The sequence below is a fragment of the Parvularcula oceani genome (assembly GCF_000733125.1).
Lineage (GTDB): Bacteria > Pseudomonadota > Alphaproteobacteria > Caulobacterales > Parvularculaceae > Parvularcula > Parvularcula oceani.
This window is the reverse complement of sequence record NZ_JPHU01000011.1, coordinates 1-106,667: the sequence shown is the minus strand read 5'-3', so window position 1 is coordinate 106,667 and position 106,667 is coordinate 1. Positions and strand designations below refer to the sequence as shown.

Annotated in this window: 121 protein-coding genes, 1 other RNA gene and 1 pseudogene (1 of these 123 running past the window's edge); 49 read left to right on the top strand and 74 right to left on the bottom strand. The window is 68.2% G+C overall.

From position 1 onward, the window contains the following. Positions 1-78, bottom strand: partial view of a YiaD family glycine zipper/OmpA-like lipoprotein gene (locus IE88_RS0112255; protein WP_031554879.1) — the 5' end (the start) only. The gene continues 582 nt to the left of window position 1, outside the view; 78 of the gene's 660 nt are visible here — the first part of the coding sequence; its start codon is at positions 76-78; the stop codon falls past the left edge of the window. A 169-nt stretch (positions 79-247) separates the two neighbouring features. Between IE88_RS0112255 and IE88_RS0112250 the strand changes: the two genes are divergently transcribed. Beyond that, positions 248-1,030 (top strand): pseudouridine synthase, encoded by a 783-nt coding sequence (locus tag IE88_RS0112250; RefSeq protein ID WP_031554878.1) that lies wholly within the window; start codon positions 248-250, stop codon positions 1,028-1,030. Beyond that, positions 1,030-1,593, top strand: a complete 564-nt coding sequence (gene rsmD, locus IE88_RS0112245) for a 16S rRNA (guanine(966)-N(2))-methyltransferase RsmD (protein ID WP_031554877.1) — start codon at positions 1,030-1,032, stop codon at positions 1,591-1,593. The genes IE88_RS0112250 and rsmD overlap by 1 nt, the downstream gene beginning before the upstream one ends. 7 nt (positions 1,594-1,600) lie before the next feature. On the opposite strand, the gene IE88_RS0112240 is transcribed toward rsmD, so the two are convergent. After that, the gene (locus IE88_RS0112240; protein WP_156032586.1) at positions 1,601-2,320 is read right to left on the bottom strand and encodes a metallophosphoesterase family protein; all 720 of its coding nucleotides are present in this window, start codon (positions 2,318-2,320) and stop codon (positions 1,601-1,603) included. Positions 2,321-2,454: 134 nt separating this feature from the next. Between IE88_RS0112240 and galE the strand changes: the two genes are divergently transcribed. From galE to IE88_RS0112220, 4 genes are read left to right on the top strand one after another with little or no spacing between them, the layout of a single operon-like run. Then, entirely contained in the window at positions 2,455-3,453 is a 999-nt protein-coding gene (gene galE, locus IE88_RS0112235) for a UDP-glucose 4-epimerase GalE (RefSeq protein ID WP_031554874.1), read from the top strand. Positions 3,454-3,455: 2 nt separating this feature from the next. Next, positions 3,456-3,881 carry a VanZ family protein gene (locus IE88_RS17465; protein ID WP_051882097.1) on the top strand — a complete coding sequence of 142 codons (426 nt, stop codon included), beginning with the start codon at positions 3,456-3,458 and terminating at the stop codon, positions 3,879-3,881. Between the two features lie 2 nt (positions 3,882-3,883). After that, positions 3,884-4,621 (top strand): 3-deoxy-manno-octulosonate cytidylyltransferase, encoded by a 738-nt coding sequence (locus tag IE88_RS0112225; RefSeq protein ID WP_238319309.1) that lies wholly within the window; start codon positions 3,884-3,886, stop codon positions 4,619-4,621. Beyond that, a complete protein-coding gene (locus IE88_RS0112220) occupies positions 4,618-5,445 on the top strand; it encodes an alpha/beta hydrolase fold domain-containing protein (protein ID WP_051882095.1) in 828 nt (275 codons plus the stop codon). Before IE88_RS0112225 ends, IE88_RS0112220 begins: the two co-directional genes overlap by 4 nt. A 16-nt stretch (positions 5,446-5,461) precedes the next feature. Here IE88_RS0112220 and IE88_RS0112215 read toward each other — a convergent pair whose 3' ends face one another. Beyond that, positions 5,462-7,144, bottom strand: a complete 1,683-nt coding sequence (locus IE88_RS0112215) for a GGDEF domain-containing phosphodiesterase (RefSeq protein WP_051882093.1) — start codon at positions 7,142-7,144, stop codon at positions 5,462-5,464. Positions 7,145-7,295: 151 nt separating this feature from the next. Further along, positions 7,296-8,069 carry a glycosyltransferase family 2 protein gene (locus IE88_RS0112210; RefSeq protein ID WP_051882091.1) on the bottom strand — a complete coding sequence of 258 codons (774 nt, stop codon included), beginning with the start codon at positions 8,067-8,069 and terminating at the stop codon, positions 7,296-7,298. A 106-nt stretch (positions 8,070-8,175) separates the two neighbouring features. On the opposite strand from IE88_RS0112210, the gene IE88_RS0112205 reads away from it, so the two are divergent. Together IE88_RS0112205 and IE88_RS0112200 are read left to right on the top strand one after the other, a co-directional pair. Next, complete coding sequence (locus IE88_RS0112205; RefSeq protein WP_081871649.1) at positions 8,176-9,840, top strand: glycosyltransferase family 39 protein; 1,665 nt, start codon at positions 8,176-8,178, stop codon at positions 9,838-9,840. Next, positions 9,837-11,327: a glycosyltransferase family 39 protein gene (locus tag IE88_RS0112200; protein ID WP_081871648.1), complete on the top strand. Its 1,491-nt coding sequence runs from the start codon at positions 9,837-9,839 to the stop codon at positions 11,325-11,327. Before IE88_RS0112205 ends, IE88_RS0112200 begins: the two co-directional genes overlap by 4 nt. A 49-nt stretch (positions 11,328-11,376) precedes the next feature. Here the strand turns inward: IE88_RS0112200 and IE88_RS0112195 are convergent, their stop codons facing one another. Then, complete coding sequence (locus IE88_RS0112195; protein ID WP_036767178.1) at positions 11,377-13,002, bottom strand: peptide ABC transporter substrate-binding protein; 1,626 nt, start codon at positions 13,000-13,002, stop codon at positions 11,377-11,379. 121 nt (positions 13,003-13,123) lie between these two features. Beyond that, on the bottom strand, positions 13,124-14,299 hold the full coding sequence (locus IE88_RS0112190; RefSeq protein WP_031554856.1) for a BaiN/RdsA family NAD(P)/FAD-dependent oxidoreductase: 1,176 nt from the start codon (positions 14,297-14,299) through the stop codon (positions 13,124-13,126). 138 nt (positions 14,300-14,437) lie between these two features. Between IE88_RS0112190 and IE88_RS0112185 the strand changes: the two genes are divergently transcribed. The 3 genes from IE88_RS0112185 to IE88_RS0112175 all read left to right on the top strand — a co-directional run bounded on the left by IE88_RS0112185 (position 14,438) and on the right by IE88_RS0112175 (position 16,727). After that, positions 14,438-14,659, top strand: coding sequence for a DUF3072 domain-containing protein (locus IE88_RS0112185; protein WP_031554855.1), 222 nt, complete (start codon positions 14,438-14,440; stop codon positions 14,657-14,659). 35 nt (positions 14,660-14,694) lie between these two features. After that, entirely contained in the window at positions 14,695-15,615 is a 921-nt protein-coding gene (locus IE88_RS0112180) for a mechanosensitive ion channel family protein (RefSeq protein ID WP_051882085.1), read from the top strand. An 80-nt stretch (positions 15,616-15,695) separates the two neighbouring features. Then, a complete protein-coding gene (locus IE88_RS0112175; protein ID WP_051882083.1) occupies positions 15,696-16,727 on the top strand; it encodes a TraB/GumN family protein in 1,032 nt (343 codons plus the stop codon). Between the two features lie 3 nt (positions 16,728-16,730). Here IE88_RS0112175 and coaBC read toward each other — a convergent pair whose 3' ends face one another. Further along, a complete protein-coding gene (gene coaBC / locus IE88_RS0112170) occupies positions 16,731-17,930 on the bottom strand; it encodes a bifunctional phosphopantothenoylcysteine decarboxylase/phosphopantothenate--cysteine ligase CoaBC (protein WP_031554849.1) in 1,200 nt (399 codons plus the stop codon). Next, entirely contained in the window at positions 17,927-19,453 is a 1,527-nt protein-coding gene (gene ubiB, locus IE88_RS0112165; protein WP_036767177.1) for a 2-polyprenylphenol 6-hydroxylase, read from the bottom strand. Before ubiB ends, coaBC begins: the two co-directional genes overlap by 4 nt. Positions 19,454-19,541: 88 nt before the next feature. Between ubiB and IE88_RS0112160 the strand changes: the two genes are divergently transcribed. Then, a complete protein-coding gene (locus tag IE88_RS0112160; RefSeq protein WP_051882080.1) occupies positions 19,542-20,930 on the top strand; it encodes an amidohydrolase family protein in 1,389 nt (462 codons plus the stop codon). A 5-nt stretch (positions 20,931-20,935) separates the two neighbouring features. Here the strand turns inward: IE88_RS0112160 and IE88_RS0112155 are convergent, their stop codons facing one another. Then, the gene (locus tag IE88_RS0112155; RefSeq protein WP_031554842.1) at positions 20,936-22,543 is read right to left on the bottom strand and encodes a carboxyl transferase domain-containing protein; all 1,608 of its coding nucleotides are present in this window, start codon (positions 22,541-22,543) and stop codon (positions 20,936-20,938) included. A 99-nt stretch (positions 22,544-22,642) separates the two neighbouring features. Further along, on the bottom strand, positions 22,643-24,724 hold the full coding sequence (locus tag IE88_RS0112150) for a catalase (protein WP_031554840.1): 2,082 nt from the start codon (positions 24,722-24,724) through the stop codon (positions 22,643-22,645). Between the two features lie 152 nt (positions 24,725-24,876). Between IE88_RS0112150 and IE88_RS0112145 the strand changes: the two genes are divergently transcribed. Next, positions 24,877-26,046, top strand: a complete 1,170-nt coding sequence (locus tag IE88_RS0112145) for an isovaleryl-CoA dehydrogenase (RefSeq protein ID WP_031554838.1) — start codon at positions 24,877-24,879, stop codon at positions 26,044-26,046. Here IE88_RS0112145 and IE88_RS0112140 read toward each other — a convergent pair. Next, entirely contained in the window at positions 26,043-26,690 is a 648-nt protein-coding gene (locus IE88_RS0112140; RefSeq protein WP_156032585.1) for a hypothetical protein, read from the bottom strand. The two genes, IE88_RS0112145 and IE88_RS0112140, sit on opposite strands and share 4 nt — an antisense overlap. Positions 26,691-26,898: 208 nt before the next feature. Here IE88_RS0112140 and IE88_RS0112135 point away from each other — a divergent pair, with 208 nt between their 5' ends. Then, positions 26,899-27,444, top strand: a complete 546-nt coding sequence (locus IE88_RS0112135) for a hypothetical protein (protein ID WP_031554834.1) — start codon at positions 26,899-26,901, stop codon at positions 27,442-27,444. Here the strand turns inward: IE88_RS0112135 and lpdA are convergent. From lpdA to IE88_RS0112100, 6 genes are all read right to left on the bottom strand, one after another. Then, entirely contained in the window at positions 27,441-28,838 is a 1,398-nt protein-coding gene (lpdA, locus tag IE88_RS0112130) for a dihydrolipoyl dehydrogenase (RefSeq protein WP_031554832.1), read from the bottom strand. The genes IE88_RS0112135 and lpdA overlap by 4 nt on opposite strands. A gap of 84 nt (positions 28,839-28,922) precedes the next feature. Beyond that, a complete protein-coding gene (locus IE88_RS0112125; protein WP_031554830.1) occupies positions 28,923-29,387 on the bottom strand; it encodes a hypothetical protein in 465 nt (154 codons plus the stop codon). A gap of 113 nt (positions 29,388-29,500) precedes the next feature. Further along, the gene (locus IE88_RS0112120) at positions 29,501-29,716 is read right to left on the bottom strand and encodes a hypothetical protein (protein ID WP_031554828.1); all 216 of its coding nucleotides are present in this window, start codon (positions 29,714-29,716) and stop codon (positions 29,501-29,503) included. A gap of 139 nt (positions 29,717-29,855) precedes the next feature. Continuing rightward, on the bottom strand, positions 29,856-31,190 hold the full coding sequence (locus IE88_RS0112115; protein WP_031554826.1) for a dihydrolipoamide acetyltransferase family protein: 1,335 nt from the start codon (positions 31,188-31,190) through the stop codon (positions 29,856-29,858). Positions 31,191-31,435: 245 nt separating this feature from the next. Then, the gene (locus IE88_RS0112105; protein WP_031554822.1) at positions 31,436-32,434 is read right to left on the bottom strand and encodes an alpha-ketoacid dehydrogenase subunit beta; all 999 of its coding nucleotides are present in this window, start codon (positions 32,432-32,434) and stop codon (positions 31,436-31,438) included. A gap of 38 nt (positions 32,435-32,472) precedes the next feature. Beyond that, positions 32,473-33,738 carry a 3-methyl-2-oxobutanoate dehydrogenase (2-methylpropanoyl-transferring) subunit alpha gene (locus IE88_RS0112100; protein ID WP_238319307.1) on the bottom strand — a complete coding sequence of 422 codons (1,266 nt, stop codon included), beginning with the start codon at positions 33,736-33,738 and terminating at the stop codon, positions 32,473-32,475. 267 nt (positions 33,739-34,005) lie between these two features. Between IE88_RS0112100 and IE88_RS0112095 the strand changes: the two genes are divergently transcribed. Together IE88_RS0112095 and IE88_RS0112090 are read left to right on the top strand one after the other, a co-directional pair. After that, the gene (locus IE88_RS0112095) at positions 34,006-35,154 is read left to right on the top strand and encodes an acyl-CoA dehydrogenase family protein (RefSeq protein ID WP_031554818.1); all 1,149 of its coding nucleotides are present in this window, start codon (positions 34,006-34,008) and stop codon (positions 35,152-35,154) included. A 1-nt stretch (position 35,155) separates the two neighbouring features. Then, positions 35,156-35,452: a hypothetical protein gene (locus IE88_RS0112090; RefSeq protein WP_031554816.1), complete on the top strand. Its 297-nt coding sequence runs from the start codon at positions 35,156-35,158 to the stop codon at positions 35,450-35,452. A 3-nt stretch (positions 35,453-35,455) separates the two neighbouring features. Here IE88_RS0112090 and IE88_RS0112085 read toward each other — a convergent pair whose 3' ends face one another. After that, positions 35,456-37,672 (bottom strand): primosomal protein N', encoded by a 2,217-nt coding sequence (locus tag IE88_RS0112085; RefSeq protein WP_081871647.1) that lies wholly within the window; start codon positions 37,670-37,672, stop codon positions 35,456-35,458. Positions 37,673-37,805: 133 nt separating this feature from the next. On the opposite strand from IE88_RS0112085, the gene IE88_RS0112080 reads away from it, so the two are divergent. Together IE88_RS0112080 and IE88_RS0112075 are read left to right on the top strand one after the other, a co-directional pair. Further along, on the top strand, positions 37,806-38,264 hold the full coding sequence (locus IE88_RS0112080) for a low molecular weight protein-tyrosine-phosphatase (RefSeq protein WP_031554812.1): 459 nt from the start codon (positions 37,806-37,808) through the stop codon (positions 38,262-38,264). After that, positions 38,257-39,147: an SDR family oxidoreductase gene (locus IE88_RS0112075; protein ID WP_031554810.1), complete on the top strand. Its 891-nt coding sequence runs from the start codon at positions 38,257-38,259 to the stop codon at positions 39,145-39,147. Before IE88_RS0112080 ends, IE88_RS0112075 begins: the two co-directional genes overlap by 8 nt. Here IE88_RS0112075 and IE88_RS0112070 read toward each other — a convergent pair. Beyond that, a complete protein-coding gene (locus tag IE88_RS0112070; protein WP_051882078.1) occupies positions 39,074-39,994 on the bottom strand; it encodes an MBL fold metallo-hydrolase in 921 nt (306 codons plus the stop codon). The two genes, IE88_RS0112075 and IE88_RS0112070, sit on opposite strands and share 74 nt — an antisense overlap. Positions 39,995-40,063: 69 nt before the next feature. On the opposite strand from IE88_RS0112070, the gene IE88_RS0112065 reads away from it, so the two are divergent. From IE88_RS0112065 to IE88_RS0112045, 5 genes are all read left to right on the top strand, one after another. After that, on the top strand, positions 40,064-40,387 hold the full coding sequence (locus tag IE88_RS0112065) for an ArsR/SmtB family transcription factor (RefSeq protein WP_031554806.1): 324 nt from the start codon (positions 40,064-40,066) through the stop codon (positions 40,385-40,387). After that, positions 40,384-40,914, top strand: a complete 531-nt coding sequence (locus tag IE88_RS0112060) for a rhodanese family protein (RefSeq protein ID WP_031554805.1) — start codon at positions 40,384-40,386, stop codon at positions 40,912-40,914. Before IE88_RS0112065 ends, IE88_RS0112060 begins: the two co-directional genes overlap by 4 nt. Before the next feature lie 5 nt (positions 40,915-40,919). Continuing rightward, complete coding sequence (locus tag IE88_RS0112055; RefSeq protein WP_031554804.1) at positions 40,920-41,705, top strand: sulfite exporter TauE/SafE family protein; 786 nt, start codon at positions 40,920-40,922, stop codon at positions 41,703-41,705. A gap of 112 nt (positions 41,706-41,817) precedes the next feature. Then, on the top strand, positions 41,818-43,212 hold the full coding sequence (gene ahcY, locus IE88_RS0112050) for an adenosylhomocysteinase (RefSeq protein WP_031554803.1): 1,395 nt from the start codon (positions 41,818-41,820) through the stop codon (positions 43,210-43,212). 83 nt (positions 43,213-43,295) lie between these two features. Next, positions 43,296-43,583, top strand: coding sequence for a hypothetical protein (locus IE88_RS0112045; RefSeq protein WP_031554802.1), 288 nt, complete (start codon positions 43,296-43,298; stop codon positions 43,581-43,583). Positions 43,584-43,604: 21 nt separating this feature from the next. Here the strand turns inward: IE88_RS0112045 and recR are convergent, their stop codons facing one another. Then, a complete protein-coding gene (recR, locus tag IE88_RS0112040) occupies positions 43,605-44,210 on the bottom strand; it encodes a recombination mediator RecR (protein WP_031554800.1) in 606 nt (201 codons plus the stop codon). Between the two features lie 233 nt (positions 44,211-44,443). On the opposite strand from recR, the gene IE88_RS0112035 reads away from it, so the two are divergent. Next, positions 44,444-44,836: a hypothetical protein gene (locus IE88_RS0112035; RefSeq protein ID WP_031554799.1), complete on the top strand. Its 393-nt coding sequence runs from the start codon at positions 44,444-44,446 to the stop codon at positions 44,834-44,836. Between the two features lie 43 nt (positions 44,837-44,879). On the opposite strand, the gene IE88_RS0112030 is transcribed toward IE88_RS0112035, so the two are convergent. The 12 genes from IE88_RS0112030 to IE88_RS0111975 form a co-directional block, all read right to left on the bottom strand. Continuing rightward, on the bottom strand, positions 44,880-45,947 hold the full coding sequence (locus IE88_RS0112030) for an EscU/YscU/HrcU family type III secretion system export apparatus switch protein (protein ID WP_031554797.1): 1,068 nt from the start codon (positions 45,945-45,947) through the stop codon (positions 44,880-44,882). Between the two features lies 1 nt (position 45,948). Further along, positions 45,949-46,695, bottom strand: coding sequence for a flagellar biosynthetic protein FliR (locus IE88_RS0112025; RefSeq protein ID WP_036767174.1), 747 nt, complete (start codon positions 46,693-46,695; stop codon positions 45,949-45,951). Next, entirely contained in the window at positions 46,692-48,767 is a 2,076-nt protein-coding gene (locus IE88_RS0112020; protein WP_238319306.1) for an FHIPEP family type III secretion protein, read from the bottom strand. The genes IE88_RS0112025 and IE88_RS0112020 overlap by 4 nt, the downstream gene beginning before the upstream one ends. A 20-nt stretch (positions 48,768-48,787) precedes the next feature. Further along, complete coding sequence (locus tag IE88_RS0112015; protein ID WP_031554791.1) at positions 48,788-49,051, bottom strand: flagellar biosynthetic protein FliQ; 264 nt, start codon at positions 49,049-49,051, stop codon at positions 48,788-48,790. 3 nt (positions 49,052-49,054) lie between these two features. Beyond that, positions 49,055-49,363: a flagellar hook-basal body complex protein FliE gene (fliE, locus tag IE88_RS0112010; protein ID WP_031554789.1), complete on the bottom strand. Its 309-nt coding sequence runs from the start codon at positions 49,361-49,363 to the stop codon at positions 49,055-49,057. Between the two features lies 1 nt (position 49,364). After that, entirely contained in the window at positions 49,365-49,748 is a 384-nt protein-coding gene (locus IE88_RS0112005; RefSeq protein WP_031554787.1) for a flagellar basal body rod C-terminal domain-containing protein, read from the bottom strand. Continuing rightward, complete coding sequence (locus IE88_RS0112000; protein WP_051882076.1) at positions 49,748-50,086, bottom strand: hypothetical protein; 339 nt, start codon at positions 50,084-50,086, stop codon at positions 49,748-49,750. The genes IE88_RS0112005 and IE88_RS0112000 overlap by 1 nt, the downstream gene beginning before the upstream one ends. A gap of 69 nt (positions 50,087-50,155) precedes the next feature. Further along, on the bottom strand, positions 50,156-50,569 hold the full coding sequence (locus tag IE88_RS16690; protein ID WP_036767171.1) for a flagellar biosynthesis repressor FlbT: 414 nt from the start codon (positions 50,567-50,569) through the stop codon (positions 50,156-50,158). Between the two features lie 2 nt (positions 50,570-50,571). Next, on the bottom strand, positions 50,572-50,946 hold the full coding sequence (flaF, locus tag IE88_RS16685; RefSeq protein ID WP_051882074.1) for a flagellar biosynthesis regulator FlaF: 375 nt from the start codon (positions 50,944-50,946) through the stop codon (positions 50,572-50,574). Positions 50,947-51,017: 71 nt separating this feature from the next. Further along, positions 51,018-51,836 (bottom strand): flagellin N-terminal helical domain-containing protein, encoded by an 819-nt coding sequence (locus tag IE88_RS0111985; RefSeq protein ID WP_031554779.1) that lies wholly within the window; start codon positions 51,834-51,836, stop codon positions 51,018-51,020. 122 nt (positions 51,837-51,958) lie between these two features. Next, positions 51,959-52,285, bottom strand: a complete 327-nt coding sequence (locus IE88_RS0111980; RefSeq protein WP_031554776.1) for a hypothetical protein — start codon at positions 52,283-52,285, stop codon at positions 51,959-51,961. Further along, entirely contained in the window at positions 52,282-52,605 is a 324-nt protein-coding gene (locus IE88_RS0111975) for a rod-binding protein (protein ID WP_156032584.1), read from the bottom strand. Before IE88_RS0111975 ends, IE88_RS0111980 begins: the two co-directional genes overlap by 4 nt. Before the next feature lie 105 nt (positions 52,606-52,710). Between IE88_RS0111975 and IE88_RS0111970 the strand changes: the two genes are divergently transcribed. Continuing rightward, positions 52,711-54,093, top strand: a complete 1,383-nt coding sequence (locus tag IE88_RS0111970) for a flagellar hook-length control protein FliK (RefSeq protein ID WP_031554772.1) — start codon at positions 52,711-52,713, stop codon at positions 54,091-54,093. A gap of 13 nt (positions 54,094-54,106) precedes the next feature. Next, positions 54,107-54,409 (top strand): flagellar hook assembly protein FlgD, encoded by a 303-nt coding sequence (locus IE88_RS0111965; protein WP_031554770.1) that lies wholly within the window; start codon positions 54,107-54,109, stop codon positions 54,407-54,409. A gap of 101 nt (positions 54,410-54,510) precedes the next feature. Here IE88_RS0111965 and IE88_RS0111960 read toward each other — a convergent pair whose 3' ends face one another. The 6 genes from IE88_RS0111960 to motA are packed head-to-tail and all read right to left on the bottom strand — an operon-like array spanning position 54,511 to position 58,385. Further along, the gene (locus tag IE88_RS0111960; protein ID WP_031554768.1) at positions 54,511-54,984 is read right to left on the bottom strand and encodes a flagellar basal body-associated FliL family protein; all 474 of its coding nucleotides are present in this window, start codon (positions 54,982-54,984) and stop codon (positions 54,511-54,513) included. Continuing rightward, positions 54,984-55,658: a flagellar basal body L-ring protein FlgH gene (locus IE88_RS0111955; RefSeq protein WP_036767169.1), complete on the bottom strand. Its 675-nt coding sequence runs from the start codon at positions 55,656-55,658 to the stop codon at positions 54,984-54,986. Before IE88_RS0111955 ends, IE88_RS0111960 begins: the two co-directional genes overlap by 1 nt. Then, positions 55,655-56,026 carry a flagellar basal body P-ring formation chaperone FlgA gene (flgA, locus tag IE88_RS16680; protein WP_036767166.1) on the bottom strand — a complete coding sequence of 124 codons (372 nt, stop codon included), beginning with the start codon at positions 56,024-56,026 and terminating at the stop codon, positions 55,655-55,657. The genes IE88_RS0111955 and flgA overlap by 4 nt, the downstream gene beginning before the upstream one ends. Beyond that, a complete protein-coding gene (gene flgG / locus IE88_RS0111945) occupies positions 56,023-56,808 on the bottom strand; it encodes a flagellar basal-body rod protein FlgG (protein ID WP_031554762.1) in 786 nt (261 codons plus the stop codon). Before flgG ends, flgA begins: the two co-directional genes overlap by 4 nt. A 3-nt stretch (positions 56,809-56,811) precedes the next feature. Then, positions 56,812-57,531 carry a flagellar hook-basal body complex protein gene (locus IE88_RS0111940; RefSeq protein ID WP_031554760.1) on the bottom strand — a complete coding sequence of 240 codons (720 nt, stop codon included), beginning with the start codon at positions 57,529-57,531 and terminating at the stop codon, positions 56,812-56,814. Next, a complete protein-coding gene (gene motA, locus IE88_RS0111935; protein ID WP_031554757.1) occupies positions 57,528-58,385 on the bottom strand; it encodes a flagellar motor stator protein MotA in 858 nt (285 codons plus the stop codon). The genes IE88_RS0111940 and motA overlap by 4 nt, the downstream gene beginning before the upstream one ends. 320 nt (positions 58,386-58,705) lie before the next feature. Here motA and IE88_RS18200 point away from each other — a divergent pair, with 320 nt between their 5' ends. Continuing rightward, positions 58,706-60,961 (top strand): methyl-accepting chemotaxis protein, encoded by a 2,256-nt coding sequence (locus IE88_RS18200; protein ID WP_156032583.1) that lies wholly within the window; start codon positions 58,706-58,708, stop codon positions 60,959-60,961. 300 nt (positions 60,962-61,261) lie between these two features. On the opposite strand, the gene IE88_RS0111925 is transcribed toward IE88_RS18200, so the two are convergent. The 6 genes from IE88_RS0111925 to IE88_RS0111900 form a co-directional block, all read right to left on the bottom strand. Beyond that, positions 61,262-61,633, bottom strand: coding sequence for a hypothetical protein (locus tag IE88_RS0111925; protein ID WP_031554752.1), 372 nt, complete (start codon positions 61,631-61,633; stop codon positions 61,262-61,264). A 1-nt stretch (position 61,634) separates the two neighbouring features. Beyond that, positions 61,635-62,021: a response regulator gene (locus IE88_RS0111920; RefSeq protein ID WP_031554750.1), complete on the bottom strand. Its 387-nt coding sequence runs from the start codon at positions 62,019-62,021 to the stop codon at positions 61,635-61,637. Between the two features lie 93 nt (positions 62,022-62,114). Then, the gene (locus IE88_RS0111915) at positions 62,115-62,582 is read right to left on the bottom strand and encodes a chemotaxis protein CheW (protein WP_031554748.1); all 468 of its coding nucleotides are present in this window, start codon (positions 62,580-62,582) and stop codon (positions 62,115-62,117) included. Between the two features lie 11 nt (positions 62,583-62,593). Continuing rightward, positions 62,594-64,792 carry a chemotaxis protein CheA gene (locus tag IE88_RS0111910; protein WP_031554746.1) on the bottom strand — a complete coding sequence of 733 codons (2,199 nt, stop codon included), beginning with the start codon at positions 64,790-64,792 and terminating at the stop codon, positions 62,594-62,596. Positions 64,793-64,803: 11 nt separating this feature from the next. Continuing rightward, the gene (locus IE88_RS0111905) at positions 64,804-65,169 is read right to left on the bottom strand and encodes a response regulator (RefSeq protein ID WP_031554743.1); all 366 of its coding nucleotides are present in this window, start codon (positions 65,167-65,169) and stop codon (positions 64,804-64,806) included. Further along, positions 65,166-65,474 (bottom strand): STAS domain-containing protein, encoded by a 309-nt coding sequence (locus tag IE88_RS0111900; protein WP_051882073.1) that lies wholly within the window; start codon positions 65,472-65,474, stop codon positions 65,166-65,168. The genes IE88_RS0111905 and IE88_RS0111900 overlap by 4 nt, the downstream gene beginning before the upstream one ends. Positions 65,475-65,774: 300 nt before the next feature. On the opposite strand from IE88_RS0111900, the gene IE88_RS0111895 reads away from it, so the two are divergent. Then, positions 65,775-66,281 (top strand): helix-turn-helix domain-containing protein, encoded by a 507-nt coding sequence (locus IE88_RS0111895; RefSeq protein WP_051882071.1) that lies wholly within the window; start codon positions 65,775-65,777, stop codon positions 66,279-66,281. Here IE88_RS0111895 and IE88_RS18405 read toward each other — a convergent pair. The 3 genes from IE88_RS18405 to IE88_RS0111880 are packed head-to-tail and all read right to left on the bottom strand — an operon-like array spanning position 66,237 to position 67,907. After that, positions 66,237-66,722, bottom strand: coding sequence for a magnesium transporter MgtE N-terminal domain-containing protein (locus IE88_RS18405; RefSeq protein WP_031554740.1), 486 nt, complete (start codon positions 66,720-66,722; stop codon positions 66,237-66,239). The genes IE88_RS0111895 and IE88_RS18405 overlap by 45 nt on opposite strands. Then, positions 66,722-67,420 (bottom strand): hypothetical protein, encoded by a 699-nt coding sequence (locus IE88_RS18400; RefSeq protein ID WP_031554738.1) that lies wholly within the window; start codon positions 67,418-67,420, stop codon positions 66,722-66,724. The genes IE88_RS18405 and IE88_RS18400 overlap by 1 nt, the downstream gene beginning before the upstream one ends. A gap of 4 nt (positions 67,421-67,424) precedes the next feature. After that, positions 67,425-67,907 carry a flagellar basal body-associated FliL family protein gene (locus IE88_RS0111880; RefSeq protein ID WP_031554736.1) on the bottom strand — a complete coding sequence of 161 codons (483 nt, stop codon included), beginning with the start codon at positions 67,905-67,907 and terminating at the stop codon, positions 67,425-67,427. Positions 67,908-68,089: 182 nt separating this feature from the next. On the opposite strand from IE88_RS0111880, the gene fliF reads away from it, so the two are divergent. The 4 genes from fliF to IE88_RS16670 are packed head-to-tail and all read left to right on the top strand — an operon-like array spanning position 68,090 to position 71,745. Beyond that, entirely contained in the window at positions 68,090-69,565 is a 1,476-nt protein-coding gene (fliF, locus tag IE88_RS0111875; protein WP_051882069.1) for a flagellar basal-body MS-ring/collar protein FliF, read from the top strand. A gap of 22 nt (positions 69,566-69,587) precedes the next feature. Further along, entirely contained in the window at positions 69,588-69,890 is a 303-nt protein-coding gene (locus IE88_RS0111870; RefSeq protein ID WP_031554732.1) for a FliM/FliN family flagellar motor switch protein, read from the top strand. Beyond that, entirely contained in the window at positions 69,887-70,639 is a 753-nt protein-coding gene (gene fliP / locus IE88_RS0111865; RefSeq protein WP_036767163.1) for a flagellar type III secretion system pore protein FliP, read from the top strand. Before IE88_RS0111870 ends, fliP begins: the two co-directional genes overlap by 4 nt. Then, positions 70,636-71,745 (top strand): FliG C-terminal domain-containing protein, encoded by a 1,110-nt coding sequence (locus IE88_RS16670; RefSeq protein WP_036767162.1) that lies wholly within the window; start codon positions 70,636-70,638, stop codon positions 71,743-71,745. The genes fliP and IE88_RS16670 overlap by 4 nt, the downstream gene beginning before the upstream one ends. 30 nt (positions 71,746-71,775) lie before the next feature. Here IE88_RS16670 and IE88_RS0111855 read toward each other — a convergent pair whose 3' ends face one another. From IE88_RS0111855 to IE88_RS0111835, 5 genes are all read right to left on the bottom strand, one after another. Continuing rightward, entirely contained in the window at positions 71,776-72,903 is a 1,128-nt protein-coding gene (locus IE88_RS0111855) for a flagellar basal body P-ring protein FlgI (RefSeq protein ID WP_051882067.1), read from the bottom strand. Continuing rightward, positions 72,900-73,889 carry a flagellin gene (locus tag IE88_RS0111850; protein WP_031554725.1) on the bottom strand — a complete coding sequence of 330 codons (990 nt, stop codon included), beginning with the start codon at positions 73,887-73,889 and terminating at the stop codon, positions 72,900-72,902. Before IE88_RS0111850 ends, IE88_RS0111855 begins: the two co-directional genes overlap by 4 nt. Further along, the gene (flgK, locus tag IE88_RS16665; RefSeq protein ID WP_036767161.1) at positions 73,889-75,298 is read right to left on the bottom strand and encodes a flagellar hook-associated protein FlgK; all 1,410 of its coding nucleotides are present in this window, start codon (positions 75,296-75,298) and stop codon (positions 73,889-73,891) included. The genes IE88_RS0111850 and flgK overlap by 1 nt, the downstream gene beginning before the upstream one ends. 7 nt (positions 75,299-75,305) lie before the next feature. Then, on the bottom strand, positions 75,306-76,643 hold the full coding sequence (locus IE88_RS0111840; protein ID WP_031554721.1) for a flagellar hook protein FlgE: 1,338 nt from the start codon (positions 76,641-76,643) through the stop codon (positions 75,306-75,308). A 63-nt stretch (positions 76,644-76,706) separates the two neighbouring features. Further along, positions 76,707-77,513 carry a flagellar motor protein MotB gene (locus tag IE88_RS0111835; protein ID WP_081871642.1) on the bottom strand — a complete coding sequence of 269 codons (807 nt, stop codon included), beginning with the start codon at positions 77,511-77,513 and terminating at the stop codon, positions 76,707-76,709. A 97-nt stretch (positions 77,514-77,610) separates the two neighbouring features. Here IE88_RS0111835 and IE88_RS0111830 point away from each other — a divergent pair, with 97 nt between their 5' ends. Continuing rightward, a complete protein-coding gene (locus IE88_RS0111830; RefSeq protein ID WP_031554717.1) occupies positions 77,611-78,333 on the top strand; it encodes a FliM/FliN family flagellar motor switch protein in 723 nt (240 codons plus the stop codon). A gap of 12 nt (positions 78,334-78,345) precedes the next feature. On the opposite strand, the gene IE88_RS0111825 is transcribed toward IE88_RS0111830, so the two are convergent. The 5 genes from IE88_RS0111825 to ffs all read right to left on the bottom strand — a co-directional run bounded on the left by IE88_RS0111825 (position 78,346) and on the right by ffs (position 82,242). Then, the gene (locus IE88_RS0111825; protein WP_031554715.1) at positions 78,346-79,239 is read right to left on the bottom strand and encodes a CheR family methyltransferase; all 894 of its coding nucleotides are present in this window, start codon (positions 79,237-79,239) and stop codon (positions 78,346-78,348) included. 86 nt (positions 79,240-79,325) lie between these two features. Continuing rightward, a complete protein-coding gene (locus IE88_RS0111820) occupies positions 79,326-79,937 on the bottom strand; it encodes a chemotaxis protein CheD (protein WP_202900497.1) in 612 nt (203 codons plus the stop codon). Positions 79,938-80,009: 72 nt separating this feature from the next. Beyond that, positions 80,010-80,333, bottom strand: coding sequence for a YbaB/EbfC family nucleoid-associated protein (locus IE88_RS0111815; protein WP_031554711.1), 324 nt, complete (start codon positions 80,331-80,333; stop codon positions 80,010-80,012). Next, entirely contained in the window at positions 80,330-81,949 is a 1,620-nt protein-coding gene (locus tag IE88_RS0111810; RefSeq protein WP_051882050.1) for a DNA polymerase III subunit gamma/tau, read from the bottom strand. The genes IE88_RS0111815 and IE88_RS0111810 overlap by 4 nt, the downstream gene beginning before the upstream one ends. Before the next feature lie 191 nt (positions 81,950-82,140). Beyond that, positions 82,141-82,242: signal recognition particle sRNA small type (gene ffs, locus IE88_RS17895), an RNA gene on the bottom strand. 95 nt (positions 82,243-82,337) lie between these two features. On the opposite strand from ffs, the gene IE88_RS0111805 reads away from it, so the two are divergent. The 4 genes from IE88_RS0111805 to nudC all read left to right on the top strand — a co-directional run bounded on the left by IE88_RS0111805 (position 82,338) and on the right by nudC (position 84,801). Further along, the gene (locus tag IE88_RS0111805; RefSeq protein ID WP_031554707.1) at positions 82,338-82,973 is read left to right on the top strand and encodes a hypothetical protein; all 636 of its coding nucleotides are present in this window, start codon (positions 82,338-82,340) and stop codon (positions 82,971-82,973) included. Further along, positions 82,970-83,266, top strand: a complete 297-nt coding sequence (locus IE88_RS0111800; protein WP_031554705.1) for a winged helix-turn-helix domain-containing protein — start codon at positions 82,970-82,972, stop codon at positions 83,264-83,266. The genes IE88_RS0111805 and IE88_RS0111800 overlap by 4 nt, the downstream gene beginning before the upstream one ends. 83 nt (positions 83,267-83,349) lie before the next feature. Continuing rightward, positions 83,350-83,850 carry a hypothetical protein gene (locus IE88_RS0111795; RefSeq protein WP_031554703.1) on the top strand — a complete coding sequence of 167 codons (501 nt, stop codon included), beginning with the start codon at positions 83,350-83,352 and terminating at the stop codon, positions 83,848-83,850. Between the two features lie 48 nt (positions 83,851-83,898). Beyond that, on the top strand, positions 83,899-84,801 hold the full coding sequence (gene nudC, locus IE88_RS0111790) for an NAD(+) diphosphatase (protein WP_031554701.1): 903 nt from the start codon (positions 83,899-83,901) through the stop codon (positions 84,799-84,801). A gap of 1 nt (position 84,802) precedes the next feature. Here nudC and IE88_RS0111785 read toward each other — a convergent pair whose 3' ends face one another. The 4 genes from IE88_RS0111785 to IE88_RS0111770 are packed head-to-tail and all read right to left on the bottom strand — an operon-like array spanning position 84,803 to position 88,662. Then, positions 84,803-86,065, bottom strand: coding sequence for an adenosylmethionine--8-amino-7-oxononanoate transaminase (locus IE88_RS0111785; RefSeq protein WP_031554699.1), 1,263 nt, complete (start codon positions 86,063-86,065; stop codon positions 84,803-84,805). Beyond that, positions 86,062-86,691 (bottom strand): dethiobiotin synthase, encoded by a 630-nt coding sequence (bioD, locus tag IE88_RS0111780; RefSeq protein ID WP_031554697.1) that lies wholly within the window; start codon positions 86,689-86,691, stop codon positions 86,062-86,064. The genes IE88_RS0111785 and bioD overlap by 4 nt, the downstream gene beginning before the upstream one ends. Then, on the bottom strand, positions 86,688-87,806 hold the full coding sequence (locus IE88_RS0111775; protein ID WP_031554695.1) for an 8-amino-7-oxononanoate synthase: 1,119 nt from the start codon (positions 87,804-87,806) through the stop codon (positions 86,688-86,690). The genes bioD and IE88_RS0111775 overlap by 4 nt, the downstream gene beginning before the upstream one ends. Positions 87,807-87,813: 7 nt before the next feature. Then, positions 87,814-88,662 (bottom strand): prephenate dehydratase, encoded by an 849-nt coding sequence (locus IE88_RS0111770; protein WP_031554693.1) that lies wholly within the window; start codon positions 88,660-88,662, stop codon positions 87,814-87,816. A 138-nt stretch (positions 88,663-88,800) separates the two neighbouring features. Here IE88_RS0111770 and IE88_RS17460 point away from each other — a divergent pair, with 138 nt between their 5' ends. Next, the gene (locus IE88_RS17460; protein WP_051882047.1) at positions 88,801-89,745 is read left to right on the top strand and encodes a c-type cytochrome; all 945 of its coding nucleotides are present in this window, start codon (positions 88,801-88,803) and stop codon (positions 89,743-89,745) included. 5 nt (positions 89,746-89,750) lie between these two features. Then, a complete protein-coding gene (locus tag IE88_RS0111760; RefSeq protein WP_031554690.1) occupies positions 89,751-89,933 on the top strand; it encodes a DUF4169 family protein in 183 nt (60 codons plus the stop codon). A gap of 26 nt (positions 89,934-89,959) precedes the next feature. On the opposite strand, the gene IE88_RS0111755 is transcribed toward IE88_RS0111760, so the two are convergent. The 5 genes from IE88_RS0111755 to IE88_RS0111735 all read right to left on the bottom strand — a co-directional run bounded on the left by IE88_RS0111755 (position 89,960) and on the right by IE88_RS0111735 (position 93,896). Beyond that, a complete protein-coding gene (locus IE88_RS0111755) occupies positions 89,960-90,880 on the bottom strand; it encodes a C40 family peptidase (protein WP_031554687.1) in 921 nt (306 codons plus the stop codon). After that, complete coding sequence (locus IE88_RS0111750; protein ID WP_031554685.1) at positions 90,877-91,230, bottom strand: MarR family transcriptional regulator; 354 nt, start codon at positions 91,228-91,230, stop codon at positions 90,877-90,879. The genes IE88_RS0111755 and IE88_RS0111750 overlap by 4 nt, the downstream gene beginning before the upstream one ends. A gap of 76 nt (positions 91,231-91,306) precedes the next feature. Beyond that, on the bottom strand, positions 91,307-92,137 hold the full coding sequence (gene dapD / locus IE88_RS0111745; RefSeq protein WP_031554683.1) for a 2,3,4,5-tetrahydropyridine-2,6-dicarboxylate N-succinyltransferase: 831 nt from the start codon (positions 92,135-92,137) through the stop codon (positions 91,307-91,309). Beyond that, positions 92,134-92,853, bottom strand: coding sequence for a pyrimidine 5'-nucleotidase (locus tag IE88_RS0111740; RefSeq protein ID WP_031554681.1), 720 nt, complete (start codon positions 92,851-92,853; stop codon positions 92,134-92,136). Before IE88_RS0111740 ends, dapD begins: the two co-directional genes overlap by 4 nt. Then, complete coding sequence (locus tag IE88_RS0111735; RefSeq protein WP_162178343.1) at positions 92,853-93,896, bottom strand: DUF1036 domain-containing protein; 1,044 nt, start codon at positions 93,894-93,896, stop codon at positions 92,853-92,855. Before IE88_RS0111735 ends, IE88_RS0111740 begins: the two co-directional genes overlap by 1 nt. Positions 93,897-94,035: 139 nt before the next feature. Here IE88_RS0111735 and IE88_RS0111730 point away from each other — a divergent pair, with 139 nt between their 5' ends. From IE88_RS0111730 to IE88_RS0111695, 8 genes are all read left to right on the top strand, one after another. After that, positions 94,036-94,743: an NAD-dependent deacylase gene (locus IE88_RS0111730; RefSeq protein WP_031554676.1), complete on the top strand. Its 708-nt coding sequence runs from the start codon at positions 94,036-94,038 to the stop codon at positions 94,741-94,743. Continuing rightward, positions 94,737-95,027 (top strand): 4a-hydroxytetrahydrobiopterin dehydratase, encoded by a 291-nt coding sequence (locus tag IE88_RS0111725; RefSeq protein WP_031554675.1) that lies wholly within the window; start codon positions 94,737-94,739, stop codon positions 95,025-95,027. The genes IE88_RS0111730 and IE88_RS0111725 overlap by 7 nt, the downstream gene beginning before the upstream one ends. Before the next feature lie 13 nt (positions 95,028-95,040). Next, a complete protein-coding gene (locus IE88_RS17455; RefSeq protein WP_081871638.1) occupies positions 95,041-96,105 on the top strand; it encodes a sugar-transfer associated ATP-grasp domain-containing protein in 1,065 nt (354 codons plus the stop codon). Positions 96,106-96,183: 78 nt separating this feature from the next. After that, a complete protein-coding gene (locus IE88_RS0111715; protein ID WP_031554670.1) occupies positions 96,184-96,879 on the top strand; it encodes a response regulator transcription factor in 696 nt (231 codons plus the stop codon). After that, on the top strand, positions 96,851-98,695 hold the full coding sequence (locus tag IE88_RS0111710) for a HAMP domain-containing histidine kinase (RefSeq protein WP_051882041.1): 1,845 nt from the start codon (positions 96,851-96,853) through the stop codon (positions 98,693-98,695). Before IE88_RS0111715 ends, IE88_RS0111710 begins: the two co-directional genes overlap by 29 nt. After that, entirely contained in the window at positions 98,692-99,195 is a 504-nt protein-coding gene (locus IE88_RS0111705; protein ID WP_051882039.1) for an HPr kinase/phosphorylase, read from the top strand. Before IE88_RS0111710 ends, IE88_RS0111705 begins: the two co-directional genes overlap by 4 nt. Next, positions 99,192-99,611 carry a PTS sugar transporter subunit IIA gene (locus IE88_RS0111700; protein WP_031554665.1) on the top strand — a complete coding sequence of 140 codons (420 nt, stop codon included), beginning with the start codon at positions 99,192-99,194 and terminating at the stop codon, positions 99,609-99,611. The genes IE88_RS0111705 and IE88_RS0111700 overlap by 4 nt, the downstream gene beginning before the upstream one ends. Next, the gene (locus tag IE88_RS0111695) at positions 99,608-99,883 is read left to right on the top strand and encodes an HPr family phosphocarrier protein (protein WP_031554663.1); all 276 of its coding nucleotides are present in this window, start codon (positions 99,608-99,610) and stop codon (positions 99,881-99,883) included. Before IE88_RS0111700 ends, IE88_RS0111695 begins: the two co-directional genes overlap by 4 nt. Positions 99,884-99,902: 19 nt before the next feature. Here IE88_RS0111695 and IE88_RS0111690 read toward each other — a convergent pair whose 3' ends face one another. Together IE88_RS0111690 and IE88_RS0111685 are read right to left on the bottom strand one after the other, a co-directional pair. After that, positions 99,903-101,216 (bottom strand): amidohydrolase family protein, encoded by a 1,314-nt coding sequence (locus tag IE88_RS0111690; protein ID WP_031554661.1) that lies wholly within the window; start codon positions 101,214-101,216, stop codon positions 99,903-99,905. 10 nt (positions 101,217-101,226) lie between these two features. After that, positions 101,227-102,645, bottom strand: a complete 1,419-nt coding sequence (locus tag IE88_RS0111685; protein WP_051882038.1) for an amidohydrolase — start codon at positions 102,643-102,645, stop codon at positions 101,227-101,229. A 127-nt stretch (positions 102,646-102,772) separates the two neighbouring features. Here IE88_RS0111685 and IE88_RS0111680 point away from each other — a divergent pair, with 127 nt between their 5' ends. Together IE88_RS0111680 and IE88_RS0111675 are read left to right on the top strand one after the other, a co-directional pair. Then, the gene (locus IE88_RS0111680) at positions 102,773-103,045 is read left to right on the top strand and encodes a hypothetical protein (RefSeq protein WP_031554658.1); all 273 of its coding nucleotides are present in this window, start codon (positions 102,773-102,775) and stop codon (positions 103,043-103,045) included. 42 nt (positions 103,046-103,087) lie between these two features. Then, positions 103,088-103,279, top strand: a complete 192-nt coding sequence (locus IE88_RS0111675) for a hypothetical protein (RefSeq protein ID WP_031554657.1) — start codon at positions 103,088-103,090, stop codon at positions 103,277-103,279. Between the two features lie 12 nt (positions 103,280-103,291). Here the strand turns inward: IE88_RS0111675 and truB are convergent, their stop codons facing one another. The 6 genes and pseudogenes from truB to IE88_RS16655 all read right to left on the bottom strand — a co-directional run. Continuing rightward, on the bottom strand, positions 103,292-104,254 hold the full coding sequence (gene truB / locus IE88_RS0111670; RefSeq protein WP_031554656.1) for a tRNA pseudouridine(55) synthase TruB: 963 nt from the start codon (positions 104,252-104,254) through the stop codon (positions 103,292-103,294). 79 nt (positions 104,255-104,333) lie between these two features. Next, a complete protein-coding gene (locus IE88_RS0111665) occupies positions 104,334-104,753 on the bottom strand; it encodes a hypothetical protein (RefSeq protein ID WP_031554654.1) in 420 nt (139 codons plus the stop codon). A 107-nt stretch (positions 104,754-104,860) separates the two neighbouring features. Next, on the bottom strand, positions 104,861-105,253 hold the full coding sequence (rbfA, locus tag IE88_RS17890) for a 30S ribosome-binding factor RbfA (protein ID WP_031554652.1): 393 nt from the start codon (positions 105,251-105,253) through the stop codon (positions 104,861-104,863). A 56-nt stretch (positions 105,254-105,309) separates the two neighbouring features. Further along, entirely contained in the window at positions 105,310-106,029 is a 720-nt protein-coding gene (locus tag IE88_RS0111655) for a phosphoadenylyl-sulfate reductase (protein WP_238319304.1), read from the bottom strand. After that, on the bottom strand, positions 106,026-106,418 hold the full coding sequence (locus tag IE88_RS0111650) for a DUF934 domain-containing protein (protein WP_051882034.1): 393 nt from the start codon (positions 106,416-106,418) through the stop codon (positions 106,026-106,028). Before IE88_RS0111650 ends, IE88_RS0111655 begins: the two co-directional genes overlap by 4 nt. Next, positions 106,405-106,667, bottom strand: a pseudogene (locus IE88_RS16655) (nitrite/sulfite reductase); the annotation flags it as partial. The gene IE88_RS0111650 and the pseudogene IE88_RS16655, both read right to left, overlap by 14 nt.

Sequence of the window (106,667 nt, the reverse complement as noted above, 5' to 3'; positions counted from 1 at the left end):
GGGGTCCGTCGTCGTGCAGGCCGTGGTCAGGGCCATAGGCGCCGCGAGCGCGGCGATACCGATCATCAGTTTCTTCATTCCTGAGCTCCTCATCCCCTCTTTTCGAGATTTTGCCCAACTGCTTTTCATCGCCCCTCGCGAGCGACTTGCCGCGACCCTAACACGCAAAAGCGCATTTCCGCTCCTTACGCCCTCGCAGGATAGGCCGAGGCTTGCCGTTCCGCCTTCTCCGCCGTAGCGACGGGGAATGAACGACATTCCAACGAAGGATCACGACGGCGTGAATACGCCTTCGAAGGGCGAACGGATCGCGAAATTCCTCGCGCGGGCGGGCATCGCCTCCCGCCGCGAGGCCGAACGCCTCATCGCGCAGCGGCGGATCACGGTCGACGGCCAGACCCTCGACAGCCCCGCCTTCCTCGTCACCGGCGAGGAGGATATCCGCTTCGACGGCGACAGGGTCGGCGGCAAGGCGCCCGCGCGGCTGTGGCGCTATCACAAGCCCGACGGGCTGGTGACGACGCACAAGGATCCGCAGGGGCGCCCCACCGTCTTCGACGCGCTGCCCCCGGGCCTCGGCCGCGTCCTCTCGGTCGGGCGCCTCGACCTGACGACGGAAGGCCTGCTCCTCCTGACCAATGATGGCGGCCTGTCGCGCGCGCTCGAGCTGCCATCCAATGGCTGGCGGCGGCGCTACCGGGCGCGGGCCTACGGCCGGGTCGGGCAGGAGGCGCTCGATGCGCTGTCGGGCGGCGTTGAGATCGACGGGGTCCGCTACGGGCCGATCTCGGCCAAGCTCGACCAGGTCCAGGGCGGCAATGTCTGGATCACCCTGTCGATCACAGAGGGCAAGAACCGCGAGGTCCGCGCGATCCTGCGGCATCTGGGGCTGACGGTGAACCGGCTGATCCGCACGGCCTATGGCCCCTTCCAGCTCGGCGGCCTCGAAAAGGGCGCGGTCGAGGAGGTGCCGGGCAAGCAGCTGAAGGAGCAGCTCGGGGCGAAGCTCTCCGCGCAGCTCGGCCTCTGATGCGCGTCGTCGGCGGCAGGTTCGGCGGGCGGCCCCTGAAAGCCCCGAAAGGCATGGCCACGCGCCCGACCACCGACCGCACGCGCGAATCCCTCTTCAACATCCTCGCCCATCGCGAGGGGGTGGCGCTCGAAGGCGCGCGCGTCCTCGACCTCTTCGCGGGGTCGGGCGCGCTCGGCATCGAAACGATCAGCCGCGGCGGGGCGTTCTGCCTCTTCGTCGAGACCGCCTCCGCCGCGCGCGGCGCGATCCGCGAGAACTGCGAGACGCTGGGCCTGAACGGCATCACCCGCCTGCACCGCCGCTCCGCCACCAGCCTCGGCACGCGGCCGACAGGCATGGGCGGGCCTTTCACCCTCGCCTTTCTCGATCCGCCTTACGGGCAGGACCTCCTGCCCGCCGCCCTCGCATCCCTGCGCGACGGCGACTGGCTGGCAGCCGGCGCGCCGGTCATCGCAGAGCAGGGCAGGGCCGAGGCCGCACCGGAGGAGGCGGGCTTCGTCCTCGAGGACGAGCGCCTCTTCGGCGACACGGCGATCCGCTTCCTGCGAAGGGAGGGCTGACGCCCCTTCAGGTCGAAAGGAAGATCCGCTCTTCGCCATCGAGGCAGAGCGCGCTCAGCCGGGATGACCAGACCGCGCCGGTATCGACATTGACCCGCCAGGACAGGTCCTCGGGCGTGGGGACCGGGGTATGCCCGTGCACGACCACGAGATCGCCGAAGCGGTTCTTGCCCTTGCGGTAGAACGCATCCCGGATCCACAGCAGGTCGCGCTCTTCCTGCTCCTCGAGCGGTCTTTCGGGGTTCAGGCCGGCATGCACGAAGAGGTAGCGCCCCTCTCGATGAAAGAGCGGCAGGTCCATGAGGAGCGCGAAGTGGACGTCCGGCAGAGCCTCTGCGAGCCGCATCTGCAGCTCGGCGGGCTCCAGCGGCGGCGCGGCGGAGACGCCGTAGCTCGCCAGCGTCTCCTCTCCGCCCCAATGCAGCCACGCGGCCGCGGCCTCTCCCGCACCGAGGAAATCGAGCATGGCCTGCTCGTGATTGCCCTTGAGGAAGACGCTGTCCGGGCGGCGCGCCCTGAGCGCGAGCAGCGCGTCGAGCACGCCGCGGCTGTCCGGTCCCCGGTCGACATAGTCTCCGAGCAGCACGAAGCGGAGGCGGCGGCCGGCGAACCGCTCCTCGACCCGCTCGATGAGCCGGCGCAGGAGGTCCGCGCAGCCATGCACGTCCCCGATCGCCGCCAGAACCGCGTCATCGCGGCGTGCCCCGGATCCCATTGCATTCAGCATGTTGACAGTTTGCCGCACCAGCGCGGCAACGTCGAGGAACAAGCGCCGATTCGGGCGGAATTGCATGCCGGGCTTTGCGGATGGCCGCGATGCCTCTACGGGGGGGGTAGGGTTTCCGAGGGCACGAGGCGATCATGACCACGGCCGTGACAGGGGCTGCCGGATATCTGGGGACGCAGATGCTGCTGTCCCTGCGCGACAGAGGGCAGCCCGCGCTCGCCCTTAATGCCGGCGCGGCTTCGCTGCCGGCGCTCGACGACATGCCGGTCCACGATCTCGCAGCGCTGGATACCGACGGGCTCACCGCGCTCCTCCGCGCGCGGGAGGTTCGGGAGATCGTTCATTTCGCCGGCTCCGGCCAGGTCAACGGCTCGCTCGACGATCCCTTGCACGAATATGAGGACACCCTGCAGGAGGTGCTGCTGCTGGCCCGCGCGGCAACGCAGGCCGGTGTCGCGCGCTTCGTCTTGTCCTCGACGGCCTCGGTCTATGGCGTCCCCGACCGGATGCCGATCAAGGAAGAGACGCCGCTGCGGCCGATCTCTCCTTATGGCGCGGCCATGGGCATGGCCGAGCGCATCGTCTCCGACACGGCTGCCGCCGCTGGCTTCACCACGGCGACGCTGCGCTATTTCAACGTCGCAGGGGCCGACCCCCTGGGCCGTGCCGGAGAGACCGGGAAGCCGCGCCACCTGATCAAGGCCGCCGCGCAGATCGCGGTCGGCACGAGGGCAGAGCCCCTGCGCATTTACGGCGACGATTACGAAACGCCCGACGGCACTCCGATCCGGGATTACCTGCACGTCTCCGACATGGCCGATGCGCATATGGCCGCGCTCGACTATCTGCGGCGCGGCGGCCCCTCCGCGGTTCTCAATTGCGGCTATGGCGAAGGTGTCTCGGTGCGCGAGGTGGTTTCCGCGGTGGAGCGGGTGACCGGCCGCCCGCTGCCCACCGTCATCGCGCCACGGCGGCCGGGCGATCCGCCCCAGCTGATCGCGGACGATGCCAAGATCCGCACCCTGCTCGGCTGGGCGCCGCGCTTCGACGATATCGACCTGATCGTGCGCAGCGCGATCGAGTGGGAAGACACCCAGAAATCGGTTCCGGCCGAAGGCGAAACGGCAGCCTGACCATGCCCGCCATCCTGTCCGCCGCACTGCGGCTCCTGTCGGTCGTGCTCGCGCTCGGGATCGCTGCCCTCAGCCTGATGGCGAATCCGACGGATGCGACGGGCGGCGTCGATCCCGGCGCGATCCTGTCGCGCCTTCTCTTCGGTACGGAAGCTTATGGCGACAAGCTCTCGCACGGCTTCGTCTACGGCGTGCTCGGCCTAGTCGGCGTTCTCGCCTGGGCCCGTTCCCGGACGGGGCTGCTCGTCACGCTCCTCGTTCTTCTCGCCTATGGCGGCGGGATCGAGATCCTGCAGGCGCTGGGCGGTGTCCGCAGCGGCGATCCGCTGGACCTTGCCGCCAATGCGGCAGGGCTGATCTGCGGGGGCCTCGGCGCCTGGGCCCTGCTGCGCTTCGCCGCGCCTCGGCGGGCCGAGGTTCTGCCTTGAGCGTGCTGATCGTCATCCCGGCCCGCCATGCCTCCGTCCGGCTGCCGGGCAAGCCGCTCCTCGCAGAGACGGGAAAGCCGCTCATCCAGCACGTCTACGAGGCTGCGGCGCGGGTGCGCGGCGCGACGGTGCTCGTCGCGACGGATGATGCGCGCATCGAGCGCGCCGTTCTTGGCTTTGGCGGGGCGGCAGTGATGACCGATCCCGGCCATAGCACCGGCAGCGCCCGGGTGGCCGAGGCGGCGGCGGGAACTCCTGCGCGCATTATCGTCAACGTGCAGGGCGACGAGCCCGAACTCGAACCCGCCGCGATCGAGACGCTGATCGAGACCCACGAGCGGGCGCAGGCGAGTGCCCGCCCCGCCTTCGCCAGCACACTCGTCAGCGCCTTTCCGCAAGACGCCGATCCGGACGACCCCGACACGGTGAAGGCCGTTCTGTCGGAACCCGATGAAGACGGCCTCCGATCCGCCCTCTATTTCTCGCGCAGCCGGCTGCCCTTCCCGCGCGGCGAGGGCGCGGCGCCGCTCCTGCATATCGGCTCCTACGCCTTCTCGGCGGAAACGCTCCAGGCCTTTGCGAGGCTGCCCCGGACACCGCTCGAGCGGACCGAGAGCCTCGAACAGCTGCGCATTCTGGAACATGGGCACAGGATCGCGGCCGCCATCGTGCCGCCGGCCGCGCCCGGCATCGACACGCCCGCAGACTATGCCCGCTTCGTCGCGCGGCAGCGCCGATGACCGAGGAAGAGCTCGAAGCGCTGATCGCGGCGCATCCCGTAAAGGGCGATCCCGGCGCCATGCGGGAAGGCTTCGCAGCGCTTGCCGCAGCGGGAAGCCGGATGCGCGCCGTGCCGCGAAAGGACGTCGAGATCGGCGGTCACCGCGCAATCGTCCTCACCCCGGAACGGGCGACGGGGCGGCAGGTCCTCCACCTGCATGGCGGCGGCTACGTCTTCGGCTCGCCGAGAACCCATCTCGCCTTCGCAGCGGCACTGGCAGAAGAGGCGCAGGCCGAACTCGTGCTGCCGGCCTATCCGCTCGCGCCGGAGGCGCTCTGGCCCGCGCAGCGCGAGGCGGCCGCCGCGATCGCCGAAAGCCTCGGCGGCGAGATCGTGCTGTCCGGCGACAGCGCGGGCGGACATCTCGCCCTCAGCCTCGCTCTGCGCGGGATCAAGGCGAGAGGCCTCGCCCTGTTCTCTCCCAACACGGCTCGTGACTACGCCGAGAGCCGGAGCCGGCAGAGCACGCAGGATGCGATGAACGAGGCGGGGCAGGACGATGCCCTCGCCCGGCTCGCCTTTTCCGCCATCAGGCCCGAAGATCCAGAGCAGACCCTGCTGCTCCAGGATCTCTCGCGGCTGCCGCCACTGCATATCGATGTGGGAAGGCGGGAAGTGCTTCTGGACGACAGCCTGCGCCTTGCCCGCGCGGCGGCGCTGGCGGGAGTTCTCACCGAGCTTTGCGTGCGCGACGGCTTCCACCTGATCCAGCTCTTCGCGGGCCGCTACCCGGCGGCGGATGCCGCGATCGCGCGCGCAGGCGCCTGGATACGCGCCCTCTAGCCCCTCGCCCGGCCGCTCAACCGGCCGCCTGCGTTCGCAGTCCGGTCGGCTCGCACCATTCGGGCCGGGCCGCAGGCTTGCCGATATGGAAGCCCTGCAGGTAATCGACGCCGAGGCCCTTGAGGAGCATGGCGTCGGCTTCGTTGTCGACCCATTCGGCGACGGTCTTCATTCCGAAATTGCGGGCGAGGTCGAGCAGGGTGCGCACGAAGAGCTGGTTCTCCCGGCTCGAAGACACGCCGCTGACGAAGGAGCCGTCGATCTTGAGGACGTCGATGTCGAGCGCCTTGAGATTGCGGAAGCTCGTATAGCCCGCGCCGAAATCGTCGATCGCGAAATTGGCGCCGATCGCCTTGATCTCGGAGACGAATTCGATCGAGGATTCGATGGTGTCCACCACCTGCGTCTCGGTCAGCTCCACCGTGATGCGGTCCGCGAGGTGCCGGTGCGCCCGCAAATGGGCGATATAGCCTTCGGCCCAGAGCGGGTCCTTCACCGTCTCCCAGGACAGGTTCACGTTCAGGCAGATATCCGGCACCCGCATCAGGGTCTGCGTCGCAAGCTCGAGCACGCGCCGGTCGAGCAGGTGGACGAGGCCCAGCCGCTCGGCGGCCGGAATGAAGGCGGGCGCCGGCACTTCCTTGCCGCCCTCTCCGGCCATGCGGATCAGGCATTCGTATTTCGTGTGCGGGTCGTGAAGGTCCGGGACGATGGGCTGGAAGGCGAGATAGACGCGCCGCTCGTTGAGCGCGGTCAGGATGACGTCCGACATCTCGGTATTGCGGCGCCGGACGGTCGTCAGCTCCGTGCGCTCGTTGAACAGGGACCAGCTCGACGGCCCGAGCTGGCGCGCCTCGTCGAGCGCCGCCTCGGCCATTGCCAGAGCGGCATCGGCATTGTCGACATTCGGCCCGAGCTGCGCTGCGCCGACGCAGACCGACACGGCGACGCCGCCTGCGCTGGTCGGCACGACATCCTCGCGCAGCGCGTTCAGCACGGCCGTCGCGCAGGCCCGCACGCGGGCCTCGTCGGCATCGTGGACGATCAGGCCGAACTTGCTGCCGGCGACCCGGCCGCAGCGGTCCTGTTCGCCGATCACCGCCGCGAGGCGCTGGGCGGTGGCGACGATGACCTGATCGGCCACGTCGAAGCCGAAATCGGCATTGAGGGCGCCGAGGTCGTCGATGGCGACGAGGAGATAGGCGGCCGGCCGGCCATCGCGCGCCGCATCGAGCGCGTCGCGCAGTTCTTCCTTCGTGCGGGCGCGGTTCAGCGTGCCGGTCAGATCGTCATAGCAGGCGAGATAGGACAGCTGCGCCTCGCGCTTCTTCTGCTCGTCGATCCGGCGCACCACGCCGATCAGCCGTTCGGTGTCCCCGAAGCGCATCCAGCTGCCGCGTTCCTCGATCCAGCGCTGGACGCCCCGCTCGCCGCGCAGCGCGTATTCGATCGCATAGGACCCGCCGCTCTCGCGCGCCGACATCACGGCGCCCTCGCGACGGGCGCAGTCCTCGGGCGCCAGGAGGTCCGCGAAGAGGCCGTAATCATTCGTGGGAGCGTCGTCATCGACCCCGAGGACGGAGGCGACGGCGGCCGGATCGGCCCAACGAAGGTCGCGCGTGCTCGCATCGTGCTCGAACATGCCCTGACCGGCTGCTTCGAGCGCGAGCTTGACTGTGTCTGGCCCAACCGCCTGCATGGGATACCCCTCGCTCAGAGTCACACCCGCCTGCCCGCGGACCTGCCATGATTACGCCACGCACCGTAAATGAAGCCTGAAAGCGGGCGAAAGAAGAAGACCTCAAGGCTCTAAAACTAAAGCAAGAACCTCTTTCGCCTTGAGGTGGTTCTCAGACCTCTTCGATCGTCTCCGGCTGGCGCGCGCGGGACAGAAGCCAGGTCACGCCGATCAGGTCGCGTATGGCGACCGCTCCGCGCTGCAGATTGGTGTATTTCGACACGCCCGCGACGCGCGGCCTGTGCGCGACGGGAGAGAATTCGACCGTGAAGCCTTCCCGGCGCATCAGGGCGGGCAGGTAGCGGTGCAGATGGTCGAAATAGGGAAGCCTGAGAAAGGCTTCCCGCCGGAAGACCTTGAGCCCGCATCCGGTGTCGAGGGCATCGTCCCGCAACAGGCCCTTACGGATATTGTTGGCGTAGCGCGAGGCCACGAGCTTTGCGCGCGCATCCTGCCGCCCCTGCCGCTCGCCCGCCACCATGGCCAGAAGCGGCGGGGCCCCTTCCCGCGTCAGCCGCGCATAGAGCGCGGGAATGTCCGAAGGCAGGTTCTGGCCGTCGCCGTCCAGCGTCGCGATGACGGGCGCCCGGGCAGCGAGGATGCCCGTGCGCACCGCGCGGCTCTGCCCGGCATTCCGGCCATGGCGGAGGACGCGCAGCGGCGCATCCGCCTTGGCCGCCGCCAGCTCATCGGCCGTGGCATCGGTGGATGCGTCATCGACCACGACGATCTCGATCTTCAGGCCCGACAGCGTCTCGGCGATCTCGCGCACCAGCCGGCCGGCATTGCCGGCTTCGTTGTGCATGGGCACGACGACGCTGAGATGCGGCGCGTCCGCATCGGGCGGCGGAAGCGAAAAGAGGGGAGCGGGAACGCCTGTCGACATGGCATGCCGCTAAGCACGCTCCCGCCTTTCGCGCCAGACCTCCGCAGCCCCCTCGCCAAGCGAACGGCGCCTCGCTACGAGCCCGACCGGCAGAAGGTGGGTCGGCATGACGGCGAATGCAGCGCAGCTCGGAGAACCGCCATCGCTGCGCGGCGCGCTGATCGCGTTCGCCTTCGCGCTGCTCGTCGGCGCCTCCGGCCTCTTCTCCGTGCCGCCGCTCGACCGCGACGAGGCCCGCTTCGTCCAGGCGACGACGCAGATGCTCGAAACGGGCGACTATGTCGCGATCCGCTATCAGGAGACCGAGCGGAACAAGAAGCCCGTCGGCATCCACTGGCTTCAGGCCGCAAGCGTAGAGGCGCTGGCGGATGTGGGGGACCGGCCGCTCTGGGCCTATCGCCTGCCGAGCCTGATCGGGGCGGGACTTGCCTGTCTCTTCACCTATCTTGCGGGCTGCGCATTGTTCGGCCGGCGGCCGGCGCTCCATGCGGCCCTGCTCCTCGCATCCGCACCGCTGCTTGCCGCCGAAGCCTCGATCGCCAAGACCGACGCGGTGCTTCTGGCCTGCGTGGCGGGTGCGCAGGCGGCCCTCGCCCGGCTGTTCACCGCGCGGGCCGGAGAAAGGCCCATCCTGCCTGCCCTGGCATTCTGGACAGCGCTCGGCGCGGGCGTTCTGGTCAAAGGTCCCATCGCGCCGATGATCGCGGCGCTCACCGTTCTCGGTCTCGCCGCATGGTCCCGGGCCAGCGGGCAGGGCCTGGCCTGGCTTTCCCGCCTGCGCCCGCTTCTCGGCATTCCCCTCCTGCTTCTCATCGCCCTGCCGTGGTTCATCGCGATCGGCGTCGCGACCGAGGGCCGCTTCTTCGCCGAAGCGGTCGGAACGGACATGCTCGGCAAGGTCGGGGAGGCGCAGGAGAGTCATGCCGGCCCCTTCGGCTATCACGCCCTGCTGGTCTGGGCCCTGTTCTGGCCAGCGGCCTTGCTCCTGCCGGCCGCCCTCGCCCGCGCGGCCCGCGGCCTCGGCTCGCCCGGCATCGCCTTCTGCCTCGCCTGGGCCCTGCCGGCCTGGCTCGTCTTCGAGCTGTCGAGCACCAAGCTGCCCCATTACACCCTGCCGCTCTACCCGGCGCTGGCGCTCCTGGTGGGCGCGCTGGCCGCAGGCGCGGAGGCGCCGCCGCGCCGGTGGCGCTGGATCGGGGCGGCCTTGTTCGTCCTGATCGGCCTGGCAGCCCTCGGCGGCATGCTGGCGCTGCTCGAGACCTATGCCCCGCGCGGGATCACCGTCACCTCCCTTCTTCTTTCGGTCATCATATCGGCGGCGTTTCTCGCCAGCGCCGTCGCGAGCCTCAGGGGCCATATCGGGCGGGCCGTGCTCGCCGCGGCGGGCAGCTCGGCTGCCCTCTCCTGGGCATTGTTCGAATACACCCTTCCCCGCCTCGACGCGCTCGCGGTCAGCCCCGCTCTTTCCGCCTTGCTCGATGCGCAGGACGTCCACCCCCGCCTCGACGGCGCTGAGCCCGTCGCGCTCGCCGGCTATGCTGAACCCTCGGCCGTCTTCCTCTTGGGCACGCAGACGCGCCTGACCGACGCGGCCGGCGCCGCCGCCTGGCTCGCGGAGGAGGCCGGCCGCGTGGCGGTCGTCGAGGAGCGGGAGCGCGCCGCCTTCGCCGCTGCGGCGCGGGGCACGGAGTACGAGGAGATCGGCGTCGTTTCGGGCCTCAACTATTCGAACGGGGACGAAGTCCGCCTCGTCCTGGTGCGGTCCCGATGAGCCGCGCAGACAGAGCCAGAGCGGCTTTGACCGCCCATCCGCTGCGCACGGCGCTCTGGGCCAGCCTGGCGGTCACCCTCGCCCGCACAGCTCTCCTCTTCCTCTACGAGACGGATCTCGGCCCGGACGAGGCGCAGTACTGGTTCTGGAGCCGAACGCTCGACTGGGGCTACTACTCCAAGCCGCCGGTCATCGCCTGGATCATCGCGCTGCCGACCGCGCTTTTCGGCAGCCAGGAATGGTCGGTCCGCCTCCTCTCTCCGGCCCTGATCGGCGCTGCGGGCCTGTTCCTCTTCGGCGCCGCGCGCACGCTCTATTCCGCGAGAGCCGCCTTCTGGACGCTCGTCCTCTGGCATCTGATGCCGGCGGTGATGCTGGGCGCGACGATCGTGTCGACCGACGTGCCGCTCCTCTTTTTCTGGTCCGCCGCGCTCTATGCGCTGGTCAGGATGACCGAGCCGGGGGCGTTCCGGCTTCGCTGGGCCCTCGGCCTCGGGCTCGCCTTCGGTCTCGGCCTCCTGTCGAAATATGCGATGATCTACTGGCCGGTCGGCCTGGCGCTCGCTGCCGCGCTCGGCCCGAGGGCGCGGCGGGCGGGGGTCCTCCCGCTACTGCTGGCAGGCGGGATCGGCCTCCTCCTCTTCTCGCCCAACATCCTCTGGAACCTCTCCCACGGCCTGCAGACCGTGGGACATACGGCGGACAATGCCGACTGGCGCGGCGGGCTTCAGTGGGAAGAGCTGAGTCAGTTCGTGGGAGACCAGTTCGGCGTCCTCGGGCCGCTCCTCTTCCTCGCCCTGCTCGCGGGGCTGGTGCTGTGGCCGCTGAAAAGGCCGGCGCCGGGAGGTGCGCGCAGCGCGGACGCCCTGCTGATCGGCTTCGTCCTGCCTCCGCTGATCCTGATCTGCGCTCAGGCGCTGCTCTCCCGGGCCCATGCCAACTGGGCGCTGACGGCCTATCCCGCTGCGCTGATCCTGCTGCCGGCCTGGCTGATCCGGGCGAGGCTTTCCTGGGTGCTGGCGGTCTCGGCCGCGCTCCATGCCGCTGTCGGCCTCTTCGCCACCGCCGTGCTCCTGGACTTCTCGCTGGCCGATGCCCTCGGCCGCTCGAACGACGTCAAGCGCCTGCGCGGCTGGGACGAGACGGCCGAAGGCGTCGCCGCCGCCTTTGCCGGGGGCGGCTACGACACGCTCCTCCTCGATGACCGGGAAATCGCGGCGCACCTTCTGTGGGAGCTGCGCGACACGCCGCTGCCGGCGGAGGTGCTCGACCCCGGCGGCGGCCTCGACAACACCTATGAGATCGCTCTGCCCTACACGCCCGAAAGCGGCGAGCGCCTGCTGCTCGTCACGCAGAACGATGTGACTGCGCCGGCCTATGACGGTTTCGGCACGCTGATCCCGGTGGGAGACGTCTTCGTGGACCTCCGCGCCGAGCGGCACGGCCGGGCCGAGCGCAGGCTCGACCTGTGGGCCGCCGAGCGATAGGCCGGCCTTTTGCGGCGGGGCCGGCCCGGATCGGGCCGGAGCATCTGCCCTAATATTCGGGGCGCATCCTCTCCGAGATGTCGAGCCAGCGCGTGCGATGAACGCCGAGGACATTGTCCTCCCACCCCTTCACATGCGGTCCGACGAGGTTCCGGTTCACCGAATAATAGACGGGCGCGAAGGGCAGATCGTGAAGGATGATCGCTTCGGCCCGGGCGAGCAGCGTCGCCCGCGCCTCAGGATCGCGCTCGTCCGCCGCCGCCTGGAGGAGCTTGTCGTAGTCTTCGTTCCGGTATGCGCCCTGATTGAAGCGCCCGGTATCCGAGCGCAGCAGATAGAGATAGTTCTGCGGGTCATTGTAGTCGGCGATCCAGCCGGCATCGCCGACCTGGTATTCGCCGCTATTGTAGCGGCTATACGCCTCGCGCGGCGCCAACCCTTCGAGTTCGACCCGCATGCCCGCCCTCTCCCACATCCGTGCGAGGGCGACGCTGATCTGCTTGCGGTCGCCGCTCAGGCGATAGGTCAGGGTGAAGGCGAGGGGGTTCTCCGCATCGAAGCCCGCCTCGGCCAGAAGGCGCTTCGCCTCGGCCAGGCGCCGGTCCTGCGGCCATTTCGCCTCGGCCATGACCGGGGGCTGGTCGACATAGCCATCGATGCCGGGCGGGATGAGCGCATAGGCGGCGACTTCGCCCGAGGGCAGGATCTCTTCGGCCAGCCCTTCGCGGTCGACCGCGAGGCTGACGGCGCGGCGCACCCGCAGGTCGTCGAAGGGCGCGACCTCCATGTTGAAGGCGAGATAGGTCGTCGCGAGAATGGTTTCGTTGCGCATCGTGCCCGGCATCCGGTCCTCGATGAAATCGACCTGCTGGATCGGATAGCATTGCGAGCAGGCGTTCACGTCGAGGTCGCCGCCCCGGAAGCGGCGGAAGCCCTCGGAGACATCGCCATAGGGATAGTAGACGACCTCGTCGATCGCGACATCGGAGGCCTCCGGATAGAGCGGGTTCTTGACGAGGCGAAGCTGGTCGTCGGCCGTCCATTCGGCCAGCGCGTAAGGCCCGTTCGAAAGATAAGCGCCCGGTTGCGTCCACTCCTCGCCCAGCGCCTCGACCTGATGGCGGGGCACCGGATAGGTGACGGGATGCGTCAGGAGGGTGGCGAGATAGGGCACGTAGCTGCTGGTGCGCAGTTCCAGTGTCCGCTCGTCGATCGCCCGAGCCCCCAAGGCCTCGGGCGGCATCGCCCCCTCATTGATCTGCCGGGCATTCTCGAAGGGGTAGAGCATGCTGGCATAGGGCGAAGCCGTGGCCGGATCGAGCGCCCTGCGCCAGGCATAGACGAAGTCATCCGCGGTGACCGGCGTGCCGTCCGACCAGACCGCATCCTCGCTCAGGGCGAAGCTGTGGGTCAGCCCGTCATCCGAGATCGCATGATCGGTCACCACGCCGGCGACGACTTCTCCTCTCGGCCCGTGCGCGTAGAGGCCGGTCAGCATGTCGCCGATGATATTGCTTTCCCAGGCGCTGTCGGCGAGCTGCGGGTCGAGCGTGTCCGGGGGGGCGCCATTGCCGCGATGCAGCACCACCGGGCCGTCCCCGCCGCCCTGGCCGCAGCCTGAGAGGCTCAGGACCGCCAGCATCGCGGCCGCAGCCCATCGTCCGCTTCTCATCATCCCCAGCTCCAGGTCCCTTTCCGCCCCAATTGGGCCTCAGGGCTCAAGATTGCGTCTCTCTCCCTTGCGACTTTTGTGACTTTTCCTTGATGATTGGTTTACCACAGCGCCCGAAGCGTCGTCAGACGGCCTGCCCCGCGGCCCAGCCCGAGGACCAGGCCCACTGGAAGTTGTACCCGCCGAGCCAGCCGGTCACATCCACGACCTCGCCCACGAAATAGAGGCCCGGCACGGCGCGCGCCTGCATTGTCTTCTGGTCGAGCATGTCGGTCGAGACGCCGCCGAGCGTGACCTCGGCGGTCCTGTACCCTTCGGAGCCGGCCGGGGTGAGAGTGAAGGCATGCACCCGCTCGGCCAGCGCCTGAAGCGCGTTGTCCGGCGTCTCGGCGAGAGGCGCCTCCATGTCGGCGGTCAGGACCGCGGCCAGGCTCTTGGGCAGGAGCGCCGCCAGCACGCTGCGCGGCGCTCTGCGCCCGCTTTCCGCCTTGGCCGCCTTGAGAGCCTCGTAGACGGGGGCGTCCGGGCTGAGGTCGAGGCTGACGGCCTGCCCCTCCCGCCAATAGGAGGAGAGCTGGAGGATGGCCGGCCCCGAAATCCCACGATGGGTGAAGAGCGCCGCCTCGTCGAAACGCGCCTCGCCGCAGGAGGCGGCGACCGGTGCCGCCACGCCCACCAGGCTGCGCAGGCTCGCCTTCGTCTCCTCGTCCACGGTCAGCGGCACGAGGGCAGGGCGGGTCTCTTCGACCGGCAGTCCGAATTGCCGCGCCACCTTGTAGCCGAGGCCGGTCGCGCCGAGCTTGGGGATCGACTTGCCGCCGGTCGCCAGAACGAGGCTTTGGCAGGAAAGGCTCTCCCCGCCCGCCGAGACGGTGAAGCCGCCGCCCGCGGCGGCGGCCACGCCCTCGACCTTCGCATTCAGGCGCAGCGCGGCGCCGGCTCCCCGCATGCCGTTCGCCAGGAGGTCGACGATCTGCATGGAAGAGCCGTCGCAGAAGAGCTGGCCGAGCGTCTTCTCGTGCCAGGCGATCCCGGCCTCGCCGATCAGGCCGAGAAAGTCCCATTGGGTATAGCGCGCCAGGGCCGAGCGGCAGAAATGCGGGTTCTGCGAAAGATAGCATTCGGGCGCCGCGTGTAGATTGGTGAAGTTGCAGCGCCCGCCGCCCGAGATCCGGATCTTCTCTCCCGGCGCCCTGCCGCCTTCGAGGACGAGCACGCGCCGCCCCCGCTTCGCCGCTTCCCAGGCGCAGAACATGCCGGCTGCGCCGGCGCCGGCGATGATGACATCGAAGCGGTCCATGAGGTCGAAGATCTGTCCGGACTGGCGGAAGGGGCTTCGCCCCTAAGGCAGGAGAGAACCGGGAGACAAGTTTTTCCCGAGCGGCGGAACCGAGGCGCGGCACGGAACGTTACCGGAACATTGTTGACGGAGAACATGATGACCACGAGCGAGCATCCCAAGACCGAAGCGCCCGGCAATGCGCGCAAGGACCCCGAGGACTGGGCCACGGGCGAAGAAGAGATGACCGGCGCGCAGGCGAGCTATCTGAAGACGCTGTGCGAGGAGGCGGGCGAGGAATTCGATCCGAACCTGACCAAGGCGGAAGCCTCCAAGAGGATCGACGCCCTGCAGGACGAAACCGGCCGCGGGCAGGACTGACTGGTCGCCGCGGCAGCGGCAGCTAGCTGAGGACGATGCAGAACAGCGCGACCGCCGACCCGGATTTCGAAGTCGAAGGCTTCCTGCCGCTCCTGATCGAGCGGCTGGGGAGCATGTATGAGGGCTTCGTGAAGCTCCTGCCGCTTCTGGCGGTCGGGCTGGTCGTCCTCATCCTGACCTGGCTTCTCGCCAAGGCGCTGTCCAAGCTGGCCGGAAAAGCCGTGCGGCGCAGCGGGTCGCGGCGGTCTCTCGGCGAGCTCGCCGCGACGCTGACCAAGGTCTTCGTCTGGATCCTCGGGCTTTTGACGACTGCCACCATCGTCTTTCCCTCGCTCAATCCGGCCGCGATCCTTTCGGGGCTCGGGATCGGCGGCGTCATCATCGGCATCGCCTTTCAGGACACCTTCCAGAACTTCATGGCGGGCGTGCTGATCATGCTGCGCAAGTCGATGCGGGTCGGCGACTACATCGATGCCGAAGGCGTCGAGGGACGGATCGAGGAGATCAATCTGCGCGACACCTATCTGCGCCGGACCGATGGCGAGCTGGTCATCGTGCCGAACAACCACCTTTTCGAAAACCCGGTCAAGGTCTGGACCGATCCCGACTTCCGCCGATACGAGATCGTCGTCGGCGTCGCCTATGACGAGGATGTCGACCAGGCCCGCGGCGTGATCCAGGCGGCGGTGAACGGGCTCGATCTCGGACCGTCGGGCAAGGACCCGCAGGTCTTCGCGCGAGAATTCGGCGCCAGTTCGATCGACTTCACCATACGCTGGTGGGCCGATCCCGAGCCGGTCGGCTTTCACAGGACCCGCGATCAGGTCGTGGCCGCCATCAAGCGGTCGCTCGACGAGGCGGGAATCGAGATTCCCTTCCCCTACCGCACCCTCACCTTCAAGGAGCCCCTGCGCCTCGGACGGGAAGATGCGGAGGCGCGCGAGGCGGCCGAGTGAGCCGCGGCCTGTGGTCAGGACGCTTTACCGCACTCCCGGCGCTGCCTAGCCTCCCCCCGGTCCTGCGAGAGGAGAGACATGTGCGGAACCGCATCCTGAGAACGCTGCTCGTCGGCGGAAGCGCCTTCGCGCTTCTGGCCTGCGCCGAGGGCGAGACAGAAGCCGAAACCGAGATCGAAACGCCCGAAATGGCGATGACCGAGACGCAGCAGGCGGACGCGCCCGCCGAGCCGGTCATGGACGAGCCTGCCGGGGACGAAGCCGATCTTCCCTCGACCCTGGCCGAGGCCACGGAGGGCGAGAGCGATATCGCCATGTGGCGCGTCGGCGACGAGGACACGACGGTCTACCTCATCGGCACCGTCCACCTCCTGAATGACGGCGTCGACTGGAAGACGGACGAATTCGAGACCGCCTTCGCGGAAGCCGACGCGGTCTATCTCGAAGCGGACGTCCTCTCGCCCGAAGTGCAGGCGCAAATGCAGCAGCTCATTCCCGAGCTGGCGATGAACCCGCAGGGCACGACGCTCTCTTCCTATTTCACCGAGGAAGAGCAGGCCGAAATTAACGAGGCCATCGCGCCGCTCGGCATCCAGCTCGCCCAGCTCGACCCCTATCGCCCGTGGTTCGCGGGCGTGAATCTCGGCGTGGCCGGGATCATGAAGGCCGGCGGCAATCCGCAGGCCGGGCTCGAGACGATCATCGCGGCCGACGCGGCCGAGGCCGGCAAGGAGATGCGCTACTTCGAGACGGCCGAGGAACAGCTCCGCTTGCTCGCCAGCGCGGACGACGAAAAGCAGGCCGACTACATCGTCGCCGACATCGACGAATTCGAGAATATCGAAGGCTATTTCTCGGAGCTGATCGGCGCCTGGTATGACGGCGATCCCGAGCAGGTCGGAGAGATCCTGAACGAGAGCTTCGAGGCCTTCCCCGAATTCGCCGACCTGATCCTCTACCGGCGCAACGAGAACTGGGCCGACCAGCTCGAAACGCTGATCGAGGGCGAGGAAGGCACCTATCTCGTCGCGGTCGGCGCGGGACACCTCGCCGACGACAATACGGTGCAGGACTATCTCGAAGAGCGCGGCTACTCCGCCGAACGCTACTGACGATCAGGGCCGGGGCGGCAACGCCTCGGCGATCTTGCGGGCGAGGCGGCTGGAGACATCCGATTTGGGCATGTCCTCCCACGCCTCCTCGCCGTTTCCGTTGATGATCGTCACCGCATTGCGGTCGCCGCCCATGATGCCGGTGCCCGGAGAGACGTCATTGGCGACGATCCAGTCGCATTGCTTGCGGGCGCGTTTCGCCTCGGCATGGCCGATCACGTCGTCGGTCTCGGCGGCGAAGCCGATGACGAGTTGGGGCCGCTGCGTCTCGTGCTGCGCGATGATGGCGAGGATGTCCGGGTTCTCGGTCAGGTCGATCGCGGTCAGGCCGCCGCGCTCCTTCTTGACCTTGTGGGTCGTCTCGACGGCGGGCCGATAGTCGGCCACGGCCGCGCAGGCGACGAAGACATCGGCCGGAAGCGCCGCCTCGCAGGCGGCCAGCATGTCCCGCGCCGTCTCGACCCGGACAACCTCCACTCCGCGGGGGCTGGGCAGCGAGACGGGACCGGAGACGAGGGTGACCCGCGCGCCGAGCGCCCTGCAGGCGCGGGCGATGGCATAGCCCTGCTTGCCCGAGCTGCGATTGGCGACATAGCGGACCGGGTCCAGCGGTTCATGCGTCGGTCCGGCAGTGACGAGGACGTGCCGCCCGCTGAGCGCGCCATCGCCCGACAGCGCGTCCTCGACCGCGTCGGCGATGGCCTCGGGCTCGGCCATGCGTCCCGGGCCGTACTCGCCGCAGGCCATTTCCCCTTCGTCCGGTCCCACGAAGAGCGCGCCGTCCTCGCGCAGCCGGCTCACATTGCGCCGGGTCGCCGGATGTTCCCACATCCGCACATTCATGGCCGGCGCGAAGAGCACGCGCTTATCCGTCGCCATCAGCACCGTTGAAGCGAGATCGTCCGCAAGCCCGTTCGCCGCCTTGCCGAGAAGGTTCGCGGTCGCGGGCGCGGCGACGACGAGGTCGGCGGCGCGGCTGAGTTCGATGTGCCCCATCTCCGCCTCGTCCTTGAGGTCGAAGAGATCGGTGAAGCACTGATTGCCGGTGAGGCCCGCGACCGAAAGCGGAGTGATGAACTCGGCCCCGCCTCTGGTCAGGACGCCGGTGACCGAGACTCCCCGCTTCTTCAGCTCCCGAGCGAGAAGCAGCGACTTGTAGGCGGCGATGCCGCCGCCGATGAGGAGTAGGACCGAGCGGCTCATGGGTGGGTCTCCGGCGGCGTCTCCTTGCGCTTGCGCTTCCTGCCGCGCAACGCATCCGCCAACCGGTCGACCGTGTCGTCGGACAGCTTGAGGCCGCCATTGGCGAGCTGCTCGGCGGCCCGTTCGGCGGCAAGCGCGAATTCGGGAAAGGCCTCGAAAAGCTCGCGCGCGGCGCGGGCATTGACGCCGGCCGCCTTGAGGAAGGCGCGGGGGCCGACGCGGCGGGTGACATAGGACCTGACCACCGGCTCGGCCGTGCCCCAGAGGTCGATCTGCGGGTCGAGCACCCGCGCCACCCCCTCGACCACGACCATTGTCCGCTGAAGAAGGATCAGCTCGGTGCGCAGGCGCATCTCGAAGACTTCCGTCACGTCGAAGAGCTGCTGGAGCACCTTGGACATGTCCATCGCATCGGCGGACCGTCCGAAGATCGGCTCGCCGACCGAGCGCAGGGCGGTCGCGAAGGCTTCGACCGAATGATGCGCCGGAACGTAGCCCGCGTCGAAATGCGCGCGGGAGGCGGCGAGATAGTCCCGCCGGATGAAGCCGTAGATGATCTCGGCGAAGACGCGCCGCGCCTCCTCGTCGAGCCGCCCCATGATCCCGAAATCGAGGAGGACGAGGCGCCCTTCGGCATCCACGAACAGGTTTCCCTGATGCATGTCGGCATGGAAGAAGCCGTGCTCGAGCGCCTGGGTCAGGAAGCTGCGCATGGTCAGGACTGCGAGGGCGGTGCGGTCCACGCCCTGCCGGTCCAGCACGGCCGTCTGCCAGACCGGGGTGCCGTCGATCCATTCGGTCGTCAGGACGCGGCGGGAGGATTGGTGCCAGAAGATCTCGGGCACGCGGATCTTGGGCGTGTCCTTGAGGTTATCGGCGAGTTCTGAGGCCGAGCCCGCTTCGATCCTGAGGTCGAGCTCCACCTCCGCCGATTGGGCGATAGTGTCGATGAAAGCCACGGGCCGCATTCTGCGCGAGGCGGGCACGAAGCGCTCGACCAGCTTCGCGCCGAGGCGGAAGACGCGGAATTCGCGCCGGGCCTTCTGTTCGATGCCCGGGCGCAGCACCTTGACCGCCACCGCCTCGCCGGTGGGCAGGACCGCCTTGTGCACCTGCGCGATCGAAGCGGCGGCGACGGGGTCCGAGAAGCTCGTGAACAGCTCATCCACCGGGCGGCGCAGCGACCGCTCGACCTCCTCGCGCGCCACATCCGTCGGAAAGGGCGGCAGGCGATCCTGAAGCTCGCCCAGATCCTCGGCCATTTCGAAACCGATGATATCGGGCCGGGTGGCGAGCAGCTGGCCGAACTTGATATAGGCGGGCCCCTGCCCCGCCAGCGCGCGCGCCAGCCGCTGGCCGGGGCGCAGATGCCGGTCCTTGGCCCCGATGCGGCTGATGCGGCCGAACAGGCGCACGCCGGGCGGCACCATCTCGTCGAATTCGGCGGGCACGAGCGCGTCGTGCCGCGCGAGAATGGCGGCGGCCCGGATCAGGCGGAGAGTGTCGAGGACGGAACGGATCATCGCTCGCCTTGTGGCCCGCCGCGAGGGGCGCGGCAAGGCGGCGAAGCGCGCAGGGAGATCGAGGAGGGCTCCGGCGTGTTCGGGTGGCATGCGCCCGTCCCTCACCCGCCGCCGCTTCGCAGCCGCCAGCCTGGCGACGCTTCCCGCTGCACGGAGCCTCACCCTTGCGCAGGACCACGGCACCCGCCCGCTCCTCCTCAAGGGCGCCCATGTCCTCACCATGGCTCCAGGCGGCGACCGGCCCCGCACGGACGTCCTGATCCGGGGGCAGCGGATCGCGGAGGTGGACCGCGGGCTCTCCGCAGAGGGCGCGGAGGTCATGGATTGCAGCGGCAGGATCCTGATGCCCGGCTTCGTCGGCACGCATAACCATCTGTGGCTTTCGCAGATGCGCGGCCTGTTCGGCAGATCGGAGGACACCCGCTATTTCCCGCTCAGCGCCCGGCTCGGCGCGGCCTACCGTCCCGAGGACATGTATGCGGGCACCTTGTTCGGCGCGGCGGGCGCGATAGAGGCCGGCATCACGACGAGCTTCGCCTATTGCGACAATATCCGCAGCCGGGAGAGCGCGGAGGCGGCGCTCGAAGCGCTCGCGGCGTCGGGGATTCGGAGCCGGTTCTACTATGCAGGTCATGACGACCTGCCTTCGGGGGAGTTTCTGGAGCTCGATCACATCGCGATGCTGCATGAGAGCTGGGGCCAGTGGTCGAATGGCGGCCTGCTCGGCCTCGGCTTCGGCTGGCGCGTGCCGCCTGCGGGCAGCAGCGAGAGCGCGTTTGAGCGGGCCGCGCGCGAGCTGGCCTTCGTTCGAGACCTCGGGCTCCCGCTGTCGAGCCATATCAGCGGCGAAAACGGTCCCGCCCAGATGGCGGCGCTGATCGAACGGGGCTGGCTGGGCGAGGACATGCTGCTCGTCCATGCGACGGGTGCCGCGCCGGAGCAGCTGCGGGCGGTGCGCGAGCGAGGCGCCAGCGTCGTCCTGACACCGATCACGGAGCATAGGGTCGGGTTCGGCCTGACCCTCTTCTCGCAATACGCGCCTGCCCTGCCCCGGATCAGCCTCGGCCTCGACGGCGCGCTCGGCGGCGCGCCGGACATGTTCGCCGTCATGAAGATGCTGCACAACGTGCAGGCGGGGGCGAGCGGGGAGGAGTTGAGCGTGCTGCCCCGCAGGATCCTGGAGCACGCGACGATCCGCGGCGCCGAAGCGGTCGGGCTCGGCGACGAGATCGGTTCGGTCGAGCCGGGCAAGCGGGCCGACCTGATCCTGATCGACCCCGATGCGCTGAACATGGGCGCGCCCGAAGAAGACCCCTCAGCCCTGCTCGTCTATTCGGCCCAGCCGCAGAACGTCGTCCTGGTCCTGGTGGACGGCAGGATCGTCAAGCGCGGCCAGCGGCTGACGGCGCTCGACGGCCCCGCCATCACGCGGGCGGCGGCGCGATCGATCCGGGGGGTCCGCCAGAGAGCCGATTGAGCCCGCTACATGCGGAAGACGCCGAACTTCGTCTCCTCGATCTTGGCGTTGAGGCTGGCATCGAGCGCGAGGCTGACGACCTTTCGCGTGTCGGCCGGATCGATGATGCCGTCATCCCAGAGGCGCGCGGTCGAGTAATAGGGCGAGCCCTCCTCCTCGTATTTGTCCTCGATCGGCCGCTTGAAGGCGGTGCGCTCCTCCTCAGACCAGCTCTCGCCCTCCTTCATGCCCATCTCCTTGACCGTGGCGAGAACGTTCGCCGCGGCCTCGCCGCCCATCACCGAGATCCGGGCATTGGGCCACATGAACAAGAAGCGGGGCGAATAGGCCCGGCCGCACATGCCGTAATTGCCCGCGCCGTAGGAGCCGCCGACGATCACCGTGATCTTGGGCACGCTGGCGCAGGAGACGGCGGTGACGAGCTTTGCGCCATGCTTTGCGATGCCGCCATGCTCTGCCCCCTGCCCGACCATGAAACCCGTGATGTTCTGCAGGAACAGAAGCGGGATGCCGCGCTGGCAGCACAGCTCGATGAAATGGGCGCCCTTCATCGCGCTTTCGGAGAAGAGGACGCCGTTATTGCCGAGGATGCCCACGGGCTTGCCGTCGATATGGGCGAAGCCGCAGACCAGCGTGGTGCCGTAGCGGGCCTTAAACTCGGAGAATTCCGAGCCGTCCACGATACGCGCGATGATCTCACGGATCTCGAAGGGCTTTTTGAGGTCGTGGGCCGGCACGCCGCGCAACTCTTCGGCATCGTAGAGCGGCGCGCGGGGCTCTGCCCGCTTCACCTGGTCGCCATGGCCGCGCCGGTTGAGGTTCGAGACGATATCGCGGGCGAGCGCGAGCGCGTGCTCGTCATCTTCGGCGAGATGGTCGGAGACGCCCGAGATGCGGGTGTGCACGTCGCCGCCGCCTAAGTCCTCGGCCGAAACGGTCTCGCCCGTCGCAGCCTTCACTAGGGGAGGACCTGCGAGGAAGATCGTCCCCTGCTCCTTCACGATGATCGTCTCGTCCGACATGGCCGGAACGTAGGCCCCGCCGGCGGTGCAGGAGCCGTGGACGACCGAGATCTGCGGAATGCCCGCGGCCGACATCCGCGCCTGATTGTAGAAGATGCGGCCGAAATCGTCGGCGTCGGGGAAGACCTCGGCCTGCATGGGCAGGAAGGCGCCGCCCGATTCCACGAGATAGAGGCAGGGCAGGTTGTTCTCCGCCGCGATGGCCTGGGCGCGCAGATGCTTCTTCACCGTCATCGGGTGATAGGTGCCGCCCTTCACCGTCGGATCGTTCGCGGCGATCATGCAATGGGTGCCCGAGACCTTGCCGATGCCCGCGATCAGGCCCGCCGCATGGATGTCGCCCGCATACATGCCGTTGGCGGCGAGCTGGCCCACTTCGAGAAAGGGCGAGCCGGGATCGAGCAGCCGCTCGATCCGCTCGCGCGGGAGGAGCTTGCCGCGGGCCTTGTGCCGGTCCTGATATTTCGGGCCGCCGCCTTGCGCCGCCTGCCCTGCGCGCGCGCGCAGCTCGGCGACCAGCTCGTCCATCTGCGCCTTGCGGCGCTTGTAGTCCTCGGAGGTGGTGGAGAGTTTCGACTGGATGACCGGCACGCGCTTCGCCCCTTCCCGCCCTTCTGTCGCGAGGGCATTCTCGGCCGCTCGGAGAAGAGCGGGACATGCACAAGGGCATGCCCCGCAATCGCGCCTAGCTCAACCGTCCAGATCGACCATGGGCTCCCGGCCCCAGTGGCGCAGCTTTCCGAGCATGCCGACAAAGCGCTTCGCGTCATCGGCGCCGCCCAGTCTGACGCAGCCATCGTCCAGCGCCTCGGCGACACCCGCCTTCTGCAGGAGCGGCATCGCCGCCTCGGTGTATCCCAGGAACTTGGCATGGGCGAAGGCGTCGGCGGCGAAGTCGCGGCTCGGTGCGTCGTTCTTGGTCATCTCCGCGCCGTCTTCGGAGAAGAGCAGCACGACCGCGTCATAGAGGACGGAGGGGCCGCCATCGATCTTCTGGTCGGCCTCCATCGTCTTGCCGTCCGACAGCTTCACCCCGCCCACCATGGGCGCGACCAGTTCCACCATGCCGCCCTCGGCCTTCACCGCGTCTTTCAGCGCGGAGAGAAGCCCGGCATCGGCGCCGTCGGTGACATAGATGCCGAGCTTGCGGCCCTTGAACGTGCCCTTGTTCATCTTGACGATGCTGAGTGGATCGGAGGGCGGAAGGTCGGTGATCGGCGCCTTTGCGGGCTTCGCCGGGTCGGGCAGGTTGAGGCGCAGGCCCTTGGCGACGGTCTTCGCCAGATCCTCGTCGATATTGCGGAGGTGGCTGACCATGCGAGTGCGGATCTTCTCGTGCTCGACCTTGGACAGCTCGAAGGTCAGCGCGTCGGCCATATGCTTCTGCTCGGGCGCGGACTGGCTGACATAGAACTGGCGCGCCTGGCTATAATGGTCGGCGAAGGTCTCGGAGCGGTGGAAGGTTTTCGGCCCCGAAACTTCCTCGGGGTAGTGCTTGTAGCCCCGCTCGTGATCCTCGCGCGGGCCGCCTTTTTCCGTGCCCCAGGAATTGGGCTCGTAATTGGCCCGTCCCTTGGGGTTCATCATCGCCATGTGCCCGTCCTGCTGGAAGGTGTGCACGGGGCAGCGCGGCTGGTTCACCGGGATGCGCGTAAAATTGGGGCTGCCAAGGCGTTTGAGCTGCGTGTCGAGATAGGAGAAATTCCGCCCCTGAAGGAGCGGATCGTCGGTGAAGCCGATGCCCGGGACGACGTTCTGCGTGCAGAAGGCCACCTGCTCGGTCTCTGCGAAGAAATTGTCGACGTTCTCGTTCAGCGTCATCCTGCCGACGATGCGGACGGGAACGTCCTCCTCGGGAATGATCTTGGTCGCATCGAGCACGTCGAAGGGAAACTTGTCGGCGAAGTCCTGATCGAAGATCTGCATGCCGAGTTCCCATTCGGGATGATCGCCGGCGTCGATCGCGCTCCACAGATCGCGGCGGTGGAAGTCGGGGTCCGCGCCGTTCAGCTTGAGCGCCTCGTTCCAGACGACCGATTGCATCCCTTGCTTGGGCTTCCAGTGGAACTTGACGAAGCTGCTCTTGCCTTCCGCATTGATCAGCCGGAAGGTGTGGACGCCGAAGCCTTCCATGAAGCGGAAGGAGCGCGGGATCGTCCGGTCGGACATGATCCACATCGCCATGTGCATGGTCTCGGGTGACAGGGACATGAAGTCCCAGAAATTGTCATGCGCCGTCTGCGCCTGGGGGAAGCCCCGGTCGGGCGCGGGCTTGGCCGCGTGGATGAGGTCGGGGAACTTGACCGCGTCCTGGATGAAGAAGACCGGGATATTGTTGCCGACGAGGTCCCAATTGCCTTCGTCGGTATAGAATTTGACCGCGAAGCCGCGCACGTCCCGCGCCACGTCGGGCGAGCCCTTGTTTCCCGCCACGGTCGAGAAGCGCGTGAAGACGGGCGTCTTCTTGCCCTTCTCGAAGACGCTGGCGCTCGTGAACTCGGAGAGGTCCTCGGTCGCCTCGAACACGCCGCGTGCGCCGTATCCGCGGGCATGGACCACGCGCTCGGGAATGCGCTCATGGTCGAAATGAAACATCTTCTCGCGGAAATGGAAGTCGTCCATCAGCATCGGCCCGGGCGAGCCGGCCTTGAGATGGTTCTGGTCCTCGGAGACGGGAATGCCCTGCTGGGTCGTCATCGTCTCGTAGCCGTCCTGCGCGGTCTGGCGCGGGGAGCCCGTCTCGTCGAGCTTGAGGTCGTCGTCTTTTGCCATGGGAAATCCAGTATTTGAGGAGGCGCCGAGTCCGCCCGGTAACAAGGCTGCGCCTGCGGCAGTTCCGTCGCGGCGGTACAGGAGACCGCGTTGCGTCAGCCCCGGCTTGAGGCCTAAGCCGGGCGCAAAATCCGACGAGGAGACGCATCATGATGCAGAACAGCTTCCAGGGCCTCAAATTCGGCCTTCCCGACGAGGTCGAGGAAATCCGCGACAGCGTGCAGCGCTTCGTCGCCGACCGGATCGCGCCGATCGCCGCCAAGGTGGACGAGGAGAACGAGTTCCCCGCCCATCTCTGGGGCGAGCTCGGCGAGATGGGCCTCCTCGGCATCACCGCGCCCGAAGAGCATGGCGGCGCGGCGCTCGGCTATCTCGCCCACGCGGTCGTCATGGAGGAGATCAGCCGCGGCTCGGCCTCGATCGGCCTGTCCTACGGCGCGCATTCCAATCTCTGCGTGAACCAGATCAGCCTCAACGGCTCCGATGAGCAGAAGGCGAAATATCTGCCCAAGCTCATCTCAGGCGAGCATGTCGGCGCGCTCGCCATGTCCGAGCCGGGCGCGGGATCGGACGTCGTCTCGATGAAGCTCCGCGCCGAGGACAAGGGGGACCACTACCTCCTCAACGGCAACAAGATGTGGATCACCAACGGCCCCAATGCGGACACGCTGGTCGTCTATGCCAAGACCGACCCCGAGGCGGGCGCGCGCGGCATCACCGCCTTCATCATCGAGAAGGGCTTCGAAGGATTTTCGACTGCACAGAAGCTCGACAAGCTCGGCATGCGGGGTTCGAACACCTGCGAGCTCGTCTTCGAGGATTGCCGCGTTCCCAAGGAACAGGTCATGGGCGGCCTGGGGCAAGGCGTCCGTGTGCTGATGTCCGGCCTCGACTACGAGCGCGCGGTCCTCGCCGCCGGTCCCCTGGGCATCATGCAGGCCTGCATGGACGTCGTGTACCCTTATATCCACGAGCGCGAGCAGTTCGGAAAACCCATCGGCGAGTTCCAGCTCGTCCAGGGCAAGATCGCCGACATGTATTCGACGATGAATGCCTGCAAGGCCTATGTGTACACGGTCAATGCGGCCTGCGACCGGGGCGAGACGACCCGCCAGGACGCCGCCGGCTGCATCCTCTACGCGGCCGAGAAGGCGACGCAGGTGGCGCTCGACGCGATCCAGCTTCTGGGCGGGAACGGATATATCAACGAATACCCGACCGGCCGCCTCCTGCGCGACGCGAAGCTCTACGAAATCGGCGCGGGCACGTCGGAGGTGCGCCGCATGCTGATCGGGCGGGAGCTGTTCAAGCTGACGTCCTAGTCGGAATATTGTTCGATGAGTTCGCCTTTTTCCGTATCGCCTCCGCTGCGGAGAAAGGCGTCCAGCTCCTCTGGCCGGTCCGCGTCCCACCATTCCAGTGAGACGGACCAGTCTTCCGTAACCGGAACGTCACAATAGGCAGCCAACCGGACGAACATGTCCTCAGAGCAGTCCTGATGATTCCGCCGCGCCTCCGTCAGGTCAGGCGCTCGAAAACGATAGAAGATGTCAGTGGCAGGCTGATCTCGCATCGGCAGACGGAGCGGCGTTACAGCACCCAGTCGGATGAGAAACCATTCTAGGGGCGAGTGTCCACAGAGCCCCTGCGTCATGCCGAAGACGTACTCTCTCTTCGTATCATTCCCAATCATCCAAGGCCGGAAGACGCTCTGGGGCAAGGCGGAATGAAGCTGGCGCAGGTGGGCCGCTTCCTCTGTGATCAGGTGCCGTGGCGGCAAATCACTCGCCACTGCGACCTTCTCATCGCTTGCGATAACCTCTTCGGCAATTTCGTCGAGGGTATCTTCGTTGTCGCGGATATAGCGGGCCGCGCGCGCTGCGCAGGTCGCGGGCGTTCGGCCTGGACCGAACATACGGATCAGCGGCCCATCGACGCTGTCCGTCGGCACGCCAGCGAACAGCATGAACGCGGCCCATGCTCCGGCCAAGACTACTATGGCTGCAATCGCCGCCCTCACTTGCCTACCCCCGACCTCGGTCCTCCCCTATGATGTCCCTCTCGCCGTCCGGCATCAATGTGGCGGTCAGCACCGACAAGCGTAATCGAATAACTTCACATTCGCGCAAACACTTAGAGGATCGGACGGATCATCGCGGAGGCGACGTAGCGAGATGGAGAGCACCCGCTGGGAACACCGCGTCTGGTTCGACGGGCCGGCCGAGCCGCTGGAGCGGCTGGCGCGCGAGGGCGAGGAGGTCGGGGCGGAGTACCGCACCGACACGTATCTCCTCGGGCCCGACGCCGCGCTCCTGCCGAAGCTTCGGGACAATGCCCGCTTCGAGGTGAAGCGCCTGCTAGAGACGAAGGATGGGCTCGAGCGCTGGCGGGCGGAGACCTCGCTGCCCTTCCCCGTCTCGGGCGCGAATGTCTATCGCGTCTTGCCCGGCGTGCCGTCCGAGAGCCTGCGCTCGCCGGAGGCGCTGCTCGCCTATGCCGCGACGCTGGAGGGCTTGCGCATCGTTGCGGTGCGCAAGCACCGCCGCCGCTATGCCTTCGACGAGGGCGAGGCGGAGATCACCATGACGCAAGGGGGCAGCCTGCCCGCCGCGACGCTCGGCATCGAAGCGCCGGATCATGACGGGGCGATGGCGCTGGTCCGGCGGCTGGGGACGGATCCCTTCCCCAACCGCTCTTACGGGACCGCCTTGCGCGGCTAGACGTGCAGCGCGTGGCCGAGCGCCTTGAGCGCGGCTTCCTGCACGCCTTCGGACTTGGTCGGATGGGCGTGGACCGTGCCTGCGAGATCTTCGAGGCGGGCGCCCATTTCGATCAGCGTGCCGAATTGCGCGGACAGCTCGGAGACGGCAGCGCCGACTGCCTGAAGGCCCAGGATGAGATGATCGTCCTTGCGCGCGATGGCGCGGACGAAGCCTGACTCGTCCTCCATCGTCATGGCGCGGCCATTGGCCTGGAAGGGGAAGAGGCCGGTGACGACTTCATGGCCCTGTTCCTTGGCCATGGCCTCGGACAGGCCGACCTGCACGACCTCCGGATCGGTGAAGCAGACCTCGGGGATGGCCCGCTTGTCCCATTCGCGGCGCTCTCCGGCTATGATCTCGGCGACCATCTCGCCCTGCGCCATGGCGCGGTGCGCGAGCATCGGGTTCCCGGTCAAATCGCCGATGGCGTAGACGCCGGTCATCGAGGTGCGGCACTGCGCGTCGATTCTCACGAAGGGCCCGTCGCGGTCGAGGCCGAGCTCTTCGAGCCCCCACCCTTCCGTGTTCGGCTTGCGGCCGACGGTGACGAGGACCTTCTCCGCCTCGACCGTCTCCGCCTTCCCATCCGTCTCGACGCGAAGCTTCCCCTTCTCGAAGCCCTTTGCGAGCGTGTTCAGCCGGATGTCGATGCCGAGCGATTTCGCCCGCTGGAGGACCGGCTTGACGAGGTCCTTGTCATAGGAGGGCAGCACCGCGCCCGTCGCCTCGACGATCGTCACCTTGGCGCCGAGCTTGGCGAAGGCCATGCCGAGCTCCATCCCGATATAGCCCCCGCCGACGACGGCCATGCGTTCCGGCACCGTGTCCAGCGACAGGGCTTCGGTCGAAGACAGGATGTCCCCGCCGAAGGGCAGGCCCGGCAGCCCTGCCGAGACCGAGCCGTTAGCGAGGATCACGGTCTTCGCCTTGACCGTGACCTCACCCTCTTCGGTCTTCACCACGGCCGTCTTGCCGTCGGTCATAGTGGCCCAGCCATTCAGCACCCGGACCTTGGAACGCTTGAGGAGGCCGCCCACGCCGGAATTCAGGCGGCGGACGATGCCGTCCTTCCAGTCGACGGTCTTGGACAGCTCGATCTTGGGCGCGGAGACCTTGATGCCGACGCTGTGCTCGCCATTGGCGGCCGCCATTCCGCCGATCCTGTGGAACTCGTCTGCAACATGGATCAGGGCCTTGGAGGGGATGCAGCCGACATTGAGGCAGCAGCCGCCGAGCGGCCCCGCTTCGACCAGCACGGTATCGATGCCGAGCTGCCCCGCGCGGATGCCCGCGACATAGCCGCCGGGCCCGCCGCCGAGGATGAGCGTGTTCGTTGAGATGATTTCGGTCATGCCGCCGGGTGTAGGCGCTCCGGCATGCAACGGAAAGGCGGAGAAGCGGTCTGGCGTGGATGCCGCCCCTCCACCGGTATGCGATCAGAGACGCTCGATCATCGCCGTGTCGAACAGGATCTCGCCGCCATAGGTGTCGAGATCCGGCGTGTCTCGCGGCGAATCCCGCCGCCGGACCATCACGACGGCGGCATCGACATTGTCCACCGCCATGCGCTGGCCATCCGCATAGGCGGCGAGGCGCCAGTCATAGGCGACGCGCGTGCAGAGGGGCTCCATCCGGCGCGGCTTCGCCGCCTTCACCCGGACCCGCGATACGGTGCCATCCTCGCGGATATTGATGCCGATCTTGCAATAGCCCGGACTGCTCAGGACGCCTGTGCGGCGCCCGATCTGCACCCGTTCAGGACAGACCCTGTAGACATCCGCCGTCTTGGCGACGCGGTAACAGCCATCGTCCAGCTGGACCTGCTCGACGGACCTCGTCTCCGAACTCGCACAGGCGCCGAGGGCCCCCAGCGCCAGTAAGCCAAGAAAAATGCGTAACATGAACGCCCTCCTTCCGTTCGGGAAAGAGCGTAGCAGCCCCAGTAACGCAATCTAGGGTGGATGGCAGATCGCCATGCAGAGCAGGCTGGATGCCCCTCTTCCCGCCGAGCGCCTCAGTCCTGCGTCGCCGCCACCCGCCGGGCATGGCGGAAGAACACGGTGCCGGTCAGCAGGAATGCGAGACCGCCGATCACCGCCGCAGCGATTTCGAGGCCGGTGAAGGTCAGGAATGGCGACAGGGCCAGCCAGCTCGTGGCCGCGGCGGCGATCGCGGCCTCGACGGCGACGAAGGCGGTGGCGGAGAGGATTTCGAAGAGTGTGGATCGCATGGTGCGCCTCTGGGTGACGAGTGAAGATGGGCTCTTCACCGGCCGCAGAGAAGCGGCAAAATTCAAAGGCGATGAGAATTCATCTTGGCGAGCCCTCTCTCCCGCTCGGGGAGAAGGGGCTCGCCTTTGGAGCGCTAACTCACACGAACATCGTCGCAGGATGCTCCAGATAGCCCTTGATCGCCCGCACGAATTCGGCGGCGTCCCAGCCGTCGACGATCCTGTGGTCGAAGCCCGAGGACAAGTTCATCAGCTTGCGCGGCACGACGCGGCCTTCGGCGTCATAGCGGGGCAGGGTCTGGATCTTGTTGACCCCGACAATGGCGACCTCTGGGTGGTTGATGACCGGCGTCGTCACGAGGCCGCCCAAGGGTCCGAGCGAGGTGATGGTGATGGTCGAGCCGGAGAGCTCGTCGCGCTTGGCCGTGCCTTCCCGGGCAGCGGATGACAGGCGCAGGACCTCTTCGGCGTTTCGCCAGAGGTCGTTCGCCTCGGCGTGGCGGATGACCGGCACGATCAGGCCATTATCCGTCTGCGTCGCGATGCCCAAGTGCACGCCGCCGAATTGCTGGACCACGCCCGCATCGTCGTCGAAGCGCGCATTGATGTGGGGATAGCGTTTCAGCGCCAGGACCAGAGCCCGCATCAGGAAGGGGAGGATGGTGAGCTTCGGTTTGCCTTCCGCCTTGCCCGCCGCATTCATATGCGCGCGGAGGTCTTCGAGCGCGGTGACGTCCACTTCCTCGACGTAAGTAATGTGCGGGATGCGGCGCTTGGACTCGGCCATCTTCTCGGCGATCTTGCGCCGAAGGCCGATGACCTTGACCTCCTGAACGGAGGTGTCGGCGGCATAGCCCGCACCGGCCCCGCCGGTGCGGGCGGGCGCGTCGCCCGCGATATAGGCGTCGAGGTCGTCATGGGTGATCCGGCCCGCGGGGCCCGTGCCCATGACCTGCTCGAGCTTCACGCCGCGATCCATCGCCCGGCGGCGCACGGCGGGGCTCGCCAGCGGCTTCTCGCCTTCCGCGCGGGCCCGGGGGCGGTCGGCGGCGGGAACGGAAGTGTGCTGAGCGCGGGCGGCTTCCTGCGCGACGGAGCGGTCTTTCTCAGGCTTCGGCGTCGAGACGGCCTCGGGCTCACGCTCCTGCGGCTTCTCCTCGGGCTCCGGCGCCTTGTGCTCGGCAGGCTTCGTCTCGGCCTTCTCTGCCTCGACCTCCGCCTGATTGCCCTTGCCCTCGACTTCGAGCTTGATGATCTCCGAGCCGACCGCGACCGTCTCGCCGACCTCCGGCCCGATCCAGACCACCTTGCCCTTGCGCGGACTCGGGATCTCCACCGTGGCCTTATCGGTCATGACGTCGGCCAGGTTCTGATCCGGCTCGACCTCGTCGCCAACCTTGGCGTGAACCTCGACGAACTCGGCCTCCGCGACGCCTTCGCCGACATCGGGGAGCTTGATGACGTGAATGCCCATGAACTACGACCTTCTCGAATTGATGATACGCACGAACTTTTGGGCCACCCACAACGAAACAAATTGAACCACAAGAAGAATGACGCCGAATATCAGCCAGTTTAAGATGTTTATAAATATAAAAGTAAAGTGTAGGTTCTGATCGATTTCGGCGGCGTGGAGAGCACGAACACGGTACACCGTTCCGTACACGAGGTTCCAGAGTACGAACGCCCAGAACGGCGCGAAAATTAACCAGGCCTTTCTCACCCCGTCATCACCTCTTTCAGCGCCCGGCCCACCCGGTCCGGCCCCGGCAAATACGCCCATTCCTGCGCATGCGGATAGGGCGTGTCCCAGCCCGCGACGCGCTTCACCGGCGCTTCGAGATGATAGAAGCAACGCTCCTGGATCAGCGCGGCGAGTTCCCCGCCGAAGCCGCCCGTGAGCGTCGCTTCGTGCACGACGACGCAGCGGCCGGTCTTCTTCACGCTCTCCTCGATGGCTTCGAGGTCGAGGGGAATGAGGCTGCGCAGATCGATGATTTCCGCATCGACGCCCGCCTGCTCGGCCGCGGTTTCCGCGACATAGACCATGGTGCCGTAGGCGAGGATCGTCACCTCGGAGCCCGCCCTGCGGGTCTCGGCCTTGCCGAGCGGCACGGTGTAGTGCCCCTCCGGGATCTTGCCGTCCTCATGCTTGGACCAGGGGACGAGCGGCTTGTCGTGCTGGCCGTCGAAGGGGCCGTTATAGAGCCGTTTCGGCTCCAGGAAGATCACGGGGTCGGGGTCTTCGATGGCCGCGATCAGCATGCCCTTCGCGTCATAGGGCGTGGACGGAATGACCGTCTTGAGGCCCGAGACGTGCGTGAAGATCGCTTCTGGCGACTGGCTGTGCGTCTGCCCGCCGAAAATGCCGCCGCCCGTGGGCGTGCGGATCACGAGGGGACAGGTGAATTCGCCGTTCGAGCGATAGCGGATGCGCGCCGCTTCCTGCGTGATCTGGTCGTAGGCGGGGAAGATATAGTCCGCGAACTGAATCTCGACGCAGGGCTTGAGGCCGTAGGCCGCCATGCCGATGGCCGCGCCGACGATGCCGCTTTCGGTGATCGGCGCATCGAAGACGCGAGAGGTCCCGTATTTTTCCTGGAGGCCATGGGTGCAGCGGAAGACGCCGCCGAAATAGCCGACGTCTTCGCCGAAGACGACGACGTTTTCGTCGCGCTCCATCGCGACGTCGTGGCCGTCGCGGATCGCCTCGATCATGTTGGCGGCGCGGGTATTGGATTTCGTCTGCGACATTCTCAGTACCCCGCCTCCTGGCGCTGCTCGCGCAGGCGGCCCGGCGGCGTCTCGTAAACGCCCTCGAACATGTATTTGGCGCTCGCGCCCTGCCCGTCATGGACGAGGCCGTTTTCCTCGGCGCGAAGCTCCGCCTCGCGCATCTCGGTCGTCGCGGCCTCCTCGATCTCGGCGGCCTCTTCTTCGCTGAGGTAACCTTCGAGGATCAGGTGCTGGCGCAGGCGGGCGATGGGATCGCCGAGGGGCCATTTCTCGCCCTCATCCGCGGGCCGGTATTTCGACGGATCGTCCGAGGTCGAATGCGCCCCGCCTCTATAGCTCAAAAACTCGATGGCGAGCGGGCCGAGCCCGCGCCGCGTGCGCTCGGCGGCGAATTTCGACACGGCCAGCACCGCCAGCAGGTCGTTGCCGTCCACCCGCAAGGCCGGGATGCCATAGCCGAGCGCGCGGCGGGCGAAGGTCGCCGACATGCCGCCGGCAATGCCCTGGAAGGAGCTGATTGCCCACTGATTGTTGACGACGTTGAGGATCACCGGCGGCTTGTAGACGCTGGCGAAGACCATGCCCGTGTGCCAGTCGCCCTCGGCCGTCGCGCCGTCGCCGATCCAGGCCGCGGCGACCTTGGTGTCGCCCTTGATCGCCGACGCCATGGCCCAGCCGACGGCCTGGGGGTATTGCGTGCCGAGATTGCCAGAGATCGTGTAATAGCCCGCATCCTTGAAGGAGTAGAGGACCGGCAGCTGCTTGCCCTGAAGCGGATCTTTCTCGTTCGAGTAGATCTGGTTCATCATCGCTTCGGGATCGACGCCGTTGACGAACAGGATGCCCTGCTGGCGATAGGTCGGGAAATGCATGTCGCCCTGGCGCAGCGCCATGGCCTGCCCGACCGCGATCGCCTCTTCGCCGAGGCACTGGATGTAGAAGCTCGTCTTGCCCTGGCGCTGGGCGCGCATCATCCGCGCATCGAAGGCGCGGGTGCGGATCATGGCGCGAAGAGCCGTCTTGGCCTCCTCCGCGCTGACGGCATCGGCCCATTCGCCATGGGCCCGGCCCTCGTCGTCGAGGACCCGGATCAGCGCCTCGGCATAAGAATCCGTCCCCTTGGCGTCGACATCGAGCGCCGGGCGCCCGACAGCGCCCGCCTCGCCGAAATCGATATGGGAGAAGTCCGGCGCGTCGCCCGGCCGCCCCTTGGGCTCGGGCACGTGCAGGCGCAGGGGCGCGTAATCGCCGTCCTGCATGGCCTCTGGTCGCGGATGGCCGTCCATAATGGGTCCTCAGCCTCGAAAGATTCTCGCCCGCACAATGCCGCAAGGTCAGTCGCGGGTCACGCGGGGGAACACGCGAAGGTTCGCGAAGGTTTGTCACTTGCCGCCGAAAAGAAGCCGTCTCTTGGAAGAATCCCCTCCCGCAGTGCAGCAATGCTCTATTCTGTCGCAGCCTGCCGCAAGCGCGTGCGGAGCGGACGCCTTCTCGGGCAGGCATTGGGCGTGATAGGCGCGCGGGAAAGCACTTCCCTTGCGAGGACCTGACCCATGGACTTTGCCCTTTCGGACGAACAGCTCGCGATCCAGGACATGGCGCAGCGCTTCGCCGCCGACGAACTCGCCCCCCATGCCGAAGAATGGGACCGGGAGAAGCATTTTCCCGTCGATGTCATCAAGAAGACGGGCGAGCTGGGCCTCGCGGGCATCTACGCCCCCGAGGAGATCGGCGGCTCGGGGCTTTCCCGCCTCGACGCTGTCCTGGTCTTCGAGGCGCTGTCCGCAGGCGACACGACGACCGCCGCCTATATCTCGATCCACAACATGGTCACCTGGATGGTCGGCGCCTTCGGCTCGGACGACATCAAGTCGCGCTTTGGCGAGAAGCTGACCTCCGCGCAGATGCTCGGCTCCTACTGTCTGACGGAGCCCGGATCGGGCTCGGATGCCGCAGCGCTCAAGACCAAGGCGGTGCGCGAGGGCGACGAGTACGTCCTCAACGGCGCCAAGGCCTTCATTTCCGGGGCGGGCGACACCGATCTCTATCTCGTCATGGTCCGGACCGGGGAGGACGGGCCGCGCGGCATCTCCGCCGTGCTCGTCGAGGACGGGACGCCCGGCCTCTCCTTCGGGGCGAATGAGCGCAAGATGGGCTGGAACGCCCAGCCGACGCGCGTCGTCACCTTCGAGGATTGCCGCATCCCGGTGTCGAACCGGCTCGGTGAAGAGGGCGAAGGGTTCAAGTTCGCGATGATGGGCCTCGATGGGGGCCGCCTCAATATTGCGGCCTGCTCTCTCGGCACCGCGGAGGCGGCGATCCGCCAGGCGCTCGACTACACGAATGAGCGCACCGCCTTCGGCAAGCGCCTCAACGAGAATCAGGCTCTCCAGTTCAAGCTGGCCGACATGCGCACCGAGCAGGAAGCGGCCCGCGCCCTCCTCTACCGCGCGGCCTGGGCGCTCGACACGAAACAGCCCGATGCCGGCGCGCTCTGCGCCATGGCCAAGCGCTTCGTCACCGATACCGGCACGCGCGTCATCGACGACGCGCTGCAGACCCATGGCGGCTATGGCTACCTCTCCGACTATCCGCTGGAGCGGATGCTGCGCGACGTGCGGGTGCACCAGATCCTCGAAGGCGCCAACGAGGTCATGCGCATGATCATCGCCAGGTCCATGCTGCGCGACTATCAGGCCTGACATGACGGAGAACGACGAGATCATGGACGAGCGGGATGCCCACAGGCGCAGTTCGCGCAAGGCCGCCTGGCGCATGGCGGCGATCACCGCCATCCTCCTGCTCGGCATGGTCGCGCTCTTCCCGGTCTTCGTCGATCAGGACTGGTTCGACTTCCGCCCGCGCATCCTGATCCTGCTGACCGTGGGCGTGGTCGCGACCATCCTCATGGCCGCGGGCCTGATGGCCGCTGCCTTCCACTCCGACCGCAGCGGGCACGACGATGAGGCGGGGCGCGGCGATGGGGACGGCGAGTTCTGATCCTCAGCTGAAATTATAGGGATCGACGTCCACCGTGCGGCGGACGCTGCTCGGGATCTTCACCTCCGATAGCCAGGCGCGCAGGAAGGTCTGTATGCTGACGCGCCGTTCGCTCTTGATGAGGAAGCGGATGCGGTAGGTGCCCTTGAGGCGGTAGAGCGGCGCGGGCGCGGGTCCCCAGACCTCCACGCCCTCGGCATGCGGCACGGCGGCGACGAGGGTCTGCGCCGCCTCCATCAGCTTGGTTTCGTTGTCGCCTGACAGGATCAGCGCCGCGAGCCGGCCGAAGGGCGGGAAGCCCAAGGAACGCCGCCCGTCGAGCTCGGCCGAAAGGAAGCCGTCGCGGTCCTGCCCTGCGAGCGCGCGGATGACGGGGTGATCGGGCTGATAGGATTGCAGCATGACTGCGCCCGGCTTTTCCGCCCGCCCGGCCCTCCCCGAGACCTGCGAGAGGACCTGATAGGTCCGCTCGGCCGCGCGCAGGTCGCCGCCCGCGAGGCCGAGATCGGCATCGACGGCCGCGACGAGGGTGAGGCCGGGGAAGTTGTGCCCCTTCGCCGCCGCCTGCGTCGCGACCAGGATGTCGATCTCGCCCGCCGTCATGCGTTCCAGAAGGTCGCGGGCCGCATTGGCCGAGCCGACCGTGTCCGAGCTGAACACGGCGATGCGCGCTTCGGGCCAGCGCTCGCGCGCCTCCTCCGCGATGCGTTCGACGCCGGGGCCGCAGGGGCTGAGGCTGTCATGCGCGCCGCAGGCGGGACAGGCCTCGGGCTTGGGCATGGAAAAGCCCGTATGGTGGCAGACCAGTCGGTTCGTATAGCGATGTTCGACGAGCCATGTATCGCTGTCCGGCGCGCACATCCGCTCGCCGCATTTGCGGCACAAGGTCACCGGCGCATAGCCGCGGCGGTTGAGGTAGAGCATGACCTGCTCGCCGCGCGAGAGCACATCGTTCAGCGCCGAGACGATTACGGGCGACAGCCAGCGCCCCTTGTCGGGCGGGCTCTGGCGCATGTCCACGACGCGCGTATCGGGCAGGGTCGCGGGGCCGAAGCGGGAGGGGAGGACGACGCGGCCATACCGCCCCTCTTCGACATTCGCGAGCGTCTCTAGCGATGGCGTCGCGGAGGCGAGGAGCACCGGAAAGCCCTGCCGCGCGCCGCGCGCCACCGCCATGTCGCGGGCATGATAAAGGACGCCGTCATGCTGCTTGTAGGCGGCCTCGTGCTCCTCGTCGACGACGATCAGGCGAAGGTTCGTATAGGGAAGGAACAGGGCGGAGCGCGCCCCGACGACGAGGCGCGCATTGCCGTCCGCCACCCGCCGCCAGACCCTGCGCCGCTGCGCCGAGGTCATGCCCGAATGCCAATGGGCGGGCGCTGCGCCGAAGCGGTCCTCGATGCGGCTGAGGAAGGGCAGGGTCAGCGCGATCTCGGGCAGGAGGACGAGCACCTGCGCGGACGGGTCCCGCGCCAGCGCCTCGGCCACCGCCTCGAGATAGACCTCGGTCTTGCCAGACCCCGTCACCCCGTCGATCAGCGTCGTGGAATAGCCCCCGCCGATCTTCGCTCGCAGCTCCGCGACCGCCTGCGCCTGATCCTCGGACAGGGGGCGTCCGGGGCGCGAGGGATCGGGCGCGGCGAAGGGGATGTCCGGGTCGAGCTCGACAGGCTCAAGCGCCCCCGCCTTGGCGAGGGAGCGGACGACGCCGTCCGTCACACCCGCCGCCTTTGCGAGCTGGGATGCCGTTTTCGGCCGCCCCCTGGCCGCATCCAGCACTGCGCGGCGCTTCTCCGTCAAACGCAGCTCGAGCGGCGGGCTCGGCGCCAGCGCATAGGCGGCAGGACCGGTTTTGGTCTCCAGCGCCTGGCCCGACCGCATGACGAGGCGCAGCACGACGCCCCGCGGCGAGAGGCAATAGGCCGCCACCCAGTCGACGAAATCCATCACGGCCGAAGAGAGCGGCGCCGCATCGAGCCGCTCGGCAATGGGCTTGAGGCGGTCATCGCCTACGCTGTCATCGGGCTCGCCCGCCCAGGCGACGCCGATCATCCGGCGCGGCCCCAGCGGCACGACGACGAAATCGCCCGGCGCGACCTGCATGCCTTCCGGCACCGCGTAGTCGTAGCCATTGCCGGTCGGCAGGGGCAGCACGACCCGCACGCGGGGCACAGGTTCGGGCGCTGTTTCGGGGAACAGGCTTGCAGGGCGTGCGCCCATGGATGTCTCCTTTTGCCGTTCCCGCTTCGTTCCTAGAAGGTCTGGCCGGGTTTTCCAAGCCGCTGCGAGCCGCAGACCCGCTGCACTGGGCAGGAGGTTCGCTTCGGGCACCCGCAGACCCTATAGCGTTCATATGACCCGGATTCTCTTCGTCTGCCTCGGCAATATCTGCCGCAGCCCCGCCGCCGAAGCCGTCTTCCGCGACAAGGCGCAGGCGGCCGGCCTCTCGGTCGAGATCGACAGCGCCGGAACCGGCGGCTGGCATGTCGGCAAGAAGCCCGATGCCCGCATGATCGCGGCGGCCAAGACGCGTGGCTATGACCTGCGCAAGCTGCGCGGGCGGCAGGTCGACATGGGCGATTTCTACATGTTCGACCTGATCCTGCCCATGGATGCCTCGAACATGGCGGATCTGCGCGACCTGGCCCCGCCCGACGGCAAGGCGGAGCTTCGCCCCTTCCTTTCCTTTGGCGTGGGCGGGGACGTGCCCGACCCCTATCACGGCGGACGGTCCGGCTTCGAAACGGTCCTTGACATGATCGAACATGCGGCCGACGGGCTGGTGCGGTCGTTGAAGGCGCAGCATGGCTGAGATTCTCGCTCTGGGCGCTGGCTATTCCGTCCGCCCGCTCCTGAAGGCGCTGGCGGCGGAAGGCGCGCGGGTGACCGCGACGACCCGCAGCGAGGAGAAAGCAGAGGCGCTGCGCGAAGAGGGCCTCTCGCCGCTTCTGTGGGAGGCGCCCGCGCCCCTGCCCCCGGACGTCGCGCGCAAGGCCGACGCCATCCTCATCTCGGCCCCGCCGCGCGAGGGCGCGTGCCCCGCCCTCGCCGCCCTGCCCGGCTCGGCGGTGAAGGGCGGCACCCGCCTCCTCTACCTCTCCTCCTCCGGCGTCTATGGCGATGCCGGCGGCGCATGGATCGACGAGACGGCGCAATGCTCTCCGGGCACGGAGCGCGGCCGCGCGCGCCTCGCCGCGGAAGCCGGCTGGCGGGACCTCGCGGAGGGCAGAGGCGCACGGCTTACCCTCTGCCGCCTGGCCGGGATCTACGGGCCGGGACGGAATGCGGTCGCATCCTTGCGCGGCGACACGCGCGGCAAGAGGTCGGGGCTCAGCCAGCGGGTCATCAAGCCCGGCCAGGTCTTCAACCGCATCCACCGCGACGACATCGCCTCGGGCCTGCGGGCCCTCCTCCGCGCGGAGGCGCCGCCGGGCATCGTCAATTTCTGCGACGACGAACCGAGCCCGCCCCAGGACGTGATCGCTTTCGCCGCGGAACTGCTCGGCATCGCGCCCCCGCCCGAAGTGCCCTTCGAGACGGCGGCGCTGTCGGACATGGCCCGCAGCTTCTACGCCGAGAACAAGCGGCTGCGGAATGACCGCCTCAAGGCGCTGCCGGGGTTCAGCTTGCGCTATCCGAGCTATCGCGAGGGACTCCGGGCGGCTCTGACCGCCCCGCCCCTCCCAGAGCATTGACCGGAAGCTTGAGGTAGACCCGTCCGTCCGCCTCGGCCTTGGGCAGGTCGCCGGCGCGGATATTGACCTGCAGTGACGGCAGGATCAGCCTCGGCGCCGCAAGAGAGGCGTCCCGCGCTTCGCGCAGCCGCACGAAGGCGTCCTCGCTCACGCCTCCTCCCACATGGATGTTCCGGTCCCGCTGTTCGCCGACGCTCGTCTCCCATGCGAATTCGGTCCGTCCTTCGGGCAGGTAGTCGTGCCCGACGAACATGCGGGTCGCCGGCGGCAGGGCGAGGAGCTTCTGGATGGAGCGGTAGAGCGTCCTCGCATCGCCGCCCGGGAAATCGGCCCGCGCGGTTCCGTAATCGGGCATGAACAGCGTGTCGCCGACAAAGACCGCATCGCCGATCAGATAGCTGACGCAGGCCGGCGTATGTCCCGGCGTGTGAAGAACGCGCACGGTGAGCCCGCCCAGGGAGAAGGTCTCTCCGTCCTCGAACAGATGGTCGAAAGCTTCCGGCCCGGCCTCGCGCCCATCGACGCCGAACAGAGGCGCGAAGGTCTTCTGCACCGCATCGATGCGGGCGCCGATGCCGATCCTGGCGCCCGTTCTCTGGGCGAGGATCCTGGCGGCGCTCAGGTGATCGGCATGGGCATGGGTCTCCAGGATCCAGCGCAGGGCGAGCCCCTTTTCCCGCACCGCATCGAGGATGTGATCCGCGCTTCGCGTTCCGGTCTGGGCAGCGTTCGGATCGAAATCGAGAACCGGATCGATCACGGCCGCATCGCCGGTCGCAGGGTCGCTGACGAGATAGCTGACCGTATGGGTCTCGGGCTCGAAAAAAGCTTGCACGTCGACAGGCATGAGGAGCCTCCTTTCCCGCCACAATATATTCACTCTTGCTAATTTAGCAATAGCTTATATATAGCTGTCATGGACATGATGATCGACCTGCCCCCCGAGGCCTTCGAGGCCAAAGCCGCCGAAGCGGCGATGCTGCTCAAGGCGATGGGCAATCCCAACCGCCTGATGATCCTGTGCCGCCTCGGCGGCGGGGAGCGGGCGGTCGGCGCGCTGGCGGAGGATTTCTCTCTTTCCCAATCCGCGCTGTCCCAGCACCTCGCCGTGCTTCGCGCGCAGGGTCTCGTCGCCACCCGCAAGGAAGGACAGGCGGTCTTCTACCGGATCGATGATCCGGCCGTGGCCCGGATCATCGCGACCCTCGCATCCATCTACTGCCCGGAGATGCTGTCATGAACGCCCCGACGAAGATCACTGCGCAAGACATCGCCCGACAGGCCGAAGCGGAGCGCTTCAGTCTCGTCGACATCCGCGAGCCGGACGAGTTCCGGCGCGAGCATGCCGCCGGCGCGATCTGCCTGCCGCTGAGCGCCCTCAGAAGCGGAGAGGCGGAACTGCCCGCTGGCCGCCCCGTCCTCTTCATGTGCCGTTCGGGCATGCGCACGCAGGACAATGCAGCCCTTCTCGGCGAGGCGGTACGGCAGGACGGCTTCCTGCTCGAGGGCGGGCTGCAAGCCTGGAAGGCGGCGGGCCTTCCCACCCGGGAGGACCGCAGCGCGCCGCTCGAGATCATGCGGCAGGTCCAGATCGCGGCGGGCACGCTCGTCCTGCTCGGCGTCGCGCTCGGCCTCCTCCTGCATCCCGGCTTCTACGGCATCCCGGCCTTCGTGGGAGCGGGGCTCACCGTCGCCGGGGTGACCGGCTGGTGCGGCATGGCGAGGCTGCTGGGCGCGATGCCCTGGAACCGGCCACGGGCTGTCTAAGACCCATGCCGGGCCTCGATCCGTCCGCCCTCCTCGCTGCCGTCTTCAGCGGCGTTCTCGTCGGCTGGCTGCTCGGCACGTTCGGCGGAGGCGGATCGGTCCTCGCAGCGCCCCTTCTTCTTTACGCGGTGGGGGTCGACGACACCCATCTCGCGATCGGCACCTCCGCTGCGGGCGTTGCGGCCATCGCGGCCTTCAACCTTCTCGGTCACTGGCGCGGGGGCCGGGTGAAGTGGCCCTGCGCCTGGGTCTTCGGGGCCGCCGGCTTCGCAGGCTCGCTTCTCGGCTCATCCATCGCGAAGCTGATGGACGGTGATGTCCTTCTTCTCGCCTTCGCCGGCGCGATGGCCGCCGTGGCGCTGTCCATGCTGCGCCGGGGCGGGAGTGGCGGAGATCCCGAAGCCAGGCTCGACGCGGGAAAGATGGCGCGCCTCGTGCCGGTCGGCCTCGTCGTCGGAACGGCATCGGGCTTCTTCGGAATCGGCGGCGGCTTCCTCATCGTTCCCGGCCTGATGTACGCGGCGGGACTGACCTTCTCCCATGCGGCCGCCGCCTCGCTCCTCTCGGTCATGATCTTCGGCACGGCCACCTCCGCGAACTACGCTCTGAGCGGCTATGTCGACCTCCGCCTGACGGGCGCGCTCCTCCTCGGCGGCGCCCTTGGCGGCCTTCTCGGCATCCGGACCGCGAGGCGCCTCGAGAACCGGCGCGACCTGGGGCGCCGCCTCTTCGCCGCCCTTGTCCTGGCGGTGGCGGCCGTCATCGCCTGGGATGCCGTGGGCCGGATCTGAAGGCTGCATTCTCCCGGCATGCAGCAGATCATATAAGCGCCTCTTTATATCCTCCCGCGCCGCCGCTAAGCGGGGCGCCGGAGACCCCCGACCAGAGGCAAGGAGCGACCCCATGAGCACCGACCACGTCGTCAAGAACATCGAGCTCGCCGAATATGGCGAGAAGGAAATCGAGATCGCCGAGCACGAGATGCCCGGCCTGATGGCGACGCGCGAGGAGTTCGGAAAGGACCAGCCGCTCAAGGGCGCGCGGATCGCGGGCTCGCTCCACATGACGATCCAGACCGCCGTGCTGATCCGCACGCTCGAAGCCCTGGGCGCCACCGTGCGCTGGGCGTCCTGCAATATTTTCTCGACCCAGGACCACGCCGCCGCCGCCATCGCGGCGAACGGCACGCCGGTCTTCGCCGTGAAAGGCGAGACGCTCCAGGAATACTGGGACTATGCCGACCGCCTCTGGGAATGGCCGGACGGCGAACTCGCCAACATGATCCTCGACGATGGCGGCGATGCCACGCTGCTCATCCTGCTCGGCGCGCAGGCGGCGGAAGATCCCTCGCTCATCGCGAACCCGCAGAACGAGGAGGAGGAAGCCCTCTTCGCCACGATCAAGCGTCGCAACGAGAAGGACCCGACCTTCTATAAGCGCGTGCGCGAGAGCATCCGGGGCGTGACGGAAGAGACCACCACCGGCGTTCTCCGCCTCTATCAGCGCGAGAAGAACGGCACGCTGCCCTTCCCCGCGATCAACGTGAACGATTCGGTCACCAAGTCGAAATTCGACAACAAATACGGCTGCAAGGAATCGCTCGTCGACGCGATCCGGCGCGGCACGGATACGATGATGGCCGGCAAGGTCGCGCTGGTCGCCGGTTACGGCGATGTCGGCAAGGGCTCTGCAGCCTCGCTTCGCGGTTCGGGCGCCCGCGTGATGGTGACGGAGGTCGATCCGATCTGCGCGCTGCAGGCGGCGATGGACGGCTATGAGGTCGTCACGATGGAGAACGGCGCGCCGCGCGCGGACATCGTCGTGACCGCGACCGGCAACAAGGATGTCCTGACCGCCGATCACATGCGGAACCTCAAGGACATGGCCATCGTCTGCAATATCGGCCATTTCGACAACGAGATTCAGGTCGACGCGCTCAAGAACTACAAGTGGACCAACATCAAGGATCAGGTCGACATGATCGAGCTGCCGGGCGGCAAGCGCATGATCCTCCTGTCCCAGGGCCGCCTCGTGAATCTCGGCAATGCCACGGGCCATCCGAGCTTCGTCATGTCGGCGAGCTTCACCAACCAGACGCTCGCGCAGATGGAGCTCTGGCAGCATCCCGAGAAGTACGAGAACAAGGTCTATGTCCTGCCCAAGCACCTCGACGAAAAGGTCGCGGCGCTCCACCTCGACAAGGTCGGCGCGCAGCTCAGCCAGCTGACTGACGCGCAGGCCGACTATATCGGCGTCAGCAAGACCGGCCCCTTCAAGGGCGAAGCCTACCGCTACTAGGCGCTGCCCACGCCTTCGTGACGCAACGCCTCGCCCCTGCCATCCGTTGGCGGGGGCGAGAAGCATTCATCAACGGAGGCATCATGCGCATCGTCACCCCGCTCACCGCCCTTTCCGCTCTCGCGCTCGCCGCAGGCTGCGCGAGCACCGAGAACATCGCCGAGGACGACACCGTCCAGGCGGGCGCGATCGGCGCAGCGGCCGGCGCGGTCGCGGGCGAAGTCCTCGCCGACGAGCCGCTGACGGGTGCTGCCATCGGCGGTGCAGGCGCCGCCGCGGGCGCGGAGCTGTCCGAAGACGATGACGACGACTACGACCCCTACGAGGACGAGTACGAAGACTACGATGACGATGACGGTCTGTTCGACTGATCCGTCACCCGGTCTTCCTGATCAGAATGGCCGCCGCGCCTTGAGCGCGGCGGCAAGAGTGCCTTCGTCGAGATAGTCGAGCTCGCCGCCGACCGGCACGCCGTGGCTCAGCCGCGTGATCTCGACACCCGATCCGTTCAGCCTCTCGGTGACGTAATGGGCCGTCGTCTGCCCCTCGACGGTTGCCGCGGTCGCAAGAATGATCTCCCGGACATTGGCCGCGCTCGCCCGCTGCGCCAGCGAGGCGATGTTGAGGTCGTCCGGCCCCACCCCGTCGAGCGGCGAGATGACACCGCCGAGAACGTGGTATTTGCCGCCATGCGCGCCCGCGCGCTCGAGCGCCCAGACATCGGCCACGTCCTGCACCACGCAGATCGTGCCATCCTCTCGCTCCTCGTCCGCGCAGATCGCGCAGGGATTGCGGCTGTCCCAGTTCCCGCAGACCTGGCAGGCCTGCACCTTCTCGGCGGCGTCGTGCAGCGCCGCGGCGAGAGGCTCCATCATCGCCTCGCGCCGCTTGAGAAGATGCAGGGCCGCCCGCTTCGCCGAGCGGGGGCCGAGCCCCGGCAGCTTGGCGAGGAGGGCGATGAGAACGTCGAGTTCGGGTCCTGCCGGTGTCTTCTGCATCCGCAACATCTAGGCGCTGCGCGCGTGCTTTGCGAGGCGTGAGACCGATAGTCTCTCCGCACCCTGCGATTGCCGCGAAAGAGGATTCCTCAACCCGCAGTCGGTATCACTTTATCGTGTCTCGCCGTAAACCACAGGTTGCTATCCGACGCCGGAAGAAGCGCGACGAGGCGGGATGCTCTCATCCGCGCGGGCGAAAGCGCCGGGTGGGCTGGCAGGTTGGGGGGAACGGGATGCTGCACAGTCTGGAAGTCGCGCAACTCAAACGGAGGATCGACCGCGTCCGCGCGGGCGGCGCGGAGAACGGTCTGCACGCCGATCTTCTGGATCTCTACAAGGACATCGAGGAGCGCCTCGAGACCGATCAGGGCGAGGACGAAGCGTCCGAGGCGAGACGGACCGGCCTTCTCGACATGCAGGAATTCATTCTCATGGTCGCGCGCGAGACGCCGGCCCGCACGCTCGAGCAGATCGTCTACAAGCTCGCCCTGTGGCGCTGGCATGCGCCGGATCTCGATGGAGACGAGCTCCAGCCGAGCGACGCCGTGGCCCGTTCGAGCTTCGACGATCTCGTCGGCCTGACAGGGGCCGCGGGCGCCGGCTCTCGGAGCCGCGAGAGCGGCTGAAGCGTCCAGGCCCGCCGCCTGCTCCTCTCGCCGAAGAGTCCGGTCAGCCCTTCGCCTGCCTGATCCGGTCGGCAAAGCGGATGGCCGCCGCGACGGCGGTGAAGTGCTCGCGCCGGATCGGCTCTCCGACATCGACGCTGGCATGCAGGGCGCGGGCGCAGGCGACGTCGCGATGGATCGGCACGCCCGCCTCCTTCGCCCTCTGCTTGATGGCGAGCGCGAGGTGGTCGACGCCCTTGGCGATGCAGCGCGGCACGTCCCCGCCGCTGCGATCCCATTTCAGCGCGACGGCATAGTGCTCTGGGTTGACGATGACGACGTCTGCGTTCGGAACGTCCTTCATCTGCGCCATGCCGGCGATTTCCTGCGCCTTTCTCTTCCGCGCACGCTTCTGCTCGGGGTCGCCTTCGCTTTCCTTGGCTTCGTCGAGCATTTCTTGGCGCGTCATGCGCAGCTTCTTGGCGTGCTGCGCCCGCTTGATCGGCAGGTCGATCGCGCCCGCAAGCGCGCTGAGACCGAAGGCGATGCCGAGCATGCCCGTCAGGATTACCCCGAGCTCGATCGGCAGGACGCCCGCGGCCGCCCCCGTGCGCGACAGGAGGCGCGGCAGGAGCGCGAGGCCGAACCCCGCCCCCGCGGCGCAGAAGAGCGTCAGCTTCACGAGGGACTTCGAGAATTCGATCAGGCCCGCTCCGCCGAATTTCTGGCCCGCATTGCGCAGGGGAGAGATCCTCTTGAGATCGGGCTTGAGCTTTTTCGGCGCGAAGACGATGGCCTGCTGCACGATGAGCGCGGCGAGGATCAGGCCGAGCGGAACCAGCAGCGCCGTGACGAGGGCTGAGGCGGTCGGCGCCACGAGCGGCAGGATGCCGCCGCCGGTGAACAGATAGCTGCTGGCTTCGAAGGGCCGGTTCAGGAAACCTGCGAGCGACTGCGCGGCCGTGGTGGCGAGGCCGCCGGCCGCGAAGGCCATGACGCCCAGAAGGCCCGCATAGCGCAGGGCCGTCTGGACATCGGGCGAGTTCGGAACATTGCCCTCGGCCCGGGCCTTGCGCAGGCGCTCCGGGCTGGCGTCGAACGACTTCTCGCCGCCCTCGTCGCTTTCGGCCATCCTACCAGAACCTCAGCTGCGCGGCATCGAGCGCTCCGGTCCAAGCGACCAGGATGACGCCGAGAGACGCTGCCAGGAGGAACAGGCCCGCAAGCACGTTCGCGGGCACGCCGACAAAGGTGACCATCATCTGCGGCATGGCCTGATTGATGAGCCCGAGAACGACATTGTAGATGAAGCCGATGAGGACGAAGGGCAGAGCGAGCGAGACGGCCAGGGTGAAGGCCGCCGCGCTGCGGGCCGTCGCCCATTCGGCGAGCGCGCCCGTGGCCGGAAAGTCCGCAAGAGGAAAGACCTCGTAGCTTTCCGCGACCAGGCCGACGACCACCGCGTGCAGATCGAGCGTCACGAACAGGGCCGCGCCGGCCATGGTCAGGAGAAGCGAGACCGACGGATTGCCTTCGTCGGTCAGCGCGGCGCCGAGGATCTGCGACAGCGACATGACCTGCGCGATCACCGTTCCGGCGATGGTCAGCGCATAGATCATCACCCGCAGGGAGAAGCCGAGCCCAAAGCCGATCAGGGCCTCCGACAGCATGAGCGGCAGGAGGGGGACGTCCGTGACGGGCGGCGCATCCGCGAGGGCGAAGGGCACGAGCGCGCCAAGCAGGGCGAGCACGATGCCCAGGCGGACCCGGACCGGCACGGCCCGCTCTCCGATGCCCGGCAGCAGGAACACCATGAGCGACAGGCGCAGGCCTACGGCCACGACGACCGTCACCAGCGCGGCGAGAAATTCCGGCGTCACGCGACGGCCAGCATTGCGGGGCGCGAGCCCGGCACGATCTCCTCGAAGGCGATGACCGGGTTCTTGATGCCGCGGCTGCGCAGGATGTCGCGGACGATGCGCCGCCGCCGGCCCGTGACGGCGACGGCGGCATAGGCGCCGGTCGCGGCGGCCTTGTTGAGCGCCTCCTGCACCTGATCGCCGAGCGTCTTCACGTCCTCGGCGGTGAGGCCCTGGCCTTCCTCGCCCTGCGGGAAGACCGCATCCCACTTGTCCGAAAGCTGGATGAGCGGGAGGGTTCCGTCCGCGCCGCGATAGGTCTGGACGAACTGGAAGGCGAGCGAGCGGCGGACGGCCTCGATCAGCTCGTCGAGGCTCGGATGGTGGGGCTGGTGCTCGGCGATCGCCTCTAGGATCATCGGGATGTTCCGGATGCTGATCCTCTCGGTCAGAAGGCCCCGCATCACCCATTGCAGCGTCTCGGGGCTGACCTTGTCGGGCATGAACTCGTCGAGAAGGCGCTTGTTGGCCTCTCCCCTGTCCGCATCTGTCAGGTCGACATAGGCGTCGAGGGCTTCGCGCAGCGCCCGGCGGGTCATGAGCTTGTCGAAGCTGTTCTGGACGGTTTCGAGAAGATGCGTCGTCAGCACCTCGACAGGTTCGATGACGGTCACGCCGAGTTCGCTCAGCGCGCTGCCATCGGCCTTGGCGACCCAGCGCGCCTCGGCGCCATAGACCGGTTCGCGCACGGCCTTGCCCGTGGCGAAGGCGTGCTCGCCTTCCTTGACGAGGGCCAGAACGCCGTTCGTGTCGAGCCTGTCCTCGCCCACCACCGTGCCCTGCACGCCGATCCTGTAGCCCCCGGCGCCGATCGCCCCGTCCGTCACGCGCACCGGCGGCATCACGAAGCCGTAGCGCTCGATGATGAAGTCGCGCAGCTTCTCGATGCGCTTGTCGAGCCCCTCGCCCCGGCCAGAGACGAGCGCGGAGAGGGAGGGGTCGAGCTCGATGTTGATCTCGTCGAGATCCAGCGCGTCGCCGAGCTTCGGCTTGGCCGGCGCGGCGGGCGCGCCCGCCGCCTCCTCGGGTTCCGCAGCGGCGGCCTGCTCGCGTTTATGCGTGGCGAAGGCGGCATAGCCGAGCCCGCCCGCGCCCAGGACGAAGGGCAGGAAGGGCAGGCCCGGAACGAGGGCGAACAGGCCCAGAAGGACGGCCACCGTGGCGAGCGCCGCAGGCTTGGCCAGCATCTGCGAGAGGAGCGCGGCGTCGACCGATCCCTTGCCCTGCCCCTTGGACAGAAGGAGCGCGGCGGCGACGGAGATGACGACGGCGGGGATCTGGCTGACGAGGCCGTCGCCGACGGTCAGGATCGAATAGTTCTGGAGCGCTTCGCCGAGGCTGACCTTGTGCACGATCAGTCCCATGCCGATGCCGGCGACGAGGTTCAGAAGCGTGATCAGGAGGCCCGCGACCGCGTCGCCCTTGACGAATTTCGAGACGCCGTCGAGCGAGCCGAGAAACGCCGTTTCTTCCTGTTGCAGGTCGCGCAGGCGGCGCGCCTCGTCATGGCTGATCGCGCCGGCGGCGACTTCCGCGTCGATCGCGAGCTGCTTGCCGGGCATGGCGTCGAGGGCGAAACGCGCGCCGACCTCGGCCATCCGTCCCGCGCCCTTCGTGATCACCACGAAGTTCACGATGAGCAGCACGCAGAAGACGATCAGCCCCAGCCCGAGGCTCCCGCCCATGACGAACATGGCGAAGCCCTCGATCACCCCGCCGGCCGCGTCCGTGCCGGTGTGCCCCTGGCCGATGATCAGCTTGGTCGAGGAGATATTGAGCGACAGCCGCAGGAGGAGCGAGATCAGGAGAAGGCTCGGGAAGGAGGAGAAATCGAGCGGCTTCTCGATGAAGAGCGCGATGGTGAAGGTCAGGATCGCCAGCGCGAAACTGGCGGTCAGGCCGATATCGAGAAGGAGCGGCGGCACCGGCAGGATCATCATGACGATGATCGTCATCAGGCCGAGCGTCAGGAGGACGGTCGGCTGGCGAAGGGTCGCCATGCTGATTCCGGGAAGGACGGCGGCGGTGCTCACTCACACCTCCTGAAAAAGGACTACGGCGCGATGGCCGGCAGGATGCTCTGGTCGAAAAGGCGGATGCAGAGGCCGACCATGAAGCTCGCGGTCAGGCAGAAGACGAGCAGCATGGCCGCGCCCTTGGGCACGAAGGTCAGCGTCATCTCCTGCACCGAGGTCAGCGCCTGGACGAGGCCAACGATCAGGCCGGCGATCAGCGCGGTGGCGAGAAGCGGTGTCGCCATCATCGCCGCCGTCAGCACCGCCTGGCGGGCAAGGTCGATCAGCTGGGCGTCCGTCATCGATCAGACGGGCATCCGCAGGATTTCCTGATAGGCCTCGACGACCCGGTCGCGGATCGTCACCGCCGCCTGAAGGGCGAGTTCGGCCTGCGCCATCGCCTCGACCACGGCCTGCGCGCTGCCTTCGCCGCGTGCGACGGCCGCGACAGCCGCGTCGGCGTCGTCGAAGACTTGCGCGAAGCTTTCGGCGGCCTTTCCGGCCTTGGAAGCCTCCTGGGCCGAAGGAGCGGAGGCAGGCGCCGGCGCCTGGGCCAGGCGGCCGGCCTGGGCATAGCCGTTGGCCGCGCCGAGTGCGGAGAGATCAAGTGCCATATCAGCGCCTCAGAAGGTTGACGAGATTGGAATAGGTTTCGCGAGCCTGGCGGAACGCCTCGAGATTGGCTTCGAAGCTGCGCTTGGCCTGGCGGGCGTCGGCGGTCTCGACGATCATGTCGACATTGCTCATGTCGACATAGCCGTCGGCGTCGGCGAGCGGGTGAGCGGGGTCGAGCACGCGGCGCAGCGCGGTCCGGTCGAGCGTCACGTCCTTCACCGCGACGGCCTTGTCCTCGACGCCCGCCGCGAAGCTGACGAGCTTGCGCCGATAGCCCGGCGTGTCGGCGTTCGACAGGTTCTCGTGGACGGTCCGCAAGCGGAGGCTCTGAGCGGACATGCCGTCGGAGGCTGCGCGCATCGCCGCGAAGATCGGATCGGCCATCAGCGGATCCTTCCGAGAGCGGCTTTGTAGAGGCCGAGCGTCTTGTCCCAGATGGCGAGGCCGAGATCGTGCTGGCCGCGCGCATCGGCGAGCGCGAGAACCTGCGCCTCGACCGAGACCGTGTTGCCGTTGGGATCGGCGGCAGCCGTCCTGTCGACGCCGACCCGCGGCGCCTCGCGCCCTGCGGCATAGGCCGCTGCGAAGGCTTCCACGCTCCGCGCCTTGAATCCCGGCGTGTCCGCCTGAGCGATGTTATGGGCCGCCACGCGCTGCGCCTCGGCGGCGTGCGACGCCAGCGCCTGCGCGATGTCGAGCATCGCATTGTTCGAACCGATCATGACCGCGCGCCCCCTCAAGGTTAACGACACGGTCACAATGCTTATGACGGGTTGAAGATTTGGTTAACGCTATCCTGTAGCGCTGTATTTCTCATCGCCGGACGAGAGCATCTCGTCCTCTACCGCGAAAAGCGGCCGCAGCGTCATCAGAACGCTGTGATAGCGGCCCGTTTCGGCCGCGGCTTTCGCTTCTTGGAACTTGGGTGCGAGAGGCGTGGTCTCGAAAATCCGGGCGAGGGCCTCGATCTGATCCCTGACGGCGTCGCGATCGACGGGCTCGCCCGCGAGGATGAGCTGCGCTGCGTAATAGGCGCGGCGGATCGGCGTGGTCACCTCGTCCGGGTGAAGAGCATCCGAAAGGCGGAGCACTGGCACGGAATCATCGACGATCGTGATCGCCGAGCGGCGCGGGCCGTTCTGGACCAGGCAGCCGCCGACGAGGAAGCGCTCGTTCGGGCGGAGCGTGAGAGTAAGGCCCGCCAAGGTCAGGCCGCCTCTTGCGCCGCGGCCTCAAGGCCCTTGGCGACGGCGCGGTTGATGTTGATCAGCACCTGGCGGTCACCCTGCCCGGAGAGGACCTTCCGGCCGTGCTTCTCGGCGAAGACGGCGAGGCTGAGAAGCTGGCCGCGCAGATCGTCGGGCAGTCCGTTCGCGGAGGAGGCGAGATCGGTCGCCATGGCCGACCAGATCTTGGTGTTCCGGCGGACGGCCTCGGCCAGCGCCTTGTAGCCTTCCAGCGTGTCCGGATCCGCCGCGGCCAGATCGCTGGCGGCCCTCGTGAGGACGGAGCGTTCGATAGCGCGGGGAGAGGAGGTCTGGCGACGCATATGCGCGTAGCCCTGTTCGGCCGAAGAATACATGGAACTCGCTCGGTGTGGGGGGCGAGGAGCGGCCCGGGGGCCGCTCCTCTAGAAGACTTCGCGTCCGGCGATTAGCGGAACAGCGAGAGCACCGACTGCGGCGCCGCATTGGCGATGGAGAGCGACTGGATACCCAGCTGCTGCTGCACCTGCAGGGCCTTCAGGTCGGCCGAGGCTTCTTCCATGTTGGTGTCGACCAGCGCGCCGACGCCGATTTCCATATTGTCGACCAGCGAGCCGATGAAGTCCGACTGGATGTCGATGCGGTTCTGCGTCGAGCCGAAGGCCGCCGCCGCGTCGATAGCCGAAACGAGGTTCGTCTCGATCGTGGCGAGCGTGGTCTGCGCCGTCGCCTGGTCGGAGACGTCATAGGTCGCCGAACCGAGCGCGCTCAGGTCCTGAGCGGTGATGGTGATCGAGCCGGGCGTCACGGTCGCGCCCGAACGGTTCAGCGAGGACAGAATCGTGACGTCGGCGGCGCCCGAGGCGATCAGGTTCACGCCGTTGAACTGCGCGCTGGCCGTGATGTCGTTGATCTGCGTGACGAGGTTGCCGATCTCCGTGCTCAGCTTGGTGCGGTCCGCGCCTTCGCCGGCGGCCGTCGTGGCCAGAGATTTGATCTCCTTCATCATGTCGACGATGCTTTCGGCCGCAGAGCGGGCGACGCCCACGGTGGCCGAACCCAGCGACAGGCTCTCGGAGACGGTTTCGAACGCCATGATGTCGGAGTTCATCGTCTCGGCGATCGACCAGATCGCGGCATTGTCCTTGGCGGTGTTGATCCGCTTGCCGGTGGAGATCTCATTGGAGACGCGCGACAGGTCGCTGTTGACGTCTTGGAGGGTGGAAAGCGCGATGAGCGCGCCTTGGTTCACGTTGATGCTCGTCATCGGAAGTATCCCTTACTTCTTTCAGCGAGTCCGTGCGTCCTGACGGAACCGGGTGCTGCCCGGCGCAACCAATCCTCGGTCGCCCCAAAACAGCGTCTAGAGCGAACTGCCCTAACAGGCCTTTAATAGCGGCGTCCGCTGAGCGTTTTTCTATCGCTTGAAGACAGGCGGTTTCCCTCATCAGTATATCCAATAACGGATTGAGAGTTTTCCACAGCTTGAAGGCGCGACTTCGCTCTCTTGCAGGCCGTCAGCGCGACCGAGAAGAGTCTTTCGTTTTCCAGCGCGAGTGTCCGCAGCATCGCGAGCTCGTCTTGCGTCGCCCGCCGGCCCATCGCCCGGGCGGCCTGCTCCTTTTCGGCCTGCACGGCCTCGAGGGCATCGAACTCCCCGCGCTGCAGAAGCGCCGCCTCGCGGCGCAGGGCGTCGATCAGGGCCCGCGCGCTCACAGCCGGCGGCTCCTATTGGCCGAAACCGGCTCGCCGGCGAGCTGCTCGTAGAACCTGTCGGCGAGGCCGAGGCCGCCGGCCGCCGCCATGTCCTCGGCGATCGCATCGAGCAGGAAGCCGGAAAAGGCGTCGCCCGCCGAAGCGCTTCCGCCCTCGCCGCCCGTTCCGAACGCCTCCGCCAGCCCCGCCTGATCGAGCATTTCGCGCAGGAAGGCGGCCTCGAGCTTCTCCGCCGTCTCCCGCAGGACCGCGTCCTCGGCAGGGGCGGCGTCGGCCGTGGGCGCGACGGAGCCGGTCATGTTCGTCAGAGGCGTCAGCATAGGCTTACTCCTGATTTGCAAAGCCAGCGTTATCCGGGCGCATGTAAAGGGTTGGTAAACCCTATTTCTGCACAGTCCTTCTGTTCGTATTGCATCCGGCACCAGATGATCCCGCTTCCTCTCGCCTCCCAGACGCGCACGGCCGATCCGGTCCAGACCAGGGGAGAGGTGCAGCCGGAGCGCCAGGCGCCTCCTTCGGACAAAGGCGGGGCGGGAGCTTCCCTCCGCACGGGAACCGATGCGGCGGAATTCCTGCTCGCGGTCGAGACGCGGAAGACAGAGGGCGCGTTGCCCGAGAGCGGCGAGGCGCCCTCCCCCCATGTCACGGTGGAGACGCTGTCGCCGCAGGACGGTCCCGTGCTGCGCCTCACCCTCGGCGAGCAGCCGCGCGACGGCCTCCTGCCGGTGCCGACGGCGCAGCCCGCGCCCGCCCATTCCGCCGCCGGCTCGGCAGACCCGGCCGCTTCCGAGGGCGGATTAAAGGACATCATGGCGCCTTCCCGGGGCGCGGCCCGCGCGCCGCTCGCAGCGGGCGAACGCTTCGCGGCACCGGCGGCGCAAGCGCCTGCCGCAGGCTCGGACCCGACCGGCGAAGGCCGGCTCGGCGCAGAGGCAGCCCCAGCGAAACCTGAAGCCGCGGCTTCCGGCCACCCCCGAGCTGCCGCATCCACGCGGATGCAGGCGGCCGGCGAGGCGGCCGCGCCGGCGCCTTCGGCCCCCGCTCGGACGGCATCGGCTGAGGGCGCGGCGACACCGTCCCCCTCGCTCCCGGCCGGGATATCGGGGGAAAGGCCTTCCCCCGCAGCGCCCGGCGCAGTCCGAGCCGATCCCGCTCCTGCCGCAGCGGCAGCCCCGCTGCCCGGCGCCGACAGGACCGACGCCCATCCCCGGATGGCCGAGCTGACGGCGGTGCAGGCCGAGAAGACCCCGATGATCCGGGCCGCCGACAGGCCCGCGGCGGCGCGGACCGAGATCGCCGCTTCGTCGGGGCAGCCTCTGACAGGCGGTCCGGCGCCAAGTGCCGCGCCGAGCCAGGCTCCCACGCAGGCTCCCGGTCCCGCGGTCCAGCTCGCACCGCCCGCCCCCGGCGAAGCGGCCCGGCAGGTGGCCGATGCCATCGCGATGCGCAGCGGCGAGCGGACGATGACGCTCCGCCTCGACCCGCCCGATCTTGGCGTGGTCCGGGTCGAATTCTCGTTCGAGCGCCACGGCGTCACCGCCCTTCTATCGGCGGAGAACGCCGATACGGGCTCGCTCCTCAAGCGGCATACGGAATGGCTGCAAAAAGAACTCGCGAACAGCTTCGGGGAGGCATCGGTCTCCTTCGGAAGCGATGACGCCAAGGCGCAGAAGGGCGCAGCCGAAGAGCGCTGGCGCACGCTCGTCCTCGACAGGGCGGCGGAGGCGGCCGGCCCGGCGCGCCTTCCGGCCGCTTCGCAATCCACAAGCCCTCTCGGCCTGACGGGCCGTATCGATATTCGTCTGTGACAGGAGAACGCCCGTGATCACTTCCGCCATCGGCGCAGGAGCGCAGCAGGCCGAGGAGCAGGCCGCAGCGGCCTCCAAGGCCACCATGCCGACGCCGACCGGCGCGGATTTCGAGGCCTTCCTGAAGCTCCTCACGGCGCAGGTGGAGCACCAGGATCCGCTGGCCCCGCTCGATTCGACGCAATTCGTCGAGCAGCTCGCCACCTTCTCGTCCGTCGAGCAGCAGGTGCAGAGCAACGCCCATCTCGAAGCGATCGCCAAGATGCTGGAAGCAGCCCTTGGCGAGCAGCTCGGCGGCGAAGACGGCGCCGCCTGAATGCGCCCGTCCTGGCGCCCGATGTCCTAGCGCCCGGCGCGGCGCCTCGCTCGAGATTCAGGGGTTTCCCGAAGCCGGCTTTCCCGCAGGGGGCCGGCCTTTCAGCGTTCCTGGCGGGCGTAGTCGGTGATGAGGACTCCCTGGAGGCCTTCTCCGACATATTCGCCCGCCGCCGCCTCGATCCGGTTGCGGATCTCCTCGTAGACGGCGGGATCCGTGATATCGCCGGTCAGCATTCCTTCGTGGGACAGGCCGATCAGCGCCTTCATGATCCCGTCGCGCAGCTTGGGTTCCTTCTTGCGCGCATTCTCGACCGTCGCGGCGTCCATTTCGAGCGACAGATCGAGCATGACGAGCGCGCTGACATTGCGCTCCACCACCACCGGAACGATGAAGGCGCGCTGGAAGCCCATATAGGCGACCGCCTCCTTCTTCCCCTCATGCTTGCTGACGGGCGTCTTGGCGCCTTCTTCGGCGGCGTGAACGTCCTCGGCAGGCGCGTCGAGCATCAGCGCGCCGGCGCCGCCGGCGCCCACGGCCACCAGCACGACGAGGAAAGGCATCAGCTTCTTCATCAGAACGGCACCAGGATATCGAGGAGGCGCGAGCCGAAGCGGGGCGAGGTCGAACGGGCGACCTGTCCGTAGCCGGAATAGACGATGTCGGCGGCGGCGATCTTCTCGTGGGTGATCGTGTTGTTGCGGTCGATGTCCTGGGGTCGGACGATCCCCATGATCTTGAGGGCGCGGGTTTCGTGGTTCACGCGGATGCGCTGGGTGCCCTCGATGACGAGATGCCCGTTGGCCAGCTTGTCGGTGACGACCGCGGCGAGTTCGAGGGTGACGCTTTCGCGCCGCGTGATCCGGCCGCTGCCGTTCTGCGCCCGGCTCCGCGTCAGATCCGCGCCGGGGTCGAGGCTGGCGCCGTCCGGCAGGACGGAACCGGCGAGCTGCGGCAGGCCGAACAGGGCGCTGGTTCCGAAATTCTCCTCGTTCGACCGTTCGGCCTCGAGGCTGTTCTCCATCTCCGCCTCGTCGTCGACCGAGACGATGACGGTGAGGATGTCTCCGATGTCGCGGGCGCGCCGATTGCCGAACAGGGATTGCGGCTCCTGATTCCACAAGGATGCGCTGCCGGCATGGCTTGCCGGCGTGGCGACGGGATAGCCCCTCGCCTCGTCCTGGACCGGGCCCTCCTTGGTGCTGGCGCAGGCGCCCAGCAGGGCGAGGACAAGGTAGCGCGCTTTCACAGCGAAACCTCCACCACGCCGGGCGCGACCACGATGCCCGTCACCACGCGCCGGCTTTCCGTGTTCATCACGGTGACCTCGTCGCCCTGCGCGCCCGCGCCGAGCGCCCTGCCCTCTGCCTCGAGGCGCATGGCGCCCTTGATCGCGATCAGCGTCACCCTGGCATTGCGGCCGACGAGGTCGCGCGGCTTGGTGTCGGCCAGCGAGAGTTCGCGGCCGGCGAAGACGGTTCGGCGCAGCTGCCGGCCGACCAGGGCGCAGGGCTCCGCGCAGCCGCTGACATGGACGGGCTCGATCACGGTTCCCGCCGGCAGGCGCGCCTCCGCGATCGCGCCCGTCAGGATCAGCGCGGCAGCAAGGCCGATCATCGGATCCTCGTCGCCGCCGCGTACATCTCGTCGGCGGCCGTTAGGACCTTGGAGTTGAGCTCGTAACCCCGCTGCGCCTCGATGAGGTCGGCGATCTCGGAGACGACATCCACGCCCGATTCCTCGAGATAGCCCTGGCGGATCAGGCCGTGCCCGTCGATGCCGGGCGGCGCGACGGTCGCGTCGCCCGAGGCTTCGGTGATCCTGTAGAGATTGCCGCCCATGGCCTCGAGGCCGCGCTCGTTGACGAAGGACGACAGGGTCAAGACGCCGATCGACTGGCTCGCCGAGCCGTCGGCGAAATCCGCGTAGACCTCTCCGTCCGGGCTGATCGTGATCCGGCGGGCATCGGCGGGAATGGTGATGCCGTCGGCGAGCGGGAAGCCGGCCGGGGTGACGACCTCGCCCTCCGGATTGATTTCGAGCTTGCCGTCGCGGGTATAGGCCGGTTCGCCCGAAGGCAGCGTCACCTCGAGAAAGCCGCGCCCCTCGATGGCGAGGTCGAGGTCGCCGCCGGTCTCGCGAAGCGCGCCCTGCCCGATCTCCATCGCGATCGCCGCCGTGCGCACGCCGAGGCCGAGCTGCACGCCCGAGGGCACGACCGTTCCGTCAGCCGAGGCGATGGCGCCGGGGGTGACTTCCTGGCGGTATATGAGATCGGCGAAGACCGCCGAGCGCGGCGCATAGGCCGTGGTCGACATGTTGGAGATGTTGTTGGCGATGACGTCGACGCGCGTCTGCTGCGCGTCCATGCCGGTGGCGGCCGTGCGAAGTGCGTCCATGCCTTATGCTCCCTGCCGGATCGCGGCGATCAGCGCGCTGAGGCGCTCATGTTCCTGTTCGGTCAGCGTCTGGCCCGCGTCGAAATTGCGCTGCGCCGCGATCAGCGCGGCGAATTCCGAAACGGGAGAGACGTTGGACTGCTCTGCGAAACCCTGGAGGACGTTGGGTTCCTCCACCGGGCGGTCGCCGCCGGGGGCGGTCCAGTAATTGTTGCCGGCCCGCTCGGGCTGACCGACCGGCTCGAAGACACCGATATCGCCGTAAGGCTCGCCGTCGATGCTGAGCGTGCCGTCCCGGCCCACGGCGATGACGGTCGCGTCCTGCGGGATCTCGATGGGCGCGCCGCCCCCGTCGAGGACGGGTGCGCCGTTCGGATCGACGATCTGCCCGTCGAGGTCGAGCATGAAGCGCCCTGCCCGGGTCAGGCGGTCGCCATCGGGCGTCGCCACCTTGAAGAAGCCGGTCCCGTCGATCGCGTAATCGAAGTCGCCACCCGTCTTGCGGAGGGACCCGGAAGAAAAATCCGTGGTCTGCGCCGACAGGCGCCCCATGGAGAGGGAATGAGAGTCCGGGCCGGTGCGGCGGATATATTCCGAGAACACCGTGCCTTCGGACTTGTAGCCGGGGGTGGAGGCATTCGCGATATTGTTCGCGATGGTCGAGACGGTCTGGAGAAGGCCCGTCTGGCGCGACAGCGTCGCGATGCTGGCATCGTCGCTCATGCCGCCTCCCGTATCGCGTTTTCGAGTTCGTCGAAGCTCGGGCGCATCGCGCTCGGCACGTGGCGGCGGCCGACCTCGACGCAGATGTTCGGCGCGTGCTTCTGGAGACTGGAGACGAGGACCTGCCGGAACAGCTCGTAGAAGACGTGCTCCTCCTCGCGCACCGCCTTCACCCTGGCGGCGAGCGGGCCGAAGACGCCGTAAGCGAGGAAGACGCCGAGGAAGGTGCCGACCAGCGCGCCGCCGATCATGGCGCCTAGGACCTCGGGCGGCTTATCGATCGAGGCCATGGTCTTGATGACGCCGAGAACGGCCGCGACGATGCCGAGCGCAGGCAGCGCATCGGACAGCGCTTCGAGAGCGTGCGCGCCGTGGAGGCGCTCTTCCTTCATCTGGTCGAGCTGCTTTTCCAGCATCTCCTCGACCTGATGGGGATCGTCGAAATTCATCATCATGCTGCGGATCGTGTCGCAGAGGATGTCGACGGCGGCCTTGTCGGCCTGGACCCGGGGATATTTCGAGAAGAGATCCGACTCCGCCGGGTTCTCGATGTGGCGCTCCATGTCGACAGGGCTCTCGCGCTGCAGCGCGATGATCTCGTGCATCAGGCACAGCGCGTCGCGATAGTCCTGCTTCTTCCATTTCGGCCCCTTCACGGCCGCCATGACGTCTCCGCCCGTCTGCTTGATCCGGTGAAAATCGTTCGCGGCGAGGAAGGCGCCGAGCGCGGCGCCGCCGATCATCATCATCTCATAGGGCAGCGAGTGCAGGATGATAGACATCTTGCCACCGGCGATGGTGTATCCGCCGAAGACCATAGCGACGGTGACGAGGAGTCCGAGGATCGAGAGCATGTCTCGTGCTTATCGATCGTTGGTATACAACTCGTTAAATGCTCGCCTCACGATGCATAGGGGCTCCGCCCACTCAGGAGGCCTCCAGCACAGGTACAGGACGGTCCTTCGCCGAGAAGAAGACGGCGATGGCGGAAGAGCATGTACCGATAGTCGCGCTGCACCAGCCATCGTCAGACGAGAAAAGTTCAGCGAGCCTTAACTTATCTGCAAGGCAAACCGTGCTGTTCGAATTTTATCGTTTGAGGCAGCCGTCAGCACCCTCGGGTCTGTCCGGCTGAATGGGAGCGTACATCAGTACGCGCGAGGAGACCGAAACAATGCCCCAGCCCGATACCGACAGGAACCGTCAGCATCGCGATCACGCTTCTGTTACTAGCAGCGAGTTTAAACCAGGTCAAGATCGGCCCGACAACTTTTTGGGGAATGCGCGATCCAATTTCGCAGGTCCGAGCCGTTTCGGGCCGAGCCTCGCAGCGGCGGCGCCGCTGGCCGGTGGCGCGGCGGCGGCGCTAGCTCTCGCCGCGGCGCAGGGCGTAGGGGGCGACCTTCTGGCCCTGCAGGGCGCGCTCCTCGGCGGCGGCGTCGCCGCCGCGGCGATCCTGGCGCCGGGCGCAGCCCGCGCGCGCTTCGGCAAGGCGACCCGGCAGCTGCATGAGCTTGCCGGCGCATCGGCGCAGGCCGGCGGGTCCGCGCGGCGCGCAGATCCCGAGAGCGACATCGAAGCCGCGGCGCGCGCGCTCGGCGAGCTGCGGGCCATGGCGCAGTCCGCGGGCGCGAAGAGCGCGGCCTTCGACGGCTCTCCCGCTCCGATGATGTTGCTCGACCGGGACCTGAACGTGACGCAGGCGAACGCGGCGATGCGGCGTCTCGTGGAGGACAGGATCGAGGCCTTCGAGAAGAAATGGCCCGGCATGGATGCCGAACGCCTCCACGGCACCAGCATCGAGATGTTCTTCGACAATCCCGCTCAGGAACGCCAGGTCCTCACCGACCCCCACCGCCTTCCGCACAGGACGCAAATCAGCGTTGGAGAGTTGAAATTCGCTTTTGATTTCAACGCCCTCCGCGATGACCAGGGTCAACATACCGGCAATGTCCTCGAATGGGTGGACGTCACCGAGGCCCAGCGGAACGAGGCGGTCATGAACGCGATCCGCTCCGAGAAGGCCGTGATCGAGTTCAAGCCGGACGGCACGATCCAGACGGCGAACGAGAACTTCCAGCAGGCCATGGGCTATACGCTCGACGAGATCGTCGGCCAGCACCACTCGATGTTCGTCAGCGAAGAATTCCGCCGCAGCGCGGAGTACCAAGCCTTCTGGGAGCAGCTGCGCAGAGGCGAATTCTTCCACGGCAAGTTCGACCGCTTCACCAAGAGCGGCGAGGAAGTCTGGCTCGAGGCGACCTACAGCCCGATCACGGATGCCAGCGGCAAGGTCTTCAAGGTGGTCAAGATCGCCACCGACATCACCGCCAGCGAACGCGAGCTGAAGAGCAGCCGCGCCCTGCGCAACAAGCACGAGGCCGAGCAGCGCCATGTCGTCGACGCCCTCTCCGTCGGCCTGAAATGGCTCTCCGCCGGAGAGCTCGACAAGCAGATCGAGGAACAGTTCGCCGACGACTACGTCCAGCTGCGCACGGACTTCAATCAAGCCGTCGACACGCTGAACACGTCGATCGGCAAGGTGGTCGCGAACACGTCCAGCGTGCGCAGCGGCGCGACCGAGATCAGCCAGGCCGCGGACGAACTCGCCCGCCGCACGGAAACGCAGGCCGCCACGCTCGAACAGACGGCCGGCTCGCTCCAGCAGCTGACCGCCAGCGTCGCGGCGGCGGCGGAGAACGCGACCAAGGTGCGCGACGAGGTGATGGCCGCGCGCCAGAACGCCGAGGCGAGCGGTCAGGTCGTGAGCCAGGCGGTCGGCGCGATGAGCGAGATCGAGAAGTCGTCAGACCAGATCTCGCAGATCATCAGCGTGATCGACGACATCGCCTTCCAGACGAACCTCCTGGCGCTGAATGCGGGCGTCGAGGCGGCGCGCGCGGGCGATGCCGGCAAGGGCTTCGCCGTCGTCGCCTCCGAGGTCCGGGCTCTGGCCCAGCGCTCTTCAGAAGCGGCGAAGGAGATCAAGGGCCTGATCGGCACGAGTTCCGAACACGTCAAGCGCGGCGTGGACCTTGTGGGCCGCACGGGCGAAACCCTCAAGGAGATGGTCGTCTCGGTCAACACGGTCAGTGAGCTGATCACGAGCATGGCGGAGGCCGCCAAGGAGCAGTCCGCGGAGCTGTCCAACATCAACGAAGCGACGAATTCGCTCGATCAGGTGACCCAGCAGAACGCGGCCATGGTCGAAGAATCGACGGCCGCGAGCCACGCGCTGACCAAGGACGCCGAAGAACTCGCTCAGGTCGTCAGCGTCTTCACGACGACGCACCCCTCCGCCGCGGTCGCAGCGTCAAGAGACGCCGCGCCGAAGCCCGCCGTGAAGGCGCAGCAGGCCCGCGTCGCCGCCTTTGCGGGGAATGCCGCGCTGGACGTCTCCGGTGAGGAGGCCGGCTGGGAGGACTTCTGAAAGACCGGGGCTTCGGCCCCTCCTCCAGAAGCGTGAAAATGAAGCGCCCGCCCAGGGTTTCCCGGGCGGGCGCTTTGCCGTTTAGCGCAGCCGGCAGAGCGCAGGGAGACGCTCGAGGATGAACGCGCCGGACCTGTCCGGGCCTCATGCGCGGCCAAGAGTTGCGCGGTGACGGGTCCGGCGAGGCCTCGACGGCCGGAAGGTCATGCCGCGAGTCTTTGCGAGGACAGGCATGCCAGGTGCCGCCCGCGCGCCATCGGCCTTCTGCCGCCGCGCCGGGCGGAGCGGCGGCATCGCCTCCTAGAAGAGGTCGATGTCGCCTGTCTTGTCGGGGGCGGAAGCGGCCGGCGCCGCGGCCCGGCCGGACAGGCGCGCGGCGAGATCGCTGGGGACGATGGCCGCGGCGGCACGCACGCCATCGGCTTTCCAGCCGCCGCTCGTCTCGCGGCCGAGCGCCGCGAGGAATTGCCGGACGCCCGTGACGCGCTGGGTGACGTGATCGATCTCTTGCAGCTGCGCGGAGCCGGGATGGGCCGCGAGCGCGGGAGCGAGTTCGGCGAGGTAGTCCTGCAGGCGCATGCAGGCGGTTTCCACGGAGGCGAGCTCCGCTTCCACCCGCTGCAGCGCGAGCAGGCCCGACTCTTCGCCGGCGGCGTCGGTGCGCGCCGCCATGTCAGAGCTTTCCGACCACGGCCTCGATGCAGGTCTTGAGCGAGGCGGCGGTGAAGGGTTTCTGCAGATAGTTGTTCATGCCCAGCCGCCGGCCTTCATTGATGACGGCCGGATCGGCGCTGCCGGTGACCAGGATGAAGCCGATCCTCTGCGTCGCCTCGCGCTGGCGAAGGCCGCCGAGGAGCTGAAGGCCGTTCATCTTCGGCATCTCGTAATCGGAGATCACCAGATGCACGGGCTTCGCGGAAAGCGCCTTCAGCGCTTCCTCGCCGTCCTTGACCCAGTTGTGGTTCTTGATGCCGATGCTGTCGAGCGCCTGGGTCAGAAGCCCACGGCTGACGGACATGTCGTCCACGACCATGACGGTGAGAGTGTCCTTGAGGGCCACGGATCTTCCTCTTTCATGAGCAGGGCGGACCGGGATGCCGGTCCAATCGGAGGAGGGCGGCGCAGCGCCGCCCGGGGGGAATAAGGACGCCGCCTAGGCCGCTTCGGCGGTCATTGGCGTGAAGATCGATTCAAGCGCGATCAGCCGGATCATCCTGTCGTCGAGCGCGACGAGGTGCCGGATGAAGGCCCGGGTCTCGCCCGTGGCGACATCGGGCGTGTCCTGCAGATCCTCCTGCGTGACGTGCAGGATGTCGGAGACCGCATCGACCAGGAGGCCGAACTGCGCGTTCTCGACCTGAACCACGATGACCACATGGCGGCTCGAGGGATCGCTCGGCGCTTCGCCGAAACGCTGATTGAGGTCGATGACCGGCAGGACCGCGCCGCGCAGGTTGATCACGCCGCGCACATAGGGCGGCGAATGGGGCAGCGGCGTCGCCTTGCTCCATCCGCGGATCTCGCGGACGGACATGATCTCCACGCCGAATTCTTCCTCGCCGAGCCGGAAGGAGACGATCTCCTTTCCGCCGTCGGACTTCTGCCTTTCGTCCAGTTCCATTGCGTTCTCCCTCAGGCTGCCGCCGAAGTTTCACCGGGAGGCAGGGCCGCCCGCTCCACCAGGTTGTCTGCATCGAGGATGAGCGCGATGCGCCCGTCCCCGAGGATCGTGGCCGCCGCGACGCCCTCGATCGTTCCGTAATTGTCTTCCAGGCCCTTGATCACGACCTGCTGCTGATCGTCGATGCCGTCGGCCACGAAGGCGGCGCGCACGCCCTCTTCGGTCTGGATGAGGAGGATGACGGCCTCCTCGTAGTCCTCGACGCGGTCGCGGAAGCCGAGTTCGCTGCCGATATCGACGAGCGGGACGAATTCGCCGCGCACGGAAAGGACATGTCCGCCCTGTCCGAGGCGATGCAGCTCGCCGCCCTGGAGCTTGAAGGTCTCGATGATCGCCGTCAGCGGGAGCACCACTGTGTGGTCGTCGATGCGGACGAGCATGCCGTCGAGGACCGCGAGGGTCAGCGGAAGGCTGATCGAGAAGGTCGTGCCGCGCCCCGGACTGGAGGTGATCGCGATCCGGCCGCCGAGCGCCTGGATCGCCTTCTTGACGACATCCATGCCGACGCCGCGGCCGGACAGGTTCGACACCTCCTTCGCGGTCGAGAAGCCCGGCATGAAGAGGAGATTGTCGATCTCGTTCTCGGTCAGCTGGGCGTCCGCCGCGATGAGGCCCTTGTCGACGGCGATCTGGCGCACGCGCTCGCGGTTGATGCCCGCGCCGTCATCGGCGACCTCGATCACGACCCGGCCGGAGCGGTGGGCAGCGGTGAGGCGGACGGTGCCTTCTTCGGACTTGCCGGCTTCCAGCCGCTTCTCGGGGCTTTCGAGCCCGTGATCCACCGCATTGCGGATCATGTGCGTCAGCGGGTCCGCGAGGCGTTCGAGCACGGTCTTGTCGATCTCCGTGGCCTCGCCTTCGGTCCGCAGGCGCACCGATTTTCCGGTGGCCGACGCCGATTCCCGCACGATGCGGGACATGCGCTGCAGGAGCGGCTTCACCGGCTGCGTCCGGATCGCCATGACGCTTTCCTGGATCTCGCGGGTGAGCTGGTGGAACTCCTCGAGCCCCGTCGCCACTTCGCGGTTCATCGGGCCGCTGTCTTCGACGCATTGCGTGAGCATGGCCTGGTTGATGACGAGTTCTCCGACCAGGTTGATCAGGCGGTCGACGCGGTCGAGATCGACCCGGACCGTCGCCTTCGGGGCGACGACCGGCTTGCTCTGCCCCTCGGACTGCGAGGGAGCGGGCGAGGCGGAGGCGGCCTCCGGTTCCGGCGCAGCCTGTTCGGCCTGCGCCTCGGCGGGCGGCGGGACCGCCTCCCGCTCCGGGGCGGGCGCTGCGGACGCAGGCGCCTCCTGCGCTTGCGGGGCCTGCGGAGCTTGCGGTTCCTCGAGCCCGAGAAGCGCCTCGATCGACAGGTCGCTGTCATCGGAAACGAATTCGAAGACCTCTTCGATGTCCGCCCGATCGGCTGCGGTCTTCAGGCCGATCAGCCATTCGGCGCACGGCTCCTCCGGATCGAGGGCCGCCGGATCGGCCGCATCTATGCCGGTCACCGCGACATCGAGCTCGCCGAGCGCGTCGAGCGCCCTGAGGAGGAGCGTCGGTTCGCCGCCGCGGCGATACAGATCCTTTTTCGGACGGAAGCGGATGGCGTAATGCCGAAGGGGCGATGCCGCCTCGTCGGCCGCGTCCGCATCGTCCCCGCCGCCGAGGTCGAGCGGCACGGGCTCGAATGCCGGCGCTTCGAGATCGAGCGCCAGCGGAACCGGCGCGAACCCGCCATCATCCGCCGGCGGCGCCGCGGCCGGCGCCGGTGCGGGCGCGCCGCTCAGCGTCGAGAGCTCGACCAGCAGGCTCTGGGCCGTGTCCTCGGCGGGAACCGCTCCGTCGCGATAGGCGGCGAAGAGATCCGAAAGAACGTCTGCGGAGCGAAGAAGGGTCGCGACCACGTCCTCGCCCGGCTCGAGGCGACCGCTGCGCACCTCGTCGAGCGTGGTCTCGAAGCCGTGGGCGAAGCGCACCAGCGCGTCGAGTTCGAAGGCCCCCGCCCCGCCCTTGATGGAATGGACGGCCCGGAAGACGACATTGACCGTCTCCTCGTCATGCGTGCCGTCGTGAATCGACAGAAGGCCCGCTTCGAGCGCTTCGAGCAGCTCTTCGCATTCGGTGAAGAAGGTCTGCCGGATTTCCTCCATCGGATCCATGAGCGCCTCCCTCAGCCGATCAGCCGGTCCAGGACCGACACCAGCTTGTCGCGGTCGAACGGCTTCACGATCCAGCCGGTCGCGCCGCCCTCGCGCGCCCTCTGCTTGAGCTCGGGGCCGCTTTCAGTCGAAAGGACGAGGATCGGCGTCGTGCGGTACGCTTCCTGCTCGCGCACCTTCTCGATGAAGCCGAAGCCATCGAGGCGCGGCATGTTGATGTCGGTGACGATGCCGTCCGGCTCCGTCCGCTCGAGCGCGGACAGGCCGTCCTCGCCGTCTTCGGCGAGCGCGACCTCGAAATCCGCGCTTTCCAGCGCCGCCCGGATCATCTCGCGCATGGTGCGGGAGTCGTCGACGGCTAGGATGGTCTTCTTCACGACTCTCTCCCTTCTTCGATAATGTCGGCCGAAACGCCCAGAAGGCGGAGATCCCGCCGCAAGGCGTCGCTCGGTCGCGTGATGGACAATTGCTGGCCGGCCTTCGACCAGCTGCGGCGCGCAGCGACCAGGATCTCGAGGCACCGTCCGCCAAGAAGCGTGGTGTCCTGCCCGTCGAGGCGGAGAGGCTGTCCCTGGCGCTCCAGGAGCTGGCTGCGGAACTCCTCGGCAGCGGCGCTGTCCAGACGCGTCGGCAGCGTCAGCACGCTGCCGTCCTCGGCATTCGCATTCCCGTTCAACGACATCGCAACCCCACCCGCGGTATCCACGGGCAGTATCTGGCACGGCGGGCGTTAACGCTGGGTTGCCTCGCTATAGCCAACTCTCGAACGACGAGCATTCATCCCCGTCTCGCGATGCTGAATGCCGGTTCCCGCGGTCCCGCCGCGCCGCATTGCCGCCGGAAAGCCGCCATCGCCTCGGCACGCCGCGCATCGAGACTTCCTCCTCCGATGGGAGAGCGATTTGCCGCAGCGCGACGGTTTACTCTCTTTTCGGTTGTGCTATCAGATATGCACAACCTTATATCGATTGGGGAGAGGCCAGTGGAAAACGCGATACGAAAAGCCGCGGCGGCACATCGAGGCGGCGAGGACGCCGTCGTCCAGCCCGCCACGCCGCCGCACGAGGTGGACAAGCGCGTCGGGCAGAACCTGCGCAATGCCCGTAACCTCCGTGGACTGACACAAAAGCAGCTCGGCGCCGCCGTGGAGCTGACCCTGCAGCAGATCCAGAAATACGAGAACGGATCGAACCGCATCACGGTCTCGCGGCTCCATCAATTCTCCGAAGTGCTGCACGTTCCCGTCGCGCAGTTCTTTTCGGGGCCGCAAGCCTCGCTGGCCGCACCGCCCGCGGAAGCGGCGCCCTCGCGCGAAGAAGGGATGCAGTTCTCCTCCGACGATTTCGAACTGCTCTCGCTCTTCGCCGCGATGCCGCCGCGCCTCAAGCGGCGGCTGATCTGCCTCGTCGAGGAGATGGCGGAGACCGCTTCGCGGCCCTCGGCCTCAGCTGTCGACGGTCTGCGTCCCGCCCTGAACCGCATCGCCTGACGCCATGGCCTGAAGGACGCTGATCGCCGCTTTCTCCGGCATGACGCCGAGAATGGCGCTGGCGTCCTGCTCGTCCATGGCCAGGAGGATTCGCGCGGCCTCCCGCGCGGGCAGAGCGCCGATCAGGGTCGCGGCACGCTCGGGGGCCATGGCGGCATAGAGGCGCACCACGCGATCATTGCCGGGCGCGGCTTCGGCCGGCGCCGCCCGCTCGGCCTGAAAGGCGGCACGCTCCCTCTCGAGATGCAGCGTCGCCTGCTCGAGCGCCGCCTTCTCCTGCGCGAGGAGAGCGCTGGCCTGCGCTGCCGCCCTGTCCGAGGCGGTCTCCGCCGGGGCCTGCCCTTCCCCGAGGATATCGAGCGGGATGGCGCTCAGCCCCCGCGCGGCCGCGATCGCCAATAGCGTGACGCTCAGCGTGGTGAGGACCGGCAGAGGCCGCATCAGGCCTGTTTCCGTGCTTTCTGCGCGAAGGGATTGGCGGGGGTACCCGCGCCGTGCACGCCGACCGGGATGACATTGCCGACGCGCCGCTGGATCGGCAGGTCGGGGGTCGCTGCCGCCCGGTCCGTCTTGTCGGCCTGCTCGCTTTTCGCCTCGCCTGCGGCCGCCTTGCCTCCGGACACGCTCTTCTTGTCGGCCCCATCCGCGGCGAGCCGTTTGCGCGCGGCTTCCTTCTCGGCGGCGGCGCGCGCGGTCTCTGCCGCTTCCCGCTGCGCCCGCGCCGCAACCTGCCGCTCGGCGGCGGCGAGAAGCTCGTCGTTGAGCAGGCTGATCAGGGTGCGCACATCGCCCATCAGCTCGTTGACCTCGCCGCGCGCGGTCTTCAGGTGGCCCTGATGCTCGCGCCAGGTCTGGCGCGCCTGGCGCTCCATCGTCTCGAGCAGCGTATCCACGCGCGGCTCGCATCCATCGACCCGCCCGAGCAGCGTCTCGAGCTGCTTGGCGGAGCCGTTCGCGCTCGCCGTGAGCTCTGTCACCTCGCCCCGCACCGCCGTCACGGCCCGGGTCAGCGAGACCACGGCCTGACCGAGCCCGCTCTTGAGGTCGTGAAGCTTCTTCACCCGCCGGTTGAGCATGATGCAGTAACCGGCCGTCGCCGTCGTGGTCAGGAGGAGTGCGGCATCGAGAACAGAGAACATCGGATCAGCCCAGCAGGAAATCGGTGATGAGGAGTTCGGCGACCAGGTCTTCGCCCAGAACGGTCCTGGCCCGTCCAAGAAGCCGTTCGCGCAGCTGCGGCATGGCTGCCGGATCGGTCAGGACGACCGTTTCGACCGCCCGGAGATCGTCCATGAACCCGTCCTTGAGGCGCAGCACGTCCGCCTCGTCGAGAGAATGATGGTCATCGGTCAGCCCGAGCGCGATGCCGATGCGCAGGGTCCGCGCCCCCGCATCGGGCGCCAGCGCGACCGCGAAGGGATCGAGCGCGGCATAGCTCGCGGCGGCAGGCTTCACGGCATCCTCTTCGGGCGCCGCTTCGGCCTCGGGCGCGGCCTCGCAGGCGACGGCCGGCCGGCTCGAAGTGGCGAAGGATACCACGCCGAAGCCGCCCGCGGCCGCGACGACGCCCAGCAGGACCGTGCCCATCAGTCCGCTGCGCTTCGCTGGCGTCGTCTCTTCGCTCATGCGTGCCTCTCCTCGCCCCGCGCCGATGATATCGACACTAGGGAAACACATGCTTCGGGTTGGTAAGAAAGGTTAAACACCCGCATCGGTAAACGCTTCGTTAAGGCTTGTTTTCCTATTCCTAACGCCGGAGCGAACGGGGCATCGCGGTCATGGCTGGGCTGGGCGCATCAGGACAGAATATGGGCAATGCATGGCGCGCGCTGTCGCGGCGCCAGCAGGTCATGGCGGGCGGCGCCGTTGCGGGCGTGGTCGGCCTCTTCGCGATGATGACGATGATCGCGCGGCAGCCCGAAGAGGCCCTGCTGATGTCCGGCCTCTCGCCGGAAGCCGCCGGCGAGGTCGCCGCAGAACTCGACGGCCTCGGCGTCCCCTATAGCGTGCGGGGAACGGCCATCCACGTTCCCGAGGCCGACCGCGACCGTTTGCGCCTCGCGCTGGCGCAGCAAGGCCTTCCGCGGGCGGACGAAGCCGGCTACGAGCTTCTGGACAGCCTGGACGGCTTCTCCACGACAGCCGACATGTTCGACGCGGCCTATTGGCGCGCCAAGGAAGGCGAACTCGCCCGCACGATCCGGGCGATTCCGGGCGTCACCGCGGCGAGAGTTCATCTGGGCGTGGGCCGCCAGTCGGCGTTCCGCCGCGCGAGCGACCAGAAGACCGCGTCGGTCACGGTCGAGAGCGGGATCGGCCTGTCCGACCAGCAGGCGCGCTCGATCCAGACGCTGACGGCGCTCGCGGTGTCGGGCCTCTCGGCCGATCAGGTCGCCGTCATCGACAGCGTCCGCGGCATCATGGCCGGCCCCGGCGCCCGCGACGCCTTTTCGCTGTCCGGACAGGAATCGCGCGCCGCCGATCTCGAGGCGCGGCTGACCCGCATGCTCGAAGCGCGCGTGGGCGAGGGCAAGGCCCGCGTCAGCGTCGCCCTGGACGTCGAACGGATGGCGGTCAGCCAGACCGAACGGGTGGTCGACCCGGACGGCCGTCAGGTCGCCGCCCGCAGCACGCTCGAGGAAAGCGAGACGGAAAATCCTGGCGCCAGCGCCGTCACCGTCGCGAGCAATCTGCCCGAGGGCGATATCGCCCCGGAGGAGGGCACGCCCGTCCTCCGCCGCAAGCGCAGCGAGGACGTCACCTATACGGGCACCGAGATCGAGCGGCATACCGAGACGCTGCCGGGCGGGATCAAGCGCCTCTCCGTCGCCGTCCTCCTGGACGAAGCGACGAGCGTGAACGAGGCGGGCGAGGTCGTCCCCTCCCCGCGCACCCCCGAAGAGCTCGACGCCCTGCGCGCGCTCGTGGCCAGCGCGGCCGGGATCGACGAGGCGCGCGGTGACACGCTCGCGCTCCGGACGCTGCCTTTCGTCGCGCCGGAGCCGATCGCGGCCGACGCGTCCAATCCCTTCATCGAACAGATCGCGCCGCGCACGCCCGAGCTTCTCAAGCTCGCCTTCCTGGGCGCGGTCGCGCTGGTCCTCGGCCTGTTCGTCGTGCGGCCGCTTCTGACCGCCCGGCAGGAAGAGGCCGAAAGCGGCGAGCCCAAGGCGCTGCCGCAGGATGCCGCCGGCCTTCTGACGGTGCTCGTGGAAGAGAGCCCCGAAGATGCCGCGGCCGTACTCGACGCGTGGTTCGACGAAGACCGCGTCCAGATCGCCTGACCGAGAAGAGGCACAAGATCCAATGAGCATGACCTCCCCCGATGCCGAACTGCCCGATGCGGGCACGACCGGAACGCCGCTCCGGCGCGCGCTTCATGACGTGAATGTCGATGTCACCGTCGTCCTCGGCCATGTCGAGGTGTCGCTGAAGGCCCTGTCCGAATGGGACAGCGAGACGGTGGTCGCGCTCGATGCGGCGGCCGACGCGCCGCTCGAACTGCACGCCAATGGCGTCAAGGTCGCGACGGCGGAGCTCTGCGAAGGCGATGGCGGCCCCGGCAGCCTCGCGGTCCGCATCCTGGACGTGGAAGACGAGGCTCTGTGAGACGGATCGGCGTCCTTCTGGTCGTCTGCCTCCTCGCCTTCGGCTCGGCCGAGGCGCAGGAGGCGGCTCCTCTCGAAGCGGCCGCCGAAGCGCTCCTGCCGGAAGGGAGCGAAAGCCTGCGGGCGGATCTCATTCCGCTCTTCCTCGTCGTCACCATACTGAGCCTGGCGCCCGGCATCATCATGATGACGACCTGCCTGCCGCTCATGGTGATCGTGCTGTCCTTCCTGCGCCAGGCGATCGGGCTGCAGCAATCGCCGCCCAACATGATGATCACCAGCCTCGCGCTGTTCCTGACCTTCTTCGTGATGGAGCCCGTCTTCACCCAGGCCTGGGAAGCGGGCATCGCGCCCCTGCGCGCAGGCGAAATCGGCGAGGCCGCAGCCTTCGATGCGGTGATCACCCCCTTCCGCGCCTTCATGGAGGCGCGGGTGCATGAAAGCACGTTGATCGCACTGACCGAGGCGCTGCCGGGCCGCTGGGAGCCCGGTGCGATGGCCGAACCGCCGCTCGCGCTGCTCGTGCCAGCCTTCATGCTGTCCGAGATCAAGACCGCCTTCCAGATCGGCTTCGCGATCTTCCTGCCCTTTCTCGCGATCGACCTCGTCGTCGCCTCCGTCCTCATGGCGCTCGGCATGATGATGGTGCCGCCCGCCATGGTCTCGCTTCCCTTTAAGCTTGCGTTTTTCGTTATGGCCGATGGTTGGACGAAGATCGCCGCAGCTCTACTGAGAGGATATGCCGGATGAGCGCGCTGCCCTCGCTCAAGGATACCGACACCGCCGCGCCAGCGACCGCCGCGCCGCCTGCCCAGGCGGAGCAGGCGGCGCCCCTGCCGCCGCGCCCGCCCGCCGAACGCGCCGCCGTGGTCCTGGCCCTCCTAGGGGAAGAGCGGCTCGAACATCTCAAGGGGCACCTTCCCCTGCACCGGCGCGACGAGATCGAGGCCGCCCTCTCCCGTCTGTCCGGGCTCGATGCGCGCGAGCAGCAGGCGATCGTGAGGAACTTCGCCGAAAACCTCGCGCAGCACCGCGCCGGCCTCGCCGGCGGGCAGCGCAACGCGCAGAAGGTGACCGATGTCCTGTTCGGGCCGAAGGTCGAGCCCATCCAGTGCTTCGTGCCCGAACTGCCGCCGGCGAACACCTGGGACCGCGTCGCCGAGTTGAAGGCGGCGGACGTCGCGCTGTTCCTCGAGGATAAGCCCGCGCCGATCATCGCCACGGCGCTCGGCAGCCTGCCCGAGGCCTTCGCCGCGGAAGTCGCCATCGCCATCAGCGAGACCGCCTCCACGGCGTCGATCGTCCGCCTGGCAACGCGCGGCGAGATCAAGCCCGTCGCCGCCAAGGCGGTCGAGGCGATGTTCGAACAGGCCTTCTTCTCGACGAACCGTCCCCCGGGATCGGGCGTCGACGAAGAACTCGTGGCCAAGATCGCGGCCCTCCTCAACCGTCTGACGACGGCGCGGCGCGAGGCCGCCTTCGAAGCGCTGAACCGGGAACTCGACTCCGAGACCCTGGCCGCGATCAAGCGCAAGGTTCTCGGCTTCAACGATCTGGGCCGGCGCCTGCCGCGCAGCGCGGTGCCCCTTCTGTTCCGCGAAGCGGACGAGAAGACGCTCCTCCTGGCGATTTCCTATGCGCTGCGGGAGGGCGCGCCCGTTGCGGAATACCTCTTCGGGAACATCTCCCAGCGGCTGGTCGGCCAGCTCAAGGACACGATGGAGGGGTATGGCGTCGTGTCGGAAGAGGTGGGCGAGAAGGCGCAGGCCGATATCGTCGCCTTCGTCTTCGACAGCGTCGAGGAAGGCCGCTTCCAGCTTCTCGATCCGGACGAGGCCGAGGACGAGGGCGCCTGAACGCTCTCGTCCGGCCCCGGTACCAGGACCTTACTGAAGGACGAGTTCGGCGTGCAGAGCGCCGGCGGCCTTCATGCTCTTCAGGATATCGATGATCCCGCGGGGCGTGACGCCCAGAGAGTTGAGCCCGGAGACGAGGTCGGACAGGGTCACGGCCTCTTCGAGCATCGCCACGGAGCCGGGCGTTCCCTGATCGACGGCGATATCCGTGCGCGGGAGGACCGCCGTCTGGCCTTGGCCGAAGGGCGCGGGCTGCGCGGCGACGGGGTTCTCGGCGATGGCGATCGACAGCTTGCCCTGCGCGATCGCGACGGCCGACACCCGCACTTCCGATCCCAGAACGATCGTTCCGGAGCGCTGGTCGATCACGACGCGGGCCGGCGTGTCGGGCTTGAGCGTCAGCCGCTCGATCTCGCTCATGATGCGCGCGGGATTCCTGCCCTCGGCAAAGTGTAGATAGACGGTGCCCGCATCGCGCAGTTCGGCCGTCCCCGCCCCGAGGCTTTCGTTCAGAACGTCCTCGATCCGGGCGGCGGTGGTGAAGTCGGGATTGTCGAGCGCCAGATCGACGCCGGGCAGATTGCCGAAGCTGAAGGGCACCTCGCGCTCGACCCGGGCTCCGCCGGGGATCGTGCCGACGGTCGGAGTGCCCTGCGTGATCGATCCGCCATCGCCTTCGGCCTGGAAGCCCGAGATCAGGACCGGCCCCTGCGCGACGGCATAGACGTCGCCATTGGCAGCCGTGAGCGGCGTCATGACCAGCGTGCCGCCGGTCAGATCCTCGGCATCGCCGATCGAGGAGACGGTGATGTCGATCTCAGACCCTTCGCGCGCGAAGGGCGGAAGGACGCCGGTGACCAGCACGGCGGCGACATTGTCCGGGCGGAAGGTCTCGTCCTGGACGTTGACGCCGAGCCGCTGGAGAAGGCTCGCAAGGGCCTCTTCGGTGTAAGGAGAGTTCCGCAGCGTGTCCCCTGTGCCGTCGAGGCCGACGACGAGGCCGTAGCCGATGAGGTCGTTGCCCCGCACCCCTTCGACCGAGACGAGGTCCTTCAGGCGCACATCGGCATGGGCCGGCAGCGGCGTCAGCGCGCAGAGACAGCCCAGAGCCGCCCCGAGAAGGAGTGTTCCAAGCCGGGGAGCGAGAGGCTTCGTCATCGAATGTAATCCGCGAAGTTCAACCGGCTCAGACGGGCCGTCATGGCATAGGCGGCCTCGAGCTGAAGCTCGAGGCTCTTCACCCTCGAAGCGGCCTCGACCGTGTCCACGCCTGCGAGGGATTGCTGGGTCGCGGTCAGGACGAGCCGTTCCTGCCCCTGCGCCTCCAGAGCCCGGGACACCCGGCCCTCGGCCACGCCGTTCACCGACTGCATGAGGATCATGCCGTCATTGGCCGCCGCGAGCTTTTCGGCGGCCGTGCCCGCCCAGGCCGCGCCGCCTTCGGGAAGCCCCGGCGCCAGAGCGAGCCGCGCGAGGCCGTTGAGGAGATCGCGGACCGGCTGCGCATCCGCCTTGGCCTCGAATCGGACGGCGCTGCCGTCGCCGAGCGCTGCGGCGGCCGCCTGGCCGGGGCCGCCCTGATAGACGAGTGTGTCGAAGCCCGCGCCGTTGAAGAAGGCATCGAACGCGGCCTCCTGGTCGGCGATCGTCGTCGCCCCCGTCAGCGCGGCCTGCGCGGCCGTCAGCAGCGTCTCGGCATCGGCCAGGGCCGGACCCTCGGTCTCGTCGCCTGCGAAGAGGTGGCGGCCGGACTCGTTGGTGTTCAGCAAGCTGATGACCTGGTCCAGCGTCGCGCGGGCGGCGGCGGCCGTTTCGGTCCGCGCGGCCGGCTCGTTGAGCGACAGGTCCGTCAGCGCCCGTTCGGTCATCGGCGCGAAGGCATCGCGGACGGAGGTCAGGACGAGCCCCGTCTGGCGCAGACGGCCCTCGGTCAGCCCGAGGCGGCTCGTATTCGTCTCGAGATCGGCGAGACCCTTCTCGATCAGGGCGAACTCGCCTGCGCGGCCGCCCAGCGTGAGGGAAAGGTCCTGCCTGCGGCCGGTGACGGTCTCATGCGCCGCGCGTTCGAGATCGGCCCGGATCTCCGGCAGATGCCGGCTGAGGGAGGTGAAGGCGGAGAGGTTTCCCGAAAGCGGTCCCATCATCACACGGCCTCCATCAGCGTATCGAGCATGGCGTTCACGGTCTGAAGGACGCGGGCATTGGCCGCATAGGCCTGCTCGATCATCATCAGGTCCTGAAGTTCCCTGTCCGTATCGACGCCCGTCTCGATGGTCTCCGCCTCGGCGGCGGCGCGATAGTGGATGTTCGCGGTCATCGCGCGGTCGCTCGCGGCCTTCTCGGCGGCGCCGAGTTCGGAGGAGAGCTCGGCGACGGCCTTGTCGGCGCCCTGTCCGCTCGTCAGCGCGTCGAGCATCCGGCCCAGCTGTTCGCCATTGCCCGCGGGGCCGGCGACCGCGCTGCCGATGCCGTCGCGCAGGCGGCGCAGCTCGCCGCCCTGAGCCGGATCGATCGCGGCATGAAGTTCGAGCCGTCCCGCGATGCCGAGGCCGAGGCCCGCGGGCGCGGTCGCGCCGCCATCGGTGAACAGTCCGGCCTCTCCGGGCGCATTGCTCGGATCGACAGCGGTACCCGAGAACCGGGTGACGAGGTCGGTGGCCAGCGCGTCGAGCGAAGCCTGGAAGTCCGGCGCGCTCTGATCGCGGATTCCGAAGAGGCCCGCGAGGCGGCCTTCGCGCGTGCGCTGATGGCCGTCGCCCGTGGGCGTGATGTCGATGCCGTTCACGGTCAGGCCCGAAAGCGGCGCGCCCAGCACCTGCCCCTGTGAGACGAGATTGGCGGGCGAGAATTCGATGTCCTGCGCTTGGCTGGTCAGCAGGAAGACGCCGCCCTCGGTCATCAGGTGGATGCCGGCTCCCTTGTCGAGAACCTCGACCGGAATCTCGCGGTTGATGCGGTCGACGAGCTGCTGGCGCTCGTCGGCCACCGCGGGCGTCTGCTGCGCCGGAGAGAGGCCGTTGAGTTCCTCGAGCCGCTTGAGCGCGACATTGACCTCGGAGACCGTCGCGGCGATCTCGCCCTCCGCCTCGTTACGCATGCGGTCGACGCTGCCGGAGGCTTCGGCGAAGCTCTTCGTCAGGGCGCCGGCCGTGCGGTGAAGCTCGGACAGCATGACCGGCGATTCCGGCGACATGGCAGCGTCGCGCATGGCGTTCTCGAAGGCGACATAGGCTCCGAACAGCCCCGTCTGCGCGCTCGGCTCGCCGAGGATCTGGGTCAGGCGCGCAATGCCCTCGGCGGTTTCCGAAGCCCCCAGGCTTTCCGCTTCGGCGCGCATGCGCTCTGCGGTCAGGTGGGGCACTTCGGCCCTGTTCGTTCCGTTCACCTGCACGCCGGCCCCGTGCCACGCGATCGTGCGCTGGGAGACATCCGCCGTGCGGCGGACATAGCCTTCGGTATTGGCGTTCGCGACGTTGCTGGCGGCGACCTGCGCCCGCAGCTTCGCAGCCTGAAGGCCCGATTGCGCGATCGAAAGGGCTGGCGTGACGGGCATGTTCTACCTACCGCTTGATGTTGGTGGTTTCTTGCAGCATCTCGTCGACGGTCTGGATGATCTTCGCGTTCGAGGCATAGGCCCGCTGCGTTTCGATCATGCCCGTCAGCTCGGAGGCGATGTCGACGGCCGATTCCATCAGGCTGTAGCCCACCGTCTCGCCGACGGGCCCTGTGCCCGCATCCCAGAAATAGACGTCGCCGGACTGCTGCGAGATGCGGAAGGCCTGGCTGTCCGACGGCATGAGGCCGTTGGGATTCGGAACGTCGGCCACCGGAATCTGGAACAGCGTCCTGCGATAGCCCGTGTCGTAGATCGCTTCGAGGCGGCCCTTGCCGTCGACCTCGACCGAGAGGAGATCGCCGATCGGCGCGCCGTCCTTGGTCAACGCACGCGGCGCGAAGTCGGCGGCGAGCTGGGTCAGGCCCGTATTGTCGCCGATGCCTTCCCTGCCGATGAAGATGTTCACCTCGTCGCCGGCGGGCGCGACGCTGCCGCCCGGCAGGCGGACCGCGAGCTGCCCGGTCGTCGGATCATAGGCGCCGCCGGAATTGGTCACCGCCAGGACGGAGCCGCCATCGGCGGCGCTCGTGTCGAATTCGACATCGAAGCTGCCGATCGAGACTTCGGTGCCGGTCGAGTTGTCGAAGAGCTCGGCCTGCCACTGGTTCGTCGGCGGATCGCCGGCCGCTGCCGGCAGGACCGGCGTGTAGCGGGCGGTGAGGGTCTGGGTGCGGCCAAGATTGTCGTAATATTCGAGCGGCACCTCGTAGGATCCGCCCGGCGCGCCGAAGGACGTCGCATCCGCGGGCAGGTTGAGGCCCATCGTGATGTTCTCGGTCGGCAGCGCCGAATAGCGGTTCACCGACACGTTGACGGGAACGAGGCTCGCGCCGCTCTGGCGGGTGGCCGCGCCGATATCGCCCGAGGGATCCGCCGGCCAGCCCATCAGGAACAGACCGCTCGAGGTGCGCAGATAGCCGTTCTGATCGGGCGAGAAGGACCCGGTCGCCGTCAGCATCAGCTCGTTCTGGGCAGCCTGGCTCGGATCGGCCAGCGACGTCGTCACCGGCAGCAGCCCGCGCCCCGCAACGGCGATATCCGTCGAATTGCCGGTCGAGATGAGCGAACCCTGCCCGTCGACCTGGCGATAGGTGTTCACCCGGACGCCGCCCGCGGCGAAGGCATTGTCGCGCTGCTGGATCACCATGGAGCTGAAGTCCGCGACCGCGCGCTTGTATCCGTGCGTGTCCGAGTTCGCGATGTTGTCCGAGATGGTCGCGAGACGCGTTGCGTTGACGCCGAGGCCCATAACGCCTGCGTTCATCGAGGAAGATATCGTCATGCTATGCTCAAGCCCCGCTGATCTTTCCTCGTTTGATACATCGTCAACGTTAAGCGAGCGTTATCAGCGAACGACATCTACCACTGAGGGTACTATGCTCGCTTCAGTTGGTTTCGCGGCGCCCGCTCCCACCAGCATGATCGCGATCCGCCGGTTCACGGCCGCGTTGGGATCGTCCTCGAGCGGGACGCGGTCCGCGCGCCCGGAGACCTCCGTGATGACGGTCTTGGGCAGGCCCGCGCCCAGAAGAAGCCTGCGCGCCGTATTGGCCCTGTCCGCGGACAGCTCCCAGTTCGTGTAGCTGTCATCGGAGAAGACATAGCCGTCCGTGTGCCCGGTGATCTTCACCTCGGTCCCGGCTCTGACGATGACCTCCGCCGCCGCGGCGAGAAGCTTTGTCAGCTCCTCCGAAGGCGCCGCGGAACCGGTCTCGAAGAGCGGCTTGCGCTCTCCTTCGACCAGTTCGACCAGCATGCCTTCGGGCGTCTGCGTCACGCGCAGTCGGCCATCGGCGCCGCTGACGCCCGCGCGGTGCACGGCCTCGACGAGGGCCGTGCGCAGAGCCTGCGCATCCCGGATCGGCCTCCAATCGCCGTCGCTGTCATGCGCCAGCGTGTCATCGGACAGGACGCTGTCGCCCGAGAGCATGCCGTCGCCCCCGCCCGACACGGCCGTGACGGGGATGGAGGGATCGAAGTAGTCGGCGATCCCCCGCCGCTGCTCCTCGGTCGTGGCGTTGAGGAGCCACATCAGAAGGAAGAAGGCCATCATCGCCGTGACGAAGTCGGCATAGGCGACCTTCCACGCTCCGCCGTGATGCCCGTTCACGACATTGATGCGCTTCTTCTTGATGATGGTCGCAGCGCTCATCAGCCTGTCACCCCTTGCTCGAGAGATGCATAGCCAGACGAGATTAAAGGTCTTTTTACGCGCAATGAGACAGTTGAAACCAATGGAGGCGCTGTAGATGAAAAAGATCGGGCTCGACCAGCTGGCGGCCACCCCTCTCCGCCTTCCCCGGCGCCTGGGCCCGCAGGCGGCGCGCCTGAGGGCGCGCGCGGAGGATATCGCCGAGCGTCTGTCCGATACGCTCGGCGCGAAGGTCAGGGCGCGCGGCACGACGACGGCGCGGGTCGAACGCGACCGTCCCTGTCCTGACGGAATGCTCGACCTCGTCTGGCCCGCTCCGCCGGACGCCGTGCGCATGCGCATCGCGCTCACGGATGAAGACGCCAATACGCTGACCGCGGCGATCTTCGGCGGGGACGGCCTGTCCGATCCGGCGCTGCAGACGCAGATCCTGCAGGACGTGCTCGGCAGCGCGGTGCCGAGCGGAGAAGAAACCGAAACGATCGCCGCGGAGGGCCCGCCCCTTCTCGAAACGGCCTATGCGCTCGAAGTCGACGGAGACCCGGTCACGATCCGGGTCCGGCTGCCGAGCGCGGCGCCCGGTCAGGGCCGCGCGGCCCGCGGCGGGATCCGGCTCGGCATGCAGGCGCAGCTCGCCACGGTCTCGCTGCCGCTGGGGCGGCTTGCAGCGCTCGGGCCGGGCGACCGGATCGCTCTTCCCGGCGCCAGCCTGGAAACCGCGCAGCTCGTCGCGCGGCGATCGGGGCGCCAGGTGGGCATCGGCGAGATGGGGTCTGACGAGGGCGCCCGCTCCTTGCGCCTGATGACCGTGCGCGACTGAGCCGGCCTCGCCTCACACTCTTTGATAGGCGGTGACGCCGGCGGGGCGGAAGGCCGAGAGCGCCGGTCCGGTCACCCGCTCGGAGTGCCCGACGAAGAGCCAGGCTCCCTCCGGCAGCACGCCCGCGAAGCGCTGCCAGATGTCGCGCTGCAGGGCATCGCCGAAATAGATGACGGTGTTGCGGCAGAAGATCACGTCGAAGGGCCCCTTGACCGGGAGCGGATTTTTCAGGTTCAGCGGCCTGAAGGTGATCAGCTTGCGGGCCGCCTCCTTGACCGAATGCCCCTGCGCTCCGCCGACGCTTTCGGGAGTGAAATAACGCTCGAGCAGGGCGGCGGGCACCGCGTCGAGCACCCGGTCGGGATAAAAGCCGGCCTGCCCTTCGGCCAGAACCTTCCTGTCGATGTCCGTCGCGAGGATCTTGACGTCGTAGCTGCCGACATTCCGGTCCGCTTCGAGCAGCGTCATCGCGAGGGAATAGGGCTCCATGCCCGTCGAGCATCCCGCCGACCACAGCCGGATGCGCTGGCCCTGCGCCGCCCGCCGCAGCAGCGGCGGCAGCACCTGTGCCTTCAGGATGTCGAAGTGATGCGACTCGCGGAAGAAATAGGTGAGATTGGTCGTCAGCGCGGTGACCATCTCGTCGCGCTCTTCGGCGCCTTCGGGCTCCGCGACGAGACGGCAATACTCCGCGAAGCTCTTCAGGCCGAGGGTCCGCAGGCGGCGCGTGAGGCGGGCATAGACGAGCGCCGCCTTGCTTTCCTGCAGCGCGATCCCGGCATCCTCCAGAATCATCGCCGCGATCTGCGAGAAATCCTGTGAGCGCATCGGGAATTCGCGGGCCGTCAGATCCGTCCCCGCCTCGATCGCGTCCTGCAGCGCCTGCCGCTCCTTCTGCCCCCTCATCATGTTCGTCTTCCCTGCCATCCGGCCATGCCTGCCGGTCATCGCCGCCGGGCTTTCCGCTGTTGCGCTCACCGCTTCTGGACTTCTCAAAACAGTTCGATCGCGTCGTGCCGGGGCTGAGGCTGAAGCCTCTGCGGCCGCTCGACCGGCCGCGTATCCTGCAGCACCCGCTGCTGTGCGCGGCCGGTGGCCGGCCAGAAACGCACGCGGCGGGCGAGCGTGCCGCCAAGGCTTTCGGCTTCGCAGGGAATGCCCTCCTGGCGGAGGAACTGGCGCGCGAAGACGCCGTTGCGCGCGCCGATATCCGAAAGGCCGTCGATCATTCTCGCGCCGCCGAAGATCTTGGCCCTCAGCCGGCGCCGGTCCGCCCCGTGGCGCATGAGCGAGTTGATGAGCAATTCCATCGAGTGCACGCCATAGGTCATGGTCCGGCTCTCCTCGCCCCCGCCATCGGGAAGGAGGAAATGGTTCATCCCGCCGATCTTCGCTTCGGGATCGTAAAGGCAGGTGGCCACGCAGGACCCGAGCACGGTCAGAAGAACCGTGTCCGGCCGCGAGCTCGTCTTGAACTGCCCCTGTGCCACATGGACGGAACGCAGTTCCGCACCGTCTTCCTGCCCCGACATGTCCGCCCTCACCTTGGCGTCCGGATGGACGGGCCGGTCATGCCGCCTCGCCCTCCTGCGCGGAGAGACCATAAGCGCTTGACGGTGAAACCTTTCCTAATGGCGCATCGCCCGGAGCGGAGGTCCCGCCCAGGCCGCGGAGCCCTAGAAGGGCAGCTTCATGCCCGGCGGCAGCGGCAGGCCCGCCGTCAGGGCCTTCATCTGCTCCTGGCTTTCCCGCTCGAGCTTGGATTTGGCATCGTTGATCGCCGCGGTGATCAGGTCCTCGGCGACCTCGCGCTCGGACTCCTTCATCAGCGACGGGTCGAGCTGCACGCGGGCTGCATAGCCCTTGCCGTTGAGTGTCACCTTGACGAGGCCGGCGCCGGCCGTGCCTTCCGCCTCGAGCCCGGCGATCTTCTCCTGCAGCTCTTCCATCTTGGCCTGCATCGCGCCGGCCTGCTTCATCATGTCGGCGAAGTTCTTCACTCTGTGTCTCCGTTCGTTGAGGCGAGATCGCGGATGGCGGTGACCTGCGCGCCGGGAAAGGTGTTCAGCGCTTCGCGGTAGAGCGGGCTCGCCTCGATCGCCTGCTGGCGCGCCTCTTTCAGGGTCGGGCCGTTCGCCTTTTCGCGGCTGATGTCGACCTGCCAGGGCTGGCCCGTCCACCGCGCGAGCGCCTTGGTCAGCTCGCCGTGGAAGCTCTCTGGCGCGCCGTCGGCGAGGCTGAGGGTGAGGTGGCCGGGGCGCAGCGAGACGAGGCCTGCGAAGCGCTCGATCTGCGCCTTGAGCTTGGCCTCGCGGTGCGTGCCGGCGAGCCGCGCGATATCCGAAAGGTCCTCGATGGGCGGTCCATCGGAAGCCAGCTCCGCCTCTGGGTCAGGCGCCGGGGCCGCTCTGGGCGCCGGCGCCGGATGAGGGCGGGCGCCGCCTCCCTGCCCGATCGCGCGAAGCGCCTCGTCGGGCGTGGGAAGCCGCGCGGCGAAAGCGAGGCGGATGAGGCCGATCTCGGCGGCCGCGGCCGGATCGGGCGCCGAATGCGCCTCGTCGAGCGCCTTCATCAGGAGGCTCCAGGCGCGGGTCAGCGCCGGCAGGGACAGCCCGTCCGCCGCCTCGCGCGCGCGTTCGGCATCGGCCGTGCCCGCGCGGCCATGCGCCGCAGCCTCCGGCCCCGCCGCCTTCACGCGGGTGAGGAGGTGGGTCACCTCGAGAAGGTCGCGCAGTGTCGCCGCCGGATCGGCACCCGCATCGTATTGGTCGCGGAAGGTTTCGAGCGCCGCTTCGGCATCGCCCTTCAGCGCGGCGGCCAGAAGATCCCAGCTTCGCGTGCGGTCGACGAGGCCGAGCATGTCGCGGACCTCTTCGGCCGTGACCGCGCCTTCGCTGCCATGCTGGATCAGCGCCTGGTCGAGAAGGCTGAGCGCGTCGCGGACCGAGCCCTCGGCGGCGCGCGCGATCATCAGGAGGCCGTCGCGCGCGACCTCCGCATGTTCCTTGCGCGCGATGGTTTCGAGGTGATCGGCCAATGTCTCGGCATCGAAACGGCGCAGGTCGAAGCGCTGGCACCGGCTGAGCACGGTGACGGGCACCTTGCGGATCTCGGTGGTCGCGAAGATGAACTTCACATGGGGCGGCGGCTCTTCGAGCGTCTTGAGCAGCGCGTTGAAGGCGCTGTTCGAGAGCATGTGCACCTCGTCGATGATATAGACCTTGGTGCGCGCCTGGACCGGCGCATAGCGCACGCCCTCGATCAGCTCGCGGATATCGCCGACACCGGTGCGCGAGGCAGCGTCCATTTCCAAGACGTCAGGGTGACGGCTCTCGGCGATGGCGCGGCAGTGCCGCCCCTCCTTCGGCATGTCGACGGTGGGGCGGTCGACCTCATCGGTCTCATAGTTCAGCGCCCGCGCCATGATCCGCGCGGTCGTCGTCTTTCCCACCCCGCGCACGCCGGTCAGGATGAAGGCATGGGCGATCCGGTCCGCCGCGAAGGCGTTCCTGAGCGTGCGCACCATGGCGTCATGGCCCAGAAGGTCGTCGAAGCTCTGCGGCCGGTATTTGCGCGCGAGGACCTGGTAGCCGGAATCTGGAAGGGTTTCGGACATCGATACTCCGCCTGGCCCTCCGATATGCGCGCTCAGCGCCGAACGCTCAACCGCTGACGGCTCTTAGGTGAGCCCTTCGCCCGGTGTGCCGCGCGCGAAGCCGCGCCAGCGCTCAAGCAGCAAAGCGATAGCGCAAGAAGAAACGCGCTCAAGCAGCGAGCGAGAGCGAGCGGTAGCGCCACAAAGGATGAAAAGGCGGAAGACCGGCGCGACCCGGAACGGGAACTCGTTGCGGCTGCTTCCTTCCGGACCTGACCGGGTTGGCGAGGCGTCCGTCCGCGCGGCCTTCCTGAGAGCTACATTGCAATCGCGGAGGCGCGACGCAAGAGACTTGATGACAGTCTGATCGTCAGTTATGTTTGTATCGCAAACAATGAGGAGAGAGAGCATGTCGGATCAGGCGCGCGAGGATCTCGCCTATTTGCGGACGGTGACCGAGCAGGCCCGGTCCGCCCCGCTGCTGGGCGGACGCTTCCTGGTCATGTGGGGCGTCCTGCTCAGCGGCGCCTATGCCTGCCATTGGGTGATCGCGAGCGGTGTTGCAGGCCTCCCGGCCTGGTCGCTGGGCGCCCTCTGGCTCGCCTTCGGCCTGGCCGGCGCAGCGGGCATGGTGCTGCTGATGGCCTCGATCCGGAACAAGCCCGGACGCTGCGCCATGTCCAACGTGGTCGAGAGCGCGGTGTGGACAGGAGCGGGCGCGGCGATCTTCGCCTATGCCGTCGGCACCTTCATCGCCTGCTCCGTCTTCGGCGCGCCGCTTCTCCTGTTCGATCTCATCCTCGCCGTCGCCTTCGCGCTCTACGGCACCGCCTTTCTGGCCACGGGCGTTGCCGCGCGGCAGCCCTTCCTGCGCATCTTCGCGGCGATCGCATTCGTCGGGGCGGGCACCGTGCCCTTCTTCGCGGGGCAGCCGGTCCTCTATCTGATCGCGAGTGCCTATGTGCTGATCATAGCGGTCGTGCCGGGCCTCCTCCTGATGAGCCGCGAACCCGCAGCGCTGCCCGCGGAGGCGCCGGCCGCATGAGCGAATTCGACGCCAAGGGCATTGACGAGGTCATTCACGGGCGCCTGCGCCTCGGCGTCATGGCGCATCTCACTCAGGCGAGCCCGGCCCCCTTCACCGAGCTGGCCCAGTCGCTGGGCGCGACCAACGGCAATCTGTCGGTGCATCTCAGCAAGCTCGAACAGGCGGGCTATGTCACGATCGACAAGGGATTCTCGGGCAAGCGGCCGCTGACGCGCGTCTCGCTGACAGAGGCGGGGCGCGAAGCGTGGGACCGCTATCTCGACACGCTGCGGACGCTCTTTCCGCAATAGGCCCGAGAATATGCGAGTCATTCGCATTTACATTCGCAATCGGTTCGGTATCCTTCTCCCCGTCGCCGAGGAGAGACCGTCCCATGCACTCGCCGCACCTGTCAGACATTCACCTGCCCGAGCTTGGCGCCGGCGCCGGCCTTCTTCTTTGGGGCTTTCGCGCCTGCGCTTTCGGGGCGCGCCGCTGCTGCGCCGTGACGACCGGCTATGACCGGGCCTTCGGCGAGGAGGGAGAGGACACGCTGGAGGCGGTGCTCGCCTTCACCAGGGCCATCGGCACGGAGGGCGCGCGCAAGATCCAGCTGAGCGCACCCGGTTGCGGCCGCATGACCAAGGACGAGGTCTCGATCGCCTGCGTCTTCTCCGCGGCGCAGGCCTGGGACGAGGCCGCCCGCGACGCGCATCTGACCTGGCTCCTCGCAAGCGAGCCGCGGCGGGCGCTCTGCGAGCGGGTGACCCGGATCGCGGATGCCTTTGCCGGGCACGGCCTGCCGGTCATGGCCCCGGCCTCTGCGAGAGCGGTGCCCTGCGGGATCACGCCCGCCTTCCGCGTCATCTCCGGCGGACGGCGCGCGGCCTCCTGATCGTCTCAGCGCTGGCGGGCAGCCGCTGTCTCTGACAGTCTGCGCGCCATGCGCCCTGCCAATCCCAATGCCTTCACCGGCAACCCGCTCGACCGTGCCGCCGCCGCCCGCAAGGACGAAGCCTGGGTCGAGGCGCAGAGGCGGCATCCCCGGGCCGAGCTGATCCTGTTTCACGGCCATGAGCTGCTGCATGAGCGCTTGGAGGGCCGCTCCCGCCTCCTCCCGCTCACGCTCGATGCGCTGGAGGCGGTCGGCGGGCCCGAGCCCGTGCTGCTGGGGCTGCGCGGAGAGGTGCCCGTCTGGGCGGCCGATGCGGGCGACCTGGCCTCTCCGCCCTTCGGCGATCTCGGCGCCTATGGCGATTTGCGCAGCCTCGCCCCGTTCCTGCCGCCGGACGAACTCGCCATAGCGGGCCAGGCCGCATGGCTGTTGAGCTGGCATGGGCGCCACCGCTTCTGCGCCCGCGACAGCGGGGAGACGATCAGCGTCGAGGGCGGGGGCAAGCGCGTGAACCCGCGAACGGGTGCAGAGCATTTCCCGCGCACAGATCCCGTCGCCATCGTCCTGCCGATCCACGAAGAGGCCGTCTGCCTCGGCCGCGGACCGCATTTCCCGCCCGGCATGATGTCGGCCTTCGCAGGCTTCATGGAGCCGGGCGAGAGCCTGGAGGAATGCGCCGCGCGCGAGCTCGCCGAGGAGACGGGGCTGATCGCCGAAGAGGTCTCTTACGTCTTCAGCCAGCCCTGGCCCTTCCCCTCCTCGCTCATGGTCGGCTTCTTCGCCGCCGTGTCCGATCGCGCGCTGACGCTGGACCCCGAAGAGATCGCCGAGGCGCGCTGGCTCGAGCGGAGCGAGGTGCGCGCCCTTCTGGCCGGCGGAGGACCGGAGGATGTCTTCCTGCCCCCGCCCTTCGCCATCGCCCACCAGCTGCTTCGCCGCTGGGCGCTGTGACTCAGAGCCGCCCCTCGGCCAGCGCGTCGGCGGCCGAGGCGATGGCCTCGTAGACCGCGTCGAGCTGCGCCTCGGTGACGCAGTAAGGCGGCATGACATAGACCGTGTTGCCCAAGGGGCGCAGGAGGACGTTTCGGTTTCGGAACCACTTCGCCAGCTTCGGCCCGAGCCCTGAGAGATAGGCGCCCTCGCTGCCGCCGAATTCCATCGCGGCGATGGTGCCGACCTGCCTGTGATTGGACAGGACGGGGTGCCGTTGAAGCGCCGCCAGCCTCTCCGCCTGCCGCCCGCAGAGCGTTTCGATCCGCGCCCGCACCGGCTCTTCGCGCCAGACCCGCAGATTGGCCGCCGCCGCCGCGCAGGCGATCGGGTTCGCCGTATAGCTCGAGGAATGGAAGAACATGTCCGCGCGGTCTTCGGACAGATGCGCCTCGAAGACCGGTTCGGTGGCGAGCGTGACGGCCAGCGGCACCGCGCCGCCGGTCAGGCCCTTGGACAGGCAGAGGAGGTCGGGCACCACCTCCGCCTGCTCGCAGGCCAGAAGCGTGCCGGTGCGCCCCCAGCCCGTCATCACCTCGTCGGCGATCAGGAGGACGCCGTGTCGGTCGCAGGCACGGCGCAGAGCGGACAGCGCCTCCGGCGGATAGGTCAGCATGCCGCCCGCGCCCAGGATCAGCGGCTCGACGATGATGGCTGCGAGCGGCTCGTCGGCGCAGGCCGACTCGATCGCGTGCGCCGTATTCTCTCCGCCGCCCTCGGGAAGAGGCAGCGCGGTCACGTCGAAGAGGAGCGGCGAATAGGCCGCGTTGAAGACGCCGCGCTCGCCGACCGACATGCCGCCGACCGTGTCGCCGTGATAGCCGTGCCGGAGGACGCCGATGCGGCTGCGGGGCCGGGGCTGCTTGCGCCAATAGCCGAGCGCCATCTTGAGGGCGACCTCGACGCTGGTCGAGCCGCTATCGGAGAAGAAGACGCGGGTGAGCGCGTCGGGCGTCATCTCCATCAGGCCCCGGGCGACCTCTTCTGCGGGCCCGTGCGTCCAGCCCGCGAAGATCACCTGGTCGAGCCGCCCGGCCTGCTCGGCGATGGCTTGCGAAATGGGCGGATAGCAATGCCCGTGCGTGGTCACCCACCACGAGGAGATGGCGTCGACGATCTCGCGCCCGTCGCTCGTGCGGAGGACGGCGCCTTCGGCCGAAGCGACCTCGGGGATCGGTTCGCGCAGGCCGTGCTGCGTGAAGGGGTGCCAGAGGGGCGACGTCACGACACGAAATCCTGCCGGTCGAAGGCCGCCGCCATGGCCGCAGCGAGGCTCTCCCCCGTCAGCGGGTCGAGGCGCGGCAGGCGGCCGAGGCGGCGCACCCCGCCGATCTCGCAGATGGTTCTCTCGCTGTCCGGTACGCTGTCGCCGATGAAGGCGACGCCGAGGACCGGAACGCTCCGGCTGCGCAGCGCCTCGATCGTCATCAGCGTGTGGTTGATCGTGCCGAGTTCCGTGCGCGCCGCGATCACGGCGGGCGCGCCCCAGCGCGCGAAGACATCGGCGAAGAGGAGGTCGCGGCGCAGCGGCACGAGCGCTCCGCCCGCCCCCTCGATCACCAGCGCCCCGGACATGTCCGGCAGGGCCAGCGCCGCATCGTCGATGCGCGCCCCCTCCGCCTCGGCCGCGAAATGCGGCGAGGCCGGCAGCTTCAGCCTATAGGCTTCGGGCAGGATACGGTCGGGCGGAAGGCCGCCGAGGCGCGCGATCGTTTCGCTGTCGGTCCCTTCGTCGAGACCGGCCTGCACCGGCTTCCAGTAATGCGCGTCCAGAAGACCCGCGAGCCCGGCGGCGAGAACGGTCTTGCCGATCCCGGTATCGGTTCCTGTTACGACGATGCGTGTGCTCATGCCCGGGCTTCTGCCAGAGCCGCGGCGAGCGCGTCCACAGCCTGCGCGTCGGCATGAAGGGTGAGCGAGATGCGCAGGCGCGCCGTCCCCTCGGGCACTGTGGGCGGCCGGATGGCGCGGACGTCGAAGCCCGCGGCCTGCAGCCGCTCGGCGAGCGCCACCGCTTCGCCGTCATGCCCTATGATGAGCGGCAGGATCTGCGAGCCGCTGCGCGTCGCCCCGAGCGGCCCGAGCCGGGCTTCGGCATGACGGCGAAGCGCCGACAGCTCCTCGCGCCGCTGCGGCTCCACTTCGGCCGCGCGCAGCGCTCCGCGCGCGGCGGCGGCGAGGAGCGGCGAGGGCGCGGTCGAGAAGACGAAGGGCCGCGCCCTGTTCACGAGGATGTCCCGCAGCACCGCCGGCAGGCAGACGATCGCGCCTTCGCAGCCGAGCGCCTTGCCCAGCGTGTGCAGGGTCAGCACGTTCTCCGCGCCCTGGAGCGCGGCGGCGAGGCCCCTGCCGCCCGGGCCGAAGACGCCCGTCGCATGCGCCTCGTCGATTACGAGAAAGGCGTCATGCCGCGCGGCGATTCCGGCGAGCGCTTCGAGCGGCGCCCTGTCGCCATCCATGCTGTAGAGGCTCTCGGCCAGGACCCAGGCCCGGCCCATGCCCCCTTTCGCTCTCCAGGCCTCGATCGCCGCCTCGACGGCGCCTGCATCGTTATGCGGCACGAGGACGCAGCCTGCCCGGGCGAGGCGGAGGCCGTCATGGCTGCTCGCATGGATGAGCGCGTCGGCGACGATGAGGTCGTCTTCCCCGGGCAAGGCGGCGAGCAGCGCGGTATTGGCCGCGAAGCCGCTCGCGAAGAGGAGCGCCGCCTCAGCGCCGAAGAAGCGCGCAGCCTCCTCTTCCAGCGCCTCGTGTTCGGGATCGTTGCCGCGCAGGAGGCGGGAGCCGCCGGAGCCGATCGGCACCCCCCTGTCGAGCGCTGCGGCCACGGCCGCCTTCAGCCGTGGATCGGCGGACAGCGCGAGATAGTCGTTGGAGGCGAAGTCGCGGCCGCGCCGCGGCGCGAGGGCGCGCAGCCGGTCCTTTCCCGCGAGCGCGGCGAGCTGCCTGCGATGATCGCCGAGCACGCCCGGCTCAGAGCCCGACGGTCTTGCGGTAGGGATCGGCCGGGAAGACGCCGAGCAGGCGGACCTCGGCCGAGAAATAGCCGAGTTCCTCGAGCGCCCGGCGCACCGGCGGCTCGTCGGGATGGCCTTCGATCTCGGCCTGGAAGCGGGTCGCGCGGAAGCTCGAATCCTCCTGATAGCTTTCGAGCTTGATCATGTTGACGCCATTGGTCGCGCAGCCGCCGAGCGCCTTGTAGAGCGCGGCGGGCACGTTGCGCACGCGGAAGACGAGGCTCGTCAGGATCGGCCCCGAAAGAAGGTCTGGCCATTCCTCCTCTCCCTCGGGCGCCAGCGTGAGGAAGCGGGTCACATTGCGGTCGGCATCCTGCACGTCGCGCTCGATCACCTCGAGCCCGTAGCGTTCGGCTGCGGCGAGCGGCGCGATGACGGCGACAGCCGGGTCGGGATCGCCGGACAGGGCATGCGCCGCCCCGGCCGTGTCCGGCGCCACTTCCGCGGTCAGGCCGCGGCGCCTGATGACGCCCTTGCACTGGCTGAGCGCCATCGGATGGCTCCGCACGACCTTGAGATCCGCCTCGTCGGTTCCCGGCACGACCATGAGCTGCATGTGAACGGGCAGGAAATGCTCGTCGGTCACGCAGAGCGCCATGTCGGGCAGGAGGCGGTAGACGTCGTCCACGCGGCCGGCGATCGCGTTCTCGACCGGAACCATCGCCCGGGCGGCACGGCCCTCGGCGACGGCGGCGAAGACCGCGTCGAATGTGGGGCAGGGCAGCGGCTCGAATCCGCTCGCATAGGCGCGGCAGGCCGCATCGGAGAAGGCGCCGGGCTCTCCCTGATAGGCGATTTGCCGCATTTTTCGTTCTCCTTGCCCGCCCGCGCGCCCGAATGCCCCGTTGCGGGAGGCGGGTCACCCGGCTAGATGCCGCGGAACCCTTCCCGGTGCCCCGGTCGACGAGGCCGGCCGCCGCCGCCAATGATTAGAGTTCGACCTATGAGAGACCCCCTCTACGGGAACAAGGTTGCCGCCGCCATCCTCGTCGTGCTGCTGCTGGCCGTCGGCCTGCCCGTCGTCGTCAGCACCCTCAGCGAACTGGCGGAGCATGCCGGAGCGCATCACGAATTCGACGAGGAGAACCCGTTCGGCCTCGCCTATATCCCGGCTGAGATTTCGCTGGAAGGCGGCGCGGCCGCGGTGGACGAGCCGGAGGTCGATCTCGGCACGCTGCTCGCCAGCGCCGATGCCGAGCGGGGCGCGCGCTCGGCGGCGATCTGCTCGTCCTGCCACAGCTTCGATCAGGGCGGCCCGAACGGCACCGGCCCGAATCTCTGGGACGTCGTCGGCCGCCCCGTCGCCTCGCATCCGGGCTATGCCTATTCCTCCGCGCTCCAGTCCCTTGGCGGCGAATGGACCTATGAGCAGCTCGACCCCTATCTCGAGAACTCGCAGTCCTACGTGCCCGGCACACAGATGGCGCAGCGGATCAGCAAGGAGGAGAAGCGGGCAGACATCCTCGCCTATCTCCAGACGCTGTCCACCGATCCCGTTCCCTTCCCCGAACCCGCTCCCATCGAAGAGACGGCCGAAGGCGAAGAAGATGTCGTCGATGCCGAGGAAGAGGCCGCCGAAGCCGCAGCCGACACGATCGACTTCGAGGCGGCCGAGCCCGGCGAGGCGGTGATCGGCGACGAGACCGAGGTCAATGAACGCGGAGATGACGGCTTCCCCGGCGATATCGCCAAGGAAGGGTCCAGCTACCGCTCGTCCGACGAGCCCTCCTCGAGCCCCGACGTGCCCGACCAGACCGATGCCGAAGGCCTCGGCGAGGACCTGACCGGCGATTATGAGGGCTCCGGCCTGCCCGACGTCGAGGCGGCCCGCGAATCCTATGAGGAGACCCGCTCCGAAGGCGTGGTCGAGCCCGAGGCGCGGGACTGAGACCGGTGACGGGCGAGGTCGTCAATCTGCGCCTCGCCCGCAAGCGGAAGCTGCGCGCGCAGAGCGCGGCGGAGGCCGACGCCAACAGGGCGAAGCACGGCCGCACCAAGGCGGAGCGGCGCGAGGAGACGGCCCGCCGCGAGGCGGCCGAGCGGGCGCTGGACGGGCATAGGCGCGAGGAAGACTGACCTGCCGGGGCCCGCGGCCTTTGCCCCTAGCCGATCCTCAGTGCGGATATCGGCGTGGGCCGCACGATCCGCGTGACCGGCAGATCCTCATCCCGCTCGAGATGGGCGGCCACATCCCGAAGGTCATCCACGCTGACGGCCATATGGGTCGCATTGGCGTGCAGGAGGCGCTGCCCATCGAGCATCACGCCGGTGTGGCCGCGCCAGTAGACGAGGTCGCCGCGCCGGAGCGCCGCAGCGGTGAAGCGGGCCTCGGCGTTTTCTCTTTCCCAGACGATTTCGCCGTGATCCGCGCGGCTGAAGAACGCCTCCTGGAGATCGGCATCGCGCGGGACGCAGACGCCGCAGGCCTCATAGGCGTTCTGGATCAGGCCCGAGCAGTCGAGGCCGAGGCTCTCGCGGCCGCCCCAGAAATAGGGTGTCCCGAGAAAGCGCTCCGCGACAGCGGCCGGATCCTCCCCGCCTTCGGCGAGCGGGACGAGATGGGCGGCGACGACCCAGCCGCCCTCTCCGTCGGACACGAATTTTCCGTCTTCTGACGGCTCGCCCGGCGCGACCTTTGCGTTCATGGACACAAGGCCGAGCGGCGGCGCCTTCAGGTCGGGCTTTGGATAGCGATAGGTGCGCAGGGCCGCGACCCGGTGCGTCGGCGCGTCTTTCGGTTCCGCCAGGCCCTCCGCCCGGACGTAACCGACATAGCCGTCGAACTCCGCCTGCCCCCAGGCCCAGCCGCCTGTCTCCTCATAGACGGTGAAGCCCTCGCCGAAGAGCGCCTGCGTCTCCTGCCCGGCCCCATCGCGCGGCTCGCGCCGGATCGACAGCGCGGGCTGCGCGACGCGGCGGCGGCGCCCCTCGGCGAACCGCGCGGCCTCCACCCGCCCGCGCAGATGCTCCGCGGCAAGATCGCTCCGCGCCGGCAGGAGGCGTTTCGGCGGCAGACCGGTCATCCGTAGAAGGACCCGAGATCGGATTGCCGGTCGCGCTCCTCGACGATGCGGGCGAAGGCATCGATGAAGAGCGACCCTTCCGGCGTCTTCTGCACGAGGACGATGCGCCGGTCGCCCGGGTCGCGCGCCCGCTTGATGAAGCCGTGGATCGAGAGCGCGTCGAGCGCGCGGGAGATGGCGGGTTTGGGCACATCCAGCTCTTCGGACAATCGCCGGACCGTGTGCGGGCCCGGTGTCAGATAGACCGTCAGGAGAAGCGCCCATTGCCGCATGGACAGGTCGGGCGTGTCGAGACGGACGGTGTCGACCATCACGTCTCGCCAGGGAAGAAGAATGTCGGTGGGGGTCATGGAAGTCCCGGTTTCTCCTGTTTCGTTATCGAAACGGGGAAGGCGGAACAAGTCTTGACGAGAAGAGAATCTCCGGTCAGCCCCGCAGCAGCTCGTTGACCGAGGTCTTCGCCCGCGTCCGCTCGTCGACCTGCTTGACGATCACGGCGCAAGCGAGGGACGGCCCGCCATTCCCGGCCGGCAGCGTGCCCGGCACCACGACGGCGCGCGGCGGGACTTCGCCATAGCTCACTTCGCCGGTGGAGCGGTTCACGATCTTCGTGGAGGCGCCGAGGAAGACGCCCATGGCCAGGACCGCGCCCTCGCGCACGATGACGCCCTCGGCCACTTCGGAGCGGGCGCCGATGAAGCAGCCATCCTCGATGATGGTCGGGTTCGCCTGCAGCGGCTCGAGCACGCCGCCGATTCCGACACCGCCCGAGATATGGCAATCCGCGCCGATCTGCGCGCAGGAGCCGATGGTCGCCCAGGTGTCGACCATGGTGCCTTTGCCGACATAGGCGCCGATATTGACATAGGACGGCATGAGAACCGCACCGGGCGCGACATAGGAGCCGCGGCGCACCGCGCAGGGCGGGACCGCGCGGAAGCCGGCGCCGCGATATTCGGCCTCTCCCCAGCCCTCGAACTTGGAGGGGACCTTGTCGAACCAGGCGCCATCGCCGGGGCCGCCGGGGATGAGGCCGTTCGGCGTCAGCCGGAAGGACAGGAGCACCGCCTTCTTGAGCCATTGATGAACGGTCCAGCCATCCGCACCGGGTTCGGCGACGCGCGCGCGCCCATTGTCAAGCGCGTCGATCGCTCCGTTCACCGCGGCGATGACGTCAGCCTTGTCGTCGCGTTCATCCAGCGCGTCGCGGGCATCCCAGGCCGATTCGATGAGCGGTTTGGCGTCTTCCAGTTTCATCCCGTAGCTCCCTGGCGGGCGGCGCTCGTCAGGCTTTCGAGGAAATCCGTCAAGTCCGAAGTCACGTGGTGGACATGGCCGTGCCGCTCTCCGGGGCGGGAGGGGCGCTTGTGCGAAGGCTCGTCGTCGCACCAGGCGGCATCGGACTGGATCAGGATCGTGCGCATGCCGAGCGCATGGGGCACTTCGAGATTGTCGGCCATGTCCTCGAACATCGCAGCGCGCTCAGGCGCGATCCCGAAATGAGAGAGGAAGAGGACGTAGGGCCCCTGATGCGGCTTCGGCGTGTAGCCGCCCATCTCCACGTCGAAGGCGCCGTCGAAGAGGTCCCAGACGCCGATCTTGCGCGCCACGTTCTCGGCATGGCGGAGCGAGCCATTGGTGAAGACGTAGCGGCGGCCCGGCAGCGCCGCCATGGCCGCCCGAAGGCGGGAATTGGACTCGACGGGCGCGAGATCGATGTCGTGGACATGGTCCATGAAGGCGCGCGGGCAGACATCGTGCTCCTGCATCAGGCCGGACAGGGTCGTGCCGTAGCGGGCGTAATAGTCCTTCTGGAGGAACCGCGCCCTGTCATGCGGCAGGGCGAGCCGCTCGGCGATGAAGCTCGTCATCCGCGCATCGATCTGGGCGAACAGGTTGCAGTGAGCGGGATAGAGCGTGTTGTCGAGGTCGAAGACCCAGGATTCGACTCCGTGAAAATCGCCGTGCGGCATCACCGCCCCACCAGTTCCGGATTGAACTGCTCGGGTGTGAACTGGAACGTCCAGGCCGACTCGCCCCCCGGCTCGATACGGCGGAAGCTGGCGGTCTCGTAGCCCGCTTCCTCGCAGGCCACGTCCGAACCCGCATCGAACTGCACGGCGGACACGCAGAATTCCGTGTCGCCGCCTGCCAGCGGGATCGAGGCCTCCTCCGCCTCCATGACGCCGTAGACGTAATAGGCATCGTCGGTCAGCGCGCCCCTGCGCACCTTGGCGCATTGCTGGCTGTCCAGGCGCCACCAGCCCGAGGAGCGGTATCCGGTCTCTTCGTCGAGCGGCTGCGCGAAGGCGGCCCAGACCGGCAGCAGAGTCTCGTTGCAGAAGAAGAAGCCCAGCTGTGCGTCGCGGCCATTGGCGTCGGCGATCAGCGCGTCGATCACCGTGTCGTTGACGAGGTTCGAGCTGCCAAGCCCCTTCTTCTCGCGATAGGCGCTGAGCGCCGCGCGCGTGCCCCGGCCAAGATAGCCGTCGATCGCGCCGGCATCCTGGCCGACATCCTGCAGGAGGCGCTGAACCCCCGCCACCTCGGCCGAGAAGATGGTGAAGTTGTTCTCGTCCGAAAACTCGGTCGTCCAGCTGCCGTCGCTGTCGGCCTCTGCCACGTCGACCGCGAAGAAGTCGCGCTGGCGGCGCGGATCATCCGAACAGACATCCTGATCGCGCAGGGTGAAGAGGCTGTCGTTCTGCACGCAGAGCGGCGTGTCGCCCGACCAGGTGCGCAAGGGCCCCTTATGGCCGGGAATGGCCTCGGCATAGACGAAATAACGTCCCGGACGGACGGGCTCGGTCATCACGCGCTTGCATTCGCCCGCGCGCAGGCGCCACCATCCGCGCGTGATCAGGCGGCCCTCGTCGACATAGCCGAGCGCGGCGGAGAGCGCGTAGCTCGACTTGTTGCAGAAGCTGTATTCGGCCGATGCCGTTCCGCCCAGAAGGCCCGTCGCCATTGTGGCCGCCGCCAGTGCGGAGAGCCTGATCAGCCAGAGTCGATTCATGTCCCGCCCAGGAAGCATGGCGCGGGACAACGCCCGCCCGTTGCGGCCAACTTCTCCTATGGCGGGAGCTTGTTCAAGGCCGAACCCGGATTGCGCGTCGCGCCTTGCCCGGCTTCGCCGCCGCTCTAGCCTCCGCATCATGGCAGCGCCCCGCATCCTCGTCCTGACAGGCGCCGGAATCAGCGCCGATAGCGGCGTCGACACGTTCCGCACGCAAGGCGGGCTGTGGGAGCGCCATGACTGGCGCGAAGTGGCGACGCCCGAAGGCTTCGCGGCCGACCCGGGCAAGGTGCACGGCTTCTATAATGGCCGACGAGCCGCCCTGCCGGAGGTCCGGCCTAATGCCGCCCATCGCGCGCTCGCGGATCTCGAGCGGCGGCTCGAAAAGGATGGCGGGCGCCTCACCCTCGTCACCCAGAATGTCGACGACCTGCACCAGCGCGCGGGCAGCCGGGAGGTCCTGCCGATCCATGGCAGCCTCGACAGGGCGTCCTGCACGGCCTGCGGCGCCGTCCATGAGTGGCGCCAGGACCTGTCGGTGGAGACCCCCTGCCCCGGCTGCGGCAAGGCCGGCGGAATGCAGCCCTACGTTGTCTGGTTCGGCGAGATGCCGCGCCACCTGGACGAGGCGGAGGCGGCGCTGGACGAGGCCGATCTCTTCGTCTCGATCGGGACGTCCGGCTCGGTCTATCCGGCGGCAGGGTTGGTCGCGGCGGCGCGGGCGGGCGGAACACGCTGCTTGGAGCTGAATCTGGAACCGTCCGAGAACGCTGGCCTTTTCGATGACACGCGGTATGGCAAGGCCGCGCAGATCGTGCCCGAATGGGCGGAGGAGCTGACATGGTAGAAACGCTTTCGGATGCGGAACGGAAGACATTCTTCGCCGAGCATCCCGCCTGGTCGCCGGTCGAGGGGCGGGACGCCGCCCGCGCCGAGTTCCGCTTTTCCGATTTCGCCGAGGCCTTCGCCTTCATGACGCGGATCGCCATCCACGCCGACAAGGCCGACCACCACCCCGAATGGTTCAACGTCTACAACAGGGTCGAGATCACGCTGACCACGCATGATGCCGGCGGGCTGAGCGAGCGGGACGTGGCTCTGGCGCGCCTCATCGACCAGGCCGCCGGTTGAGGCGCCCTCTTCCATGAGAGACGCTTTGCGGCTGGCCCGCGCCCGGGCCCGCTACGCCCATTCCCACTGGCGCCGCACGAAGGGCCACCCGCAGACCGGCACGGTGCGGGCGCTGAGAGACATGGCGGCGGGCTTCGATCCGCTGGAGGCGGCATGGTACCGGCAGGCGGGCACGGGGCCCGGCGGCCTCGTGACGACCTTCGACCGCGAGCATGGCCTGCGCCGCATCAATGGCCCGGAGCGGGTGATCGTCGGCGACAAGCTGCTCTTCGCCCACGTCATGCGCAGCCTCGGCCAGCCGCATCCAGAAACCTATGCCTTCGGCACGCCGTCCGGCCCCGCCTTCCTGCCCGGCGGCGAGGCGGCGCTGGCCGCCTTCCTCGAGGCGGACGGGCGCATCGTCCAGAAGGCCCGGCAGGGACGCAAGGGTCAGGGCATCCGCTTCCTCACCGCCCGTTCGGTCGAAGAGGCCCTGCCGCCGGATGGCTGGATCGCCACCCGCTTCGTGCAGCAGGCGCCCTACGCCCAGCAGGTCTTTCCCGGTGCGCTCAACACGATCCGGATCCTCACGGTCGCGCCCACGCCCGGCGCGCCGGAGATCGTGGCCGCCGCGCACAGGTTCGGGGCGAGCGGGGGCGAGGGCGTCGACAATTTCAGCGCCGGGGGCACGGTGGCGGAGATCGACCTTGGCAGCGGCATTCTCGGGCGGGCCTTCTCTCTCGACCCGAACGATGCCCTAGTCTGGCGCGACGCCCATCCTGAGACCGGCGTCGCGATCGGCGGGCGCCGGATCGACCACTGGCCCGCGCTCTGCGACCTCGCCCTCACCCTTGGCCGCCTCCTGCCCGAGCTTCGCTATATCGGCTGGGACATCGCCGTCACGCCCGAGGGCCCGGTCGTGATCGAAGGCAATGCGCATCCCAGCCTGCGCTTCTTCCAGGTCTTCGGCCGCCTGTCCTGCAGCGCGGAAACCCGTGGGTTCCTCGCCCCTTACATGCCCGAGCGGCGCCTGCCGGACCTGCGCGAGGCACCGCCTGACGCAGGCGCCCAAACGAAGCTTCGCTTCGAGATTGCCTAAAATGGCTTCGGCGCGCTAACCGAGATGCTCACCATTGCCCGGCATGCCGGGGCCGCGGGGGCGTCCGGAGGAAGTGACATGGCGAAGATCGCCCTGGTCGACGACGACCAGAACATTCTGACCTCGGTGTCGATCGCGCTCGAGTCCGAAGGGCACGAGGTCATTCCCTATGAAGACGGCGCGCAGGCGCTGGACGGGATTCTCAGCAGCGCGCCCGACCTCGTCGTCTCCGACATCAAGATGCCGCGCATGGACGGCATGGAGATGCTGCGAAAGCTGCGCCAGCAGAGCCAGGTGCCGCTGATCTTCCTCACCTCCAAGGACGAGGAGATCGACGAGGTGCTGGGCCTGACGCTCGGTGCGGATGATTACGTCAAGAAGCCCTTCAGCCAGCGCCTGCTGCTCGAGCGGGTGAAGGCGGTCCTGCGCCGCGCGGCCTCCGCGCCCGCGGACACGGCGGACGAGGCGGGCCAGGTCATCCGCCGCGGCGAGCTGACGCTCGACCCGCTGCGCCATGCCTGCACCTGGAAGGGGCAGAACGTCACCCTGACCGTCACCGAGTTCCTGATCCTGCAATCGCTCGCCAGCCGCCCCGGCTTCGTGAAGTCGCGCGATGCGCTGATGGACGCGGCCTATGATGATCAGGTCTATGTCGACGACCGCACGATCGACAGCCACATCAAGCGCATCCGGAAGAAGTTCCGGGTCGGCGACAAGGAATTCGACCAGATCGAAACGCTCTACGGTGTCGGATACAAATACAAGGAGGGCTGAGGCGGAAGCGCCCGTCCTCCGCGCCGCCAGGGCGAAGGGACGCTCCGCCCGCCCGCGCCGCAGGCCCGCCGCGCGCGCCGCGAGGCGGCGGCAGGAGAGGCAGAGAGGTCTGTTTCGCCTCCGGAACGCTGAAGGGCGCCTGCCCGTTTCGCGCCTGGCCGTCACGATCCTGGCCGCCAATCTCGTCGGCCTCCTCATCCTGCTCCTGGGCTCGATCGGCCTCAACCAGTACCGCGACGGGCTGATCGCGGCGAAGCTCGAAGGCGTGCGGGCGCAGGCCGAGGTCCTGGCCGACGTGATGGCCGCCGTCGCGGCGGAGGATGCGGCCTGCGACCTCGTCACCGGCGGGGAAGCCGCCTCTTGCGATGTCGATCTCGACGAGGCGGCGGTCAGCACGGTCTTCACGAGAGTCTGGGACGGCTTCGAAGGGCGTGTGCGCGTATTCGAGACGCCGCAGGGCTATGACGGCGGCCCCATTGCCGACGCCTCCGCCCTCCTTCTCGAGGACCAGGTCCTGCGCGCCGATGCCTTCGCGGTCGAGGAACTGCCCGATATCGGCGAGGCGGAGCGCGAGGGGCTGATCGAGCGGGCACTCGGCCGGGCGCGCAATCTGCTGCTCGAGCATGTCCTCGAGCCGGGTTTCCGCGACGAGGCGCGCCGCAGGACGCTGGAGGACGAACTCAGCCGCGCCTTCCTGTCATCCGGCGCGGCCGACCAGCCCGGCGCCGCATCGGTCCGCTACAACGAGGAGGGCGAGATCGTCGCCTCGGTCTCGGTTCCGATCCGGCGGGTGCAGGCGGTCTATGGCGTGGTCACCGCCGAAATCGGCGGCATCGAGGACCTGATCCGCCAGGCGCGCGAGGACGTCCTGCCGTTTTTCGCGCTCGCGCTTCTCGCCTCGCTGCTGTCCTCGGCCTTTCTGACCGCGGCCATCGCCCGGCCGATCCGGCGGCTCGCCAGCGCTGCGGACAAGGTGCGGGAAGGCATCGCGGTCGCAGGCCGCGTGCGGATTCCGGACTTCGCGCGGCGCAAGGACGAGATCGGGGAACTTGCGACCTCGCTGCGCTCCATGACGCAGGCGATCTATGACCGGATCGAGACCATCGATCATTTCGCCGCCGATGTGAGCCACGAGCTCAAGAACCCGCTGACCTCCATCCGCTCCGCGATCGAGACGCTCGACGTGGCCAAGACCGATGCGCAGCGCCAGCGCCTGCTCGGCGTCGTCAAGCAGGACGTCGCCCGCATGGACCGCCTGATCACCGACATCTCCAACGCCTCCCGCCTCGATGCCGAACTCGCGCGGGAGACGCGGGAGGTCGTCGATGCCTTCAAGCTGCTGCGCGACATCGTCGACCTCTACGGCGCCACCGCGAAGCCCGGCTCGCCCAGCGTCCGCCTTCTGGGCCGCGCCGGGACCCAGCCTCTCTACGTCTTCGGCAGCCCGTCCGCCCTGGGACAGGTGTTCCGGAACCTCATCGACAACGCGCTGAGCTTCAGCCCGCAAGGCGGCGTCGTCCGCGTCACGCTCGGCGTGGATCGCGCCGCCGAGGGTCCCGTCCTGCGCGTTCAGGTGGCTGATGACGGGCCAGGCATTCCCGAGGACAATCTCGAAACGGTCTTCAAGCGCTTTTACACCGAGCGTCCCGCAGGCGCCGATTTCGGCAACAATTCGGGCCTCGGCCTCGCCATCTGCCGCCAGATCGTCGAGAGCCATGGCGGCCGCATCTGGGCGGAGAACCGGCACAATGCCGAAGGCACGCAGCGCATCGGCGCGATGTTCACCGTGCTCCTGCCCCTGAGGCGGAGTTCGTGAACGCGCCGGGCCTGATCGTCCATGCGAGCGTCGTGGCGCTGGCGCTCGATGCGGACGGACCGCTCTTCGGGCTGGCCCTCACGGGGCCGCCCGGGGCGGGCAAGTCCCGCCTCGCAGCGGAGCTGATCGCGGGCTGCGCCCACCGCCGGAGCCGGCTTCTGGCGGATGACGCCGTCCTGATCCACTCGCGCGAAGGCAGGCTCGTCGCCTCGGCCCCGCCCAGCACCTCCGGCACGATCGAGGTCTTCGGCACCGGCCTCGCCCGCACCGGCCATGCGCCGCCCATGAGCGTAAAGGCCGCGGCCGCGCTCGCCCCCGAGGCCGAAAGACTGCCGCCGGAGCAGAGCTGGGCACCCCTCGGCCCCTCGGGTCCTCGCGTGCCGCTGTATAAAACTCGCGGGAGCGCGGCCGGACTGGTCTTGTTTTTGCGGTCGGTTACGTCTGGACATTCACGAACCGCGGGGCACGATGCCGTGCCTGTCATCCCGGAGCGCCCATGATCGGAATCGTCGTTGTCAGCCATGGCAATCTCGCACGCGAACTGATTGCCGCCGCGGAACATGTCGTCGGGCGCCAGCCCGGACTGGAAAGCGTCTGCATCGGACCCGATGACGACATGGAGCAGCGCCGGGCCGATATCCTCGAGGCGGCCCGCAGGGCGGGCGGCGATGCGGGGGCGGTGATCCTGACCGACATGTTCGGCGGTACGCCCTCGAACCTCGCCATCAACGTGATGGATCAGGCGCGCTCCGAAGTCATCGCGGGCGTCAACCTGCCCATGCTGATCAAGGTGGCCCCGGAGAGCTTCCGCAAGGGCGCGGACGTCAAGGCTGCCGCCGCCGCCGCCCATGAAGCGGGCCGGAAATACATCAACGTCGCCTCATGGGTGCTCTCGGGACAGCAGGAAAGCGCATGAACCGCGCCTGCGCGACGGTGGCCGTGCGCAATCGCCGCGGACTGCATGCGCGGGCCTCGGCAAGGTTCTGCGAAATTGCCAGCGGCTTTCAGGCCGAGGTCACCGTCACCAAGGACGGCGTCACCGTCGGCGGGTGCTCCCTGATGGCGCTTTTGATGCTGGGCGCGGGCGCCGGGTCGGAGGTGACGATCCGCGCCAATGGGGATGAGGCCGAGGAGGCCGTCGAGGCCCTCAGCGCGCTCGTGGCCGGGCGGTTCGGCGAGGAGAGCTGACGCTCTCCCCGCCAGAGGCTCAGTCCCCTCTATAGGCGAAGGGCTTGTCGCCGCGCTGAAGGTCGCGATAGCGCCGGGTCAGCGCGGTCTGGCGGTTCTCGAGCGAGGCGCGCTCGCCGTCGATGAAGACCGCTTCGGGCGCGCTCATCAGCTCCAGCGGGTCGCCGCTCCAGATCACGAGATCGGCTTTCTTGCCCGCCGCGAGCGTCCCGAGCTCATCGCTCAGTCCCCAGATGATCGCGGGGTTGGCGGTGATCGCCGAGAGCGCGGCCCCGTAGCTCATGCCGTTCGCCACGGCATTGCCGGCAAGCTGCGGCAGTGCGCGGACATTGTGCGTATAGCCGATATCATTGTCGTAGAACGCCACCGTCACGCCCGCCTCTTCGAGCGCCGCCGCGGCGTTCAGCGTCGCGCCGAGCTGCTCGAAGCGGTCAGGAAGGTTCGCCAGCGGGAAGAGGATGACCGGCACGTCCTGCTCGGCGATGCGGCCTGCGACGCGATAGGCTTCCGTCGCGCCGAACAGGACGAGGTCGATGTCGTAGCGCCGGGCGAGGTCGAGCACGCGGCGGATATCCGACGCGCCATGCACCTCGGCCAGAAGCTTCTGCTCTCCGGTCAGGACCGGCGCGAGCGCGCGCGCATCGGTCAGCGGCAGGCGGCCCTCCTCATAGGTCTCGCGGTAACGCTCCGGATCCTCCGCATAAAGAGCCGCATCTTCGAGGGCGCGGCGCAGCCGCGCCATCGCGGCGGGCCGGCTGTCCCCGGCGCGGCTCGCGCCCGAATAGCCGAGCGAGACGGTCTGGGCGAGGCAGCGCTCGGTGATCGGATCGCCCGCGCCCGACAGGTCCACCACCATGCCGCAGCCGCCGAAGAGGTCGCTGCCGGGATCGGGCGCGACATAGGCGCGGGTGACGCCGCCTGCGCGGCTGACGGGGATGACGCTGCTGTCGGCATAGAAGCCGTCGGCCGCATCGAGCGAGGCGGAGAGCGCCCCCTCGCCGCGCGCGGAGCGGTCATTGCCTTCCCGGTTGAGGCCGATTTCCTCGAGGCCGACACCGGACAGCGCGGCGAAGAGGCCAGGGGTCACGGCCCGTCCCTCGGCATCGATGATTTCGGCGGATGATGGCACGCGCACATCCCTGCCGATGGCGGTGATGACGCCGTCCTCGATCACGACCGTTCCGCCCCGGATCATGCCGGGATCGTCCGCCTCCCCGGTGACGAGGAGGCGCGCATTGGTCACGGCATAGGTCTGCGCGAGGGCCGCGGAGGACAGGGTTGCGACAGACAGGGCCGCGCAGGACGCGGCGGCGGCGAGAAGCGTTCTTTTCATTCCGGTCTCCTTACTGGCCGGCGCCGCCGAGCAGGGTGTTGTCCTGCTGCGCGATCTCGAAATCCGTGCGGGGGCTGAGGGCGGGGTCTTCGGCGTCATAGAGCAGCGCACCGTCGATATAGACGCGCTCCGCCTTCGAATAGACCGAGAACGGATCGCCGTCCCACACCACGAGGTCGGCCATCTTGCCCGTTTCCACCGTGCCCGTCTGATCCAAGATACCCATCGCCTTGGCGGGGTTCGCGGTGATCCAGGTGATCGCCTGTTCGGGCCGGATATCGAGGCCGATCGCACGGCCGTCGCGCATCGCCTTGGCGGCTTCCTGGTTCAGGCGCTGGATGCCGAGCGCGCTGTCCGAATGGATGATGGCGCAGCCGCCGGGCTGCGCGGCGACGAGCGCGGCATTGGCCGGCACCGCGTCATAGGCTTCGAGCTTGAAGCCCCACCAGTCCGACCAGACGGCGGCGCAGACATCGTTTTCGGCGAGGATATCGGCGACCTTGTAGGCCTCGATGCCGTGGTGGAAGGCCGTCACCTCATAGCCGAACTCCTCGGCCATATCGAGGACCTGCGCCATCTCGTCGCCGCGATAGCAGTGCATGTGCACGAGGATCTCGCCGTCGAGCGCGGCGGCGAGCGTCTCCTTGGCGAGGTCGCGCGTGGGCGGCTCGGCGGGTTCGCCCGCCTCCCTCTTGCGCGCGTACTCCTTCCAGTCGTCAGCGTATTCCTGCGCCCCGATCCAGCCTTCGCGATAGCCGCGGAAATTGCCCATGCGGGTCGAGGGGCCGCCCTGGTCGCCATAGACGCGCTTGGGGTTCTCGCCGCAGGCCATCTTCATGCCGTAAGGCGCGCCGGGAAACTTCATGTCCTGCACGGTGCGGGCGGGCACGTTCTTGAGCGTGACCGAGCGCCCGCCGAAGAGGTTGGCCGATCCCGGCAGGATCTGGAGCGCGGTGACGCCGCCCGCGAGCGCGCGGGTGAAGCCCGGATCCTGCGGCCAGACCGAGTGCTCGGCCCAGACGCCCGCCGTGTTCGGGGCGGTCGATTCGTTGCCGTCGGACATGCTGGCGAAGCCGGGGCTCGGATAGACGCCGAGATGGCTGTGGATGTCGATGATGCCGGGCGTGATCGTCTTGCCGGAGACATCGATCACCTCCGCCCCCTCGATCGGCCGGACCTCGTCGGCAGGGCCGATGCGGGCGATGCGGCCGCCGGTCACGGTGATGGCGGCATCCTCGATCTTCCCGCCCGTGCCGGTCAGCACGGTGGCGCCCCTCAGCGTGTAGGTTCCAGAAGGATAGGGCTCATAGGTCGATGCGAAGGGATCGGAATCGGGAAGACCGGCAATGCGCGCCTCCTCGTCCTCGCCGCAGGCCATCAGCCCCGCGGCGAGTGCCGTCGCCGCGGCCAGTCTCCAGTTCAAGCGCATGAAGTGCCCCTTTGATCGTCTGTTCCGCAAGACTGCCCAAAGCGCCCCGACATTCCAAGCCCGCCGCCCGGGAACGCGCGCCCATGGGAGAGTGTTGGCGCTGACAGGACCGAAGAGGAGACCGCTCATGTCAGAGGCGCACAAGACGACCGATCATGACGAGATCCGCAAATGGGCCGAGGAGCGGGACGGCGCGCCCGCCGCGGTCGCCGACACGCTGGACAGCGACCGCTCCGGCGCCCTGCTGCGCATCTGCTTCCGCGACGAAGAGGACAGCCTCGAGACGATCGAGTGGGATCGCTTCTTCGACATCTTCGAAAAAAACAAGCTCGCGGCGCTGCTTCAGGACGACACCAAGGATGGCGGCACCAGCCGCTTCGTCAAATTCGTCGACCGCTGATCGGCGCTTCCCCCACACCCTATCGATGCAAGGAGACATATCATGGGCAATATTCGCCGTACCGACGATTCATCCCTCGACCGCCTGCGCGAGGAAGCGACGGACGACCGCTCGCGCGACCAGATCGATGCCGAGAAAGCCAAGCGCGACTCCATGAAGGAGTCCGCCGACAAGGCCGACAGCGAACAAGGCATCGGCGAAGGCGTCAAAAGCTCCGGCGACGTCAAGAACTGACGCCGCCTTCTCTCACGCCTCCAGCTGAAAGACCTTGATCGGCTGGAGGCGCAGGCCTTCGAGCCTGCAGATCGCCACCGGCTCGCCATCCAGCGTCGCGAGAACCGGCTCGATATCGCCGCTCTGCTCGCCGCGCACAGCCTTGGCCTGGACCGGCGGCAGGACGGCATCCTGCCCGTGTCGCATCCGGAACGCGTCCTGAGGCGTTATGGGGGCCTGCGGATGTTCGCGCAGCCCCTCCCCCGTTCCGATCAGCACGCTGTCGATCCGGGCCTCGTCCCGGTCTTCGGGCGCAAGCTTGATGCTGGCGGGGTGCCCGGTCGCCTCCTCCATCGTCACCGCATCGTCTTCCGTGAACGGACCGACAGCCGTCCGGCGCAGCGCCGTGACATGGCCGCACGTGCCGAGCCGCTCTGCGATGTCGCGCACCAGCGCCCTGACATAGGTGCCCTTGCCCGTCACCGCCTCGAAGACGGCCTCGTCCTCGCCCGCTTCGAGCAATGTCAGCCGGTCGACCTCGATGTCCCTCGCCTCGAGCACGACCTTCTCGCCGTCGCGCGCGAGGTCATAGGCGCGTTCGCCATCCACCTTGATCGCCGAGAAAGCGGGCGGGCGCTGCGAAACGGTGCCGGTGAACTCGGGCAGGACAGCCTCGATCCCGGCCCGGTCCGGGCGCACATCCGAACGGCGCGTGATATCGCCCTCGGTATCGTCCGTCGTCGTTGCGATCCCCCAGCGGGCGGTGAAGCGATAGGCCTTGCGGCCGTCCTGAACGTAAGGAACGGTCTTGGTCGCTTCGCCGAACGCGATGGGCAGGATGCCGGTCGCCAGCGGGTCGAGCGTTCCGGCATGCCCCGCCTTCTGCGCGCCCGCGAACCAGCGCAAGCGGGAGACGGCCTCGGTCGAGCCAAAATCATAGGGCTTGTCGAGCACGAGCCAGCCCGAGAGCTTCCGGCCTTTCTTGCGGCGTCCCACGCATACCTCCGATGAAAGCGGGGCGGCGGAGTAGACGGCCCGCGCAGGCGGGTCAACGCGTGGCGAATGCTCTTTCGCCTCAGGCGCTCAGCCGCTCAGCCGCGGCGGGCACGTCATAGCCCTGGCTTCGCAGCAGGACGAGAAGATCGGTGGGCCTGTGCCGCTCCCTGATGGCCGTCAGGACGGCCAGGTTGAACATGGGCGGAAGCGCGAACCACTCGCCGCCATCACGCCAGCGCATGAGGAGAGCCGGAACCCCGTCGGTGGCGAAACCGACCTCGAAATCCTCGCGCTCGAAGCCGGGGAAAAGCCGGATATCGGCGGCTTCGGGCATCGGTGCCGGCGCCGCGGGAGACAGGGTCCGGCCTTCGCGGAACTGCGCTGCGGCTTCGAGAAGCGCGCCATGCAAGGCGTCGTCGTGGGAAGCCTCCGCAGAAGCGGGCGTTTCCGGTGCGGGCCGATCGGACGCGGTCTTTTTCTTCCACCTGCGGAACAGCATGGACTCTCCTCCCGAGGAGCTCCCCTGCATTGTCCCAGATCGGGAGGCCGGCTGTCAAAGAGTTAATTAACCTTTGTGCAGGGAACGCGCATTCGTGACGAAGGGGATCAGTCGCCCAGATCCGTCTCCGGCTGCTCGGCGAGCAGCGTCTCGATCTTCTGCGCCTCGTCGAAGCTCGTATCGGCCTTGAAGGTGAGGCGCGGCGTGAACTTGGTCGAGATCTTGTTGCCGAGCACGCTCTGGATCCGCGGCGCGGCCTTGTTGAGCGCCGCGACGGCCTCCTGCGTGCCCTGCCCGCCGAGCGCCGTGCAATAGACGGTGGCATTGCGCAGGTCGGGCGCGGCCTTCACTTCGGAAATCGTGACGGTGTGGCCCCGCAACGCGGCATCATGCACCTCGTCGCGCTGCAGCATCTCGGCGAGGGCATGGCGGATGAGCTCGCCTGCGCGCAGCTGGCGTTGCGAGGGACCACGGGACGGGCTGGAAGTGCGTCGAGACATGCGAGGAGAGGTAGGCGCGGCCTCGCTGCAACGCAACGAAGCGCGTGAAGGGACGATCAGGCGCGGCCGTGAATCCCGCATTCCGTCTTGGCCTGGCCCCGCCAGCGGCCCGAGCGCGCATCCTCGCCCTCGCCCACCGGATGGGTGCAGGGCCAGCAGCCGATCGAGGGAAAGCCCTGCGCGACCAGCGGGTGCGGGGGCAGGTCATTCGCCTCGAAATAGGCGGAGATGTCGTCCGGGTTCCAGCGGACGAGCGGGTTCACCTTGTAGTGCGACCCCGTGTGCTCGAAGGCCGGAAGAGACACCCGCGCGCCGCCGTGGAACTGCTTGCGGCCCGTCACCCACGCCCCATAGCCCGAGAGCGCCGTGTCCAGCGGACGGACCTTGCGCAGCGTGCAGCAGGCATCGGTATCGCGCCGCCAAAGATCGCCATCGGGGTCTTCCGCCGCGACCTCGTCCGCCGCCGGGCGGATATCCTGCACATTGGTCAAGCCGAGCTTCGCGGCGAGCTTTCGCCGGTAGTTGAGGGTCTGCGCGAAATGCTTGCCGGTCTCGAGGAAGATGACCGGCAGGTCCGGCGCCACGCGCGAGGCGATGTGCAGGAGGACGGCGGATTCCGCGCCGAAGGAGGAGACGAGGGCGAGGCTGTCGCCGAACTCCTCGACCGCGGTGCGCAGGATCTCCGTCGCCTCGCTCGCCGAATGATCGGCGGCGAGGCGCGCGGCATGCGCCTTCGGCCCCTCGGCCTTCAGGTCGATGACCGGCGTCCCGCTCACGCCCGCAGCCTCCAGGCGGCAACGCCCGTCACGGCGGGCTGATAATGGTAGGGATAGGCCAAAAGGCTCTTGAGGAACCCTTCCGCCGCATCCTCTTCCACCTCGAAGGCGTCGATGCCGCAGCGGCGGGCGTGCCAGGCCTGATCGCGGAACAGCTTGCCGCCCGCGCGGATCTCGCCCTTGAAGCCGTAGCGCTCGCGCAGGAGGCGCGCCTGGGTGAAGGCCTGGCCGTGCTTGAACTCGGGGAACTCCACCCGCACGATCTCGATGCCGTCGAGATCCGGCGCGGAGACCATGAGGTCGTGGCCGTTATCGAGGCGCAGGAGGCCCGGCCCCTCGTTCAGCTCTTCGAGGACGGAGCCGTCTTCGGTCAGCTTAAGCAGCTTCATAAAGCGCCTCCTTGAAGGGCTCGGCGCCGAGGCGCGCATAGGCGTCGATGAACCGCTCCTCAGGTCCCTCGCGGAGCGTGAGATAGGTATTCACCACGGTTTCGATAGCGTCCACCACCTGATCCGTCGCGAGGCCGCGCCCCACGATCTCGCCGATGGCCGCGCCCTCGTCCGCCCGGCCGCCGAGCGTGACCTGATAGAACTCCTCGCCTTTCTTATCGACGCCGAGGATTCCGATATGGCCGACAT

Excerpts from the sequence above, each read along its gene's own strand:
- IE88_RS0112250 (WP_031554878.1), top strand. The coding sequence starts at position 248 with ATGAACGACATTCCAACGAAGGATCACGACGGCGTGAATACGCCTTCG.
- rsmD (WP_031554877.1), top strand. The coding sequence starts at position 1,030 with ATGCGCGTCGTCGGCGGCAGGTTCGGCGGGCGGCCCCTGAAAGCCCCG.
- IE88_RS0112240 (WP_156032586.1), bottom strand. The coding sequence starts at position 2,320 with ATGCTGAATGCAATGGGATCCGGGGCACGCCGCGATGACGCGGTTCTG.
- galE (WP_031554874.1), top strand. The coding sequence starts at position 2,455 with ATGACCACGGCCGTGACAGGGGCTGCCGGATATCTGGGGACGCAGATG.
- IE88_RS17465 (WP_051882097.1), top strand. The coding sequence starts at position 3,456 with ATGCCCGCCATCCTGTCCGCCGCACTGCGGCTCCTGTCGGTCGTGCTC.
- IE88_RS0112220 (WP_051882095.1), top strand. The coding sequence starts at position 4,618 with ATGACCGAGGAAGAGCTCGAAGCGCTGATCGCGGCGCATCCCGTAAAG.
- IE88_RS0112215 (WP_051882093.1), bottom strand. The coding sequence starts at position 7,144 with ATGCAGGCGGTTGGGCCAGACACAGTCAAGCTCGCGCTCGAAGCAGCC.
- IE88_RS0112210 (WP_051882091.1), bottom strand. The coding sequence starts at position 8,069 with ATGTCGACAGGCGTTCCCGCTCCCCTCTTTTCGCTTCCGCCGCCCGAT.
- IE88_RS0112205 (WP_081871649.1), top strand. The coding sequence starts at position 8,176 with ATGACGGCGAATGCAGCGCAGCTCGGAGAACCGCCATCGCTGCGCGGC.
- IE88_RS0112200 (WP_081871648.1), top strand. The coding sequence starts at position 9,837 with ATGAGCCGCGCAGACAGAGCCAGAGCGGCTTTGACCGCCCATCCGCTG.
- IE88_RS0112195 (WP_036767178.1), bottom strand. The coding sequence starts at position 13,002 with ATGATGAGAAGCGGACGATGGGCTGCGGCCGCGATGCTGGCGGTCCTG.
- IE88_RS0112190 (WP_031554856.1), bottom strand. The coding sequence starts at position 14,299 with ATGGACCGCTTCGATGTCATCATCGCCGGCGCCGGCGCAGCCGGCATG.
- IE88_RS0112185 (WP_031554855.1), top strand. The coding sequence starts at position 14,438 with ATGACCACGAGCGAGCATCCCAAGACCGAAGCGCCCGGCAATGCGCGC.
- IE88_RS0112180 (WP_051882085.1), top strand. The coding sequence starts at position 14,695 with ATGCAGAACAGCGCGACCGCCGACCCGGATTTCGAAGTCGAAGGCTTC.
- coaBC (WP_031554849.1), bottom strand. The coding sequence starts at position 17,930 with ATGAGCCGCTCGGTCCTACTCCTCATCGGCGGCGGCATCGCCGCCTAC.
- ubiB (WP_036767177.1), bottom strand. The coding sequence starts at position 19,453 with ATGATCCGTTCCGTCCTCGACACTCTCCGCCTGATCCGGGCCGCCGCC.
- IE88_RS0112160 (WP_051882080.1), top strand. The coding sequence starts at position 19,542 with ATGCGCCCGTCCCTCACCCGCCGCCGCTTCGCAGCCGCCAGCCTGGCG.
- IE88_RS0112150 (WP_031554840.1), bottom strand. The coding sequence starts at position 24,724 with ATGGCAAAAGACGACGACCTCAAGCTCGACGAGACGGGCTCCCCGCGC.
- IE88_RS0112145 (WP_031554838.1), top strand. The coding sequence starts at position 24,877 with ATGCAGAACAGCTTCCAGGGCCTCAAATTCGGCCTTCCCGACGAGGTC.
- IE88_RS0112140 (WP_156032585.1), bottom strand. The coding sequence starts at position 26,690 with ATGCTGTTCGCTGGCGTGCCGACGGACAGCGTCGATGGGCCGCTGATC.
- IE88_RS0112135 (WP_031554834.1), top strand. The coding sequence starts at position 26,899 with ATGGAGAGCACCCGCTGGGAACACCGCGTCTGGTTCGACGGGCCGGCC.
- lpdA (WP_031554832.1), bottom strand. The coding sequence starts at position 28,838 with ATGACCGAAATCATCTCAACGAACACGCTCATCCTCGGCGGCGGGCCC.
- IE88_RS0112125 (WP_031554830.1), bottom strand. The coding sequence starts at position 29,387 with ATGTTACGCATTTTTCTTGGCTTACTGGCGCTGGGGGCCCTCGGCGCC.
- IE88_RS0112120 (WP_031554828.1), bottom strand. The coding sequence starts at position 29,716 with ATGCGATCCACACTCTTCGAAATCCTCTCCGCCACCGCCTTCGTCGCC.
- IE88_RS0112115 (WP_031554826.1), bottom strand. The coding sequence starts at position 31,190 with ATGGGCATTCACGTCATCAAGCTCCCCGATGTCGGCGAAGGCGTCGCG.
- IE88_RS0112105 (WP_031554822.1), bottom strand. The coding sequence starts at position 32,434 with ATGATCGAGGCGATCCGCGACGGCCACGACGTCGCGATGGAGCGCGAC.
- IE88_RS0112100 (WP_238319307.1), bottom strand. The coding sequence starts at position 33,738 with ATGGACGGCCATCCGCGACCAGAGGCCATGCAGGACGGCGATTACGCG.
- IE88_RS0112095 (WP_031554818.1), top strand. The coding sequence starts at position 34,006 with ATGGACTTTGCCCTTTCGGACGAACAGCTCGCGATCCAGGACATGGCG.
- IE88_RS0112090 (WP_031554816.1), top strand. The coding sequence starts at position 35,156 with ATGACGGAGAACGACGAGATCATGGACGAGCGGGATGCCCACAGGCGC.
- IE88_RS0112085 (WP_081871647.1), bottom strand. The coding sequence starts at position 37,672 with ATGGGCGCACGCCCTGCAAGCCTGTTCCCCGAAACAGCGCCCGAACCT.
- IE88_RS0112080 (WP_031554812.1), top strand. The coding sequence starts at position 37,806 with ATGACCCGGATTCTCTTCGTCTGCCTCGGCAATATCTGCCGCAGCCCC.
- IE88_RS0112075 (WP_031554810.1), top strand. The coding sequence starts at position 38,257 with ATGGCTGAGATTCTCGCTCTGGGCGCTGGCTATTCCGTCCGCCCGCTC.
- IE88_RS0112070 (WP_051882078.1), bottom strand. The coding sequence starts at position 39,994 with ATGCCTGTCGACGTGCAAGCTTTTTTCGAGCCCGAGACCCATACGGTC.
- IE88_RS0112065 (WP_031554806.1), top strand. The coding sequence starts at position 40,064 with ATGGACATGATGATCGACCTGCCCCCCGAGGCCTTCGAGGCCAAAGCC.
- IE88_RS0112060 (WP_031554805.1), top strand. The coding sequence starts at position 40,384 with ATGAACGCCCCGACGAAGATCACTGCGCAAGACATCGCCCGACAGGCC.
- IE88_RS0112055 (WP_031554804.1), top strand. The coding sequence starts at position 40,920 with ATGCCGGGCCTCGATCCGTCCGCCCTCCTCGCTGCCGTCTTCAGCGGC.
- ahcY (WP_031554803.1), top strand. The coding sequence starts at position 41,818 with ATGAGCACCGACCACGTCGTCAAGAACATCGAGCTCGCCGAATATGGC.
- IE88_RS0112045 (WP_031554802.1), top strand. The coding sequence starts at position 43,296 with ATGCGCATCGTCACCCCGCTCACCGCCCTTTCCGCTCTCGCGCTCGCC.
- recR (WP_031554800.1), bottom strand. The coding sequence starts at position 44,210 with ATGCAGAAGACACCGGCAGGACCCGAACTCGACGTTCTCATCGCCCTC.
- IE88_RS0112035 (WP_031554799.1), top strand. The coding sequence starts at position 44,444 with ATGCTGCACAGTCTGGAAGTCGCGCAACTCAAACGGAGGATCGACCGC.
- IE88_RS0112030 (WP_031554797.1), bottom strand. The coding sequence starts at position 45,947 with ATGGCCGAAAGCGACGAGGGCGGCGAGAAGTCGTTCGACGCCAGCCCG.
- IE88_RS0112015 (WP_031554791.1), bottom strand. The coding sequence starts at position 49,051 with ATGACGGACGCCCAGCTGATCGACCTTGCCCGCCAGGCGGTGCTGACG.
- fliE (WP_031554789.1), bottom strand. The coding sequence starts at position 49,363 with ATGGCACTTGATCTCTCCGCACTCGGCGCGGCCAACGGCTATGCCCAG.
- IE88_RS0112005 (WP_031554787.1), bottom strand. The coding sequence starts at position 49,748 with ATGGCCGATCCGATCTTCGCGGCGATGCGCGCAGCCTCCGACGGCATG.
- IE88_RS0112000 (WP_051882076.1), bottom strand. The coding sequence starts at position 50,086 with ATGATCGGTTCGAACAATGCGATGCTCGACATCGCGCAGGCGCTGGCG.
- flaF (WP_051882074.1), bottom strand. The coding sequence starts at position 50,946 with ATGTATTCTTCGGCCGAACAGGGCTACGCGCATATGCGTCGCCAGACC.
- IE88_RS0111985 (WP_031554779.1), bottom strand. The coding sequence starts at position 51,836 with ATGACGAGCATCAACGTGAACCAAGGCGCGCTCATCGCGCTTTCCACC.
- IE88_RS0111975 (WP_156032584.1), bottom strand. The coding sequence starts at position 52,605 with ATGCTGACGCCTCTGACGAACATGACCGGCTCCGTCGCGCCCACGGCC.
- IE88_RS0111970 (WP_031554772.1), top strand. The coding sequence starts at position 52,711 with ATGATCCCGCTTCCTCTCGCCTCCCAGACGCGCACGGCCGATCCGGTC.
- IE88_RS0111960 (WP_031554768.1), bottom strand. The coding sequence starts at position 54,984 with ATGAAGAAGCTGATGCCTTTCCTCGTCGTGCTGGTGGCCGTGGGCGCC.
- flgA (WP_036767166.1), bottom strand. The coding sequence starts at position 56,026 with ATGATCGGCCTTGCTGCCGCGCTGATCCTGACGGGCGCGATCGCGGAG.
- flgG (WP_031554762.1), bottom strand. The coding sequence starts at position 56,808 with ATGGACGCACTTCGCACGGCCGCCACCGGCATGGACGCGCAGCAGACG.
- IE88_RS0111940 (WP_031554760.1), bottom strand. The coding sequence starts at position 57,531 with ATGAGCGACGATGCCAGCATCGCGACGCTGTCGCGCCAGACGGGCCTT.
- motA (WP_031554757.1), bottom strand. The coding sequence starts at position 58,385 with ATGCTCTCGATCCTCGGACTCCTCGTCACCGTCGCTATGGTCTTCGGC.
- IE88_RS18200 (WP_156032583.1), top strand. The coding sequence starts at position 58,706 with ATGCCCCAGCCCGATACCGACAGGAACCGTCAGCATCGCGATCACGCT.
- IE88_RS0111925 (WP_031554752.1), bottom strand. The coding sequence starts at position 61,633 with ATGGCGGCGCGCACCGACGCCGCCGGCGAAGAGTCGGGCCTGCTCGCG.
- IE88_RS0111915 (WP_031554748.1), bottom strand. The coding sequence starts at position 62,582 with ATGGAACTGGACGAAAGGCAGAAGTCCGACGGCGGAAAGGAGATCGTC.
- IE88_RS0111910 (WP_031554746.1), bottom strand. The coding sequence starts at position 64,792 with ATGGATCCGATGGAGGAAATCCGGCAGACCTTCTTCACCGAATGCGAA.
- IE88_RS0111900 (WP_051882073.1), bottom strand. The coding sequence starts at position 65,474 with ATGTCGTTGAACGGGAATGCGAATGCCGAGGACGGCAGCGTGCTGACG.
- IE88_RS18405 (WP_031554740.1), bottom strand. The coding sequence starts at position 66,722 with ATGCGGCCTCTGCCGGTCCTCACCACGCTGAGCGTCACGCTATTGGCG.
- IE88_RS18400 (WP_031554738.1), bottom strand. The coding sequence starts at position 67,420 with ATGTTCTCTGTTCTCGATGCCGCACTCCTCCTGACCACGACGGCGACG.
- IE88_RS0111880 (WP_031554736.1), bottom strand. The coding sequence starts at position 67,907 with ATGAGCGAAGAGACGACGCCAGCGAAGCGCAGCGGACTGATGGGCACG.
- fliF (WP_051882069.1), top strand. The coding sequence starts at position 68,090 with ATGGGCAATGCATGGCGCGCGCTGTCGCGGCGCCAGCAGGTCATGGCG.
- IE88_RS0111870 (WP_031554732.1), top strand. The coding sequence starts at position 69,588 with ATGAGCATGACCTCCCCCGATGCCGAACTGCCCGATGCGGGCACGACC.
- IE88_RS16670 (WP_036767162.1), top strand. The coding sequence starts at position 70,636 with ATGAGCGCGCTGCCCTCGCTCAAGGATACCGACACCGCCGCGCCAGCG.
- IE88_RS0111855 (WP_051882067.1), bottom strand. The coding sequence starts at position 72,903 with ATGACGAAGCCTCTCGCTCCCCGGCTTGGAACACTCCTTCTCGGGGCG.
- IE88_RS0111850 (WP_031554725.1), bottom strand. The coding sequence starts at position 73,889 with ATGATGGGACCGCTTTCGGGAAACCTCTCCGCCTTCACCTCCCTCAGC.
- flgK (WP_036767161.1), bottom strand. The coding sequence starts at position 75,298 with ATGCCCGTCACGCCAGCCCTTTCGATCGCGCAATCGGGCCTTCAGGCT.
- IE88_RS0111840 (WP_031554721.1), bottom strand. The coding sequence starts at position 76,643 with ATGACGATATCTTCCTCGATGAACGCAGGCGTTATGGGCCTCGGCGTC.
- IE88_RS0111835 (WP_081871642.1), bottom strand. The coding sequence starts at position 77,513 with ATGAGCGCTGCGACCATCATCAAGAAGAAGCGCATCAATGTCGTGAAC.
- IE88_RS0111830 (WP_031554717.1), top strand. The coding sequence starts at position 77,611 with ATGAAAAAGATCGGGCTCGACCAGCTGGCGGCCACCCCTCTCCGCCTT.
- IE88_RS0111825 (WP_031554715.1), bottom strand. The coding sequence starts at position 79,239 with ATGAGGGGGCAGAAGGAGCGGCAGGCGCTGCAGGACGCGATCGAGGCG.
- IE88_RS0111820 (WP_202900497.1), bottom strand. The coding sequence starts at position 79,937 with ATGGTCTCTCCGCGCAGGAGGGCGAGGCGGCATGACCGGCCCGTCCAT.
- IE88_RS0111810 (WP_051882050.1), bottom strand. The coding sequence starts at position 81,949 with ATGTCCGAAACCCTTCCAGATTCCGGCTACCAGGTCCTCGCGCGCAAA.
- IE88_RS0111805 (WP_031554707.1), top strand. The coding sequence starts at position 82,338 with ATGTCGGATCAGGCGCGCGAGGATCTCGCCTATTTGCGGACGGTGACC.
- IE88_RS0111800 (WP_031554705.1), top strand. The coding sequence starts at position 82,970 with ATGAGCGAATTCGACGCCAAGGGCATTGACGAGGTCATTCACGGGCGC.
- IE88_RS0111795 (WP_031554703.1), top strand. The coding sequence starts at position 83,350 with ATGCACTCGCCGCACCTGTCAGACATTCACCTGCCCGAGCTTGGCGCC.
- nudC (WP_031554701.1), top strand. The coding sequence starts at position 83,899 with ATGCGCCCTGCCAATCCCAATGCCTTCACCGGCAACCCGCTCGACCGT.
- bioD (WP_031554697.1), bottom strand. The coding sequence starts at position 86,691 with ATGAGCACACGCATCGTCGTAACAGGAACCGATACCGGGATCGGCAAG.
- IE88_RS0111770 (WP_031554693.1), bottom strand. The coding sequence starts at position 88,662 with ATGCGGCAAATCGCCTATCAGGGAGAGCCCGGCGCCTTCTCCGATGCG.
- IE88_RS17460 (WP_051882047.1), top strand. The coding sequence starts at position 88,801 with ATGAGAGACCCCCTCTACGGGAACAAGGTTGCCGCCGCCATCCTCGTC.
- IE88_RS0111755 (WP_031554687.1), bottom strand. The coding sequence starts at position 90,880 with ATGACCGGTCTGCCGCCGAAACGCCTCCTGCCGGCGCGGAGCGATCTT.
- IE88_RS0111750 (WP_031554685.1), bottom strand. The coding sequence starts at position 91,230 with ATGACCCCCACCGACATTCTTCTTCCCTGGCGAGACGTGATGGTCGAC.
- dapD (WP_031554683.1), bottom strand. The coding sequence starts at position 92,137 with ATGAAACTGGAAGACGCCAAACCGCTCATCGAATCGGCCTGGGATGCC.
- IE88_RS0111740 (WP_031554681.1), bottom strand. The coding sequence starts at position 92,853 with ATGCCGCACGGCGATTTTCACGGAGTCGAATCCTGGGTCTTCGACCTC.
- IE88_RS0111735 (WP_162178343.1), bottom strand. The coding sequence starts at position 93,896 with ATGAATCGACTCTGGCTGATCAGGCTCTCCGCACTGGCGGCGGCCACA.
- IE88_RS0111730 (WP_031554676.1), top strand. The coding sequence starts at position 94,036 with ATGGCAGCGCCCCGCATCCTCGTCCTGACAGGCGCCGGAATCAGCGCC.
- IE88_RS0111725 (WP_031554675.1), top strand. The coding sequence starts at position 94,737 with ATGGTAGAAACGCTTTCGGATGCGGAACGGAAGACATTCTTCGCCGAG.
- IE88_RS17455 (WP_081871638.1), top strand. The coding sequence starts at position 95,041 with ATGAGAGACGCTTTGCGGCTGGCCCGCGCCCGGGCCCGCTACGCCCAT.
- IE88_RS0111715 (WP_031554670.1), top strand. The coding sequence starts at position 96,184 with ATGGCGAAGATCGCCCTGGTCGACGACGACCAGAACATTCTGACCTCG.
- IE88_RS0111700 (WP_031554665.1), top strand. The coding sequence starts at position 99,192 with ATGATCGGAATCGTCGTTGTCAGCCATGGCAATCTCGCACGCGAACTG.
- IE88_RS0111695 (WP_031554663.1), top strand. The coding sequence starts at position 99,608 with ATGAACCGCGCCTGCGCGACGGTGGCCGTGCGCAATCGCCGCGGACTG.
- IE88_RS0111690 (WP_031554661.1), bottom strand. The coding sequence starts at position 101,216 with ATGAAAAGAACGCTTCTCGCCGCCGCCGCGTCCTGCGCGGCCCTGTCT.
- IE88_RS0111685 (WP_051882038.1), bottom strand. The coding sequence starts at position 102,645 with ATGCGCTTGAACTGGAGACTGGCCGCGGCGACGGCACTCGCCGCGGGG.
- IE88_RS0111680 (WP_031554658.1), top strand. The coding sequence starts at position 102,773 with ATGTCAGAGGCGCACAAGACGACCGATCATGACGAGATCCGCAAATGG.
- IE88_RS0111675 (WP_031554657.1), top strand. The coding sequence starts at position 103,088 with ATGGGCAATATTCGCCGTACCGACGATTCATCCCTCGACCGCCTGCGC.
- IE88_RS0111665 (WP_031554654.1), bottom strand. The coding sequence starts at position 104,753 with ATGCTGTTCCGCAGGTGGAAGAAAAAGACCGCGTCCGATCGGCCCGCA.
- rbfA (WP_031554652.1), bottom strand. The coding sequence starts at position 105,253 with ATGTCTCGACGCACTTCCAGCCCGTCCCGTGGTCCCTCGCAACGCCAG.
- IE88_RS0111650 (WP_051882034.1), bottom strand. The coding sequence starts at position 106,418 with ATGAAGCTGCTTAAGCTGACCGAAGACGGCTCCGTCCTCGAAGAGCTG.